Genomic DNA, 111,545 nt, shown 5'->3' with positions numbered 1-111,545 from the left:
CATCATCCCGAAGTCGTAGTAGATGAGGGCGCCATCGGCGGCCACCGCCAGGTTGCCGGGGTGGGGATCGGCGTGGAAGAAGCCGAAGCGCACCAGCTGCTGCAGGTAACTGGCGGCCCCTTTCTCTGCCACCGCCGCCGGGTCGATGCCCGCCGCCACCAGAGCTGTGCGATCGGTGATCTTGATGCCGGGCAGAAAATCAAGGCAGAGCACCCGGCGGGTGCTGAGCTCCCAGATCACCGAGGGGATGCGGATGCCGGCATCGTCGAGGAACTGCTGACGGAAGCGGGCCGCATGTTCGGCCTCCAGGCGGAAATCCAGCTCCCGCAGCAGCACCCGGCGGCATTCCTGGGCGATCGACACCCAGTCGCGGCCCTCGCCCCAGCGCGGATGGCGCTGCATCACCGCCGCCACCTGCTGCATCACCTCCAGATCGAGGCGGAACAACCGCTCCAGCCCGGGCCGCTGGATCTTGAACACCACCTGACGACCGCTGCGCAGGCTGGCCCGGTGCACCTGGGCGAGGCTGGCGGAGCCTAGGGGCCGCTCCTCGAGATCGACGATCTCAGCGCAACGCCCTCCCAGCTCCTCCTCGAGGAGGGCCTGCACCACCGAGAAGGGGAAGGAGGGCACCTGATCCTGCAGATGCGAGAGCTCCTCGACATAGCCCGCAGGCAGCACGTCGGGGCGGGCGGAGAGCAACTGGCCCAGCTTGATGAAGGCAGAGCCCAGTCCGAGCAGCTCCTGGGTGAGCCAGCGGGCCCGCCGTTGCTGCCTGGCCTCCCGCCGCTCCTCCGTGGGGCCGCCGGGGTAGGTCCAGTCCTTCCCGTCCCACCAGAGCCCCCCCAGCAGGCGCAGCACGGTCCACCAGATGCGCAGCGAGCGGGCGAAGCCCCGCCACCGTTGGCGCCAGGCGCCCATCAAGCCTGGTCCTCGAGCTGGCGCGAAAGCTCTGCCACCCGGGCGCGCAGATCATCGATCTGATCCTGAGGCGCGGCTGCAGCCCAGGCGGCGGCTGTGGCGTCGCCTCCTGCCGCCTCGGGCCCTGAGGCGGCGCTGGCCTCGGTTTCTAGCCGCTGGGCCTCCTGCTCCACTTCACTCCAGAACAGCTCCAGCTCGCGCCTGAGGCGCTCGGGTGCCTCCTGGGCCAGCACGGCCAGGCTGGCCGCCGAATCGGCGAAGCCACTGCCGAGGCGGGCCCCCAGCCGATTCAACGCAGCCTGCAGCAGAGATTGGGGGGCATGCATCGAAGGGACCGTCCGCTCTGGCCAAACTGTGGCAGATCAGGGCTGGCGCTCGGGAGCCGGCGGCGGCGGCACATTGAGCGAGGGTGGCGCGGGCAACGCAGGCGGCCCGGGATCCGAAGCAGCCTCGCTGGGCCTGCTGGCGGCGGATTCGGCGACTGGGGCAGGGTCGGAAGCTGAACCGCTCGCGGCTCCTTCATCCTGGGGCCGACGGGCCTCTGGCTTCGGCCCTTCCTTCTGAGCGGCCTCACGTTTGGCCTTCTCCTCCTCCTGAGTGCGCTCCAGCTCGATCAGCTCGAGATCGCCGCGAAGCTCCTGCCGGTCGGCGCCGTAACGCAGGCGCATGCTCTCCAGCGTGGTGCCGGGAAACGGCTTCAGATCGAACCCCTGATCCAGCTTCAGCGGCCCTTTGGCCTGCAGCGCCAGCAGGCGGTCGGTGATGGCGTAGCCCGAGCCGAAAGCCAGACCGGCCACCAGGGGAAGCACCCAGGGGGCCCAGCGCTTCGGGGGCGCCGCGGCCACTTCGGAACTGCGTCGACGGGATCGGCGCCGGGCTCCGGCCTCGGGCATGGGGGGCTGGCGATGAAGGAGGCTCCATCCTGCCTGCAGCCGCAAGCCTTCAGGTGGTGTAGTCGGCGTTGATGCGCACGTATTGATCGGAGAGATCGCAGCCCCAGGCCAGGCCGCTGCCGGTGCCGTCGCCCACCCGCAGCCGGATGGCCACGGTGTCATCGCTGAGGTAGGCCCCGGCGGCGCGCTCGGCCATGTAGCGGGAGGCGGCCGGGCGGTCGAAGGGCAGGGGCTGGCCGGCGGCCATCAGCTGGTGCTCCCCCAGCCAGAGGGCCACCGCTTCGGGGTCGAAGGCCACGCCGGCGCGGCCCGCCGCGGCCACGATCCGGCCCCAGTTGGGGTCGCGACCGTGGATGGCGCACTTCACCAGCGAGGAGCCGCAGATGGTACGGGCCATCGCCCGGGCGCCGGCATCATCCCCGGCACCCTCCACCTGCACCTCGATCAGGCAGGTGGCCCCCTCGCCATCGCGGGCAATCGCCCGGGCCAGGTGCTGCGACACCGCCGTCAGGCCGGCCTCCAGCGCCTCGAAGTGCTCGGGGTTCAGGGGTTCCCCGGCTGCAAAGGCCAGGTACGTGTCGTTGGTGCTGGTGTCGCCGTCGACTGTGATCGCATTGAAGGAGCGATCCACCGCCCGCTGCACCATCGCCTGCCAGAGCTCGGCCGGCACGCCGGCATCGCAGCTGAGATAGCCCAGCATCGTGGCCATGTTCGGGTGAATCATCCCGGAGCCCTTGGCCATGCCGCCGAGGCGGACGCGGCGGCCACCCAGGTGAGCCTCAAGGGCGATCTGCTTGTCAGTCAGATCGGTGGTGAGGATGGCGGTGGCGGCGGCAGCACCCCCCTCGGGGCTGAGGGCCGCCACCAGGGGATCGAGGCCTGCCAGCAGGATGTCCATCGGGATCGGCACGCCGATCACGCCGGTGGAGCAGATCAGCACCTCCTCGGCCGCCAGGCCGAGGAGGTCGGCAGTGGCCTGGGTGGCCCTCAGGCTGTCGATCAAACCGCGATCGCCGGTGCAGGCATTGGCCTGGCCGGAATTGGTGAGCACCGCCCGGGCCCGGCCACCGCTGGCGGCCAGGCGCTGGGCGCAGAGGTCCACGCAGGCGGCCCGCACCAGGGAGGTGGTGAAGCTGCCGGCACAGACAGCGTCGTGGGGAGCCAGCAACAACGACAGATCGGGGTTGCCGGAAGCCTTGAGACCTGCGGTGATGGCGGCGGCCAGGAATCCCGCCGGAGCAGTGATGCCGCCGGGGATCGGGTGCCAGGGATGGGTCACGGCGGCAGGATGACTCGCACCATCCTGCCGAGCCGCCGTGGTGGAGCCGACCACGCCTGAATCGCCGACGCCGAAGCAGGTGGAGGTCGTCTGCCGGGAGCTGGCCGGCGAGCTCTTTCCCTGGGACACCACGCGCTCCCTTGAGCTGGCCCTGCTCAAGACCTTCTGCGTCCCCTCGATCTCCGGCCTGCTGCAGCGCACGGGTGAATTCACCCACAGACCCCGCAAGCGCTACGACGACACCGGCCTGATGGTGGCGGAGCTGCTGCGCTGCGGCCCTGACAGCCCCCAGGGGCAGGCGGTGATCACCCGGATGAACCGCATCCATGGCGCCTATGCGATCAGCAACCGGGATTTCCTCTACGTGCTCTCCACCTTCGTGGCGGAGCCGATCCGCTGGCTGGCCCGCTACGGCTGGCGGGCCCTGAGCGGGCGGGAGCAGACGTGCCTTTACCTGTTCTGGCGGCAGGTGGGCGAAGCGATGGGCCTGGAGGCCATCCCCGACAACCTGGAGGCGCTGCTGGCGTTCAACCGCCGCTTTGAGCGAGAGGCGTTCCAGAGCGCCCCCAGCAACCGGCAGGTCGTCGAGTCGACTCTGGCGATGTTGCTGGCCGACTGGCCGGCTCCCCTGCGGCCGGCCCTGCGCAGGGTGCTGCTGGCGCTGGTGAGCCGTGATGTGTGCGCCAGCCTCGGGTGGAGCTGCAGCCCTAACTGGCTGCAGCAGCTTGTGCTGGGGGGGTTGCGCCTGCGCAGCCGCCTGTCCCGCCGTTGGCCCCAGGGCCAGGGCAGCACGCGCTTCTACTCGCAACGCCCCACCCCCAGCTATGGCGCCCGCTTCCACCTGGAGCAGCTGGGGCCGCCGGCCATGCTGGAGCGTCTGAATCGTCCGCGCTGGCGGGGCCACCAGCGGCGGATCGGCCTCACCGGCGGCATCGCCAGCGGCAAGAGCAGCGTGGGCCGGTTGCTCGCGGAACGGCATGGGCTGCCTGTGCTGGATGCCGACCGCTATTCCCGCGAAGCCCTGGCTCCTGGCAGCCGTGGAGAGCAGGCCGTCCTGGAGCGCCTCGGCTCAGGGGTGCAACAGCCAGTGGGAGGCATCGATCGCTCCGCCCTCGGGCGAATCGTGTTCAGCGACCAGGCTGAGCGCGCCTGGCTGGAGCAGCTGGTCCATCCGCTGGTGCGCCAGCGGTTCGAAGCGGAGCTGGAGCAGCTGGCGGCCGCTCCGGTGGTGGTGCTGATGATCCCGCTGCTTTTTGAAGCGGGCCTCGAGGGGCTGTGCAGCGAGGTCTGGCTGGTGGACTGCGAGGCCGAGCAACAGCTCCGGCGACTGATGGCCCGCGATGGCCTGAGCGAAACCGAGGCCCTGGCCCGCCTGGCGGCCCAGTGGCCCATGGAGCGAAAACGCCCGCTGGCTGATCGGGTGATCGACAACCGTGGCGTGAGCGAGGCCCTGGAGCGGCAGGTGGAGAAAGCGCTGTCGCAAGGGGCTGCTGACGACGCAGGGCAACGTTCCTAGCCTGACCTTTCGCGTGAAGGTCTGCATGGATGCCGAGTCCGGATCGCCTCAGGCAGGCTGGCCCCGGTTGCCCAAGGCGCTGATCGTGGCCTGGAGCCGCTCCTGCCATCAGTTGCGGCAATGGTTGATCGAACCGGGCCAGACCATGCGGCTCAAGGAACAGATCCGGCAGCTGGATCAGGGGAGGCGACTGGCCTGCACCGTGGGGGTGTTCTACTTCTCCCACCGTTACGCCGCCCTTTCTCTGAGCACCGCGGCCGGGATCCTCGCCCTCAGCTCCCTGGCCCTGATCAGCAAGCAGGGTTGGGAGAAGTCCAACAACGCCATCATCAACATCGGCATCACCTCCGGGCTGGTGCTCTATTCAGCCTGGACCTTCAGCCAGCTCTACGGACAGGCCGCGAACTATGAGAACTACAGCCGTAAATATGTGCTGGCCAATGATCTGATCGCCACGATCGAAAGCGCCGTGGCCAATGGCTCCGCCCAGATCAGCGCCAACCAGGAGCCGACCACGCTCAACCTGGCCAGCAAGCCGGACATGGCCAAACTGATCGGCCACGTGGATGAGCGGCTCCGAGTCATCAACAAACCGGAGTTCACAGGCGACGCCTCCTTCGCCGAGGACTCCTTTCAGACAATCCGGGGATTCATCAAGCCTGGTGTGCCTGAACAGCCGACGCCGAGCCGATGACCAGCGGCTGGCTCAGCCCTCGTGCAGAGCGGAGACCACCAGATCCACGCAGGCCTCTGGCCCCATTTGCCCGGAATCCACCATCAGGTCGTAGGTGCAGAAGCCATGCACCACGTCCGCCAGACCACGCGCCCGACCAAGGACGCGGTCGCCGCGAGCCCGCTCGCGGGCCTCGAGGATGGCCAGATCACAGGTGATGCCCACGGAGAACACCCGCAGCCCTGCGAAAGCGGCCGTGCAGCTGTCCATCATCCCCTGATCATGCAGGACATGATCGAAAATCACCGCGTTGCCGCTTTTCATTCTCTGGGCCTGAGGGAGCCGCCATTGCAGAAGCGTGTCGCCCACGCCTGATGCACGTCCTTCGTATCGCCAGTGATGTTGTCAACGTGCCACTTCACGGAGGTGTCATGGCAGGCCTCCCAGAGTTTCGCCTGCCGGGCCATGGGGACCAGTGATGCAGCGATGACGACAGCGCTGATGGTCGTGGCCAACTGAAGAAGGATCCCCGCATGAGCCCGGATCATTTCCCGCGGAGACAGTTTCTGGTCGTTGTGGTCGCTCATTTGGGTGGCACGGATTTCCGAAGTAATCCTCAGCCCTTCAGCTGCTCGCTGAGGATGCGGTTGGCGAGCTTCGGATCGGCCCGGCCACCGGTGCGCTTCATCAGCTGCCCCACGAAGAAGCCCTGCAGCTTGGTCTTGCCGCCTCGGAAGGCCTCGACCTCGGCCGGATGGGCCGCCAGCAGCTCCTGGACCACCTCTTTGATGGCGGCGGGGTCGCTGATCATGCCCAGGCCTCGCTCCGCCACGATCGTCTTGGCGGAACCACCCTGCTCCAGCAGCTCCGGCAGGATCTCCTTGGCGATCTTGCCGCTGATGGTGCCGTTGTCGATGAGCTGCACCAGTTCCGCCAGCTCCTCGGGCTTCAGGGGCAGCTCAGTGATCGAGAGCTTGCCAGCATTGAGGTAGGCGGCGATGTCGCCGGTGACCCAGTTGGCGACCCCCTTGGCCTCGGCTCCGGCGGCTACGGCGGCTTCGAAGTATTCGGCCATCGCACGCTCATCGGTGAGCACCCGGGCGTCGTAGATCGAGAGACCCAGCTGGTCGGCGTAACGGTGGCGCTTGGCCGCCGGCAGCTCGGGCAGTTCGGCGCGCCAACCCTCACGCCGCTCGGAGGTCACCTCGATCGGGCCCAGATCCGGCTCGGGGAAGTAGCGGTAGTCGCTGCTCCCCTCCTTGCTGCGCATGCTCTTGGTGAGCTGCTTGCTCTCATCCCAGAGGCGTGTTTCCTGCCGGATCGGCTCACCGGCCTCGATCGCCTTGATCTGGCGGGCGATCTCATGGTCACAGGCCTTCTGGATCGCCGAGAAGGAGTTCATGTTCTTGATCTCCACCTTCACGCCGAATGGTTCATCCGGTCCGCGCCTCACCGAGATGTTCACATCGCAGCGCAGCGAACCCTCCTGCATGTTGCCGTCGCTCACGCCCAGATAGCGCATGATCCGGCGGATCTCCGAGGCGTACTCCGCCGCCTCCCGGCCCGTGCGCAGATCGGGCTTGCTCACGATTTCAGCCAGGGCCACCCCTGCGCGGTTGTAATCCACCAACGAATGAGTGCTGCCGGCGAGGCGATCACTACCGGCATGAACGAGCTTGCCGGCGTCTTCTTCCATGTGAAGCCGCTCGATGCCGATCGTCTTGAGATAGGTCTCCTTGCCCTTCTCGGCCACCTCCACCTCGATCCAGCCGTTCTCCGCGATCGGCTCGTCGTATTGAGAGATCTGGTAGTTCTTGGGTAGATCGGGATAGAAATACTGCTTGCGGTCGAACTTGCTGTGCTCAGCCACCTGCAAATTGAGGGCGAGGGCCGCCTTCACCGCATACTCCAGCACCTTCTGATTCAGCACCGGCAGGGTGCCCGGCAGACCCAGCACCACCGGATCGATGTGGGTGTTGGGATCGTCGCCGAAGTTGGTGGAGGCGGCTGTGAAGATCTTGCTGGCGGTGCCCAGCTGCACATGGGTTTCCAGGCCGATCACGGCCTCCCATCCGCCCTGTCCGCTCGCCGCTGTCATGACCTGCATCCCACCTGGGCTGATCCTATGCAGCGGGCCTCGCCGCACCGTCGCGGGTTGGGGCGCTCGATGGTTGAAGCTGAACGAAACCCTGCGGACTCCTGAGCCGACCCCATGAGCGTCGAGAACGACCCCGTGCTGATCCTCGGTGGCGGCTTGATCGGCTTGGCGGTGGCCCACCAGCTGGCCAGCCGGGGGGAGCGGGTGCTGGTGCTGAGTCGGCGGCGCAGCGAGGCCGCCGGGTTCGTGGCCGCCGGCATGCTCGCCCCCCATGCCGAGGGGCTGTCGGGCCCGCTGCTGGCACTGGGCCAGGCCAGCCTGGCGCGGATTCCCGCCTGGGTGAGGCGGATCGAAACCGACAGCGGCCTTCGTTGCGGGCTGCGTCCCTGCGGAATCGTGGTGCCCTTCACAGCAGCCGAGCAGCGTGATGCCTACCCGACCGCCTGCTTCGGGCAACCCCTGTCGCGGGCTGATCTGGAGCGGGAAATTCCGGGCATCGGCCAGCGCTGGCGGGCCGGGCTGCTCTTCCTCCAGGATGGGCAGATCGACAACCGCCGCCAGCTGATGCGGTCCCTGGAGCGGGCCTGCGTGGAGCGGGGTGTGGCCTTCGAGGAAGGGGCCGAGGTGCTGGCGCTCTCCCGTCACCGGAGCGGTGCGCTCGAAGCGGTGCGCATCCGTCGCGCCCAGGGGGATGACGCCACCATCCCCAGCCAGCGGGCGGTGCTGGCCTGCGGCGCCTGGAGCGCCCGGCTGATGCACGAGCTGCCGGTGGCACCCATCAAAGGCCAGATGCTCTCCCTGCAGGGGCCCCGAGCGGCTCTGAAGCGGGTGCTGTTCGGTCCCGGCACCTATCTGGTCCCCCGCGAAGACGGTCTGCTGGTGGTGGGGGCCACCAGCGAGCCGGAAGCTGGCTTCGCAGAAGGGCTCACCCCGTTCGGGCAACGCCAGCTGCAGGCCGGCATCGAGGCCCTGCTGCCGGAAGCGGCCAGCTGGCCGCCGATGGAGCGCTGGTGGGGCTTTCGCCCAGGCACGCCTGACCAGGCCCCCCTGCTCGGTGCGAGCCCGATCCCGGGGCTGTGGCTGGCCACGGGGCACTACCGCAACGGCGTGCTGCTGGCGGCGATCACCGCGGAGTTGATCGCGGCGGTGATCGCCCAGGCGGGCGCCCCGGCCGGCTCTTCCCAGACCATCTCGCCTGAAGGGGCGTCGCTGCTCAACAACTTCCGCTGGGATCGCTTTCCGGTGGGTGCGGAGGAATCACCCCGCTGACCAGAAGAGCCTCCGAGAGGTCATCCAGGCTGCACGTTGGACTCCGGACCGGACTACGAAGCCCCTGCAGAGCCAGCACCTCCAGGGGCTCGGGCCAGCCCTTGAGGAGGTGGGCCCCCAGCGGTTCCACCTCCAGCTCCCCCGGCAGCAGCGCCTGCAGGGCGGCACTGATCAGAATCGGGTGCTGGGGATACCGGCGGGTGAGGCCCTCCAGGCGGCTGGCCACATTCACACTGGCCCCCACCACCGTGAACTCGAGCCGCTGGCTGGAGCCGAGGTTGCCGGCGATCACCTCACCCACATGCAGGCCGATGCCATGGCGCAGGGGGGGTCGATTCCTGGCGGCCAGCTCGCGATTGATGCCCTCCAGGCCACGCTGCATCGCCAGGGCAGCGCGCACCGCCGCCCTGGCCTCGAGCCGGTCGCCGCGACTGCGGGGCACGCCGAACTCCGCCATCACCGAATCGCCGATGAACTTGTCAAGCAGGCCCTGCTCCGCCAGCACCGCCTCAGCCATGACCTCGAAGTAGCGGTTGAGCAGCGCGAACAGCTCCCCGGGATCCAGAACCGCGCTCAGGGGGGTGAACGCGACCAGATCGCTGAACAGCAGCACGCAGCGGCAGCGTTGTCCGCCGGCCCGGTTCCAGAGGGGCCCGGGGTTGCGCAGGATGTCGTTGAGCAGAGTCGGGGAGATCCGGTGGGCCAGCACCTGGTGCAGGTAGGCCCGCTCGCGCAGTTCCTCCCGGGCCTGGGCGGCCATGCGCAGTCCGCCCCCGAGCAGGGGGCTCAGCAGCAGGGCCGCCAGGGGCAGGCTGAGCTGGGCCCAGAGCCAGAATCCGTAGGCCACACCCAGAGCGCTGGCCATCAGCGCGATGGCCGCGGTGGCCGTGCCCAGGGCGGTGATCGGGCGCGAGAGCACCACCAGAGCGCCAACGCCCCAGAGCAGCAGCAGCAGCCCCGAACCCAGCGCCGGAAGTGGCCGCAGCCCATCACCGACGAGCACGTTTCCGACGGCCGTGGCCAGCACCTCGCTGCCGCTCATGGCGCCGTAGGGCGTTTCCTGCTGATCCCCCAGCTCCGGCGTCGTCGCCCCGATCACCACCGTGCGGTCGTTCCAGGTTTCCGGGGAAACCTGCTGGATGCGCCAGGCCGGCAGGGATGGCAGCGTTCCCGCCGGGCCGCGGAAGTTGAGGCCAAGCGGCTCCTCCGTCAGAGCTTCCGGCCGGACCAGGAAAGCCATCGGCAGTGGATGGGGAGGAGCGAATCCCGCCAGCTGCTCGCGCCACCAGCGCCGTCCGGGCACCGCCTCCGCCAGCCCGTCATCGCTCTGCAGCAGGACGGCAAGACCCGCCGGGCCCAGATCCAGTACAGGGCGGCTCAGCTTGATCTGATCCATCCCCTGTCGCCGCTCGAGCTGATACCCGCTGACCAGATGCACCCGCTCCCGCCAGGGAGCCAGCACGGCCTGGGCGGCCGCGTCATCGGCTGGCCCGTAGCGACTGGGCTGGCTGAATTCGATGTTGACCAGCACCCGCGTGGCACCTCCACGCAGGGTGATGGCGGCGAGCTCCGCTTGCAGGGCGCGGGGCCAGGGCCACGGCCCCATCCGCCGCCAGAGCGGCGAGGCCCGACGTTCCTCAGCCGTGAGCAGATCAGCCAGCTCCAGGGACTCGGAGTCGATCGCCAGGAGCAGAGGATTCTCCGGCGCCTCCCTGGGCCCCCGCCAGCGAAAGAACGCCCGGCGGGCCGGACTGTCGAGACGGGAGAGGGCTCTTCCTGGAGGGGAGTCGCGCCACACGGGGAGCGCCACGACCAGGGGCAGGGCCAGCGCCAGCCACCAGACGCGGAAGCGCCTCACGGCAGATTGTCGAGCTGACGCTCCAGTTCGGGCAGGGTCTCCATCGGGCTGGAGAAGCCATTGAGCAAGGCACTGGCACGGCGGCGCCGCGCCGCCTCGGCGCGGCTCAGTCGACGCGGCGGACTCCAGGCTCCATCGCTGTACACCACCTCTTCTCCCGTGCTGAGGCTGAAGCGCTGGCCGTCACGGGCCTCCACCTGCACCGGTCCTTCCCAGCTGAAAATCCGCAGGAGCTCGGGGCTGGCTTCGAGAAAGACCGTGGTGCCCGAAATCGAGGCGGTGCCGACCCGGGTTCTGATCCGCAGAGGGGGGCCGTCAGGTCTTCCGGGCAGCAACCAGCCGATGATCTGGCCGCGCTTGAGTTCCACGCTGCGGTTCCCGATCAGGGCGAGGGAATCGCCTCCCAGACGGAACCGGCGTCCATCGGGGAAAGCGACCTGCAGCCTGCCGGGTTTGCGGGTGCGCAGCAGGGTGGAGGGCTCAAGCCGCTGGCCCCTGCGCGCGTCTGATTCCTGACCCTGGGGCGGGGTGACGTAGGCCGGCCGGGAGGGGATCTCCACCACCTGCGGCAAGGTGGGCAGGCCGCCACGGGCCTCGACCGGGAGGATCCCGGCGACCGCTGCAAGGCCGCCGAGGGCGAATGGAATCAGAGGGTTGAGACGAGGCATGGCCTCAATGAGAACCTCGCCCAATCGTGGCCCCTCAGTCTTCGCGGCGCCACACCTGATCAGCGGGGGTCCAGTCGCTCAGTTCGGAGGGCTCGAACCAGAGGCCGATCTCGAAGACGGCGGTTTCGGGCGCATCGGAACCGTGAATCACGTTGCGGCCGATGTTCACCGCCAGATCACCGCGGATGGTGCCGGGTTCAGCCTCCAGGGGCTTGGTGGCACCGATCAGCTTGCGGGCACTGGCGATCACGCCGTCGCCTTCCCACACCATCGCCACCACCGGACCACTGGTGATGAAGTCGACGAGGCCGGCGAAGAAGGGGCGCTCGCGGTGCACGCCGTAATGGCTCTCGGCCAGCTCACGGCTGGGCACCAGTTGTTTGAGGCCCACCAGCTTGAAGCCCTTGCGCTCGAAGCGGCCGAGGATCTCCCCCACCAGCCCCCGCTGCACCCCATCGGGCTTGATCGCGAGGAAAGTGCGTTCAACGGCCATGGCAAGGGAAGACTTCGGATGGGGCCATCGTCCGCGCTGAGCCTGCCGCTTGGCAAGCCAACCCAGCTGTTCCCCGCGCCACACGCTCAGGATCCGCCCTGGTCCCCTGCCAGAGCTCAACCCCGAGCAGGCCAAGGCGCTGGGGCTTGGGCCGCCTGGTGCGCCTGACTAAAGTCGTTGGGAGGGTTGAATCACTCCCTCCCCCGCGCGCATGCCTGCCGATACCGTCGCCATCGCTCCCCCGGACCTGGCTTGGAGCGTTGCCGACAGCAGCCGGCTCTACGGCCTCGACGGCTGGGGTGATCCCTATTTCACGGTCAATGCCCGCGGCCACGTGATGGTGCAGCCCCGGGGAGAGCGCGGTGGCTGCCTGGATCTGGTGGAGCTGGTGCAGGGCCTGCAGGGGCGTGATCTCACCCTGCCGCTGCTGATCCGCTTTGACGACATCCTTGAAGACCGGCTCGAGCGGCTCCATGCCGCCTTCGAGCGGGCGATCGCCCAATACGGCTACGCCGGCCGTTACCAGGGCGTGTTCCCGGTGAAGTGCAACCAGCAGCGCCACGTAGTGGAGCAGCTGGTGGAGAGCGGCCGCCAGTGGCATTTCGGCCTCGAGGCCGGCAGCAAGGCGGAGCTGCTGATCGCCCTCTCCCTGGTGGACGACCCCGAGGCCCTGCTGATCTGCAACGGCTACAAGGATCAGCGCTACATCGAGACGGCGATCCTCGCCCGCCGGCTCGGCCGCCAGCCGGTGGTGGTGATCGAGCAACCCGACGAGGTGGAGCGGATCATCACGGCCAGCCGCGAGCTGGGGGCCGCCCCCCTGATCGGCGTACGGGCCAAGCTGGCCAGCCGTAGCACCGGCCGCTGGGGCAGCTCGGTTGGGGAGCGCGCCAAGTTCGGACTTTCTGTGCCGGATCTGCTCGCCACGGTCGAGGCCCTGCGCCAGGCCGATCTGCTCGGCGAGCTGCGCCTGCTCCACTTCCACGTGGGCAGCCAGATCAACGACATCGCCGTGCTCAAGGACGCCCTGCAGGAGGCGGGCCAGATCTATGTGCAGCTGGCTGAGCTGGGGGCGCCGATGGGCTATCTCGATGTGGGCGGCGGCCTCGGCATCGACTACGACGGCAGCCGCACCGCCACCGCCGCCTCCACCAACTACTCCCTGCAGAACTACGCCAACGACGTGGTGGCCACGGTGCGGGAGTGCTGCGAGCCCCGCTCGGTGCCGCTGCCCACCCTGGTGAGCGAGAGCGGCCGTGCCATCGCCAGCCACTTCAGCGTGCTCGTCTTCGATGTGCTCGGCACCGGTGGCGTGCAGGGGGAAGAGCCGGCGCCACAGGGGGAAGAACCGCTGATCGTGCGCAACCTACGCGACACGCTGGCCTCGATCCAGGCCACCGCCCTCGACGCCCCAGGTCAGGGCGATCACCTGCAGGAGGGCTGGAACGACGCCATCAAGTTCAAGCAGGACGCCCTCTCCGCCTTCCGGCTGGGCTACCTCAGCCTCACCGAGCGGGGCGCGGCCGAGCAGCTCTACTGGGCCTGCTGCCAGGCGATCGCCGCGCAGCTGGAGAGCTGGAGCGCGGCCACCCCCATTCCCGACGACCTCAAGGCGCTGCAGGCCGCCCTGGCAGGGACCTACTACGCCAACCTCTCGATCTTCCGCTCCGCTCCCGACACCTGGGCGATCGATCAGCTCTTTCCGGTGATGCCCATCCACCGGCTCGACGAGCGCCCCAGCCGTCTGGGCAGCTTCGCTGACCTCACCTGCGACTCCGACGGCAAGCTGGCGCGCTTCATCGGCCCCGGCCAGGCCAAACCGCTGCTGGAACTCCATGAGCTGAGGGAGGGTGAGCCCTACTGGATCGGCCTGTTCCTCGGCGGCGCCTACCAGGAAGTGATGGGCAACCTGCACAACCTGTTCGGCAGCACCAATGCGGTCCATATCCGTCTGGGTGCCAATGGCCGCTACCGGGTCGACCATGTGGTGCGGGGCAACAGCAACGCGGAGGTGCTCAAAGCGATGGAACACGACCCTGAGACCCTGCTCGAGCGCCTGCGGGTGGCCAGCGAGGCGGCCATTCACCGCGGCACCCTCACGGTGCCCGACGCCGGCCGGCTGATGGCCCATCTGCAGAACAGCCTGCGCCAGAGCACCTACCTGCAGACCTGAGAGGAGCGATCCATGTGGGGCGACGAACCGCAGTTGAAGGTGGTGAGGGAGCGGATGAAACTGCTGCTGGACATCCACCACGATGAGCTGGCACCGGTGCTCCGCCAGGCCGCCAGCGGCGATCTGGTGATGAGCCAGGGAGCGCCGGCCGACAGCCTGATGCTGCTCACCAAAGGAAAGGTGGCGATTCAGATTCGACTCACCGAGCCCGAGCCCCACACCCTCGCCGTGATCGAGGCCGAAGAATTGCTGGGAGAGATGGGTCTGTTCGGCTCAGGCCAGCACTCCGCCGATGTGCGGGTTGTGGAGGGCCCTGCCGAGCTGGTGGAGGTGAGCGTTGACAACTTCCTCAAAACCCTGCTCTTCGATATCGACCTGGCCATGGAGATGCTGGCGCTGGTGAGCCAGCGCTGCATGCGCAGCAATGAGGTGATCGGCCTGCTGCTCGATGGCATCGCCGCCGGTGAGCGGGGTGACACCGATCAGCTGCGCCGGTTGGAGTCGGAGATCAAACCCCTCAATTACTGCCTGAGCAAGGCGATGGATCGATTGCTGGTGATCGGCCACGGCCGCTCCAGCCCACCACCGGGCTCTGCAGGCTGCTGATCCCCCCTCAGCGAGGAAAAGCCTGCAGCAGCCCACCTGAACCCACGGGAGCAAAGATCACCAGGATCAACACCCAGAGCAGCTTGCAGGCCATGTGCAGGAGCTGATCTACACCGAGGCCGTAACGGTGGCGGCACTTGCCGTAATCGATCAGGGCATGAATCCCCCACTCGGCCAGACCAAGCCAGACCACACCAGTGAGCCAGGTGACGACGAAGGCATGAATGCCGGAATGGGCGAGCAGCCACCAACGCCAGGAGAGGGTGTGATCCTTCCCCGGGCATTTCTCCACGGCCATCCGATCACTCTGGAGGCCGAAATCGGCAACGAAGTGGCCCATGGCCAGCAAAGCGAAAAGCCCGAAACCAGCCATGGCCTGGGCGCCATCCGATGCCATTGGAGAGATCAGCTCAGGACCAGCTTGCCGCCTCAGGGTCCCGAGCTGCGGAGCGAACGGTCACCACGGAGCCTGGAGCCCCGTTGCATCGCTCAACGGGCGCAGAAGCGCACCTGCATGTCGAGCCGATCCATCGGAGGAGGCAACTCGCCCGCCTGGAAAGGTGGGGGGGCTGCATCCGCCACCATGCCTTTGGCCAGCATCGGCCGGAATCCAGCGTCGATCTGCACCTCCAGGGGTGATGGCATCCCCAGGCCGATGGCCTCGGCCAGCTGCCTGGCCTGAAGCAGCGCATCTTGATAAGCCAGCCGCAGCAATTGGCGGCGCACGGCAGCATCCCCGGCCTGATCGGCCCTGGGTGACACCGGATTGAGACGGACACCGGGCAGCGCACCCACCTCCCGAACCAGGGCCTGCAGCCTGGCCGGGGCCAGCTCACCGCTCACCTGAAGATTGGCCTCGACCGCCGCCGGGCGCTTCGGGCTCACTGGCCGCTGCCAGCTGGAGGGCGAACTCACCGCCAGCTGCCTCACCTGCAGACGCTCCAGAGCCTGGCGCACCACGGCCAGGCGCCGCTGCAGCTCTCCCAGGGCCCCGTCCGCCGTGGCCCCCTCCGCTGAGAGCGCCAGGGACACCTTGAGCACGTCGATCGTGCGCTTCTGCTCGGCACTGCCGCGGGCTTCGAGCAGGGTGCCATCACAACGCAACTGCACCTGCTGGGCTTTCACCGGCGGGATCAACTGGAGCAGGAGCAAGGCCAGGGGCCAGACCCCCGCGGGGCAACCAGGGCGAACCATGGGCTGACGGCGGCGAAGAACAGAGGTGAAGGCAGAGCGAAAGGCCAGGCCTGGAACGGCCTGCAGGCAGCGGAACCGCTGCGGCCATGCCACCTATCCTGCTCTGCAAGCTCTCCCGGCCATGGCCTGGATGCTCTGCGTCCCATTGACCGCTGAACTTCAGGATGCCGTTGCTGGAGGTATGGGTCACAGCCATCGTCACGATGGTCCTGCTGCTTCCCCTGCAGCTCCTGATCCGGCGCCTGCGCCTACCGAAGCTGCCGATTCAGATGGCCACCCTGGCGATTCTGAGTTGGGCAGTGGTGCGCACCCTGCCGCTGATCCTCTTGCCCGCCCATTACCGGGCCTGGATCTCCACCATCGACGAGTTGATGTTCAGTTACCTGGGCATCCGCATGGCTCTCTGGGGGTTTCTCGAACTTCCAGCAGCCCTGCGCTTGAGGAAAGAACCCGCCCAGATTCTGCTGCAGTTGTTGATGCTGGGTGGAGGCATCGTGGCCACGGTGATCGTGGTGCAGGAGCAGGCCCGCTTCAATCTGGTCAGCCTGGTCACCACCTCGGCCGTTCTCACCGCCATGCTGGGCCTGGCCGCGCAGGAGCCTCTCAAGGACCTCTTCGCGGGCCTGGAACTCCAGTTCGATGATGTCTTTTCCGTGGGGGATTTCCTCGACCTGGGGGACGGCACCATGGGGGTGGTGGTGTCGATCAATTGGCGTGACACCTGCCTGAAGGATGTCACTGGTGCACTGGTGGTGGTGCCGAACACCAAGGTCACCGAAGTGGTGGTGCGCAACTACGTGGCCTTTGGCGCGATGGGCAACCGCTTCAGCCTCGGCCTCGATTACAGCCTGCCCCCCTCCAGGGCCCGGCACTTACTGCTGGAGGTGCTCCACAAACATCCACACGTGCTGGAGAATCCCCCTCCGGCCGTGCGGGTGCAGGCCTTCGCCGACAGTGCCATCACCTACGACATCATCGCCTTCCAGCCACCGGGGAATTTCGGTGACATGCTTGACCTGCGCAGTGAACTGCTGGAGCAGATCTGGTTCAGCCTGGAGCGGACCGGGCAGAGCGTCCCCTATCCGGTGCGTGAACTCCGGGAGAAACGGACCGTCCTTGATGCAGGGCATCCCGACCAGCGCGGCCTTGACCAACGGCGCGCCCTGCTCATCCGCAACCCGCTCTTCGGTGACCTCAGCGAGGAGGAAATGCTCCAGCTGGCCAGGAACACCCGCTGCCTGCGTTTTGCGCCGGGGGAAGTGGTGGTGCGCGAAGGGAACCGGGGTGATTCCCTTTTCCAGGTGGTTCAGGGAATGGTCGAGGTGCTGAAGAACCAGGAGGAAGAAGAGCCCTTCCAGGTGGCCTGTCTGAAACCCGGCGATGTCTTCGGTGAAATGTCGATGCTCGCCGGCAGCCAGCGCAGCGCCACCGTCCGGGCCCTGGATGAATGTCTGCTGCTGGAGGTCTCACGCACCAGCCTGGGCCCGTTGCTGCTGCAGAACCCTCCACTGATGGACCGGTTGGCCCACCTGGTGAGCAAACGCCGCGGGGAGCTGGAGGGGATGGAGCGGGAGAAGGTGAAGCAGCATGAGAATCAGCTGCTCAAACGCATGAAGCAACTGTTTGAGACCCTCACTCTCTGATGACCGCCTAAGACGGCGCCCCGCTCAGGGCCTCGGGCTGGTGAATTCAGCTGGCGTTGTAGCACTCCGAGAAGGCGTCCTTGATCTCAGCGCTCTTGCCCAGCTGACTCTGGCCGGAGGTGTGCAGGCTCAGCAGGGCCTGGTACTGGCTGCGGCTGAGCTTGCCCTGGCTGACGAACTCGCCGTCGGGCGTGAATCGGGCCACTTCACAGCGACAGACGTAGGTGGTGTTGCCTGAGGGATCCCCAGCCGCAACCGCTGCGGAGCCGGAGGTGGTGGAATCTTGCTTCTCCTCGTAGCCATCCTCAGGGCCCACATACCCCTGTCCCTCCAGCACCACGAAGTCGAAGAGGCCGTCGTCGGCGCGGGTGAGGACGTAGGTGGTGCCCTTCACACCCAGAACCTTGGTGCCGAGGCAGGCCTTCTGGGGGCCACTGACCAGCACCGCGCCCTTGCTGAGGCGGAAGCAGGCATTGCCGAGGGTGATCACGCTCGAGCGGCCCAGGTAGCCCGTGGCGCGACCGTCAAAGAGAAGCTCAGCGCGACTCTTACCGGTGCGCACCTGCTGGCCGGAGCGGGCCACTTCATTGACCCGGGCGGCCTTGCCGTCGATGTAGACCTCACGACCATCCACAAGCCGCTTGATGGTGGCCTGCTCGAAGGCTGCCGCGCGGATCGGGGCGGAAGGCGCCATCAGCACGACCTGCAACAGGCCAAGCTGGAGTAGTCCGCCAAACGCTGCAACAAGGCGGTTGTTCATGAAGCCTAAAAGTAAGCGATCTAGGTCAGGCTAACCCTGATTCTGCTCGTAGAACTCCCTCGGTCGCATCGTGAACACCTCCTGGGCCCCCTGGCCGCGGATCTCGAATTCGCCCACCCGCTCCAGATCCCATTCGGGTTTGGCGTGCTCCGCCACAACACGGCTGAGGATGATGTCGCGGCCCGACTGCTTGGCCACGCCCTCCAGGCGACTGGCCATGTTCACCGTGTCACCGATCACCGTGTAATCCATCCGCGAAGCGCAGCCGATGTTGCCGCTGATCACAGGCCCCCCGCTCAGGATCATCACCTGTTCCCAAGGGTCCTTGCCCTGGGCAGCCCAACGCTGGTTGAGGGCCTCCATCTGGTCCTGAAGTTCCAGAATCGCCTCCAGCGCCGACTGAACCTCCACCTCCATTCCCCGGCTCAGGGGCACCCCGAAGACGGCCAGAACAGCATCACCCATGTACTTGTCGATGATCGCCCCCTTGCGCTGAAGGGTATCAACGACAACAGCAAAATATTCATTGAGTTGTTGTACCAGCTGACTGGCTTTCCCCTCCTTGCTCATCTTGGTGGTGCGCTGGGTGAAGCCACGCACGTCGCAGATGAACACCACCACCTCCGACACCTTGCCCCCAAGCAGTTCATCGGCCTCCTCCGGCTGGCTGGCGATCTGAGCCGCCACCGCCGGTGAGAGATAACGCTCCAGCATCCGGCGCAGGCGCAGCCGGTTCCACTGCAGCCGCACCGTGGCATCGCTGGCACTCACCAAGCCGGTGGCGAAGGTGAGAGCGGAGATCCCGAGCAGGCCGATGCCTGCACCGCTGGTGCTCAGCAGGATCAGCCCGACGAGCACCATGCCTCCGGCCAGCAGCGCCAGGCCTCCAAGGCGCAGCTGCGGCTTCTCCGCCCGGGCGCTGGCCAGACCCAGAACCAGCACCCCCAGCCCCAGCAAGGGGGCCATGTACCAGGAGGTGGGGGGGATGTAGAGGGCACGGCCCTCCAGCCGGTTGGCGATCTCGGCAGCGTGGATCTCCACGCCTGGCATGCCCTCGGCGCCGGCGAAGGCCGTTCGGTGGATGTCCTGGAGCACGCTGGCGGTGGGGCCGATCAGCACCACCTGATTGCGGAAGGTGCCCTGTTCCTTGAGGCGGGCGAAGCTGCCCGACTCCAGCACCTCCCAGATCGGGATCGTGGGGATCGTGCGGGGCGGGCCATAGGGGTCCACCAGGGGCCGCCAGTTGGAGAGGATCGGCGGTGGAGGGATCTCCGCCAGCCGGCCCTTGGCGATCAGCTGGCTGGAGAGACCCACCGGCACATCCAGCATCCCCGACTGCCGCAGCTGCTCGGCATAGGTGCTGGGGCGCAGGCGGATGTAGCCATCGGGATCCTGCAGTCCATTGAGCAGCCCCGAGCTGCGGGGCCCCGCAGCTTCGCTGAGGAAGGGCATGGCGGCACTGAGGGTGAGTCCACCCACCCGTCCACGGCTCTCGAACACCTGGGCCCCGAGCACCACCTTGCCGCTGTGGCGGCGCAGGGCCGCGGCCAGGGCGGCGTCATCCTCGGGGCCGTGGCTGCTGGGAGCATCAAAGAGAAGGTCGAAGCCCACCACCCGGGCACCGGACGAGAAGAGGCGATCCAGTACCCGGTCGTAGATCGCACGGGGCCAGGGCCAGGCCGCGAGGCGGCGCAGGTCCTGGTCCTGGCTGAGGTCGGCGTTCTGCCCCTGCACGAGGCTGTAGTCGTCAATGCCCACGATCACCACCCCGGAGGGGGGTTTGCGTGGTCCACGCAGCTCCTGGGTACGGGAGGAGAGATCCAGTTGCCAGCGCTCGTAGATATCTGGGAAGAGCCCATAGCCAAGGGCGCAGGCGCCGGCCCAGGCCACGAACACCCCGTAGCGCCGCAGCCAGGTGATCGCTCGGGAGGTCATGGGCGCAACGGCTTCACAGATGTTCCATCAAGGTGAGCTGATAGCTGGTGAGGGCGAGCTTGGTCCCCAGATCACGGGTGAGGGCCAACAGCAGCTCCGTGACGGCATCGGGCTCCCACTGGCGCAGGTTATCGAAATCGTGGCGCTCCAGCACCCAGCAGCTGCCGTCGAGATCCGCTGTCACGTTGGCTGTTCGGGGTGTACCGGAGAGGAAGGCAATCTCCCCGAAGCACATGCCGGGTTCGAAGGTGGCCAGGCGGGAGGCATAGGTCTGCCCGTCACTTCCGCGCAGTTCGACGGTGATGGTGAAACGACCCTCCCGCACCAGAAAAAGCTCATGGCCCGGATCGCCCTTCTTGACCACATGCTCCCCTTTGGCGAAGTTGCGGCATTGCATCAGATCGGCCAGGGTCTGGCGGTGGGTGGGTTGCAACATGCCCAGAAAGCCGAGCGTCTGATCGATCTCCGTACTGAAGGGAGGATCCGGATCTTCGTCTTTTCTTGACTCCAGCAGCAGATCTTCGGCGCATTCCAGGGCCTGATCCAGCTGGTCGAACTGGGGCATCTCCTCCACCCCCCCGGCCACACTGAGTGTCCGGGGCAGGCTGAGATGGCGGCCCCGGGCCATCAGCACGATCACTCCCCGGCGCCGCAGAGACGTGAGCTCATTGAGGAACAGTTCCCTGGATTCCTCCGGAAGTTCCGTGACGTGGGCCACATCCAGCACCAGGATCCAGGCATCAGACATGATCTCACTGAGCTCAGAGAGCAGCCTCTCGATCGCAGCGAAATCGAGCACCCCCTGGGCATGCACAATCCGGACCGCGTCACGCCGCCCCTGCAGCAACTTGGCCTGATCCGCCGCACGCCAACGCCGCGACTGGCGCTGGGAGCCTTTATAAGAGCGCCGGATCGTGGAACTGGTCTGGGGATATTGGTTGAAAAGACTGAGGCCGAGGCTGTCGGAAAGCTCATTGCAGACGGCAATGCCGCGCACACTGTTGCCGAGCACGTCGAGCGGCGGTGAATAGGTGGAGATGCCGAGCCGACCGGGCACCACCGCCAGCACGCCACCACCCACGCCACTCTTGGCCGGCATGCCCACGTCGTAGAGCCACTGACCGGCAAAGTCGTAAGTGCCGCAGGTGGCCATCAGGGCCAGCATGCGCACGGTGATCTCAGGCGTGAGTGGCCGGGCGCCGGTGAAGGGGTTGTGACCCTGGCACGCCAGGGTGGCGGCCATCACCGCCAGGTCGTGGCAGGTGACGGTGATCGAGCACTGCTTGAAATAGAGGTCGAGTGAGTCTTCCGGATCATCTTCGATGATTCCAAAGTTACGCAGCAGGTGACCAATCGCCCGGTTGCGGTGGCCAGTGGCACGCTCGGACTGAAACACCGCCTGGTCGATGCTGAGGCGACGCCCAGCCAGTTCGCTGAAGAAGTCGAGCATCAGGGCTTCAGCCTGATGTGGGTCGTGGTTCCAGATCTGCGCTGTGGTGGCGATCGCCCCCGCGTTGATCATCGGATTGCGGGGACGGCCCGTCTTCTGATCGAGACTGATGGCGTTGAAGGCATCTCCAGAGGGCTCCACCCCAACCTTCGTGGCCAGGTACTCGCCCGAGAACAACTTCAGGGCGAGACCATAGGCGAACGGCTTGGAGATCGACTGGATCGTGAATGGTTTGCGGGTATCACCCACCTCATAGACGCGCCCATCCACCGTGGTGATCGAGATACCGAAATCCGAGGGATTCGCCTTGGCCAGCTCTGGGATGTAGTCAGCAGGAGCCCCATCTTCCAGCAGGGAATACCGCCGATGAAGGTCCGCCAGCAGCCCCTCAATCACATCGGCAGTGCTGCTGGGCGTATCGATCATGAGATCAGGATCCAGCGGGGCATGGAAGGCCGGATAGGCCTGATCTCAATCCCAGCGAAGCAGTCGGTCTGTAGCTGGGGCTACATGAATCCCGATCATTCGCAATCACGACAAGGAGGCGATCAGGTCGGCGCGGGCCTGCTCCAGGGCCGGGTCGAGGGAGGCGGCATCACGCCCGCCTGCCTGGGCCAGCTGGGGGCGACCCCCGCCGCCGCCGCCGCAACGCTTCGCCACCACGGCGATGAAGCTGCCGGCCTTCGGCCCGGCGGCGATCACCTCGGCGCCAAAGGCCGCCACCAGCACCAGCTTGGCTGGCTCCTCAGGGGCAGGAAGGCCGCCCAGCACCACCGCAGCGGCCGAACCCAGGCCCTCCTGGAGCTGCTGGGCGGCCGTCTGCAGAGCGGCACCCTCCACACCATCAAGCCGTGCCACCAGCACCCGGAACGCCCCCACCTCGAGGGCGCCGGTAGCCAGGGCCGAGGCCCGGGCCAGGGCCAGCTCGGAGCGGGCCGCCGCCAGCGCCCTGGACGCGGCCTTCAGCTCGTCCTGGAGGCCGCTCACTCGCTCGAGGATCTCCCCGGGCTGCACCTTGAAGCGATCCCCCAGGGCCCGCACCACGGTGTCGCGTTCCTTGAGGTAGTCGAGCACCGCCGGACCGGCCACCGCCTCGATGCGACGGATGCCGGCGGCCACACCGCTCTCGCTCACGATCCGGAACAGGCCGATCTCGGCGGTGTTGGCCACGTGGGTCCCGCCGCAGAGCTCCATCGACACCCCCGGCACATCCACCACACGCACGATGTCGGCATACTTTTCGCCGAACATGGCCACGGCCCCGGCCGAACGGGCCCGCTCAAGCTCCATCTCGCGCACCTCCAGGGCGTGGGCGTCGGCGATCCAGCCGTTGATCCGCTCCTCGATCCGCTCCAGATCCTCCGGGCTGATGGCGTGGGGGCAGTGAAAATCGAAGCGCAGCCGCTCGAAATCCACCAGAGAGCCGGCCTGGGCGATCGAGGGATCCACCAGTTGTTTCAGGGCCGCCTGCAGTAGGTGGGTGGCGGTGTGGTGGGCCTGGACCCGGCGGCGGCAGGCTCGGTCCACCAGGGCGGTCACGGTGTCGCCCAGGGCCAACTCGCCCCGCTCGATCCGGCCGTGGTGGACGATCAGCTTGCGCTGGTGACTGACTGCCTCGATGCGCACGATCACACCGGCCTCGGCTCCAGCCCCGGGGGCACCCCCTGCCAGCACACCGCGATCACCGATCTGGCCGCCGGATTCGCCATAGAACGGGGTGGAATCCAGCACGATCTGCACCGCATCGCCCGCCCGGGCGCCCTGCGCCGGCTCCCCATTCACCACCAGGGCCATCACCTGGCTGGGGTGCTCCAGGGCCTCGTAACCGCGGAAGTCGGTGGCCGGCAACTGCTCGGCCATGGCCTCGATCGCCCCCTGCAGGGTGAGATCGAGGCGGACCGACGCGGCCTTGGCCCGCTGGCGCTGGGCCTCCATCGCCGCCTCGAAACCCGCCAGGTCGACAGCCAGCCCGTGCTCCTCGGCGATCTCTTCGGTGAGCTCCAGGGGGAAGCCGTAGGTGTCGTAGAGCTCGAAGGCCTGCTCACCGCTGATCTGGCTCGGCCCTGCGGAGAGCACCTCCGCGAGCAGTTTCTCGCCGCGCTCGAGGGTTTCCAGGAACCTCGCCTCCTCCCGGGCCAGCTCGGCCATGATCGCGTCGCGACGCTCCACCAGCTGGGGATAGGCATCCACCATCAGGGCGATCGCCGCCTCCCCCATCGCCGTGAGGAAGGGGGTGGTGATGCCCAATAGACGTCCATGACGCACCACCCGCCGCAGCAGGCGGCGCAGGATGTAACCCCGGCCCAGATTCGAAGCGGTCACCCCATCGGCAATCAGCTGGGTGATGGCGCGGCTGTGGTCGCCGATCACCTTCAAGGAGGTCTGGCCGCGGGCGTCGAGCTGTCGGTAGTTGACCCCCGCCAGGGTGGCGGCGGTTTCGATCAGGGGATAGATGAGGTCGGTTTCGTAGTTGTTCGCCGCCCCCTGCAGGATCTGGGCCATGCGTTCCAGGCCCAGGCCGGTGTCGATGTTCCTGTTCTCCAGCGGCGTGAGGTTGCCCTCGGCGTCGCGGTTGAACTGCATGAACACCAGGTTGTAGAACTCGATGAAGCGGCTGTCATCCTCCAGATCGAGATGTTCAACGCCCAACTCGGGCTTGAAGTCGTAGTAGATCTCGGAGCAGGGGCCGCAGGGGCCGGTGGGGCCCGACACCCAGAAGTTGTCGGCCTCACCCAGGCGCACGATCCGCCGGGGATCGACCCCCACCGTGTCACGCCAGATCACCGCGGCCTCATCGTCGTCGCGAAAGACGCTCACCACCAGATGCTTCGGATCCAGGCCGAACACCTTGGTCGCCAGCTCCCAGGCCCAGGTCATCGCCTCGGTCTTGAAGTAGTCGCCGAAGGAGAAGTTGCCCAGCATCTCGAAGAACGTGTGATGCCGGGCCGTGCGGCCCACGTTCTCGATGTCGTTGGTGCGGATGCACTTCTGGCTGCTGGTGGCTCGTGGCGACGGCGGCTCCGCCTGCCCCAGAAACACCGGCTTGAACGGCAGCATGCCGGCAATGGTGAGCAACACCGTTGGGTCGTCGGGCACCAGTGAGGCGCTGGCCATGCGCCGGTGCCCCCGGGCCTCGTAGAAGGCCAGAAAGGCCTCGCGGATCTCGGCGCCGCTGTGGGGGCGGGAGCGCCGCTCGGAGCGGCTGGATGTTTTGGCAGCCATGGCCGGACGCGGCAGATCAACCCTGGAGAGGGCATGATCGCCCAGCACAGCCCCCTCCCGATCCGCGCTGTCCCCGTGCCCGCCCTGACGGCCCCAACCGACCACCGCGCCCAGTTGCGGCTGCAGTCGATCGCCTGGGCGCTGCTGGCGGGCGCCACCGCCCTGACCCTGGCCCTGGTGCTGGGGCTGAGGCCGGCCCTGCGGGCGGGGGGTTGCGGCTTCTTTTACGGCCTGCTGGCCTTCCACCTGCAGCGGGTCGATCCCGACGACAGCCACCTGCAGGCAGGCCTGGTGGGGGCGGTCTGCGGCATCCGCAGTCTGGGCACCAGCCCCGAGCTGCCAGCCGTCGGGGAGCTCCTGGGTCAGGGGGGGCTGCGCTTGCTGCCGGGGCTGGCGCTCGAGCTGCTGCTGGTCTGGCTGCCTCTCTGGCTGCCGCTGGCGGGCAGTGCCCTGATGCTTCAGGCCCTGCAGCGCTGGCTGCCGCCCCTGAGGCCCTAGCTGCAGCCTGGGGGCGCGCCATCCGGCAGAGTGCCCTGGGAGTCACTCCGCTCACGCGAGCCGAGGCGATGTCCGTGGTCAATGTCCGTGGTTGCTGCCGGTGTTCACGATGCGACGCCACACCTGGTCTGAGCGGGCCCAGCGGCCATGAGCCTGCTGCACGCCACCTGGCTGTCGGCCGACACCGCCGCCGTGCCCGCCCTGGGAGGCGGCTACCGGCCGGGCTTGCTGCTCTGGGCCGACACCTGGCGGGTGGCGGAACCCCAGACACCGGCCAGCGAGGCGCCCCAGCACCCCCTCAGCCTCGACCAGGACGACCTCGGCGCCTGGCTTGAGGAGGCCGACCTCTGGACGGAGGATTTCCGCCCGGCCGGAGCCACCCTCTGCCTGCCCAGCCGCCGCCAGGGGGCCAGGGGGAAAAAGAAAAGCGACACCAGCAGCTGGAGCGGCCTGCCCCTGCAGGCGGGCGAGCCGATCCCGAAATCCGTGGAGTGGTGGCCCTGGCGGGTGGAGGGCTGGTGGCTGGAGCCCGGCGCCGCCACCCTCTGGCTTGGGCGCCTGCCCCTCTCAGGCGACCATCCCGACCTGGCCGATGACCTGCGCTGGTGGAGCCATCTGCAGCGCTGGTCGCTGAGCCTGCTGGCCCGGGGCCGGCTGCTGCCCCAGGTGGAGGGGGGCCGCGCCCGCTGGCTGCCGTTGATCAACCGCGAAGACGACCGGCGCCGCCTGGAGGATCTGGCCTCGCGTCTGCCCCAGGTGGCGGTGGCGGCCCTGGAGCCCGGCCAGGGGGAGGCCGGCGTCGCGATGGCGTGCTGGCGGCCGGGATCCGGGCGTCGGCGGCTGGCCTCGATCCTCACGCACCTGGTGGATGCACGCATGCGTGCGGGCTTCACCCCCAGCGAAGAGGGGCTGGATCCGCTGCTGGCGGCCTGGCAGCGGGCCCTCGGCCCCGGTGACGGCCGCCTCGATCTCGGGGACGACGACTGCGAACGCCTGCAGGTGGCCACTCACCACTGGCGCGAAGCGGTGGCTGGCCGGGTCGAGCCGGCCCGGGCCTGTCTTGAGCTCGACACACCCGATGAGGGGGAAGATCTCTGGCCCCTGCGCTTCAGCCTCCAGGCCGAGGCCGATCCCAGTCTGCTGCTGCCCGCAGCCGGGGTCTGGGCCGCCGGGGCCGGCTGCCTGCAGCTGGGTGAAACCGAACTCCAGCAACCCGGTGAACTGCTGCTGGAAGGCCTCGGGAGAGCCCTGCAGGTGTTCGAGCCGATCGAGAGGGGTCTCGACACCGCCACACCGGAGCGGATGGCTCTCACCCCGGCCGAAGCCTTCGTGCTGGTGCGCACCGCCGCGCTGAAGCTGCGTGATGTGGGCGTCGGCGTGGTCCTGCCCCCCAGCCTCAGCGGTGGCCTGGCCAGCCGGCTCGGCCTCTCGATCGAGGCCGATCTGCCCGAGCGCTCCCGCGGCTTCAGCCTCGGTGAAAGCCTGCAGTGGAGCTGGGAGCTGATGATCGGCGGCGTCACGCTCACCCTGCGGGACCTGGAGCGGCTGGCGGGCAAGCGCAGCCCGCTGGTGCAGCACAAGGGGGCCTGGATCGAGCTGCGTCCGGGTGATCTGCGCAATGCCGAGAAGTTCTGCGCCCTCGATCCGGTCCTCAGCCTCGATGACGCCCTGCGCCTGACCGGCAACGAGGGGGAGACCCTGCAGCGGCTGCCGGTGCACCGCTTCACAGCCGGCCCGAGGCTGAAGGCGGTGCTGGAGCAGTACCACCAGCAGAAGGCCCCCGATCCCCTGCCGGCCCCCGAGGGCTTCGCCGGCCAGCTGCGGCCCTACCAGGAGCGCGGCCTGGGCTGGCTGGCCTTCCTGCACCGCTTCGATCAGGGGGCCTGCCTGGCCGACGACATGGGCCTGGGCAAGACAATCCAGCTGCTGGCCTTCCTGCAGCACCTCAAGGCGGAGCAGGAACTGAAGCGTCCCGTACTGCTGGTGGCCCCCACCTCGGTGCTCACCAACTGGCTGCGGGAAGCGAAGGCCTTCACGCCGGAACTGAACGTGGTGGAGCACTACGGCCCCCGGCGGCCCTCCACCCCCGCCGCCCTGAAGAAGAAGCTGGAGGGGATGGATCTGGTGCTCACCAGCTACGGCCTGCTGCAGCGCGACAGCGAGTTACTGAGCAGCCTCGACTGGCAGGGGGTGGTGATTGATGAGGCCCAGGCGATCAAGAATTCCTCAGCGCGCCAGTCGCAGGCAGCCCGCGATCTGGCACGCCCGCTCAAGCAGAGCCGCTTCCGTATCGCACTCACCGGCACCCCGGTGGAGAACCGGGTCAGTGAGCTCTGGGCCCTGATGGACTTCCTCAATCCGAAGGTGCTTGGGGAGGAGGAGTTCTTCCGCCAGCGCTACCGCCTGCCGATCGAGCGCTATGGCGACATGGCCTCGGTGCGCGACCTCAAGGCCCGCGTCGGCCCGTTCATCCTGCGGCGCCTCAAGACTGACCGCTCGATCATCTCCGACCTGCCCGAGAAGGTGGAACTGAAGGAGTGGGTTGGACTCTCACCCGAGCAGGTCAAGCTCTACCGCCGCACCGTGGAGGACACCCTCGATGCGATCGCGCGGGCACCCGTGGGCCAGAAGCACGGCCAGGTGCTGGGGCTGCTCACCAAGCTCAAGCAGGTCTGCAACCACCCGGCCCTGATGCTCAAGGAAGGGGAGGTGGGGGCCGGCTTCAGCGCCCGCTCGGCCAAGTTGCAGCGGCTCGAGGAAATCGTCGAGGAGGTGATCGCGGCCGGCGATCGGGCCCTCCTGTTTACCCAGTTCGCCGAATGGGGCCACCTGCTCCAGACCCACCTGCAGCAGCGCTTCCACCAGGAGGTGCCCTTTCTCTATGGCAGTACCAGCAAGGGGGAGCGTCAGGCGATGGTGGATCGCTTCCAGGACGACCCCCGGGGACCACAGCTGTTCCTGCTCTCGCTCAAGGCAGGCGGCGTGGGGCTCAACCTCACCCGGGCCAGTCATGTGTTCCACATCGACCGCTGGTGGAATCCGGCGGTGGAGAACCAGGCCACCGACCGGGCCTACCGCATCGGCCAGACCAACCGGGTGATGGTGCACAAGTTCATCACCAGCGGCTCGGTGGAGGAGAAGATCGACCGCATGATCCGCGAAAAGGCCCGCCTGGCCGAAGACATCGTCGGCAGCGGTGAGGAGTGGCTCGGAGGCCTCGATCCCGGCCAGCTGCGCGACCTGGTGGCCCTGGAGGAGTGATCCGGCGATGACTGCTGCCATCGCCCTTCTGGCCAGCGCGGGCAGTAACGAACGACTTCTGGGCTGGCTGGAGCAGCACCAGGTGCTGCTGGAAGGGTTCCCCCTGCTCGCTCCGGCGGAGCTCGTCCTGGCCCTGGCTGAGGATCAGCGCTCCTCAGGCCTGAAGGTGAGCCCACTGGCGACGCTGGCCGCCGGCGGCGACATCCAGATCGCGGAGCGGGTCCTGGCCGGGGCGGTGGGCGCCGTGCTGTTCTTCGTGGATCCCGCCACCACCCTGGCCACCACCCCCGACCTGCGCCTGCTGCTGCGGACCTGCGCGCTGGCCGGCATACCCCTGGCCCTGAACGAAGCCACGGCCACCCTCGCCCTGCGGGGCCTGGGCCGCAGCCGGCTCGCCTATCTGATCTTCAACCCGGTGGCCGGCCAGGGGGAACCCAATCAGGATCTGGCCCTGATCCGCTCCCTGCTCGAACCTCAGCTGCTGCTGAACGTGGTGGTGACCCGGCCGGATCGTGACCCCGCCGATCAGACCCGGGAGCTGGTGGACCTGATCCAGGCCAGGTCCGAGCCGCACAGCGGCAGCGTGATGATCCTGGCCAGCGGTGGCGATGGCACGGTCTCGGCGGTGGCGGGGGCCGTGATCAACACCGGCATCCCCCTGGGGGTGATCCCAAGGGGCACCGCCAACGCCTTTGCCACCGCCCTGGCCATTCCCACCGATCTTGAGGGAGCCTGCGAGACGATCCTCGCCGGGCACACCCGGGTGGTGGACGCAGCCCGTTGCAATGACACGCCGATGATCCTGCTGGCGGGCATCGGCTTCGAAGCGGGGATGGTGGACCGGGCCACCCGGGAGCTCAAGACGATGCTCGGGCCCCTGGCCTATGTGCTCGCCGGCGCCCAGCAACTGGCCACCCAGGAGCCATTCCAGGCCAGGCTGACCATCGATGGCCAGGTGACCGAGTTGCAGAGCGGAGCGATCACGGTGGCCAATGTGGCTCCCGCCACCTCGGTGCTGGCCCAGGGCTTCGGCCAGGTGATCCCCGACGACGGTCTGCTCGAGATCACCATCGCCTCCCCCGCCAACCGGCTGCAGGGGCTCAACGCCTTCGCTTCGCTGGTGGCCTCCGCCGTGGTGCGCTCGCCCACCAACCGGCCCGATCTGCTCTGCCTGCGGGCGCACGCGATCACGATCAGCACCGATCCGCCTCAGAACCTGGTGATCGACGGCGAAATGCTGGCGTGCAACCCGATCAGCATCACCTGCCTGAGCGGAGCACTCACGGTGTTCACCCCCCTCCCCGTGGCCTGAACCCAGCGATGACCCTGGCCTCGGAGGCAAGCATCAGCGCCAAGATCGAGCAGATGGACCAGCGGATTCGGCGGGGCCATGCCGACCTGGTGCGCCGGGGTATCGACCAGACCCGGCTGGTGATCGAAGGCTCACCCGAGGCCGCCGAGCCCTTCAGCTTCCTGGTGCTGGGGGACAGCGGCTCGGCGCGCCATGGCGCCAGCAGCCCCCAACGGCAGGTGGCCGAGTTGCTCTTCGCCCACCAGGAGGGCGTGGGTTTTGTGCTCCACACCGGGGATGTGGTGTATCTGGTGGGCTCCAGTGAGCAGTACCCGCGCAACTTCATCAGGCCCTACCGGGAATGGCTGGTGGGTGGCGACGACTGGCGCCGCCTGCGGTTCGACGAGATGACCTTCCGCCTGCCGTTTCTGCCTGTGCCGGGAAACCACGACTACTACGACCTCTCGCGGCCGCTGGTTCTGCTGGCGGGGCTCTCAAACCCTGTGCGCCGCCTCTGGCCGAGCCTGGTCTTCGATGTGGGAAGCCATGGCTCCCACGTGGGCGAGGCCTATGCCAGAGCCTTCCTCGACGGGCTCGCTGGCCTGCCGGAGGAGGAGCTGGCCGGGCACCTCGATCGGCACTACCGCGCCCAGCTGGATGGCCATCGCTGCCTGGCCTACCGCCCGGGGCAGTTCACCCGCCTGCCCAACCGCTATTACCGCTTCCGATGGGCCGGCGTCGATGTGTTTGCACTCGATTCGAACACCCTCAACCAGGACGGGCCTGGCCTGGAGGAGGCTGGAAATGGCGACCCCAGCCAACGGAACTGGCTGCGGGAGGCGCTGGTGGCCTCCTGGCGCAACCCCCGGGTGCGCGGCCGGATCCTGGTGCTTCACCATCCGCCCTATGCCAGCGAAACCAGCAAGTGGCGGGAGCCGCAGACGCTGGCCGTGCGCCGTCAGCTGCGCGGGGTGCTTGATCAGGTGGCCGCCGAGGTGGGCAATCCCACGCCGCAGCGGCCCCTGCTCAATCTGGTGCTCAGCGGCCATGCCCACTGTCTGGAACTGATGCGAAGCGGAGCCACCGGCCATGGGGACAGCCATATTCCCTGGCTGATCTGCGGCGGAAGCGGCTACAGCCTGCGGCGCCAGCGGCCCCAGGGGGGGACGCTGCTGGAAGGCCCCCCGGGGCAGGAGCGGACCGTGGCCCACTCCGAGCTGTTCGTGGGACGCACGGGCCATGGCGGCGCCTTGCGGCGGCGCTTCACGGCCCTTCGGGTCGATGCAGCGGCGGGAGCCCCACTGAAGCTCACGCTCCGGCCCCTCATGACCGAAAAGGTGTCGGGGCACTGGCGCAAGGAGCAGCTGGCACCGATCAACCTGTAGAGAGGATCCAGCCACAGCCAGCTCCGGTGTCCCTCGCCATCGCCCTGCTTACGGTGTCGGATCGCCGCAGCGCCGATCCCTCCAGCGGTGACCCCTCAGGCGATGCCCTGCTGCAACGGCTGGAGGGAGCGGGTCACCGCCTGGCCGAACGACAGCTGGTGGCCGACAACCGCTACGCCATCCGCGCCGCGTTGAGCACCTGGATTGCCGATCCGGCGGTGCAGGTGGTGATCACCAGCGGTGGCACGGGCCTCACCGGCCGCGACGGAACGCCCGAGGCGGTGGCTCCCCTGCTGGACAAGACGATCGAGGGTTTTGGGGAACTGTTTCGGGTGCTCTCCTTCGAGGCGATCGGCACCAGCACCCTGCAGAGCCGCTGCCTGGCCGGAGTGGCCAACGGCACGATCCTGTTCGTGCTGCCCGGCTCCCTCGACGCGGTATCCACCGCCTGGGACCGCCTGATCCACGCTCAGCTCGACAACGGAACTCGACCCTGCAACCTGGTCCAGCTGCTGCCGCGGCTGAACGAAGACCCACGCCAGCCAGCGACGAATCCTGGATGAAAAGGTGAGCCCTGAACCACGCCCGTCAGGGGCAACCTGTGGAATGACTCAACGATCGGACACAGCGGCGGGAATGGCCAAACAGATGGTGGGACGGGTGGAGGCCATCTGGCGCTACCCGGTCAAGTCGATGCTGGGCGAAAGCCTTGAAGCCGCGTCCATCGGCCGCGCTGGCCTGCTCGGCGACCGGGCCTATGCCCTCTGGGACCACGCCACCGGCCGGGTGGCCAGCGCCAAGAACCCCAGGCTCTGGAAGACCCTGCTCGGCTTTGCGGCCCATTGCCTGGAGTCGCCCCAGGAGGGAGCTGGAGCCACAGCTGTGGCGATCACAGCCCCTGACGGAGCGCAGGGCACCCCAGACGGAGCCAGGGTGATCAGCAGCGACCCCACCGTGGACAGCTGGCTCTCGCAGCGGCTGGGCCGGGAGGTGAGCTTGCTGGATCAGGCTCCGGAGGGGGCCAGCCTGGATCAGTACTGGCCCGAGGTGCCGGAGAGGGAGTTTCAGGATGTGGTCAACGAACTCGTGCTCCCCAGCGGCACCTTTTTCGATTCCTGCCCGATCCATGCCATCAGCACTGCCAGTTTGGAGCGGCTGCGGCAGCTCGAGCCTCAGCTTGACTTTGCCGTGGAGCGCTTTCGTCCCAACCTGCTGATCCGCCCGGAAGCCGGCAGCAGCGGGTTTGTCGAGGAATCCTGGATCGGCCACAGCCTGGGCCTGGGGGATGACCTGCGTCTTCAGGTCAACGACGGCTGCCCCCGTTGCGTGGTGACCACGCTGGGCCAGGGGGAACTGCCGGAAACCCTGGAGATTCTGCGAGCCACCGCCCGGCACAACAACGTGGTGGCCGGGATCCGCCTGAGCGTGACCAATCCCGGCGAAGTCCGCGTCGGAGATCCCGTCACCCTGCTGGATTGAAGCCAAGGGCGATCGATCTGGCTGGCAACTCGGGGAGAGGCCCTCAGCTTTCGCTCAGCCAGTAGAACTGACCACCCTGCAGCGCGATGCAACCGTCGTATTGCGAGGGCTTGATTCCGCTGTAGAGATCTGTATAGTTCGCCCGCGGGTTGATGCCATAGCGGCTGTAGCTTTCCAACTCAAGCTGCTGAGGATGATCGTCAAAGTTGGCGATCACGAACACCTTTTCAGAGCTCCTGAGATGGTTGTAGCGGAGGTAACAGAGAAGATGCTGGTTGTCGGAATGCATCAGCTCGCGGTTGTTGAAATCGGCAAAGGCGGATATCTCCTTGCGGATGGAGATCATTCGCTTCATCGCGGTGAAGATCCTGCATTCCACTGTGCCGCGCTGATGCCGCAGGGCGGCCTTCTCCCAGTCAATCTTGGGTCGGTGGACCCAGCGGCTGTCGTTGGACTTACTGGGATCGTCGATATAACTGTAGTCGTTGAGTTGACCCAACGCATCACCATTGTAGATCAGCGGGATTCCGCCAAAGGAAAGAATGACGCCATTAAGCAGCAGAATTTTGCTGATGGCCATATCGATCAACCCTTGATCACCTTTTTCCAAGGCCGATTCAAGCCCCGCCAAGGAGGCAAGAGAGCCACAGATTCTTGCGTCACCAGTTGAGTCGTTACGCATGAACTCCAGCCCTCTGGAGGTATCAGAGAACTTGCCGGTGAAGTAATCAATCAGAAACATGCGGTGGGAATGGGGCTCATAGCCTGCAGCGGCAATATCCTTGTCATCAAAGCCAAAGCCGATGTCGTCATGACAGCGAACATAGGTTAGCCAGGTGGCTCGATCCAACTTCGTAGGCAGACTCTTGATCCCTTCTCGCAACAACTTGGTGTTCCGCGTGGCAATACCGTCCCAGAGGAGTGCCATCAATGTGGCATTATAAGCAATCTCACATTCCTTCGCCACGATGGCATCCTCGCCAAAGTATTTCGCCACCTCACTTGGTGCCACAATGGCCTCAGCGATGAACAGAACACCAGGGGCTGTGACCTGACAACAGTCTTTGAGGAGTTGCAGAATCAGGTGAGCCTTACGTTCGTTCTGGCAAGTTGATCCCAGCTTCTTCCAGAGGAAGGCGACAGCGTCGAGCCTGAGCACATCGACGCCTTGGTTGGCCCAGAACAGCACGATCGAGAGGATCTCGATGAAGACTTCAGGATTGCTGTAATTCAGATCCCACTGGTAATCGTGAAACACCGTCATCACCCAGCGCTTCATCTCCTCGTTCCAGGTGAAGTTGCCGGGATCAGTTACCGGGAACACCATCGGCATCCCCTGCTCAAACACATCCGGCACCGACCTGTCTTCGAAGGTGAGATAGTAATTCTGGTAGCGCGGATCTCCGTCCTTCGCCTTCAAAGCCCATTCATGCTCATCTGAGGTGTGATTTAGAACGATATCCAGAACCAACAGAATGCCGCATTTCCTGAATTGCTCAGAGATGCGCTGAATGTCGTTAAGATCCCCAACTCGGCTATCGATTTCGCGGAAGTTGCTGATGGCATAACCACCATCACTCTGACCCGCCGGGCACTTAAGAATTGGCATGATATGCACCATGTTGACTCCCAGCTCCTGGAAGTAACTGATCTTGCCAGCCAAGTCCCCAAGATCATTGGCAAATCCATTGGTGTAGAGGGCCATGCCCACCCACTTCTGAGAGAGGAACCAGTTGTGGTCCTGCTCGCGGCTCATATCGATCCGCTCAGATTCCTCCGATCGGTAAATATAGCCCTCCGCCATGGTCTCCACCAAACGAACCATCTGGGGCTGAAAGTCTTCTCGATCTCCATAAAGCGTGGAGAAGAGCGAATGGATCGCATAAAAATTTGCGCCAAGGCGGGTGTAAAAATACCTGAGATTCTGTCGCTTAATCTCTGGCCTCAATTCATCGAGGATTGAGTTCAACAGGGAATGAGAGATCTGCTCGTACATCAGGAAGTCAACGGTGGGAGAAAAGGGTCTCGAAAAGAGAATCGAATCAGCTGGGGCCCGGGACTAGCGTCTGGCATCTGCCTCGCGAAATCAGCGAGCAACGCCAATAGGTAAACGCTGAATCGGTCTATAGAATCCAGCCCTTGGTTTCAGGATGGAAGTGCACCAGGCCTTCAAGAATTCCCGCGCTGTAATTGCCATTCATGCCCAGAAAGTCACCCTTGGCCACATACAACGACTGGTCGGTTCCCCGTTGACTGGAGCCTGCGCTGGCGTCCCGGAGCACATCTGGATGAGCATTGGCCACCAGAACGGAGGGGACGGGGCTCACCAGAATCGGCAGGTCATTGCCGCTGTCACCAGCAAACACCGTGCTGCTGGGGAGGAACCCCTGCTGCTGCATCAGGAACTCCACCGCGTGCAACTTGGTGGCCCGCTCGGGCAGGATATCGAGCAGGCCCACCTGAGCTTGTTCATCGACACTGTAGATCCAGCTGGATCGGGCCTGCAACTCCCGCAGCCGTGCCTCCATCACCCGACGAAGGCTGCCGAGGTCAACGCCCAGGGGCAGAAAGTAACTGAGCTTGTAGGTGCTCTGGCGATCCTGACCCTGCAGGGTGAGATCCTCGATGGTGGTGAAGGCCTCCGAGATCGCCCCACTGCTCAGCCCTGGCCAGTCGGTGGCGATCTCCACTTGCCAGGCCGTCGACTCCAGCCAATACCCCGGCGGTTGCCACTGGTACATCCGGCTGCCGACATCACCGATCACCCAATCGGGCCTGGGGATCCCGAACTGCTCGATCGCCTGCTCCACCAGCGCCAGATGACGGCCGGAGACATAGGCCAGGGTGACCTCAGGCCGGGCCACCAACGCCGCAAAGCGATCGCGGGCCCCAGCCGACTCCGGCGACTCACCATTGGGCAGAAGGGTGCGATCGAGATCTGTGCAGAGCAGCAGTCGCGTCATGGCTGAGGGGGTGGTGTGGGCTGTTCAGTCAGGTTCCAAGGATCATGACCCGATCAGAAGAAGCCGTAGTGCCTGATCGCTTCAAGGATTCCCCAGGCATGGGCTCCATTGGCAAAGTAGATCTGCTCGTTTTCACTGAGGTTGGAGAGTTCTTCCTGGTGCCTGTTGGAGACCACCACTCCAAGGGTGTTGCCACGCAGCATGTCGGCGTCGCCACCGGAGCCGCCCGTGACAAGGGTGCGCTCGAGCGGAATGTTGTATTGGTTGGCGACATACCGCAGGGCCTGCCCCTTGGAGGCCCGGGCCGGCACAATATCGAGGTATTGACCGAAAGAGAGGGTGGCATTCACCGAGAGCTCCTGCTGGCGCAGGAAGGCATGAATGTCCTCGAGGGGAGGCGCCAGCTCGGCGTCGTAGTAGTACGACACTTTGAAGCGGCTCTGTTCATTCTTGGGCTGGGGAGACAGCCCCGGCAGCGACTCCAGCACCCGGCGCAGCACCTGGGGAGTCCAGGAGTGATCAATGTGATGGCTCCAGGCAATATCGGCAAACAGCTCGGAGGTGTAATAGATCTCCGTTCCCAGGCTGGTGATCAGCACATCCGGAGTGGGGATGTTGTAGCGCTTGAGGATGGTCAATACAGAATCGAGCCGCCGGCCTGTGGCAATCCCGAACAGGAACTGGCGTCGGTGGGTGCGCACCACCTTGGCGAACTGCTCCAGGGCTTCGGTATCTCCCAGCAGGGTGTTGTCGATGGCTGTGAACAGGGCCCGGTTCCTGTAACTGCTGAACTGATGGGTCGCTGGGGGCTGGACCAGCGGTTTCGGCTTCGACACCACCGGCTGGAGCATGGACAGATAGGCCTTGGCGTGGGCCTCCCAGGAATAGAAGCGGGCGATGTTGCTGAGTCCGTTGCCAGAGAGCTCATCCCAGCGCCTGGGCTTCTCCAGGATGGAGTAGATGAGCCTCAGCGATGTCCTCGCGGCTGTAGGGGATCCACCAGCAGGGCCGTTGTGGCAATTGCCGATGATGTCGACCGGACCACCGTTCTCGGTGGCCACCAGGCGGCGCGTGTGGGGGGGGGGGTTTAAAAGGGGGAGAGGCACAAGGGTCTGGTGAGGGGCGAGATAGACAAAACACTCCCCTTGAGAGCCCGCCCCCAGGCGGTAAAATCTCAGGAACCTGCTCGGAACTGTGGTGCTTGGGCAGGGCCACATGGCCATAAAGATCGAAGAAATCGATCACCCAGAGCAGTTCCGTCAAGACCGACTGAGCCCCGTCATTGAGCTCACGGATGTCGTCACGGTTGCCAGCCACGATCACCAGATTGGCCAACTCCTGAAGGCGCTTGCTCTGGCCATAGGCCTCCAGCAGCGAGACGATGTTCTTACGCTCATCGGGCCGAGACAGGGCCAGGATCATCGGCTTGGCCGGCTCCCGCAGGAACAGGCTGAGCGTGTCCTGAAAGTCTTGAGCGAGTGAAGGCTGACCCTGGACGGGGGGGTGAAATTGCTCGAGGTCTGTACCCGGCGGAATCACCGCCATCTTCTCAGGCGTGTAGTAATCGTAAAGCTCGTATTGGCTTTCGATTTCATTGCGCGTGCTGGTGATCACCAGCTCAGCACAACTGAGAGTATCCTCTTCGGCGCTGATCCGCGCCTGCATGTGATAGCGCTGCTCGATCTGATCGATGCCCATACCAACGGCAAGCAACCGGCGGTATTTGTCGCGACCGAGGGAGTGGCCCGTATGAATCAGTGGCAGACCTGTGAGATTCGAGAGCCGCACGCCCACATAGCCAGCATCGGCGTAATGGGTGTGGACGACATCCGGCATCCGGGGCTGCTCAGCCAACCAGGTGGAGAGGTGGTCAGCAAAACTGTCCATGTGGGGCCAGAGCTGCTCCTTGGGCAGGTACTCATTCGGGCCTGCCTTGACTCGTACGATCTGAAGATTCTCGGCCAGCTTCTCAATCGGAACGGCATAGTCTGGACTGACGTGATCATCATCAACCAGGCGAGTGACCAGATCCACCCGCTCTACGCCCTTTTGCCTGGCGAGGGCCTTGGCCAGTTCAACCACGTATTTCGTCTGACCGCCGGTGTCGGCATCGCGACCGAGCTCAAGATCCTGGCCGCGAATCAATCCATGCACACTGATGAGAAGAATATAGAGACCACTGGGGCCGGCTGTATCAACCATGATCGCCTGGGGACAAGTGATTCAAGAATGCGTGGCACACGGGAGAAGCATGGAGACAAAACGCCCAGGCAAGAGCATGGAGTTACTCCTCCTTGATTAATCCATGCACTAATAATACACATTTCCGGGCATTCCGTCAAGTCCTTATCGTGTCTCCAGGACTTTCATTCAGAAATAGCAAACCATCAGGAGTGCAGGCGCAACGGCAGTCAGTCGCAGAAGGGGTTTCTCGCCCTTGCCCAGGCGCGTTGAGGCGAGCCAGCAAGGCCGTGGGGCCCCGATCGCAATGCGGAGCAGGGGTCTCAGCCGGCGCAAGAAAGAGATCGAGACCTGACTGGACGGGGCGCTGAGGTGGACATCCGAGGCCAGATCCGGCAGGGACGGCAAGGCGATGAACAGCCTTGACGGTCCGAGCCTGGTCCCAGGCAGGCGTAAAAAATCCGCGGCGTGTGCACCCTGCCTGGAAGCCGCGTGGATCGTATCGGTCCAAGGGGGCGGCGCTGCCTGCGGCGGGGCACGCCATCCTGAAGGGGTTGCCACCGCAGGGAGCTTCGTGAAGGCAGAACCGCCCGGGTCCAGCAGCGCCCCTGAGCTCGGCGGCGGCTGGCCGGTGATCGAGGGCTGGGCCAAGGCCACCCTTTCCCCGAAGGGCCCCCTGCTCTGGCAGACCCTTCTGCACAAGAGCGCCTGCCTCTCCTGCGCCTGGGGTACGGGCGGCCAGAACGGCGGCTTCCGCGACGAGCTGGGTGAACCGCTGCAGCGCTGCCTCAAGAGCGTGGAGGCGATCGGTGCGGAGCTGCAGCCCGCTGTGCCGGAGTCCGTCTTCTCCGGCCGCAGTCTCGGCGAGCTCCAGCGCCTGAGCTCCCTGGAGGCCGATCGCCTCGGCCGCCTCAGCCATCCCCTGATCCTGCGCGAGGGCACCAGCCACTACGAACGCCTCGCCTGGGACGACGTCTTCACCATCGCCGAGGCTGCCTTCCGGGTGCCGCCGGAGCGGCTGGCCTCCTACAGCTCCGGCCGCTCCTCCAACGAGGCCGCCTACCTGCTGCAGCTGCTGCTGCGGGCGTTGGGCTCCAACAACCTGGCCGACTGCTCCGATCTCTGTCATGCCCCCTCCACCGTGGGGCTGAACGCGGTGTTCGGCTCGGGCACCTCGATGGTGAGCCTGGAAAGCCTGCAACAGGCCGACTGCGTGGTGCTGGTGGGCTCGAACGCCCCGGCGAACCACCCGCGGCTGATGAACGAGCTGATCCGCCTGCGCGAGCGCGGCGGCAGCGTGATCGTGATCAATCCGGTGCTGGAGGTGGGCCTGCTCAAGTTCGGCTCGCCGGCCTTCCCGATCAGGTCGATGCTGCGGGGTTCGGAGATCGCCTCGCTGTTCCTGCAACCGGTGCCAGGCAGCGACACGGCCGTGTTCCTGGGCATCCAGAAGGCGCTGTTGGAGGCCGGCCAGATCCGCAGGGAGTTCCTCGCCGCCCACACCGAAGGTGCCGAAGCGGTGCTGAAGCAGGTGCAAGTCACCAGCTGGGAGGCGATCACCGCCTGCTGCGGCCTCAGCCGCGAGGAACTGGAGCATGCCGCGGCCGTGATCGCCCGCTCCAGCGGGGTCGTGTTCGCCTGGGCGATGGGGATCACCCACCACGCCAACGGCACCGCCAACGTCCATGCCATCGCCAATACGGCCCTGCTCAGCGGCAACGTGGGCCGCCCCGGAGCGGGCACGATGCCGATCCGCGGCCACTCCAACGTGCAGGGCTTCGGCTCCATGGGCGTGACTGTGAAGCTGCGCGCCGAGATGCAGAAGGCCCTCGAGGCGCTGCTGGGCCGCCCGCTCAGCCGCGTGCCCGGCTACGACACCAGAGCCCTGATCCAGGCGGCCGGCGCTGGGGCCGTGGACACCCTGCTCTGCCTGGGAGGCAACCTCTGGGGCGCCAACCCTGATTCGGAGGAGGCCCGCCGCGCCCTGGGCCGCATTGACACCGTGATGTATCTGGCCACCAAGCCCAACCAGGGGCATTTCCACGGCCTCGGCGCTCGCCAGACCCTGGTGCTGCCGGTGTTCAACCGCTTCGAGACGCCGCACCGCACGACCACCGAATCGGGCAACAACTTCGTGCGCCTGAACGAACCCGGCAGCACCCACCTCAAACGCGCCGACCTGATCAGTGAGGTGGGTTTCCTCGCCGAGCTGGCCCGGCGGCTGATGGGCCACGATCCGATCGACTGGGGCCGCCTGCAGGACCCTGTCTACGTGCGCCAGCTGATCGCCCGCACCGTGCCCGGCTATGGCCCGATTGCCGGCATCGATGCCACCAGGCAGGAATTCAGCGTGGAAGGGCGGGTGTTCGAGCGGCCCAGCTTTCCCACGCCATCAGGGAAAGCACGGATGGAGCCCACACCCCTGCCGGCGCTGGAGCTCCCCGAACCAACCCACTTCGGCGGCCTGGCGCCGGGGGAGAGCGGTCTGGTCCTGGCCCTGATCACGGCCCGCAGCTACGGCCAGCACAACACCGTGGTGTACAAGGCGGGCGACGCCTACCGGGCCATGCCTCACCGCCAGACGATCCTGATGAACCGAACCGACCTGGCCCGCTCCGGCCTGGCTGCCCACCAGCGGGTGACGGTGCAGGGAGAGGCCGGCCACCTGGAGGGCATCGAGATCATCCCCGGCGAAATCCGCGAGGGCGCGGCACTGATGTTCTATCCGGAGGTGAACGCGATCATCCGCGCTCCCGTGGATCCCCGCAGCGGCACTCCGGCCTACAAGCGGGTGCCGGTGCTGGTGCGCGGCGGGCTCAGGCCTCTGGCGACGGTGCCAGGCGCCGCGTCATCTGGTGCAGGGGCAAGCTGAGCAGGATCAGGCCGAGGGCAGCAGCGCTGTTGGCGGTGTCGTTGCGGATCGCGGCGATCAGGAAGGCCAGGGAGCCCAGCCAGACGATCAGAGCGCTGATCGGATAGCCCGGATCGCGGAAGGGCCGCTCCAGGCCAGGCTCCCGCCAGCGCAGCAGCAGCAGCGAGGTGATGCCGCTCAGATACAGCAGCACGTAGAGGAAGGAGGCGATCCCCAGCAGGATCGTGAAATCACCGAACGCCACCAGCAGTCCCGCCGTGGAGGCGGTCAGCACCAGCGCCAGCACGGGGGTGCCGCCGGCACTCACGGCCGCGAACTGTGGCAGGAAGAGGCCATCACGGCTGAGGCCGTAGAGGATGCGCGGCGCGCCCATCACCACGGCATTCACCAGGCCGAAGGAGGAGATCAGCGCCAGTACCACGATCAGCTGGGAGCTCCACGACCCGAAAATCACCTCGGCGGCATCGGCCAGGGGCAGCACCGACCCGGCGATGCGCGAGACGGGCAACAGCCGCAGCAGGGCCAGGTTCACCAGCAGATACAGACCCGCCACGCTGAGCACGCCGCCCACCAGGGATCGGGGCAGATCCTTGCTGGGCTCGGCGAATTCCTCGGCGAAATAGATCGGGCTGTGCCAGCCGTCGTAGGTGGTGATCACGGCCTGCATGGCGAACACCGCGCCGATGCCGAGGCTGATCCCACCAGCCGCCAGTGGATCAGCGGGGCCCGCGGCCTCCAGCAGAGGTTCGGACAGGCCCGCCAGCTCCCTCACCGGAGGGTGCAGGAAGCAGGCCGTGATCAGGCCGAGGAAGGCGATGGCCTTGCCCAGGCTGAGGATCTTCTGGCTGAGGCTGCCGGCCTCAAGGCCCAGCTGCTGAATCAGCGCAAAGGCCAGCAGCACCAGCAGGGCCACCACCTTGCTGCCCACGGGCAGGGCCGGCAGCAGGCCGATCGTGTAGTCGCCAATGGTGACCGCCACCCAGGCCAGGCCGGCGCAGTGGCCCACCCAGTCGATCCAGCCCACGGAGAAGCCGGCCTGATCCCCCAGGGCCCGCCGGGCGTAGACGGTCCAGCCGCCGGCCCGGGGCATGCTGGTGCTCAGTTCGGCCACGGCGAAGGCCCCCAACAGGGCATAGAGCGCCCCCGCCACCCAGGCGGCCACGATCAGGGGCGCACTGCCGAGCTGCTCGGCCACCAGCCCTGGGGTGCGCAGGATGCCGGCCCCGATCGTGCCCCCCACCGCCCCGGCGATCCCGAAACTGACCCCGAGGATCTGCAGCAGCGAGCCAGACTGAGCTGGTGCTGATTCGGATGTGGACATCAGGCACCGTGCGATCGCCGCTGGCGGAACCCGAGCAGGCTCCCACCAGCGGCGAGTCTGCTCGGCGGCCAGGGTTCAGGGGGTGCAGGTCTGGGGCTGGTCATGAGGGCCAGGCGCGGGTGGTGGCGATCAACACCTCATCGGTGAATGCATCACTGCGGCGCACCTCCGCCCAGCGCGCCTCCGCCACGGTGAGCTGCAGCCGCTCACCCATGGCCTCCCGCAACAGCGGGCTCGCCTTGAAGGCCCGCACCGCCTCCGTGAGGGTCTGGGGAAGCCTTGGGGCCTCAGCCGGGGTCGCGGCGGCGGGATCCCCCGTCAGTGGAGGCGGTAGCGACTGGGGCCGCCGCAGGGCGTCCTGCACCACCGCCAGCACCGCGCCCGCCAGCAGGTAGGGCTTCCTGAAGATCTCCAGACCGCTTGCAGTGCAGTGGATCTGGGCACTTCTATGGCGGTATAATGTGCGCAAATCGGCTGGATTGAGCCGAAAAGCTGCACCAAGTTTTCCACATGTACCGCCGCAAGGAAGGCAATCAGCTCTCCTTTGATGATTTCTTCCTCCCATTCGGCGGGAAGCTCTCGGGGGATAACCGCTGGGTGAAGTTGGCGGATCTGATCCCTTGGGATGAGCTGGAGCATCACTACGCCTCGCAGTTTTCAAAGGGGTTCGGAGCGCCTGCCAAGCCTTTTCGCATGGCCCTTGGTGCCTTGATCATCAAGGAGCGCTTGCAGGTCACCGACGAAGAGCTCGTTGAGCAGATCAAGGAAAATCCCTATCTTCAGTTCTTTCTTGGCTTGGAAGGCTTCCAGTTCGAGGCACCGTTTGATCCCTCGATGATGGTGTATTTCCGTCGTCGGCTGCCAGAGAAGACCATCAATGACTGCAACGAGCGGATCGTCCGGCATGGCAAACAACAAATTGCACAGAATAAACAAGGCGACAATGATGATCCTGATGATGGTGACGGATCAGTGCCTGCCGCTCTTGAACGCCCCAGCCAAGATGCGAAGGCGCCCAAGAGGCATCAAGGAATCCTTCTGATTGACGCCACATGCGTGCCCAGCGATATTCGCTATCCCACTGATCTCTCTCTTCTCAATGAAGCCCGCGAAACGACAGAGAAGCTGATTGATGAGATGCACAAGCAAGTGCGTGATGTGTTTGGCCACAAACCAAGAACCAACCGGCGTCAGGCCCGTCGTCAATTCCTGGCGGTGGCCAAGAAGAAGCGTCCGCGCCTCAGCAAGATTCGCAAGGCCATTGGTCAGCAGCTCCGGCATCTGGCTCGAAACCTGTCCAGTATCGATGCTCTGATCGCCTGCGGTGCAAGAGTTTTGGCGGCTGGTCGCCATTGGTATCGCAAGCTGTTGGTGATCAGTGAGCTGGTGAGGCAGCAAAAGATCCTGTATCACTCAGACACCAGAAGTATTCAGGATCGAATCGTCAGTTTGACACAACCCCACATCAGGCCAATCGTTCGTGGCAAGACTAGAAATAATGTTGAATTTGGTGCCAAGATCTCGATCTCGGTCAGTGGCGATGGATTTGCATTCCTGGATCGTCTCAGCTGGGATCCCTACAACGAAGGAGAAGACCTAAAATCCCAGGTACGCACTTTTCACCGTCGCCATGGCTTTTATCCAAAGGTTGTCTGTGCTGATCAGATCTATCGCACACGATCCAACCGCGCCTTTTGCATGAGGCATGGAATTCGCTTGAGCGGGCCGCGTCTTGGCAGGCCAAAAAATGATCCTGATCTCGTCGCTGCAGAGAAGAAGATCGCTCTAGATGATCAGAGGCGGCGCAACGGTGTAGAGGGGAAGTTCGGCCAAGGGAAGCGCCGTTTCGGGCTTGGGCTCGTTCGTGAGAAGCTGGCCGAGACCTCAGGTTGCACCATCGCCATAAATCTGTTGGTCATGAACCTCGAGAAGCTCCTGGAGCTTCTTGTTGTATTGATTGCCATACTCCAAGGCTTGCTAATGGCATGTATCGCCTCTGAGAGGCGTCCCACGCTGCTCATTTCATCGGGACTGAGTTTGGCTACATGCTGAGATGATCACGGCGCAGGCATCTCTGGATCAGAGGCTGGCCCGAGCAATAGCTTTTTCAGGAGGCCCCAGGTAAGGGTTGGCGCTGAGGTCAGCCACCTTCAGCTCCAGGTGGCCCGACTCACCGCCTCCCGCCGGCACCAGACGCAGCGCCGCCTCCCGGTTCTCCACCCCCCACACCTGGAAGGGTGCCGCCCAGCGGCCTGGAGCCAGCCGCTTGTACGACACCGCCAGGGCGCAAGCCAGGGGCATCAGCGCCGGCAGCTGCGCCAGCAGGCCCGCCAGCAGCGCTTCCCCCTGGGGAGTGAGGCCAGCGGTGCCCGCGCCGCCACCGAGGAGCGGCACACCCTGCTCCGCCACGCTCAGGTGCAGGTGTCCACCATTGCCCACCAGATCAGGCGTCACCACAGGGGCAAAGCTGCAGACCCAGCCAAAGCGGCAGCTCACCTGCTGAATCACCAGGCGCGCCACCACCAGGTGATCGGCGGCCTCGAGCGGCGCCGCCGCCGCCAGGGACAGCTCGAACTGGCCAGCGCCGTACTCCGGGTGCAGCTGCAGCCAGGGCAGTTCGGCAGCATCGAGGGCCTCGGCCATGGCCGTGAGGTAATCGAGCCCCTGCACGAGGCGATCGGCGCCGTAGGGGCCACCCGCCACGGCCGGGGTCCAGCCGCCAGCCCCGCCAGCCGGCTGAGGCAGCCCCACCATCCACTCGATCTCGAAACCGGCCTGGGCGCTCAGTCCCACAGCGGCGAGGGCAGCCTGCTGCCGGGCGCAGAAGCCGCGCTGATCGAGGGCATACACCTCACCGTTGCGCTCATGGCGAATGCCGGGGGCCCAGGCCCAGCCGCCACCAGGGTCGAGCGGGCGCAGGGCAGCGAGATCGGGCTTCAGCCGCAGGTCACCATCAGGCCGCGCCAGCGACTGCTGCGGATCGATCAGACCCGTGGCCCCGAAGGCATCGGCCACCGGTGAAAAACCCACCCCCTGGCGTGACACAAGCGGCAGCCGCTCCAGCGGCACCGCCTTCACCAGCACCGATCCGGCGTGGTTCACGAACGTGATCGCCAGCCGGCGCAGCCCGCGCTCCAGCAGCTCGGCCATCAGCGCGGTGGCGAAGTCGTCATCCGCGTCGCAGCTGTCGATGGCGTTGGGCAGGTCCGGCACGGCAAGGCAGGCTCTCACCGGGAAATCATTGCCCGATTCGGCGGTGCCGGCCATCGTGGAGGCCACGGTCAGCGATCCCCTTGGCTCCAGCGGCCCTGCTCCTGGTCGATGTCCAGAACGGCACCTGCGGTCGGGACGGCTTCGACGCCCACTTCCGGGCGGCGGTCCTGCCCCGGCTGGAGCAGGCGCTGGGCCACGCCCGCCGGAGCGGCATGGAGGTGATCCACACCGTGATCGCCAACCTCACCGCCGATGGCCGCGATCGCAGCCTCGACTACAAGCGCTCCGGGCTGGGCTTTGCACCGGGGAGCTGGGAGACCCGGGTGATCGAGCCCCTCGCCCCCTGGCCCGATGAACTGGTGCTGCCGAAGAGTTCCTCCTCCCCCTTCAACTCCACCAACCTCGATTATCTCCTGCGCAACATCGGCATCACCGAACTGGTGGTGGCCGGCCTGCTCACCGATCAATGCATCGATCACACCGTCAAGGACGCAGCCGATCGCGGCTACAGCGTGACCTGCCTGATCGATGCCTGCATGGCCGAATCGGCCGAGCGGCACCGGGCGGCACTGAGTTGCTTTCGCGGCTATTGCCGGCAGCTCCGCGTGGCTGATTTCACCAACACAACTGAGTTCACCACCACATCGATTTGAACCCCAGCGTCATTGATCACTGGGGCGTCACCACCTCACCCATTCCTGAGCTGGTCTCGGGGAGAGGAGGACAGACCAGGTTGCCCTGCCAGGAACCCACGCCATTGGACCTGGCCGTCCAGGTGATTCCGGGGCGGCCGTCGCGAACCACCGCTTTGCACGAGCGCTGCACTCCCGCAGGAGTGATGAGCAGAGCGTCGCCCGTCTGGCAGCTGTAGGTCTCCTTCATGCCCTTGCCGCTGGCGGCACAACCGACCAGGTTGGAGAACGTCACCCGCGATCCATCCTCCATCGCTTTTTTGCCGAGATAAATGGGGCCTCCTGAAAAAGCTATTGCTCGGGCCAGCCTCTGATCCAGAGATGCCTGCGCCGTGATCATCTCAGCATGTAGCCAAACTCAGTCCCGATGAAATGAGCAGCGTGGGGCGCCTCTTAGAGGCGATACATACCATTAGCAAGCCTTGGAATATGGCAATCAATACAAAAAGAAGCTCCAGGAGCTTCTCGAGGTTCATGACCAACAGATTCATGGCGATGGTGCAACCTGAGGTCTCGGCCAGCTTCTCACGAACGAGCCCAAGCCCGAAACGGCGTTTCCCTTGGCCGAACTTCCCCTCTACACCGTTGCGTTGCCTCTGATCATCGAGAGCGATCTTCTTCTCTGCAGCGACGAGATCAGGATCATTTTTTGGCCTGCCAAGACGCGGCCCGCTCAAGCGAATTCCATGCCTCATGCATAAGGCGCGATTGGATCGTGTGCGATAGATCTGATCAGCACAGACAACCTTTGGATAAAAGCCATGGCGACGGTGAAAAGTGCGTACCTGGGATTTTAGGTCTTCTCCTTCGTTGTAGGGATCCCAGCTGAGACGATCCAGGAATGCAAACCCATCGCCACTGACCGAGATCGAGATCTTGGCACCGAATTCAACATTATTTCTGGTCTTGCCACGAACGATTGGCCTGATGTGAGGTTGTGTCAAGCTGACGATTCGACCCTGAATACTTCTGGTGTCTGAGTGATACAGGATCTTTTGCTGCCTCACCAGCTCACTGATCACCAACAGCTTGCGATACCAATGGCGACCAGCCGCCAAAACTCTTGCACCGCAGGCGATCAGAGCATCGATACTGGACAGGTTCCGAGCCAGATGCCGGAGCTGCTGACCAATGGCCTTGCGAATCTTGCTGAGGCGCGGACGCTTCTTCTTGGCCACCGCCAGGAATTGACGACGGGCCTGACGCTGGTTGGTTCTTGGTTTGTGGCCAAACACATCACGCACTTGCTTGTGCATCTCATCAATCAGCTTCTCTGTCGTTTCGCGGGCTTCATTGAGAAGAGAGAGATCAGTGGGATAGCGAATATCGCTGGGCACGCATGTGGCGTCAATCAGAAGGATTCCTTGATGCCTCTTGGGCGCCTTCGCATCTTGGCTGGGGCGTTCAAGAGCGGCAGGCACTGATCCGTCACCATCATCAGGATCATCATTGTCGCCTTGTTTATTCTGCGCAATTTGTTGTTTGCCATGCCGGACGATCCGCTCGTTGCAGTCATTGATGGTCTTCTCTGGCAGCCGACGACGGAAATACACCATCATCGAGGGATCAAACGGTGCCTCGAACTGGAAGCCTTCCAAGCCAAGAAAGAACTGAAGATAGGGATTTTCCTTGATCTGCTCAACGAGCTCTTCGTCGGTGACCTGCAAGCGCTCCTTGATGATCAAGGCACCAAGGGCCATGCGAAAAGGCTTGGCAGGCGCTCCGAACCCCTTTGAAAACTGCGAGGCGTAGTGATGCTCCAGCTCATCCCAAGGGATCAGATCCGCCAACTTCACCCAGCGGTTATCCCCCGAGAGCTTCCCGCCGAATGGGAGGAAGAAATCATCAAAGGAGAGCTGATTGCCTTCCTTGCGGCGGTACATGTGGAAAACTTGGTGCAGCTTTTCGGCTCAATCCAGCCGATTTGCGCACATTATACCGCCATAGAAGTGCCCAGATCCACTGCACTGCAAGCGGTCTGGAGATCTTCAGGAAGCCCTAAATGGCAAAGGAGGTGGGATCTGGCTTGAAGGGCAGGGCGATCGCCGCCAGCGGCAAGCTGATCACCGAGATGGCGAGCGCGAGCTGAAACGTGTGGCGCATGGACAGGAAAGCGATTGACAGCTGAGCGCATGGGCGTCAGCTCAATCATCACCCCCCCAGATAAGCCATCTCGGCATGGGAGCGTTGAGTTGTGACAGTCCCTGAAGATTGCTCTTCGGCGCGCTCCTCGCTGTAACGGTCGTGGCGTTGGCTCCAGAGGCTCCGCATGGCCCCTCCAAGGGTCTCCCCAGCGGCAGAAGGTGCGCGCCGCCGCAGCCAGGGCTTGAGGTCAAGACCACTGGAGGCGAACAGACACGTGTAGGCCACCCCATCGGCGGTGATGCGCAGCCGGTCGCAGTCGCCGCAGAACGGAGCGGAAATCGAGGCCACCACAGCCAGATGGCCGGCCCCATCGCGATAGCGCCAGCGGCTGGCCGTGCCATGGGCCTGGCGCCCCAGGGGCACCAGGGGCCAGCGGGCACCGATCCGGCGCACCATCTCGGCGGCGGGCAGCACCAGATCCGGCTGCCAGCCATTGCGGTTGCCCACGTCCATGAACTCGATCAGCCGCAGCTCGATCCCCCGTTGGCGGGCCAGCTCAGCCAGGGGCAGCAGCTGATGCTCGTTGCGGCCCCTGGCGATCACGGCATTGAGCTTGAGGGCGCCGCCCGCAGGATCGAAACCGGCGGCACTCGCATGGTCGAGGGCGGCCAGCACCTTGTCGAGCACGGCCTCCCCGGCCGCCACCCCGCCGGCGAGGCCTGCCATGAGCGCCACGCTGGCGCCATCGGTGCCATCGAGGCTCACGGTGATCCGATCCAGGCCGGCCGCCCGCAGGCCTTGGGCCCGCTGGGCGCTGAGCAGCACCCCATTGGTGGTGAGGGCGATCTCGCTCAGCCCCGGCGACCCCGAGCTGGCCTGAGGACCGCGCAGGGGCTGCAGGGCAGACACCAGCTCCTCAAGACCCCGGTGCAGCAGGGGCTCCCCGCCGGTGAGCCGCAACCGGCCGAAGCCCAGGTCCGCCGCGGCGCTCACCAGCTGGACCCGCTCCGTCAGGGTCAGCAGCTCCGGAGGGTCATGGCTGTCAGGGCAGCAGTAAGGGCAGGCGAGGTTGCAGCGGGCGGTGAGGGAGAGACGCAACACTCCAGCCGGGCGGCCCAGTTGATCGAGGGGAAGGGTCGGAGCTGCCACATCTGCCCGGCCTGGGCGGCCGGCTGCCGGAGTCTCAGCCTGGCGCAGACCCGCTGAAACCGTCGCCCGGCCCTGGCCGGCAATCGCCCGGGGTGTTGGCATTGAGCAGCTGGGCGGGGTCGAGCTCCACCGCACTGACGCAGCGATTCTGCTCGAGCCAGCGCAGCAGGCTGCGCCCGCCCCGGCCAGTGAAGGCCTCCGCCGCCGCCCGGTTGGATGGCGTGGCCGGATAGAGGCCCAGCAGGGGCTGCAGCCGGCGGCCGTCATGGGCCAGATGAATGGTGTCGGGATCAAAGCCGGCCTCGGCGGCGGCCACCAGGGCCCGCAGGCTCTCCAGCTCCAACCGGGGCATGTCGACAGGAGCGAGCAACAGCCGCTGACCGGGGTAGAGCGCCATCAAGCGGGTGAGCGCCAGCAGAGGGCCCTCCCGGGGGGGAGGCTCCAGCAGCACTTCGATCTCCAGCCCAAGCCGCTCGTTCAACTGGCGGGCCAGACGGCCATGGGCGCGATGGCGGCTCACCAGGGTGAGCGGCGCGCCAAGACCCGCCAGCAGCTGCAGGGCCTGCTCCAGCCAGGTGCCGCCGTTGGGGTGGCTCAGCATGGCCTTGTCGGTGCCCATGCGCCGGCTGTCACCACCGCTGAGCAGGCAGGTCCTCAGAGAGGCCAGCTCCGGTCTGGGGTCAAGGCGCGACAGGCCGCCGATTGATCCGCTCATTCACGAACTGAAGCACGGTTTCGATCACGGCTCCTTCCTCGCAATCACGAAAGAGCTCATGACCGCTGCGCTCGAACCAGGCCATGCGCAGCTGCTCCCTGGGCGTTCCCAGTCCGGAGGCGAGCAGATCCGCGGCGGCCGGGGCCACTACGCGGTCGGCACGGCTCTGGAGAATCAGGACCGGCTGATGCACCTCCGCCAGGCGGCGGTGGACCACCACGCTCAGCTGCAGGAAGGAGAGCAGGGCGTCCATCGGCACCCAGCGATAGCTGGTATCGCTGGCATCCAGGGCCGGGTCGGTGTAATCCCTGGGCATGGGCCAGCGGCGCAGCAGGCGACCCAGCAGCGGGGTCAGGATCTCAAGGGGGCCTCCAGGCGCCAGGGGGGAGGCCAGCTGGATCGGGGCCGCCGCCAGCACAAGGCTGTCGATCGCCGCTGGCTGCTCGGCGGCCAGGAGTGCAGCCAGCAGGGCACCCATGCTGTGGCCCACCACAATCACCGACCCGGCGCGTGCTCGAAGCTCGGACAGGGCGGCGCTGGCGTCGTCCAGCCAGTCAGACCAGGTGACTCCGGCCAGGGCCTGGGGGGAGTCGCACCCGTGGCCGCGCAGCAGCGGCGCCTGCACCTCGAATCCGAGCTGAACCAGGGCGGGCTCCAGGGCAGCGAAGGTGGCCGTGCTGCCACTGAAGCCGTGCAGTAGCAGCAGACCGACCGGGGCCCTGGGGGGATTGGATCTCACTGCCGCGTGAAGGGCCCGGACTTCATGCGCGCCGAGACCTTGGCTTCCGGATCCACTCCGGCGAAGGTGGGCGGCAGCCAGACCCTCACCACCATCAGCACGGCCATGGTGATCAGGAACATGCAGACCGCGAGGATCTGGTGCCAGTCGGTTTCCAGCACACCGTTCACGATCACCTCCCGCAGCACCGACACGATCGCAATCTCCACCGACACACCGATCGAGACCCGCTGCTCCTGCAGATAAATGATCAGCAGGCGGAACAACTCCACCAGGATCAGGATGAAGAGGATGTCGGCGGTGATCGCGTGGAACTGCGGCGCCGAGAGCAGCGTGGAGAAGAGGATGCGCATCTGCAGCACCATCACGCAGAACAGGCCCACGCAGAGCGACACCGCGATCAGATCCTGAATCGCCTCGAGCGACTGAACGATCTGGACACGACGGAACTGCTGATACCAGCGCACCTCGCCAGGGGGAGGGGTACTCAGGCCTGGGGGAACCGGCAACGGCTCAGCCTGGGAGTGCGGCCGATCGGCGTGGATCGACTCGACGCTGGTGGGGATGGTGGAACTCACGGTGGATCGGTCTCTTCGGCTGGGGGTCAGTGGGCGAACCTTAGGCGGCACTTTTCTTATGGGTCAACCTGTGTTCGATGAGGTTTTTTGATTGGACCCATAGGCCCCGGCGCTCACTCCACTTTTCCCGTCGCCACCGCAGACCATGGGCGAGCATGGAGTGCGACTCCCGTTGCACCACCTGCCCAGTGCCCGCTCCCGCCAAGGCTCAATGTCCCTACTGCGGAGTCGGCTGTGGCCTGGAACTCAAACCACCGGCGGCGGACGCCAACAGTCCAGACCTCCCAGACGCCGCCGAGGCCATCTGGACCGTCCGCGGTGACCGGCAGCATCCCTCCTCCCTCGGTCAGGTGTGCGTCAAGGGGGCCACGGTGGCCGAGACCCTGGGCCGCAATCGCCTGAGCACACCCTTGTGGCGAGAGCAGCGCGACCAACCCTTTCAGGCGATCAGCTGGGAGCGGGCCTTCACAATCCTGGTGGAGCGGATCCAGGCTATTCAGGCAGAGCAGGGGTCTAGTGGGATCGCGATGTATGGCTCCGGCCAGTTCCTCACCGAGGACTATTACGTCGCCAACAAACTGATCAAAGGGGCCCTGGGCACCAACAACTTCGATGCCAATTCACGGCTGTGCATGAGCTCGGCAGTGTCGGGCTACAAGCTCAGCCTGGGCTCCGATGGTCCCCCCTGCTGCTACGACGACCTCGACCTGGCAGGCACGGTGGTGCTGATCGGCACCAACACCGCCGAGTGTCACCCCGTGCTCTTTCAGCGCCTGCTCAAGCGCAAACGCCGCCAGAAGGACGCGCTGCAGCTGATCGTGGTCGATCCCCGTGCCACCGCCACCAGTGATGCGGCTGACCTGCACCTGGCCATCCGCCCGGGCACGGATCTGGTGCTGCTGCATGGCGTGGGCCACCTGCTGCTGCAGCTGGGGGCTGTGGATCCCGAGCGGGTGGCGGCCACCGCCGATGGCTTCGCTGAACTGGCGGCCCTCTGGGCCGGCTGGACACCGGAGCGGGTCTGCGCCCTCTGCGGAATCGAGGAGGAGGCGCTGCGGCGCCTGGCGGCGATCTGGGCCGCCAGCGCCGGAGTGCTCAGCCTCTGGTCGATGGGGGTGAACCAGAGCGTGGAGGGCACGGCCACCGTGACCGGGATCATCAACCTCCATCTGGTCAGCGGCCAGATCGGCAAACCCGGGGCCGGCCCCTTTTCCCTCACCGGGCAGCCCAATGCCATGGGCGGACGGGAAGCCGGAGGCCTGGCCGCGCTGCTGCCCGGCTACCGCTCGATCCACGAGGCCAGCCACCGCGCCGCGATCGAGCAGCACTGGGGCTTTCCCCCCGGCGCGATCTCCGAGCGCGATGGCCTCTCGGTGTGGGAACAGATCGAGGCGATGGAGCGCGGCGAGCTGGGTCTGTGGTGGGTGGCGGCCACCAACCCGCTGGTGAGCCTGCCCTGGCTGGACCGGGTGCGCCAGGCGGTGGCCCGCTGCCCCCTGGTGGTGCTGAACGAGGCCTACGCGGGCACCGAAACCGAAGCCGTGGCCCACCTGGTGCTGCCGGCCGCCCAGTGGAGCGAGAAAGCCGGCGTGATGACCAACTCGGAGCGCCGGGTCACCTTGTCGCAGGCCTTCAGGCAGCCCCCCGGCGAAGCCCGCCCCGACTGGTCCATCTTCGCGGAGGTGGGCCGGCGGCTGGGCTTTGCCAAGCAGTTCGCCTATGGCTCCTCGGCCGAGGTCTACGCCGAGTTCGCGGCGATCACCGCCGGGCGGATCTGCGACCACAGCGGTCTCAGCCACGACCTGCTGGCCGAGCACGGGCCCCAGCAATGGCCGTTCCCGGCTGGCACAGCGCCGGGGGGCGGCCAGGCGCGACTGCACACCCAGGGCGTCTATCACACCGCCAACGGCAAGGCCCGCCTGCTGGCCCAGCAACCCCTGGGTCTGGGGGAGCCGCCGGATGCCAGCTTCCCCCTGGTGCTCACGGTGGGGCGGTACCTCGGCCACTGGCACACCATGACCCGCACCATTCATGTGGAGCGGGTGCGACGGAGTCACCCGGAACCCCTGCTGGAGATCAACCCGGCCGACGCGGAGCGCTGCCAGCTCGTGGATGGCGGCCAGGCAAGGGTGAGCTCCCGGCGCGGATCCCTGAGCGTGAAGGTACAGATCACCGAGCGCATTCGCCCGGGCACCGTCTTCCTGCCGATGCACTGGGGAGCCGCCCAGGAACAGGCCTGTGAAGCCAACCGGCTGATGCATGCCCTGGGCTGCCCGGTCTCGAAGCAACCCGAACTCAAGGCAGCCGCCGTGCAGGTGGAGCGGGCCTAGGACGCCACCCGGGGCTCAGCCGATCGGCAGCATCGCCTCCACCAGCTCGGGGGAGAGGCGCAGCACTAAAGGGCCACTGCCGGTGGGATGGTCGTCCACCAACCCCGACTGGCGCAAGCGGGAGAGCATCTTGGTGACCGTGACGCGCGTGTTGCCGATCAACTCGGCCAGGCGCTCATGGGTGATCCGGATCGGCAATTCGTACCAGAGGCCATTGCGCCGTCCCAGCCGCTCCACCAGTAAGGCCAGCAGCGCCCTCAGTCGCTTCTCCGTGTCCGGGTGGTGGCGGATCATCAGCAACTCCAGAGTCCAGGTGCTGAGATCGGTGAGATCACGCACCACTTCGGTTCGCTCCACCCGCTCGATCTGCACCAGGGTGAGGGCTTCGAGGCCCACCCAGTCGCGGCGAAGGGCCAGGGCATCGCAGACATCACCCGGTTGCAGAAAGCCGATCGTGATTTCCTGGCCCGCGGAGGCCAGCAGAAACACGCGAAGGATGCCGGTAAGGACCCGCACCGGGGAGGTGGCGGCAGCATGGCCACCATCCAGCAGCAGGGTCTGGCCAACCGCCATCGACAGCTGGCCGAAGGACTGATGGACCGGAAGGGCTGTCCTCACGTGTCGTCGTGGGCGAAACGGCGGTAGAGAAAATCGAGAGCGCGGTTGCGGTAATCAAAGTATTCGGGCAGCTCCATCAGCCGGGCACGATCGCGGGGCTGCGGGAAGGGGAGGTCAAGGATTTCGCCGATCTTCGCCGCCGGTCCGTTGGTCATCATCACCACCCGGTCGGCCAGAAACAAGGCCTCATCGATGTCGTGGGTGATCATCAACACCGTGATCTTGTGTTCCGACCAGATCTTGAGCAACTCCTCCTGGAGCTCCTCCCTGGTGATCGGATCGAGGGCCCCGAAGGGTTCATCGAGCACCAGCACCTTGGGTTGCAGGGCCAGGGCCCTGGCAATCGACACCCGCTGTTTCATGCCACCGGAGAGGCTGCCCGGCTTCTTGGCGGCAGCCTCGGTGAGGCCCACCATGGCGAGGTGCTGTTCCACCAGGGCCCGGGCCTGGCCGTTGCGCTTGAGCTCGGGGAAAACGCTGTTGACCGCCAGGGCGATGTTGTCGTAGGCCGAAAGCCAGGGCAGCAGGCAGTAGTTCTGGAACACCACCATGCGATCGGGGCCGGGCTCCACGATCGGCTCCGACTCCAGCCGCACCTGGCCCGTGGTGGGCTCGCGGAAGCCGGAGACCATGTCGAGCAGGGTGGACTTGCCGCAACCGGAGTGACCGATCACGCAGATGAACTCGCCTTCACGAACCTCGAGGTGGACATCATCGAGAACGGTGTAGGGGCCGTTGGCTGTGGGGTACACCTTCGAGACCCCATCGATGACCAGAAACGGCTCGGATCCCTGGGTGGTGGCTGCGGCGGTGGAGGGGAGGGTCTGCATCGGTTGGAAGGAGAAGAAGCTCAGCGAAGCGGCGCAGCCGGCTCGAGGGTGGTGGGTCGCTCGGGCAGCGAAATCGTTTCGTAGCGGATGGCCCTGGAGGCCTCCAGATGCTTGAGGTAGGCCATCGGATCACTGGGATCCAGGGGCTGGTTCTCGAACAACGGCACGGGCAGAAGCCGGTGGCCGTTGGCGCTCGGCTCAGGCGCCAGCTCGGCGCTGGCCTGGGCGAAGAGATCGGGGCGCTGCACGCGATCAAGCACCTCGCTCCAGTTCTCGGGGAACGCGGTGATCCCCCAGCGGGCCAACTGGGTGAGGATCCAGAGCCCATCGCGGGCGTTGGGGGCATTGACCTGGGCACCGTGGAACAGGTTGAAATCCGGGATCAGACCCGGAGCACCGGTGCCGCGGTCGTAGGGATCCACCAGGCCGGGCCGGATCGTGGCCAGCTCGGTGCCCACGTACTCCCGCCTGGCGAGCAGTTCGGCCACTTCGGAGCGATGGGCGGGGTCCTGGCAGTAGCGGCAGGCCTCCAGCAGCGCCTTGATCAGGGCTTGGTGGGTGCGGGGGTGGGCAGCCGCCCAGTCTTCGCGGACCCCGAGCACCTTTTCGCAGTGACCAGGCCAGAGATCGGCGTCGGTGGCGATCACCGTGCCCAGCTGCTGCTGAACAGCCCGGGTGTTCCAGGGCTCCCCGACGCAGAAGCCGTCGATGGTGCCCGCCTTGAGGGTGGCCACCATCTGGGGCGGGGGGATCACGATCAGGCGGACGTCGCGATCGGGATCAATGCCAGCCGAAGCCAGCCAGGCCCGCAGGATCAGGTTGTGCATCGAGGCCGGATGCACCATCGCCAGCACCGGCTTGCGCTCGGGATGGGCGCTGATCCAGGCCTTGAAATCGGCAAGGCTGCGCACGCCGGCGTCGTGAAAGCGGCGGTGGAGGGTGACGGCATTGCCGTTGCGGGAGAGGGTGAGCGCCGTGACCATGGCCAGGGGCGGCTTGCCCTGGGCGCCCAGGGTGATGGCCAGGGGCATCCCGGCCACAACCTGACCGCCGTCGATCACCCCCTGGCGCAGGTCGGCCTCCAGGGTTTTCCAGTTGGTCTCGCGCCTGAGGCTGACTTGATCCAGGCCGTGTTTGGCGAAGAATCCCTTCTCAAGGGCCACCACGAGAGGGGCGCAGTCGGTGAGGGGGATGAAGCCGAGGGTGAGGTTCACCTTCTCGAGATCATTGGCAGCGATCGCGGCCGAGGGATTCAGCCGCCGCTTGCGCGCCTCTTTCTGCTGGGTGAGAAACTGAACCACCTCGCCGCGCAGGCTGTAGTAGCCAGGGTCCTCCACCACCGTGAGGTGGGTGCGGGGACGGGCCAGGGGCACGTCGAGAATCTGACCGATGTAGGCCTCAGGGCCATTGGTCATCAGAACCACCCGGTCGGAGAGCAGCAGGGCCTCATCCACATCGTGGGTGACCATCACCGTGGTCACCTTGGCCTCCTCGCAGATGCGCATCAGCTGCTCCTGGAGATTGCCGCGGGTGAGGGCATCAAGCGCACCGAAGGGCTCATCCAGCAGCAGCAGCTTGGGACGCAGAGCCAGGGCCCGGGCGATCGCCACCCGCTGCTTCATCCCTCCCGAGATTTCGTGGGGGAATTTCTCGGCAGCAGCCGTCAGACCCACTAGCTTGATGTTGTAATCAATGATGGATTCGCGCTCCTCCTTACTGGAGCCACGCATCACATTGTCAACAGCCAGAGCGATGTTCTGGCGGACAGATTTCCAGGGCAGCAGCGAGTAGTTCTGGAACACCACCATTCGGTCGGGCCCAGGTTCGGTGACCTCCCGGCCCTCCATCAGGATCCCTCCTTCACTGGCGCGGGTGAGGCCAGCCAGCAGATTGAGCAGGGTCGATTTCCCGCAGCCGGAGTGCCCCACAAGGGAGAGGAACTCCCCTTCGGCCACATTCAGAAAAATATCCTTGAGGGCCACATAGCTGCCACCATCCTTAAGAGGGAAGGTCTGGGTGACGTTGTCAACGGTGAATAGAGCTGGCATGGTCAGTGTCCTCCACTCACCTTCGAGCCCACGAAGGCCACCAAACGATCGAGGGCAAGGCCAACGATGCCCACATAAACGATCGCCAGGATGATCTGACTGGCACTGGTATCGCCACCAGCGTTGTAGGCGTCCCAGATGAAATAGCCGATGCCACCGTCAGCTTTGAGCATTTCCGCTGCCACGATCGCCAGCCAGGCCAGACCCACGGCGATGCGCAGGCCGGTGAACACATAGGGAACCGTGGCTGGAATCACGATCTCGCGGATGTAGGAGCGTTTGCGCAGCCGCAACACCCTGGCCACGTTGGTGTAATCCTGGGGAATCTGGCGAATGCCAACGGCCGTGTTGATGATCACCGGCCAGATCGAGGTGATGAAAATCACGAAGACGGCCGAGGTGTTGGCGTCCTGGAACACCATCAGGGCGATGGGGAACCAAGCCAGAGGTGGCACTGTGCGCAGCACCTGAATCACTGGATCAAAGCCCTTACCGATGAAGCGGTTGAGGCCAAGAAGGCCACCGATGGCGATGCCGACAACGCCCGAGAGGCTGTAGCCGATCGCCACCCGCTGCAGCGAGATCAGGATTTGCCAGCCCAGGCCCTTGCTGGTCCCCCCGTTGTCATAAAAGGGATCGCTGATGTAGGGATCCCAGGTGTCCACCACCACCTGAATGGGTCCAGGCAGCCGGGCAGCACCAAGGATGGCCGAGAGCAACTGCCAGCTGATCAGGAAGGCCCCGATGCAGATCACATAGGGGACCATTCCTTTGAGAATGGCAGAACTGAACGGGCGGGGGCGCCGCCGCTCGAGGGGAGCAGTGAGGGTCATGGGTAGGCGTTGGTGAGTCGGGCTGGTTCCCGATCAGGTCAGGCCAGAGCCTTGAATTTGAGCGAATCGAGGTAGGCCTTGGGGTTCTCGGGGTCGAAGACCACACCGTCAAAGAAGGTTTCCTTACCCCGGGAATCAGAGGCGGGGATGGCTTTCTCCTGGCCGATGGCGATGGCGGCTTCCTTCCAGAGGTCGGAGCGGTTGACCTTGTCGATCAGGCCCTTGGTATCGGTGGTCTGGGGGAGATAGCCCCAGCGGATGTCTTCGGTGAGGAACCAGAGGTCGTGACTCTTGTAGGGGAAGGAGTAGGAATCGGTCTCCTTCCAGAAGTGCATCCTCAGAGGTGAATCGGTGACGCTGCGGCCATCACCGAAATCGAAAGTGCCAGCCAAACGAGGCTTGATGTCTTCAACATTGCACTTGAAGTATTTGTCTTTCGAGGTGATCTCGCAGAGTTCATCGAGATTGGCAGGATCCTGGCACCACATCTGGGCCTCCTGGACCGCCATCAGCATGGCCTTGGCTGACTTGGGATTCTTGTCGACCCAATCGGCGCGCATCGAGAAGGCCTTCTCGGGGTGGTCCTTCCAGAGTTCACCGGTGATCGCACCGGTGTAGCCGATCTTCTTGTTGACAGTGCGCTGGTTCCAGGGTTCACCCACGCAGAAGGTGTCCATGGTGCCGGTCTGGAGGTTGGCCACCATCTGGGCCGGGGGCACCACCACCAGATCCGCTTCCGAAACCGGGTCAACACCGTTGGCGGAAAGCCAGTAGCGCATCCAGAGATCGTGGGTACCGCCGGGGAAGGTCATGGCGGCCTTGAGCAACTTGCCGTCAGCCTTCTTGCGATCGGCAATCTCCTTGATCTTGGGACTTTGTAGCGTGACCTTTTCCTTCAGGAATTCATTGGAGAGGGAGAGGCCCTGGCCATTTACATTAAGCCGCGCCAGGATATACATGGGCAGCGGCTTGCTCGTCTTGGTGATGGTCCCCGCCGTGAGCAGATACGGCATCGGCGTGAGGATGTGAGCCCCATCAATGCCACCGCGATCAGCACCCAGCTCGAGGTTGTCGCGGGTGGCGGCCCAGGAGGTCTGCTTCAGCACCTTCACATCGGGCATGCCGTGCTTGGCGAAGAACCCCTTCTCCTTGGCAATGATCAGGGGGGACGCATCGGTGAGGGCGATGAAGCCGAGCGTCGCTCCTTTGACTTCGGTGTCAGCGGAGCCGGCAGCTGCTGGAGCCGAACTGGTCTCGCTCTTCTTGCCACCGCACGCACTCAACCAGACAGCACCGGCTGCCGTGCCGGCTGCGGTGATCAGAAACCTACGGCGCGAAAGATTGGACATGGAGCCTGAACGGAAGGTGAAGGAGTCGGGCTGCGAGCAATCGCAATCCGGACGGGCTCCGCAATCAAGCGCACCGAACCGGCGATGGTGCTGGCGCTCAGGCTGACCAACACACTTACATCACCACAATCCGCAACACATCAGCGTAGTGATTGCTACCAGGAAAGCCCCTGGCGAGCATTCACGGACATCCCAGGCCCAGGCCGAACTCCATCAGGGCCCTGGGCAGATTGCGGTGTTCATGCCCGGGATGGCTGAGCTTGACCAGGGCAAAGCGCTGCAGCTCATCGAGGCTCTGCCACTGGGCCAGCTCCACGCCGGATCCGAGCTGCTCGCAGGCCGCCCGCAAGCGTTCGGGAACAGCCTCAAGCTGCTGCCAGTCGGCGGCGATGGCCGGATCGATGGCCCTCGCCGGACCATCAGCCAGCTCTGCGGTGCGCCGCTGCAGCCACTGGCGCAGGTCAACGATGGCAGCAGGCGCGTCGGACCAGACCAGCAGGCGCGCCCGCTCATTGGGATCCAGGCCATGCCAGTGGCTCAGCTTGAGCTTGACACCGGCCAGATCGAGCTTGCGGCGCACGGCCATCGGCAGGCAGCGCAGATCCTCGACGAAATCCGCCTCGAAGGCGAAGCAGCGCTCGTGCAGACTCACGCCGAGAGCTCCTGACGCAACCGTTCGCCGCTGCGGGCCGCCAGCAGGGCTCTGGCCTGCTCCATTCCCGCTTCGAGGCTCTCGCAGCGGTCGGCCTGCCACCAATACACCGCCAGGTTCCAGAGCAGGGCATCAGCCAGGGGGCCCACCCCCACCAGGGCTGCCAGGGCCTGATCGCGCCAGATCTCCAGGTTCTGCCAGGCCACCTCCTGGGCGGTGATGCCGTGGTCGCGGGGATGCAGCAGGATCCGGCTCATGGCCCCGTGGCGGAGCCGGGCGGTGATGCCGGCCCTGGTGGTGGGCAGGTCGGTGGAACCCTCCAGCCCCTTGACGGTGTACACATCGGTTTCGTCGGCATGGCCCAGGGCCTCCCAGGCACGGGTTTCCGTGGGGGGATGCACAAAGCCGCTCACCAGCAGGTGCTCCCCCTGGTGGGGTGTCCAGAGCAACTCCAGGCTGGCCACCGGCGGCCGTTTGCCGATGGCGTCGCGCACAGGGAGGAGCCGCTCAGCGCTGGGAAAGTGATCAGCCTGGTGGGTGAGGGCCAGGCCGTGGCGATCCAGCCGCTGTTGCACCGCCTCCAGGCTCAGGCCGCGCCATTCGATCCCCAGGGCCGCGAACAACTCAGCCAGGGTGACTCCGTACTTCACCGGCATGGGATCGCCGCCATGCAGCACCACCGGCTGATCCGCCGACGCCAGCACCAGGGCGAGCAGGGGCAGCACCGGTGCCGTGCGGTTGCGGCCGTCGTAGGGGACACCGAAGCAGAGGGGCTTGCGCCCCGGGGTACGGAGGCTGGGGCCCAGCAGCCGGTAGCTCTCGAGCATGCCGGTGAGCTCGATCGGTGACGGCCGGCGAATGCGGTGGGCGATCAGAAAGGCCCCCAGCTGGGCATCGCTCACCTGACCCAGCAGCATCAGGTCCATGGCCTCACAGGCCTCAGCGCGGGTCAGGCCTGTGCTGGTGTGCTCTCCGCTGCCCACTTTGGCCAGCAGCTCCCGGAAACGCACCGCCTCGGGAGGCATCGGCGGCCGCCTTGGCAACTCCCCACGGATCCCCTCTGGAGCCATGTTTGGTAAAGCTTGCAACAAGAACTGGATCCACGTACTGGGACACTAAAGGGTCAGGTCTCAGCATTCGGGAGCGACCGTGAGCGCAGCTCAACCATCCGCCGGGGGGGCAGCGTCCCAGGCCGCCACCGGCGTGAAGCTGAACAAGGTGGAGAAGGCCAAGGCCGAAGCCTGCGGGCTGGATCTGGCCCCGCGCCTGGCCGAACTGGGAGCCGCGGGCTGGGAATCCCTGGCTGAGGCCACCCTCACCATCCATCTCAAGTGGCTGGGCATCTTCTTCAGACCCGTGACTCCGGGGCGCTTCATGGTGCGCCTGCGGCTGCCCAATGGCGTGCTCAGCGCCGATCAACTGGAGGTGCTGGCCGATGTGGTCGATCGCTGCGGAGAGCACGGCAGTGCCGACATCACCACCCGCCAGAACATTCAGCTGCGGGGCCTTCTGCTGGAGGACATGGCGCCCCTGATGAGCGCCCTGGAGTCGGTGGGCCTCACCAGCCGCCAGTCGGGGCACGACAACCCCCGCAACGTCACGGGAAATCCTCTCGCCGGCCTCGACCCCGAGGAATTCCTCGACACCCGGCCCTTGGTGGACGCGATCCAGGAGGCGCTGCTGGGGCCCGAAGGCCCGCGCAACCTGCCCCGCAAGTTCAACGTGGCCGTGGGCGGGGCGCCCGACAGCTTCCTGCTGCACAACGATCTGGCCTTCCTGCCAGCCCATCACGGCGGTGAGCTGGGCTTCACGGTGATGGTGGGAGGCTTCTTCTCCGCCCAGCGCAACGAGCTGGCCATCCCCCTGGGGCTGTGGCTGCGGGGCGAGCTACTGCCTGCCTTCAGCCTGGCGGTGCTGCGCCACTACGAGCGGGAAGGCAGCCGCGAGAACCGCAACAAGACCCGGTTGATGTACCTCATCGACGCCCTCGGCCTGGAGGACTACCGCTCCCAGGTGCTGGACACCTTCGCCGAGTTCGTGGGTGTGGAGGAAGCCGCCGCCACTCCCTCCCACGACGGCTCCCATCTGGTATCCCAGGCCCCACGGGACATCTGCGGCGTCCACGCTCAGAAGCAGGAGGGCCTGCACTGGGTCGGTCTTCACGTGCCGATGGGCCGGCTGGAGGCCGCCAGCATGCTGGAACTCGCCCGTCTGGCCCGGGAGTACGGCAGCGGCGAACTCCGACTGAGCGAAAGCCAGAACGCCCTGATCGCCAATGTGCCCGAGGGCAGGCTCGATGCCCTGCTGGTGGAGCCCCTGCTGGAGCGCTACCAGGTGAGCCCTGGCCCCCTGCAGGCCGAAGCGGTGAGCTGCACCGGCAACCGCTATTGCAGCTTTGCTCTGATTCCCACCAAGAGCACGGCCCAGGCGGTGGTCGACGAACTGGAGCGGCGCCTGGAGCTGCCCCATGGGGTGCGCACCCACTGGACAGGCTGCCCCAACGCCTGCGGGCAGCCCTACATGGGCCAGATCGGCCTGATGGGCGCCAAGACCCGGGTGGACGGGCAGATGGTGGAAGCCGCCAAGATTTTTCTTGGTGGCGCCATGGACGCCAACCCGAAACTGGCGGCCCTGCACGACAAGGGTGTGCCCCTCAGCCAGCTCCCCGACGTGCTGGAGACGTTGCTGGTGGAGCACTACGGCGCGCGCCCACGTACGGACGCGAGCTGAGAACGCCGCGGCGGGGTGCACGGCCGCCCCAGCCCCAGCGGAAGCCACGGCGTGGTTCGGCGGCAGCCTGAGCCTGCTGGCTCCAGCTCTCATCCAGGGACATCAGTCCCTGGCGGTCGGCGCAGGACTGACCGCCATAGAGCAGGGTGGTGATGCGATCAGGATCGATCTCCAGGTCCGCCACTTCCTGCCAGAGCCGGCGGGTGAGCTCCCGGTCGGCGCGCACAAACTGGGCTTCGGCCAACTGGCGCACCAGGGTGAACACCAGCTGCTGCTGCTTGAGTTCGGCGAAACTGGCCGGCAACGGAGCCCTGGGCCTGCCGCCGGTGCGGGCACAGTCTCCACGATCCATCGAGAGTTCTGTGGTGGCGTGGTCCGGGTCCATGGCGTCGTTGCCCTGAAAGCTGTGTCTCTTTCCTTGCTAAAGGCAGCGCTGGCACCGCACCAGCTCCGCCCTATAAAACGTATCAATGGAGACACTTTGCGATCCAGCTCAGCCCAGGGGAAGCGCCTGATCGCGCAGGGGCAGCCCCTGTGACACCTCTGCCGTCCCAGCTGCCGCCCGAAGGCAGCCCAGAGCGCTGGCCCTGGCTGCAGCGCCTCAGGCGAGCGGACGCCGTGGCCACGGCTCCATGGCTGGAGGCCGTGGAGCAGGGCTCTCTGCCTGCGGCCAGCGACCTGGTGGCCGTACTGGTGGAGAAGCTCGATGGGGCTGGATCGGCCCGTCTGCTGCGCTGGTGGCTGAGCCTGCCTGTCTCCAGCGAGCCTGCCGTGGTGGCCCAGCGACTGGAGTTGCTCGATCTGATCGGTCGCCGCCGCGATCCCGCCTGCGCCGCCCTGCTGCGAGCCGCCATCGCCGAGCGGCCCAGTGTGGCCCTGCTGCCCCTGCTCGGGCACCAACGCGACAGCCACGACTTTGCCTGTCTCGAGCAGCTGGCCCGCCAGGCCGGTCCGTCTCCGTTGCGCCGCGCCGCCCTCGAAGGCCTGGCGGTGGGGCTGAGCGTCTGGCCCCAGGCGGCGCTGCAGCAGCTGCTGCTGGAGCTCTGCAACGACCTCGATGGCCCGCTGGCCTCCCAGGCCGTGGATCTGCTCGCCCGCCTGCCGAGCGCCCGGGAGGGGCTTGAGCAGGTGCTGGGCCGCCCCCTCGACCCCGTCACGGAAGCCCGTGCCCGGCGACGGCTGGCGTCCCTGCCCCGCTGCCCGCTGCTGCTGGTGGTTCATGGCCGCGCCGGCGGAGTGATTCCCGAAGAACTTCAGGCCCTGGCCCGCGACCTGGAGCGCCGCCGGCGTGCTCCCGTGCGGCTGCAGACCCTCAGCGGCAACGTGGCTCCGACCGATCTTGCCGCCCCGGGGCAGGAGAACGTTTCGCGGCCGCTCACCCTGGTGCCCCTGCTGCTGCTGCCCGGCAACCATGTGCGCCACGACATCCCGGCGATCGCGGCGGCCTGGCGCCGCCGCGGCCCCCTGCGGCGGATTCCCTTCCTGGGGGCCTGGCCCAGCTGGCAGGGGGCGATCGCCGACGAGCTGGCGGAGCTGGCGGCCAGCCACGGCCAGGACTCGCCACCGCTGCTGCTGCATCACCCGCTCGAGCCGGGCGTGGCCGACCGCTATCTGGCGCACCTCGAGCGCCGCTGTTCAGCGACTTGTCAAGCCGCTCCATACACTGCGACTGATCTTGAGGACCTGGCTCTGGCGATCCGCGGCGCTGTCCTGCCCCTGGCCCTGGCCGCGAACCGGCTCACCGAGAGCCTGCCCGCTGCGCTGGGGGCCCCGCTTCTGCAACGTCCGCGCTTCCAGGCCCTGCTGCTCGATCAGCTCGAGGCCCTGCCATGAGCGCTGCGATGCCGGATCCTGCTGAGGCCGCTGGCGAACACCTGGGCACCGTGTATCTGGTGGGCGCGGGGCCGGGCGATCCCGAACTGATCACCCTCAAGGCCCAGCGCCTGCTGCAATGCTGCGATGCGCTCGTCTACGACTCCCTCGTACCCACGGCCCTGCTGGAGCTGACCCCGGCGGGCTGCGAGCGCCATTTCGTGGGCAAGCGCCGGGGGCACCATTCCGTGCCCCAGCCAAGCACCAATGCCGTGCTGGTGGACCTGGCCCGACGCCACCGCACGATCGTGCGCCTGAAGGGCGGCGATCCCTTCCTGTTCGGCCGTGGCGGCGAGGAAGCGGCCCACCTGGCCAGCCATGGGGTGCCGGTGCAGGTGGTGCCTGGCGTCACCGCCGGCATCGCCGCACCCGCCTACGCGGGCATCCCGATCACCCACCGCAAGGCGGGCTCGAGCGTCACCTTCGTGACGGGCCATGAGGAGATCGACAAGGGGAGACCCGGGGTCGACTGGAGAGGCCTGGCCCGCAGCAGCGATGGGCTCGTGATCTACATGGGGCTGCACAATCTGCGCCGCATCTGCGATGAGCTGATCGCCGGCGAGCTGGCGTCAGACACTCCCGCAGCGGTGATCCAACAGGGGACCGTCAGCGGCCAGCGGCAGCTGGTGAGCACCCTGGGGGAGCTGGCTGATGCGGCAGAAGCCGAAGGCTACGGCTCCCCCTCGATTGTGGTGATCGGTCAGGTGGTGCTGGAGCGGGTGCCGGCCTGCGCGCCCCAACCGGCCGACGTGGAGATGCCGATCCCGTTCTGAGCAAGATTGGGGGGGGCTGTTCGGCAAGCCGCCCCACGGAAGGTCACCCCTGCTTTGTAACGTAATGTAAAAACAGGCCATGAACGACCCCCTTTCCCTCTCTCGCGAGTTCTCCACGGCAGTGCACTCCCGGGCGATCGACAACTGCAACGACATTGAGGAGCTGCGCCAGGTCGCCCAGACTCTGTTGCGTGCCTGGCAGATGCAGGCCGCCTTCACGGCCGATTACGGCGCCAAGCTGCTCAACATCAAGCCCCGCTGACGAACCCGCCCAAGACCTGAGGCCAGGATCACTCCAGCTGCAGCACTCCACGGGTGCGCTCACGCCGCTGCTGCTCCTGGGCCTCGAAACTGGCCATGCAGTTGCCCTTGGGCACCAGCAGGCAGCTCACATAGCTGGAGGCATCGATCAGAGCGGCGCGGATCGCCTTGGCAGCAGGAGTGCGCTGGGCCTCGGAGCTGTTGGAGCCAAAGCGCAGGGTGCCGGCAGCGCCGGTGAGCCCCTGGCCGGTCCGGCCCATGTTGGGGGCCAGGAAGAGCGCCAGACCGGCGGCAGGCAGCAGATTCACCCCGTTCTCCTGAGCAGCGGCGGTGTTGGTGGCCCTGCCCTCCACCGTGCGCTGACCCACCACCTCACCGGTTGTGCTGTCCACCACCCGCACATCGATCGCCACGTAGTCCTTGGTTTCCGCCTGCTGCTTGTTGGTGCCGAAGCCCAGCAGGCCGAAGTTACTGCCGGAGGTCTTGCTCTCGACGTTGGACTCGTAGGAACTGACCGTGCCGAGCACGATGTAGCGGGCCCCGGTCATCTGGCCCCGCTGGGCGGCATTGGCGTTCTTGCGAACGATGCCCAGCTCCGCGAGTTCCTGCTCTGAGAGCACCGCCTTGAGGTTGTTGCGCTCCACCACCTGGATGTCACCGGTGGCCTGGAGTTCATTGGAGAGCATGGCCGCCAGATCCGTGGCCACAGGTCCCTGCCACCACCAGGTCTGCTGGGTGACGGTGTTCTTGAAATCAGGCACCGAGACGGTGGGCCGGCCCGCGGGCCGTGGTTGCGCCTGGGCCGGAGCCGCAACCATGCCCAGGCCCAGTCCAGCGGCCAGGAGCAGGGGCATGGAGCGGACCGGCAGCCAGGCCAGGGGCGCCGCGGGGAGGGAGATCGGGCGATCGGACAAGGCGAAGCATTCCAGGGAGCATCCATTCAAACAACCATGGCCAGACCCGCCATAACCGGATCGGCTTCTGTCCGCAGGGGGCTGGTTCCGTAGCGTCCTGCACGTTGATGGGGACCGTGGTTCTGTTCAATGGAAAGACTTCACACCGCCAGGCCGTCAGGGCCGGCGGTTGCCGCCATGGCCGCATCCTTGCTCCGTAACAGTGAACAGAAAGGGCCCAAGCCCGCCCCGATGTTCGAGTTGATTCCCTATGAGAAGTTCCGCGACACCCCGGCGGTGCGCTTCTTCGACATCACGGTGCCCACCTCCAACGCCCGGGACCTGGTGGTGCACAGCGGCCCAGCCGTAAGCCCTCCCGACGACCCTGAAACCGGCGCCTGGCAGTTCTATCTCCATCCCCACCAGGAGGACAACCTGCTGGCGATGCATGGCGGCCGCACCTTCTTCCTGGTGAATCTGGGCTGGAACTACCCCTTCCACATCGTGCGCCTCGACACCGGCGGCGACATCCTGCGCATCCCCCCCGGCACCTTCCACCGCTCGGTTTCGGATCCTGACGGCTCTCTGGTGCTCAACCAGGCCGTGCGCGAGGAGGGTGTCTCACTGGTGCGTGAGTTTCACGTCTACAACAGCCATCGCATTCCTCGGCTGTTCGCCGTCACCAGCCAGACGGCACCGCTGCCGAAGCTTCATGGGGTGAGCTGGTAGGTCGAGATTCTGCGGTGCTAATCGTCGTCGCGTTTGCCGCGGCCACCTTTGTTGTAGTAAGGCTGCTGCTGCCGGTATCGCTGGCCGTAGGTGTCGTTGTACCAGCTGTCCTGCACGAAATAAACGGGCCTGTTGCAGGCTCCATACCGCTGGCAATGTTTTCCCCAGTTCTTGGCTTGTCCGGGCGGCACCCGTAGATAGATCGGTTGAACAGTCCTACCCCTACCCCAGGTCCCATAGCCGGGCTGAATGATCACCGGCTGCGGGTAGAGCAACTGGTTCAGGCCGATGCCGTTGGGATTAACGGGTCCGTAATACCCGGGCTGACCAAGCTGGATTGTGACTCCCACCTGAGCCTGGGCGGGGACCGCACTCAGGCCCGTTGCCAGGCCAGCGAGCAAAATAATTGGTACAAGGCTCTGTCGTAGGCCTTTCATGGTTCCCCAGCTGCATCGGCATCAGCTCCATCTTGGCCAGAACCCATGTCTGAACCATGTACGGGCGGGTTACGGGTTCCACGGGGATGTGACCAGATCGGACCCTGGCTGTCTGCGGCAGCCTGGATTGGACAGGCGGGGTATGGGGGTCGCGAGGATCGAACTCGCCTCAGGCGGATTATGAGCCCGCTGCATTCACCAGATTGCTAGACCCCCAGGCTGATCCGCCTGCCTCACCAGAGGCCACGCGCCGGCTGGCGTGCGGGAGCACTCTCAACGGGGAGTGCCACCGGAAAGTAGTTGGCCCCCGGCTGGGCCGCTTCCACTGGCACCGTGGTGGGGGCCACTTGCAGGCTGGAGGAGAAGATCGAGGGCAGGTCGGCGTCGCGAAACGGCATCGGTGCGCTCTGCTCTTCCAGCAGGGCGGCCGTGGTGTTGCCGATGGCCGAGGAATCCCAGACGATGGCCTGCTCGGGGAAGCCGAACCCCATCACGCGGTTGCCCTGGGGACCGCCCATGGCGATGCCGAGGATGTCGGTGATCTGGTTGGTGAGGCTCACCCCGCGGGCATAGGTGGAGCGCCAGGTGTAGGCACGCTGCACAAAGAGTTCCGCCGTGGTCTGAACCTCACCGCAGCGGGTGACTTCCACCGGGGCACTGGGCGGCTGGGTGCTGTTGCCGGTGCTGGCCAGGGGAGCCTCGAGGGTGGTGGTGCAGATCACCGGGCCCGCCTGGGCGGGGATGGGGGGAAGGAGAGCCAGTGCGCCGCCGGCCAGGGCACCAACAACGATGGCCACCCCAGGGGCCCGTTGAAGCCGGCCGGCGAAGGGGACGGCGGCTGAGGACATGGCTTTGCGGCAGTTCATGGCGCAGGAGGCCGGCTGGGCAGAGGGATGGGCATCACAGCCAGATCATCGCGCAAAGTAGGTGGAAAGGCCGTGTTCTGCCAGGGGCCTTGGCCGGAGCGCCGCCGCCTCCCCCCGCTTTGTCTCCGCTGCGATGCCACTGACTCCCATTCCCGACACAGCCCAGGGGCGCCGCCAGGTGCTGCTGGAGCTGCTGGCCACCAGGGCCTACCGGCACGGCCAGTTCACCCTGGCATCGGGCCGCAGCAGCGACCACTACGTGAACTGCAAGCCGGTGAGCCTCAGCGGATACGGCCTGGCCCTGCTGGCCATGGCCATGCTGGAGCAGGTGGAAGAGGGAGCCGCGGCCGTGGCCGGCCTTACCCTCGGAGCTGATCCCCTGGTGAGTGGCGTGGCCATGGCGGCGGCCCAGGCGGGGCTGCCCCTCGACGCCCTGATCGTGCGCAAGCAGGCCAAGGGGCACGGCACCGGCGCCTGGCTGGAGGGCCCCTTGCCCGCCGCAGGATCCCGCATCACTGTGCTGGAAGACGTGGTGACCACGGGCGGTTCCTCGCTCAAGGCCGTGGAGCAGCTGCGCCAGGCCGGCTACGTGGTGGAGCGGGTGGTCACGATCGTTGATCGCCAGGAGGGGGGGCTTGACGCCATGACGGCGGCGGGCCTGGAGCTGCGCAGCCTCTTCCTGCTCGATGAGATCGCCACCGCGGCGCGGACTTTGCAAGGGTGAGCCCATCGCTGAGCCCGCCATGGACCTGAACCGCTCCACCCCCTCAGGCCCCTGGGACTGGCGGCCCGCCAGTCCCAGCCGCTGGGAGCAGCCCGTGAGTCTGATCCGCCTCGACGGCCCCGACAGCCTGCGCTTCCTCCATGGCCAGAGCAGCCAGGATCTGGAGCGTGCCCAGCCCGGCCAGTGCCTGGCCACCTGCTGCCTCACACCCACCGCCCGCGTGCGCGGCCTGGCCGAGGTGCTGGTCGACGCCAAAGGTGCCAGGCTGGTGATCACCGCCGGCGACGGGGCCGTCATCCATCAGGCCCTCGACCGGGTGCTCTTCCCCGCCGATCAGGTGACCCTGGGACCACTGCTGGCCGGAACACTGATCATCCTGGAGGGAGCCGGCGCCATGGCGGAGCCCGCCATGGGCTGGCAGTTGCCCGGCCATCGGCTGGTGCTCAGGGATGGGGAGTGCCTCCCTGCCGAGCTCGAGGCCATCCCGGCCCTGGGGCCGATCGAGGCCGAGCACTGGCGCCTCAGCCAGGGGCGGCCTCTGGCCCCCAACGAGATCAGTGACGAGGTGAACCCCTTCGAACTCGGGCTCGCTGATCGGGTCAGCCTCAGCAAGGGCTGCTACGTGGGCCAGGAAACCCTGGCCAAGCTGGCCACTTATGACGGCGTCAAGCAGCAGCTGCGCCGCTGGTGCTGGGCGGAACCGGCCCCCACAGCTGCTCGCGCGGACACCGCCAGCGACGTTCAGCGACCGGTGGTGGGTGCGGTGCTGCGCACTCCCGGCGGTGAGCGGGCCGGACGGATCACCTCCAGCCTGCGGCTGAACGCTGGCGCCGATGGCTCCAGCGTCTGGCTGGGGCTGGCCCTGGTGCGGCGTCAGGCGCTGGAGGAGCCGCTGCTGGTAACCGGCGAGGGGATCACCCTGGAGATCTCCATCCCCACGGAAGTGGTGGCGCCACCGGTGGGGGCAGGGGGCGCGACGTCCTGAGCCAGCAGCCAGCTGGCCACCGCCCAGGTGGCCAGGCCGTCGTCGTGGTTGTAGCGGAAGATCCGGCGCAGGCCATGGAGGCTGCCCCTGCCCGCCGGGGTGCCATCCCCCCGCCACTGGCGCCACCAGAGCAGGCAGCGGGCACCATCGACCCCTTTCTGGCTCCAGGCAAAGCCCAGCCAGCCGGCCACCGCCTTGAGGCCGTAGCTGTTCACCGGCAGCAGCCAGTGGCGCCGCAGCCGCTGATGCAGGTCTACCAGGCGCTGACGCAGGGCTGCCAGCTCCCGCTCGCTGGCCCCCTGGCGCTGGGCCAGGCGCACCAGGGCAATCGATTCGGTTTCGCCGTAATGGAGCAGGGGCCAGTCGGGCGGCGTGGCCGCCAGCAGCCGGCGCAGGCGCTGCCAGAGCCTGGCCTCACCGTGCTCATGCAGCGCCAGCAGGGGCCGGTAGCTGCCGACATCGGCCGCCCGGCCGTCGGGCCAGCGGCCATCGGCCGCCCGCTCGATGCGCAGGAAACCGTGCAGAAAGTCGTCGCGGGCGTCGGGGTCGGATTCGATGTCGTACACGAGCACCCCACCGGCGGTGGCCAGCTCGGGCAGGGCTGTGGCCGCCTGGTGTGGCTCCACCGGCAGGCGCAGGGGTTCCCCCCGCTGCTGGACGCGGGCCTGGGCCACCAGCCGCGCCGCCACCTCGCGGTGCTGCTCCCCGTGCACCTCCAGCGCATCGGCCAGGGCCTCGGGATCAGCCGCGGCCAGGGCACTGAGCTGGGGCAGACCCAGCTCGATCAGCAACTCACGCCGCTTGGCGCCGATGCCGCTCACCTCACTGAGGTGGCCGTGCGCGGCCGCCTCGCGATCGCAGAGGCCGCGCCAGGAGCAGAGCACGCATTTCTTGCGGTCGCTCACCAGGGGGGGTGGCTGAAGGCGCTCCAGGTCCGCCGCCACTTTGGGCAGGGCCTCATCGAGCTGGCGCTGCAGCCCCTCCCCGAGCGCCAGCCGTTCCCGCTCGAGCCGCCCGGGGCCTGTCGCCAACACCAGCCCATGACTGACCGGCCCCTGCTGCCACCCCGAAAGCAGCTGCCCCCACAACCCCATCACCAGCCGGTGCTCACGGGTGAGGCGGCGGCCCTGGCGGGCCATCACGGGCTGGTAGGCATAGGCGCCCCAGCGGCTCTCGCCGCTGATGCGGCGCAGCAGCGGCGGATGGGCCTCCAGCTCAAGGCCTGCGGGACCCCGGCCCCGCAGGCGCACGCCCACCACCGCCGGGGCTCCACCGGCGCAGGCGGCCTCTCCGCCAAGCGGCCGCTGCTCCAGCAAGCTCACGAAACAGCGCTGCTGGTCGTCGAGCTGAAGGGCCCGGTGGGCGCTCCACAGCCGCTGCCCCGGATCCCCATGGCGATCGAGCCAGGCCCGGCGCCGACAGCGCAGCCAGCTGCGCAGCAACCGGTCGGTCACCAGCCGGTTAGACGGTTCAGCGGGCATGGGGGCAGGCTACGGCGGGCAGTGGTCTGCCGCCAGGCCGGCACCTGCTCCAACCCAGGCCAGCCGGACTGCTGCTACGAGCTACTCAACCCCGCTGCTCCCATGGCTTCTGCCCCCCTGCCCCTGGAGCCCAGTCCCATCCGTTTCGGCACCGACGGCTGGCGCGGCATCCTCGGCGTCGATGTGACCCTGGAGCGCCTGCTGGTGGTGGCTGCGGCCGCGGCTCGCGAACTGGAGCGCGCCGCCCCGGCTGAACTCACAAGCCGCGAGGTGGTGATCGGCTACGACCGCCGTTTCCTGGCACCGGAGCTGGCCGAAGCCATCGCCAGCGCCGTGCGCGGGGCCGATCTCGAGCCGCTGCTCACGGATTCAGCCGTGCCCACACCCGCCTGCAGCTGGGCGGTGGTGGAGCGGCGCGCCCTCGGGGCCCTGGTGATCACCGCCAGCCACAACCCCCCCGAATGGATCGGCCTGAAGATCAAGGGTCATTTCGGCGGCTCGGTGGAGGAGGCCTTCACCGCCGCTGTGGAGAAGCGCCTGGAGGCTGGGGGCATCACCGTGCCGATTCCCGGCGACACGCCACGCTTCGATGGCTGGGATGGCTATCTGAAGGGCCTGCGCCAGCTGGTGGATACCAGCGCCCTGCGCCGGGGGCTCGAGACCATCGGGCTGCGGGTGATCGTCGATCCCATGCACGGTTCTGCGGCCGGGGGGCTGCCGGCCCTGCTGGGGGGAAGTTCAGGGACCAGTGAAGGAGCCGCGGACGGGTCCGGCGAAGGCTGCATCGAGGAGATCCGCTCCTGGCGTGATCCGCTCTTCGGCGGCCACCCGCCCGAGCCCCTGGCGCCCTACCTGCAGGAGCTGATCGCCGCGGTGCGGGCCAGCGGCGAGGCCGGCCGGCCGGCGGTGGGCATCGTCTTCGATGGCGACGGCGACCGCATCGCCGCCATCGATGAGCGGGGCCGCTACTGCAGCACCCAGCTGCTGATGCCCCTGCTGATCGATCACCTGGCCAGGGCCCGGGCCCTGCCGGGCGCCGTGGTCAAGACCGTGAGCGGCTCCGACCTGATGCAACTGGTGGCGGAGGGCCTGGGCCGACCGGTGATCGAAAAGCCCGTGGGCTTCAAGTACATCGCCAGCGAGATGATCGCCGGTGGGGTGCTGGTGGGCGGCGAGGAATCGGGCGGGGTGGGTTTCGGCCTGCACCTGCCCGAGCGGGATGCCCTGTTCGCCGCCCTGCTGGTGCTGGAAGCCCTGGTGGAGGGCGGCCTGCCCCTGGGGGAGCGCCTCGATCGGCTGCAGGTCGCCCATGGCGGGGCCAGCGCCTACGACCGGCTCGACCTGCGCCTGAAGGACATGGCCAGCCGGGAGCGGCTGGAGCGCCAGCTGGCCCAGGAGCCCCCCACCAGCGTGGCCGGCTGGCCGGTGCAGGAGGTGGTGAGCACCGACGGGGTGAAGCTGCGCCTTGGCGACAGCCACTGGCTGATGCTGCGCTTCTCGGGCACCGAACCGCTGCTGCGCCTCTACAGCGAGGCCCCGAGCGGGGAGCGGGTGAGCGAGATCCTGGCTTGGGCACGCCAGTTCGCGGAAGCGGCATGAACGCCCCCGGCCCGTGGCCCGCCCGGAAGGTGCTGGTGATCGCCAGCGGCAACGCTGGCAAGCTCAGGGAATTCACGGCCCTGCTGGCCACGGCGGGCCCGGAGCTGGACCTGGAGGTGCGCAGCCAGCCCCAGGGCCTGGAGGTGGAGGAAACCGGCGACAGCTTTGCCGCCAACGCCCGTCTCAAAGCCGAAGCCGTGGCGCGGATCACGGGCCACTGGGCGCTGGCCGATGATTCGGGGCTGAGTGTGGACGCCCTCGGCGGAGCACCCGGCATCCACTCCGCCCGCTATGCCTCCACCGACCCCGAGCGAATCACCCGCTTGCTGCAGGCCCTGGAGGGGGAATCCAACCGTGGGGCCCGGTTCACGGCAGCCCTGGCCCTGGCAGACCCCAGCGGCCAGACGGTGCTGGAGGTGGAGGGCGTCTGCACGGGTGAGATCCTCAAGGCCCCCTGCGGGGAGGGCGGCTTCGGTTACGACCCGGTGTTCCTGGTACCCGAAACGGGCCTGAGCTTTGCCCAGATGACGCCCGAGCTGAAGCGGCGCGTAGGCCACCGCGGCCGTGCCCTGGAGGCCCTGCTGCCGCCCCTGCAGAGGCTGTTCGCCGACTCGTGAAGGACCACGGGGGGCTGACGCGGGTCCTGGCGACGGCTGCCGGAAGCCTGCTCACCCTGAAGATGATGTCCCCTTTGGCGCCCGCCATGGCCAGCCAGCCCCTCCCCTCCTGGCGGGACGGTGCCACCAGGTCACGGATCCTGGCCTTCGTCGCCAGCGTCAGCCAGCCGGGGGGGGAGAGCTATCGGCCGCCCGAGGAGCGCATCGCCGTCTTCGACAACGACGGCACGCTCTGGTCGGAGCAGCCGATGTACGTGCAGCTGGCCTTCGCGATCGAGCGGGCCCGCGCCATGGTGGCCCAGCAGCCCGGTCTCGCTGCCAATCCGGTCATCGCCGCGGCGGCCGCTGCCGGCAACGGGGAGGCCGTGCTCACCATGGGCATCAAGGGTCTGCTGGATCTGGTGGGGATCACCCATGCCGGCATGAGCACGGATGTGTTCCGCGATCTGGTGCGCGAATGGCTGGACAGCGCCTGCCACCCGACCCTGAAGCGGCCTTACACCACCCTGACCTACCAGCCGATGCGGGAGCTGCTCGAGCACCTGCGTGCCCATGGCTTCCGCACCTACATCGTTTCGGCCGGCGGCGTGGAGTTCATGCGGGTGTTCGCCGAGGAGGCCTACGGAATCCCGCCGGAGCAGGTGATCGGCTCCAGCGTCGTCACCACCTACGCCCTGCGCGGTGGCTTGCCCGTGATCCTGCGCGAGAGCGAGGTCCAGACGGTCGCCGATCGGGCCATGAAGCCGGTCCTGATCGAGCAGCTGATCGGCCGCAGGCCGATCGCCGCCTTCGGCAACTCCGACGGTGATCTGGAGATGCTGGAGTGGACCACCAGCCTGCCGGGGCCCCGCCTGGGCGTGATCGTTCACCACGACGACCCCGAGCGGGAGGTGGCCTACGACCGCCAATCCGCCTTCGGCTATCTCGATCGGGCCTTGAGCGAAGCCCCGCGGCAGGGCTGGACGGTGGTGAGCATGCGCGACGACTGGGCCACGGTGTTCGCGGCTCCTTCAGGGTCAGCAGGATCCGAGGGGGAGGCGGTCAACCGCTGTGCCGTGCCCCCGGGCCAGGACGGCGGGGCTGAACCGACCGGAGAGCGTGGCACTGGGGAGCTCCCCGAACAACCGGCGGTAATCCCGGGCGAAGTGCCCCGGATTGAGGAAGCCCCAGGAGGCCGCCAACCCTGAGATCGTGACCGCCCCAGGCGCTGCTTCCAGCAGCCCACGGCGAACACCATGGAGCCGCTGAAGCTTGAAATAAGCCATCGGCCCCATGCCGAGGTGCTCCTTGAACCCCAGGATCAGGCTGCGTCGTCCGACATACGCCTGACGGCAGAGGCCATCCAGGCTGATCGGCTCAAGGGGGTGCTCCTCCACCCACTGTTGCAACTGCTTGACCATTTGGATCCGTGCCGGCGGGCTGTCGGTCACGCCCCGCAGCCTGAGGCCTTGCTCCAGCGCATCAACGAGCAGAGGCAACAGACCACCACCAGCTGCCTCCGGTGCCGATGGCGACACGACCGGCACTGAGGGTGTCTCTGCCTGGAGGGGCAACAGCTTGAGCAACCAGCGCTGGAGCTGCGTGCGACTGTCGACATCGATGGGCAGGCAATTGCAGCGGAAGGGCGCCGCTTCCAGATCACGGTCACCCTGGCCGCTGCTCCAGCGCGTCAGGGTGCTGGGGGTCAGCATCACCACCGCCAGATCCATCTGCTCAGGAGTGGAGAGGTGGACCTCCGCCCGGGGGTCGAGACCGAACAGCACATCGGGGCCGATGGTGGTGCCGTGGGCCCGCAGAGGGGCGCCGCCGCCGGAAGGCGGAAGGTTCAGACAGACCAGGCGTTGATCCAGGGGCTTGGATCCAGCCACGTGCAGACAACGGTTGGCCTGGAGCCGCAGCAAGCGCAGTGGCCCGAGCCGGCGGATGACGAGGCTGCCGCTGAGGCGGCCGTTGGAGAGCTGGAGCAGACGCACATCCAGCCCCGCCTCCTGCAGCTGAGTTTCCAGTTGCTCAACAGCCTCGAACCTGTGGAGCGGAGCCATCGCCGCTTGCACTTTCTGAGTGGCCCCACCCTGCCATGGGCGGCATGTTGTGAGTGAGTTCCTCACTGGGCCGGAGCTGGACACACCTCCAGCGCCAGACCCGCAGCCAACACAGGCCCCACCTCCCATGCCCAACGGAAAGCCCAACGTCCTGATCCTCTGGGGCGACGACATCGGCCAGAGCAACCTCAGCTGCTACAGCGATGGGCTGATGGGGTACCAGACCCCCAACATCGACCGGGTGGCCAAGGAGGGGGCCCGCTTCATCCACTACTACGCCGAGCAGAGCTGCACCGCCGGCCGGGCAGCCTTCATCTCCGGCCAGAGCGTGTTCCGCACCGGCCTCAGCAAGGTGGGCCTGCCCGGCGCCAAGGTGGGTTACCAGGACGAGGATCCCACGATTGCCGAGCTGCTCAAGCCCCAGGGCTACCGCACGGGTCAGTTCGGCAAGAACCACTTCGGGGATCGGGATGAATACCTGCCCACGATGCACGGCTTCGACGAATTCTTCGGCAATCTCTATCACCTCAATGCCGAGGAAGAGCCGGAACTGCGCGACTATCCCCCCGAAGCTGACTATCCCAACTTCAAGAAGAACTTCGGACCCCGCGGCGTGTTGCACTGCTGGGCCAATGGCGACGGCACCCAGCGCATCGAGAACACGGGCCCGCTCACCAGGAAGCGGATGGAGACGGCCGACGAGGAGTTCATGAAGGAGGCCAAGCGCTTCATCACCGATGCGGTGGCCTCCGGCGAGCCGTTCTTCGTGTGGTTCAACACCACCCACATGCACTTCCGCACACACGCACGGCCCCAGGACATTGGCCAGTCAGGGCGGTGGCAGTCGGAGTATCACGACGTGATGATCTATCACGACAACTGCATCGGTGAGATGCTCGATCTGCTCGATGAGCTGGGCATCACCGATGACACGATCGTGATGTACAGCACCGACAACGGCCCCCATATGAACAGCTGGCCCGATGCCGGCATGACCCCCTTCCGCAACGAGAAGAACTCCAACTGGGAAGGGGCCTACCGGGTGCCGTGCATGGTGCGCTGGCCCGGCCACATTGAACCCGGCACCCTGCTCACCGGCATCGTCAGCCATCTCGACTGGCTACCGACGATCCTGGCGGCAGCCGGCGAATCGGAGATCAAGCAGAAGTGTCTGGAGGGGTATCAGGTGGGCAACAAGACTTTCAAGGTGCACCTGGATGGCTACAACATGCTCGACTACTGGACCGGCAAGACCGATAAAAGTCCGCGCATCGATTTCTTCTACTTCTCCGACGACGGCGATCTCACCGCCCTGCGCTATGACAACTGGAAATTCGTGTTCATGGAGCAGCGCTGCTCCGGCACGCTGCAGATCTGGGCTGAACCCTTCACGGAGTTGCGTGTTCCCAAAATCTTCAACCTGCTCACCGACCCCTACGAGCGGGCCGACATCACCTCCAACACCTACTGGGATTGGATGCTCGACCATGTCTTCCTGCTGGTTCCCGCTCAAGCGAGGGTGGCCCAGGCCCTGGAGACCCTGAAGGACTTCCCGCCCCGCCAGAAGGCGGCCAGCTTCACGGTGAGCGATGCAATCAAGAAGATGACGGCCACCCTCGGCAGCTCCTGAGGATCAGATGTCGCCTGCTCCAGCGTCCATGGCCCAGACTGACCGCCCTCCAGGGCGCCCGCCGGCGCGGGACATGGTCTGGATCCCGGCCGGCAGCTTTCTGATGGGCTCCGATGATCACTACCCTGAAGAATCCCCGGCCCACCGGGTGGTGGTGGAGGGCTTCTGGATCGACCGCTCACCGGTCACCAACGCCCAGTTCCGCAAGTTCGTGAAGGCCACGGGTCACGTGACCCTGGCCGAGCGGCCGGCGGATCCGGCGGCCTACCCCGACGCCCTGCCGGAGCTGTTGGCTCCGTCATCGATCGTGTTCGTACCTCCGCCCGGGCCCATCAGCACGGGCGATCCCTACCGCTGGTGGCAGTACCTGCAGGGGGCCAACTGGCGCCACCCGGAAGGCCCGGGCAGCTCGATCAAGAGCCGCGACCACCATCCCGTGGTGCATGTGGCCCATGAGGATGCCCTGGCGTACGCCGCCTGGGCCGGCAAGGCCTTGCCCAGCGAAGCCGAGTGGGAGCGGGCCGCCCGGGGCGGAGTGGAGGGGGCTGAGTTCGCCTGGGGGGAGGAGCTCCATCCGGGCGGCCGGCCGATGGCCAACACCTTTCAGGGGGACTTCCCCCACCACAACAGCCTGCTCGATGGCTGGGAGCGCACCTCGCCGGTGGGCAGCTTCCCGCCCAACGGCTACGGCCTGCTCGACATGATCGGCAATGTCTGGGAGTGGACCGACGACTGGTACGCCGGCCACGGCGCCACGGTGGCGGCCCATAAGCAGGCCGGGGGCTGCTGCACGATCGAGTCCCCCCGCGGTGCCTCGCGGCAGGAGAGCATTGACACCGCCTCCCAGCACGGCACCATCCCTCGCAAGGTGGTGAAAGGCGGCTCGTTTCTCTGCGCTCCCAGTTACTGCCGCCGCTACCGCCCTGCCGCCCGCATGGCCCAGGGCATCGACACCTCCACCTGCCACATGGGCTTCCGTTGCATCGTGAGGAGCTGAACCGTGCCTGCTGTCCTCTTCAAGGAGGTGCTTGAGCTGGTCGCCGGGGGGTTGCGACTGCTGCTGGAAGGCGTCTCCGTTGTCTGCGTGGCCATCGGGTTCCTTGTCACCCTGCGTCAGAGCCTTCGCCCGCGTCGCAACGGCCAATCTCATGGACGGCCTTTCAACAGCACCCGGCTCACTTTCGGCAGCTGGCTGTCGATGGCGCTGGAATTTCAACTGGCGGCCGACATCGTCGCCACCACCACGGCACCCTCGAATGAGAACCTGATCAAGCTGGCGGTGGTGGCTGTGATTCGAACCTTTCTCAACGTCTTCCTCGGCCGCGAGGTGGAAGCCGAACAGAAGCTGGAGGATGTTCAACGTCAGCAGACGGCCAATCTGGCAGCCACGCCGTACTGATGGGAAATCTCAACAACGAACTGGCCAAGGAGCGCAACCGGGCTGCCGCCGAGCGCACGATGATGGCCTGGATTCGCACCTGCCTGTCGCTGATCAGTTTTGGTTTCGGCCTCGACAAAATCATCGGTGCGATCAACCGCAGCCGCTTTGATGGCAGTGCCCATGCCAGCCTGAGTGTGCGTCTTGTGGCGATCGGTTTCGTGCTGATCGGCATCCTGGCGATGGCGGCGGCCACCCGGCAGCACCTGCGCACGCTCAAGCTGATTCGGCGCGACGACTTCGTGTATGTCGATCAGCGCTCGATCACCGTCTTCACAGCCATTGCCCTCACGATCATCGGCATTGTGGCCTTTGCCCTGCTGGTAACGGGTATCCCCGTCGGCTAACTCCCATGCCCCAATCTGCAGCGCTCCTGGTCACGGCCACCATCGTGACACTCATGTTCAGCCTTGGACTCGGGCTGAAGGACTACCCGTTCGTGCTGCTCAGAGATCGCCCCGCCTTTCTCTGGCGCGTGGTGCTCGGCACCTGCCTGCTGGTGCCCCTGGCCGGGCTGGTGCTGGTGTTGCTGCCCTTGCAAGGGGTGCTGACACGCCCTGCCTGGGCAGCCATGGCCCTGATGCTGGCGTGTCCCAGCGCCCCGCTCATCCTCTTCCGGGTGCGCAGCAGTGGCGGCACGGCTGAGCTCGCGGCGCGGCTGCAGATCGCGGCGGCGCTGCTGGCCATCGTCACCATTCCCCTGATGGCGGTCGTGTTCAAGGCCAGCGTCGCCCTCAACGGGTGGGAGATCGACGGGTGGGAGATCCACCCGGCCCAGGTGGCGATGCAGGTGCTGCAGGTGCAGGTGCTGCCCGTGATCGCCGGCGTGCTGCTGGGGCAGTGGCAGCCGCAGCTGGCCCAGCGTTGCAGCCGTGCTCTCGGTGCCCTGGCCACCCTGCTGCTGATGCTGATGCTGGTGGCTCTGCTGGTGCTGAGCGGCAGGCAGCTGGTGCCCTTCCTCCAGCAGAACCTGCTGGCCCTGGCCGCGATGGCCGGCCTCAGCGTGTTCAGCCTGGCGATCGGCTATGGCCTGGCCGGACGGGATCCGCTGGAGAGTCGAACGGTGGCGCTGGTGACGGGGATGCGCAACACGGGCCTGGCGGCTCAACTGGCCCTGACCTATCAACCAGGGATGCCTGAGCTGATTCCCGGAATCCTCTCCTATGTGTTGATCACGGTCATCATCTCCACCCTGTTTCTGAAATGGCAGCAGCGTGAGCTCTCCGAATCCGCCTGAGTCTTCGGATCATCAGAGCTGCTCATCCGCACCATGGCCCAGTTTCCTGCTTCTCTTCTGCCCAGCGGTTATCGGCGTGGACTGGGGCAGGCGGATCTGGCAGCCGGACTGACCGCCGCCGCGGTGGTGCTGCCCAAGGCGATGGCCTACGCCACGATCGCCGGACTGCCGGTGCAGGTGGGTCTATACACGGCCCTGGTGCCGATGGCGGTGTACGCCCTGCTGGGCAGCTCCAGACCCCTGAGCGTGAGCACCACCACCACCCTGGCGATCCTGGTGGGCAGCGAGCTGAACCGGCTCTCGCCGTTGGGTGATCCCAGCGCCCTGGTGGCGGCCAGCACCACCCTGGCCCTGCTGGTGGGCACCATGCTCTGCGGCGCCGCCCTGCTGCGGCTCGGTTTCATCGCCAACTTCATCTCCGAATCGGTGCTGGTGGGCTTCAAGTCCGGCATCGGTCTGGTGATCGTCGTGGATCAGCTGCCCAAGCTGCTGGGGCTGCATGGGGAGAAGGAAGGCTTCTTCCGCGACCTCGCTGCGCTGCTGGTTGGGATCCCGCAGGCGTCGCTGGCCACGGTGCTGCTCTCGGCCGCTCTGTTCGGCCTGCTCTTCGGCCTGAAGCGTCGTCTGCCGTCGGTACCGGCACCGCTGGTGGTGGTGGCCGTTGCGATCGCCGGTTGTGCCCTGCTGGGGCTCGATCGCTTCGGCGTGGAGCTGGTGGGCGCCGTGCCCAGGGGGCTGCCTTCCCTGAGTTTGCCCCGACTGGATCTGCTCGGCGGTCTCTGGCCAGGGGCGGCTGGCATCGCCATGATGAGTTTCACGGAAAGCATCGCCGCAGCGCGGGCCTTCCGCGCCAGCGATGAACCTTCTCCGCAACCCGACCGGGAGCTGCTGGCCCTCGGCCTGGCCAACATCGGCGGCGGCTTCTTCGGAGCGATGGCGGCAGGCGGCGGCACCACCCAGACGGCGGTGAACCGCCAGGCCGGGGCCCGCAGTCAGATGGCGGAGCTGGTCACGGCAGGAGCCGCGCTGGCCACCCTGCTGCTGCTCGCTCCCTTGATCGCTCTGATGCCCCTGGCGGCCCTGGCGGTGGTGGTGATCGTCTATTCGTTCGAATTAATCGCCCCGGGCGAATTCCTGGCGATCCGCCGTGTCCGACACATCGAATTCCGCTGGGCGCTGGTGGCCTTCCTGGGGGTGGTGTTCCTGGGCACCCTCAAAGGCATCCTCGTGGCCGTGATCCTCTCCCTGCTGGCCCTGGTTCAGCAGGAGGTGAACCCACCGGTGTACGCCATCGGCCGCAAGCGCGGCACTGATGTGTTCCGGCCACTCTCAGCCAGGCATCCCCGCGATGAGACCTGGCCGGGGCTGCTGCTGCTCCGGGCCGAGGGGCGCCTGTTCTTCGCCAATGCCCATGGGGTGCTCCAGCGGATGCGCGCGGAGATCAACCAGCACCAGCCAAGGGTGGTGGTGCTGGATGGCAGCGCCGTGATCGACATTGAATACTCCGCCCTCAAAGTGATCACGGAAGCGGAGCGGCGCCTGGATCGGCAGGGAATCTCCCTCTGGCTGGCGGGGTTGAACCCCACGGTGCTGGAGGTGATCCGTCGATCGGAGCTGGGGGAACGGCTGGGGAAAGAGCGGATGCACCGCAACATCGAGCGTGCAGTGGAGCATTACCTCGCCGCAGGGCTGGATCAGCAGGCCTGAGCGACGAGGACCAACCGCTCAGATCTTCGGCACGGTACTGGCGTTGCCGTTGCGGATGGCGTGATAGCCGGGGGAGAGGATCTCCACATCGGCGGCGGCGAACTGATCCTGCAGCGCCGCCAGCATCTCGGAGAGGGTTTCGCGGTACTGGGAGGGGTCGCTCACGTAGGCCGTCAGTTCATAACTGATGTGGTAATCATTGAGGGATGTCTGCAGAACAAAGGGGTCCATCTCCTTGGTGATGCCCTTCACACTGCGAGCGGCGGCCAGCATCAACTCATGCACCCGGCGCCAGGGCACGTCGTAGCCGATGGTGATCGTGGTGGAGAGGGCCACGGGTTGCTGGATCTCCCGGCGGGAGAAGCTGAAGTTCATCACGGAGGCACCGATCACCATGGCATTGGGGATGCTCACCAGTTCATTGCGTGGCGTGCGGATCCGGGTCACCAGCAGAGCCCGCTCCTGCACCACACCCAGGGTGCCGTTGATCTCCACCCGGTCGCCGATGCGGAAGGCGCGGGTGTAGATCAACATCAGACCGCTGATGATGTTGGTGGCGATGGCGCTGGAGCCGAGGGCCGCCAGGGCACCTAACAGCAGGCCTGCGCCCTGGAAGGCCTTACTGTCCGACCCCGGAATGTAGGGGAAGGCCAGCACCAACCCAACGAGTGTGATGAAGATCGCGGCCAGCCGAGCCGTGGGCAGCGCCCATTCCTGATAGAAACCCGGGATGCGGATCCTGCCGCGATCTAGCGCGGAGAAAAAGGAATTGCTGCCGCGGATGCAGTACACGGTGATCACCAGGATCAACAGGATCGAGAGCACATTCGGAATCACCGAGCCCACCAGGCTCAGGCCCTTCGTAATCACCTGAAGAATCTGCTGACGCAGGCCCTCGGCGAAGCTCTGGGTGGGGGGGAACAGGCTCAGCAGAAGCGGGATCAGCAGATAACTGATCAGCAGCAGCAAGCCCCAGTGGAGAACACGACGGACAAGCTGCAGGATCTGACGCACCTGCCTGGATTCCACCAACTCGGAGGAGCCCAGGCGCACGCCCCGCAGCAGCCGGCTCTGATCGACGGCGATCCACTGGCTCAGGCGGGCGTTCAGCCGGCCCTGGGTCCTCACCCAGAGCAGGTAGATGGCCAGCACGATCAGGGCCAGGACCGTCCCCTTCAGCCAGTTAACCCAGCTGTGGCCGATCCGGTACTGCCTCAGGGCCGTCTGCAGGCTGCTCCGATAGCGCTCGGCCAGTTGCTGGCGGGTCAGATCGAAGCAGGCGGCTGCGCGGTCATCGACGGCCAGCAGCTGCTCGAAGCCCCCATCCGCCTGGCGAATGCCGATGAAGGTGTAAGGAGCCTCATCCTTGAGGCTGAGCTTTTCAAACGGGAAATCAGGATCCTCGGCCAGGCGCGCCAGTTGAGCGCTCGCCCGTCGGGCGAACTCCTGGGGCTTCTGGGCTCCCACCGCATCGCGGATCTCGATCACCTTACGGCCGTCGAGGGTGACGAACGGTGGATCCGCGGCACAGCCCTGCTTCGGCGGCGGCGCGGCCGAGGGAGCACTGCCCCCCTGCTGGGCCGCCAGCGGCAGCGCCATGGCCAGGGACATCCCCAGGGCCAGCACCACCAGCAGGGCGGAGCGAAGCCGGCCCCCATGACCACCTGATCGCACCACGGGAGGCGTCACGGCTGACTCAATCAGACTGGATGGCGATCATGGTGCAGCCCCTGGCTGTCCTCGACCAGTGAATAGGTTGCCGAAAGCCTGGGGAGGACGTCAGCCCATGAACCCAAACGCTTCCGGTGAACCGGGCCGCACCAGGCCACCACGGCAGGGATGGTTCTGGCCGGCGGTGCTGCTGGTGGCGCTGCTGGTGGCCATGCCGTCAGCGTCACCCAGCCGGGCAGCTGCTGAGATCCCTGCCGCCCAGGTGGAAGTGGACGGAACTTACTTGTTCCAGCTGCGGAGCTCGAAGGACTACAGCGCCGAGCAACGGGCGGATGCGGCCACTGGGTTGCTCCAGAGCGCCGCCAAGAACCCAACACCGGCTGTGATCCAGGTGGTGGAACGCAATGGGCTGCCGGTGATCAGCCTCGATGGCAAACCCCTGCTGACAGTGACCCGCCTGGATGTGGCTGAGGGCCTGAGCCTGCAGGACCAGGCGGAAACATGGCGCCGCCGCCTCGTGGAGGCCCTCGAGCAAGGACGCCTGCAGCGGCAGCCCGCCTACATCCGGCGGATGGGGCTGCGTTCGCTCGCCCTGCTGCTGGGGGCCTTCCTGCTGCAACGCCTGCTGGGTGCCATCTTCCGGCGGGCCTTCGCGCAGGCGTGGCCCCATCCAGGCGCCGATGGTGAGCTGATCCCAGGGAAGGCTGGCAGCGGTTTCCTGATCCGGGCCCTGCTGCGTTGCCTGCAGGTGGCGATCTGGATCAGCGTGGCCGGAACAGTGGCCGAGCTGTTTCCGATCAGCAGGATGGCCTTGCAACGGCTGCGAGACGCGCTCTCCGACAGCCTCGCTTCCCCCTTCCTGCCGCTGGGGGAACGCAGCTACTCAGTGCTGGATGTGATCGTGCTGATCACCCTGTTCTTGGCCCTGGCCAAGGGGCTGGGGGTGCTGCAACGGCTGCTGCGCACCCGTGTGCTGCAGTACACGGGGATCGGTAAAGGAGCCCAGGAAGGGATCGCCTTCGTGGTGCAATACGCCCTGCTGTTCGTCGGCTCGCTGGTGCTGCTTCAGCTCTGGGGGCTCGACCTGAGCTCCCTGGCCCTGTTCGCCAGCGTGTTCGGTGTGGCCCTGGGCCTCGGGCTTCAGGGCATCACCAAGAACTTCATCAGTGGCCTGATCATCATCTTCGAACGGCCGATCCAGGTGGGTGATTTCGTCGAGATCGGCGAGCTTCACGGCACTGTTCAGAAGATCAGCCTTCGTTGCACCGAGGTGGTGACGCTGGATCGAATCGCGATCATCGTGCCGAATGCCGAGTTCCTCGAATCCCAGGTGGTGAACTGGAGCCATGGCAGCCCCACCTCCCGGCTGATCCTTCCCATCGGGGTGGCTTACGGCTCCGATTGCACCGCCGTGAGCCATGCCCTGGTGGAAGCCTGCAAAGACTATCAAGGCATTCTCCAGGAACCGAGTCCAAAGGTGTTCTTCACCGGTTTCGGCGACAGCTCCTTGAACTTCAGTCTGCTGGTGTGGATCAACCAACCCATGCGCCAGTATGAGATCATCAGCGATCTCAATTACCGGATCGAGGCCGTTCTGCGCCACCACGGGATTTCAGTCCCATTTCCCCAGCGGGATCTGCACCTGCGCAACGAGAATCTGCAGCTTGCCCTGCCCCCTGAACTGAGCGAGATGCTCAAGGCAGTGCTGGCAGGCCGTGGCAATTCCTCCGCCGCGCCGCCCGATCAGGACGGGGCCTAGGGAGGTGGCAGCGTACTGGCCCGGCCACTGCGAATCGCGTGATAGCCGGGCGAGAGAATCTCCACCTGGGCTGCCGCAAACTGATCCTGGAGGGCCGCCAACAGATCAGAGAGGGTCTGGCGGTAGGTGCTCACATCCCGCACGAATGCATTGAGCTCGTAGCTGATGTGGAAGTCGTTGAGGGAGGTCTGGATCACGTAGGGGCTGAGCTCATCGGTGATGCCCTCGACGCTGTGGGCAGCGGCGAGCATCAACTCATGCACCCGGCGCCAGGGCACGTCGTAGCCGATCGTGATCGTGGTGGCCAGGGCCACGGGCCTGGCGATCTCACGACGGGAGAAGCTGAAATTGAGGATCGACGCGGCAATCACCGTGGCATTGGGAATGCTCACGAGTTCGTTTCGTGGGGGCTGAATCCGCGTCACCAACAGGGCACGGTCCTGCACCACGCCGATGGTGCCGTTGATCTCGACACGGTCGCCTTCGCGGAAAGCACGGGTGTAGATCAGCATCAGGCCGCTGATGATGTTGGTGGCGATGGCGCTGGAGCCCAGAGCCGCCAGCACACCCAGCAACAGGCCGGCCCCCTGGAAGGCTTTGCTGCTGGAACCGGGGATGTAGGGATAAGCCAGCACCACACTGGCCAGAATGATCAGGATCGTGGCAAGCCGTGCCGTGGGCAGGGCCCACTCCTGATAAAAACCGGGAATGCGGATGCGTCCGCGATCGAGGGCCTGAAACCAGGCATGGCTGCAGCGATTCACCAGCACCGCGAGCACCAGGATCACCAGGATCGAGGCCAGATTCGGGATCGTGGCCACGATCGCGGCCAGCAGACGGCCAACCAGCGCCAGGATCTGAGCGCGCAAGTCTTCGGCGATCCCCTGCGTGGGCGGAAAGAACCCCAGCAGCAGCGGAATCAGCAGATAGCTGATCAGCAGCAGCAGGGCCCAGTGCAGCACCTGAAGCAGCAGCTGCAGCGACGCGCGCAGCTGAACGGGATCCAGCAACTGGCCGCTGCGCTGCTGCACCCGCACAAACAGCCCGGCTTCCTGGGCCCCGATCCAAGTGCGCAAGCTCCCGTGGAGGCGCCGCTGCAGGCGCACCCACAGCACATAGAACCCGAGCACCAGCAGGGCCAGCCCCGTGCCTCGTGACCAGGCGCCAGCGGTGTGGCTGCGGCGGTAATTGGCCAGCGCCAGACGCAGGCTGTCGCGATAACGCTCAGCCAGCTGCTGGCGCTTGAGCCCGAAGCAGGCCCCTCCGCGATCATCCACAGCCAGACTGGCCGTGAAGGATCCGTCCCGCTGGATGCCGATCAGGCTGTAGGGGGGATCGTCGCGCAGAACGATCTGCTCAGGGCTGTAGCTGAGGTTGGAAGCCCACAGTTGCAGTCCTCGGCTGCCACGGTTGGCATAAACTGTCAGTTGCTGGGCGCCTGGAGCCGAGCGAATCTCCAGCACCTTCTTGCCATCGAGCTGAACCCACGCTGGGGTGGTGGAGCAGTGGTCCGGCAGGCTTTCGGCTGGGAGAGCCTTCAGCGGGCTGGCCACCGGCGAGCTGGCCAGCCCCGGTAGCCCCGGCACCAGCAGCACGAGCAGCAGAAGCAGCGCCAGCACCCGTTGCGGCCAGAAGGATCCACACCAGAACCCCACACCTCTCGACCTGGCCATGCCGGCATGACGACGCGCTCGCCCCATGGCCCTCGCTACCACCGTTTCTTGATTGGACATGACAGCTTCAACTCCTGCCCGGGCCCTTGCCATCGTTGAGGCGCACATCGAGCGGGGGGATTTCCACCAGATGCACCGTGGTTGAGGCAATGCTGATCCGACCCTGACTGGCCTCGAACGCATCCAGGATGTTGGTGTAGAGCAGGTCTTTGGTGATGCGTCGACGCTTGCAATCGACGATGTAGCGCACGGTGAAGGACAGCCAGTTGTCGGTCACCACCAAGCTCACGGCCGGCTCCAGACTGGCGGACTCGAGCAGATAACGCCGGATCAACTGCTGCCAGGCCTGGCGGGATGACTGCATCAACTCGTCGGTGTAGAGATCATTCACCGCCTTCTCGAGAATCGTCCGGGCCAGACGATGATCACATCCGTGCTTGACCGGCACCTTGATCTCATCCCATAGAAAAGGGAAGTCGCCAGAGTAGTTGAAGACAGGCTCCTTGAAGACAAAACTGTTGGCGATTCGCACCACCCTGCCGCTGTAGAGATCGGAGTCGACCCATTCGCCAAGCTCCATCATGGTGGTCCTGAGAATGCCGATATCGATCACATCCCCCTTGATCCCGCCGAGCTGGACCCGATCTCCGGGTTTGTAGAAGCCCCCGAAGGAAATCGCAATCCAACCCGCGATACTGCCGATCACCTCCTGAAGGGCGAAGGCGATGCCGGCACTGGCCACACCAATCGCCACGGTCAGTCCCACCAGCCGATCGCGGTAGACGATCGACACCAGCAGAATCACCGCCACATAGCCCCCGAAGGTGATCAGCTTGCGGCCGTAGTAGCGGCTGTCCGAATCCTTGAGATTGCGGGTGATGTAGTGCTGGGCCAGGCGAACAGCCAGGACGATCAGCACCAGGCCCACCAGGGCCGCCATCAGTTTCACCACCCCTGGGGCCTGCCACCAGGGAACAGCCAGGATCAGCTGAGGAAGCATCGCTTGCATCGAACGCCTACGACGGAGGTGCTCCAGCCTCGCCGCTGGACCAACAATTCTGCCTGGAGAATCAGCCTAAGGTTGCCGATTCTGATCGGCTCAAGGCCATCACCTCGCTTCTCCCCAAGGGTCTGAGCACCCGACGAGCGCGACAGCGCCCTGTGCCACGTCAGCGCATGCGGCGGCTACTCACCGAGTTTCAGCAGGACGCCCGGCTGGATCAGGTGTTCGTGGTGCTCACGCTCGGCTCCACCCTGATCGCCACCCTCGGTTTGCTGGCCAACAGTGCCGCAGTGGTGATCGGGGCCATGATCATCGCCCCCTGGATCACGCCGCTGCGGGCCACCGCCTTCGGCATCCTGCGGGGTCGACTGCCCCAGGTGATCCAGGGGCTGGTGACCTTGTTGGTGGGGGCCATGATCACCGTGAGCCTCTCGCTGCTGCTGGGCAAACTCGCCGGCTTGCCTGATTTCGGCAACGAGGTGCTCTCGCGTACTGCCCCGAACCTGCTCGATCTGGGCATCGCCCTGGTGGCGGGCGGCATCGCCGCCTACGCCAAGCTGCGCAGTGAGGCGGTGTCGTCCCTTGCCGGCACCGCCATTGCCGTGGCGCTGGTGCCGCCGGTGTGCGTGATGGGCTTGCTGCTCTCCGCCGACCAATGGAATTTGGCCCTGGGGGCCGGGCTGCTCTACCTCACCAACCTGATGGGCATCCTCAGCGGCTGCCTGGTGGTGCTGGCCAAATCGGGGCCCGGGCTACGCCACCAAATGCGCCGCAGCCGGCTCAGCCTGATCAGCCTTGCCCTGACGGCGGTCCTGGTGATTCCGCTCACCAGCAGTTTCCTCGATCTGGTGCGCCAGAGCCGGCAGCAGACGCTGCAACGCGAGTTGCAGAGCACGATCCAGAACCTGCTGGTACGCGAGACCGTGACCCTCGGCCAGGAGGCCCAGCTCGATGGGATGACCATCGATTGGAGCCAGAATCCGCCCCTGATCCGGGTGGTGGTACGGGCCAGCCGGCCGGATGTACCCAGCCCGAAGCAGGTGGCGGCCGTGCAGAAGCTGGTCAACGAGCGTCAGGGACTGCGCTTCCGCCTGGTGGTGGAGCGATCGGCGGTGGAAGTGGTGGGTCCGGAGACAGAACCCAACCCCCAGCCCGAGAACGGAGAGTCGCCGCTGCCGCCTGCCGGAACCACCGCCCCCGAGCCGCCCAGGCAACCACCGGCAGCGGCGGGCGCAGGACCTGCGCCCGTGGCGCCACCGCCGCCGCCGGAGTAGCAAGGAGAGGTACGCACCACCAAAAGCGCCACCGATGTCCAAAGCTCAGCTGAGTGCCTTCCTGACCGAAGTGGAAGCCGATGCCGCCCTGCGCCAGCGGGTGGAGACCGCCGCCAATGCCAGCGCCGTGGCCGCCATTGCTCTGGAGCGGGGCCACGTGTTCTCCGCCGCCACCCTCAGCCGCCACCAGCGGGGCTGAGGATCAGGCGCAGCCCCTCGAGCCGGCGGGCATTCACGCCCAGGTCGGAATCTCCCAGGCGGGATTCCGAACGCGCCTGAAGGCCGGTGCCGGAGGCATCCAGCGCCAGTTCCAGATCATCGACAAAGCCGAACAGCCGGCTCTCGGCTGTGGCATGCAGATAGCTCAGTTGGGGGGATCCCACTCTGGCTTCGATCTGCACTCCAGGGGTGGTCTCCAGCTCCAGGGCCAGCTGCTGGAGAGCCGCTGCGGGGTTGGCCAACGGCCAGTCCTGGCGAGCGCAGTGGGCCGGGCTTGGGCAGGGCCTGAGCCGACCATCATGCAGACCCAGATCCGCGGGCGGCGCACCGGAGAAATGCAGCAGGGAGGCCTGGGCGGCGCCGGGGTGGCCCAGCAGCAACAGCCAGACCAGCAGGTGGGCTCCCAGCAGTGAAAGAAGCCTCAGGGGGCGGAAGGTGGTGGTTCTCATGCTGCAGCCGCCCAGCTGCCGTGCAAGCCGTGGGGCAGGGCCAGGGGCATGGGCAGAACCGCCTGCTCCGAGAGGTCGGCGGCGTTGAGGATCACCAGGTCGCTGGCGCAGCGTGCTCCGTTCCAGACCACGCAGAGGATCCAGCCGTCGTCTTCGGCGGGTTGATCGCCCTCGGCGTCCTGCCGGGGGCGCGGCACCATCACGGGCTCGCTCACGAAGCCCCGGGGAGCGGCGCTCCAGACGAGGCGCTCGCCGTTGCTCAGATCCAGCTTCTCGATGGCCTGCAGAGGGGCATTGCCCCGCTCCTGCTCGGTGACCGCCATCCAGGCGTAGCGGGCCTCAAGACCCACCCGCCGGGGGTTGACCATGGCGAACTCGCAGCAGCGCTCCTCCAGCAACTCCGTGCTCACCTCACCGCTGGCCAGATCGATGCGGCAACGCTTGAGCTGGCCGATCGGCAGGCTGTCGAAATCGACGGCGCGGAAATCGACGCCAGGACCGATCGAGGGGAAATCGTCGTAGAAGATCGAATCCACCACCACCTGCCCGGCCGTGCCGGCACTGGGATCCTCGAAGGCATTGAGGTGGTGGAACACGAACCCCTCAGGGGCGCTCACCTGCAGCGGCTCACCATCGCCCGAGCGGGGGATCAACCAGAACTGGCCGCGCTCACCAGGCTTGGAGTCGAGGCACTGGGCAGCCCCCTTCCAGCCGAGCACGAACCCCAGCGGGTTGAAGCTCATGGCGTTCTGCAGGAACACCGCCCAGTTCTGGGTGATGGCGAAATCGTGGAGGAAGGCGAAGCCGTTGAAGCTGCGCTTCTGGTCCGCCACCAGCGTCCCGGCGGCGGCACCGGGGCTGGCGTCGAACTCCATCAGGCGGATGGTGCTGCGCAGACCGGCCTTGACGCCGAAGGTGACCATGCGCTGCTGGCCGTGGTGGCCTGGATCGAAGCGGGGGTGGGCGCTGAAGGCCTCACCATCGGCAAGCACGCCGCCGAGGAGTTCGACACCCTCTGTTTCGAGGCTGGTGGGGTCGAGGCTGTGGGGCGAGCTGGCCTCCCAAAGGGCCAGCAGCTTCTCGCCCAGCCGCACCACGTGGGTGTTGGCGATGTTCTTGAGGCGCAGATCGAAGGCGTTGGCGAGCGGTCCGCCGGGCTTCTGGCTGCCGAAGACGCCGCGGTAAAGCACCTTGCCGGCCTTCTCCTCCGCCAGCCAGCCCTCCGTGCGCACGAAACGGTTGCTCAGCTCGGCCGCACCGCCCTCAAAGCGCACGGCGGTGATCATGCCGTCGCCATCAAAGGGGTGGTGCACCCAGCGGCCGCCGCGCTCCAGGCGGCCGGGACCGTTGCGGTAGAGGCTGCCGCTGAGTTCGGAGGGGATGGTGCCACTGGCGGCGGCCAGGGGCACGGAGGTGAGTTCCGTGCCCACATTGCGGAACGCACTGGCCCAGTCGGCTCGGTCGTAACCGGGCGAGGAGGCTGCTGCGGCCTTGCCGGGTTCGGGTCGACTGGGGGCGATGGTCATCGCTCACTCACGCGGGAATGCTTCCATCATCACGTAACGGAGTGTGACGACGCGATTCGCCGCCCGCAGCCACCCAGGCTTCAGCCAAGGACTCCCGCCTGCTCCAGCACGCCCTTGCTGCTGGGCACCTCGCCAGCGCGGCGCGGATCGATCTCCACCGCCTGGCGCAGGGCCCGGGCGAAGGCCTTGAAGCAGGCCTCCACGATGTGGTGGGAATTGAGACCGTCGAGCTGACGGATGTGCAGGGTGAGCCCGGAGTTGTTCACCACCGCCACGAAGAACTCGCGCACCAGCTCGGTGTCGTAGGTGCCGATGCGCTGGCCCGGGATCACCAGCCCATAGCTGAGGTGGGGGCGGCCGGAGCAATCCAGCACCACCTGCACCAGAGCCTCATCCAGCGGTGCACTGAAGTGCCCGAAGCGGTGAATGCCCTTGCGGCTGCCCAGGGCCTGGGCCAGGGCCTGCCCCACGGCGATGCCCACGTCCTCGTTGGTGTGGTGGTCGTCGATGTGGGTGTCACCCTCGGCGCTGATCTCCAGATCCAGCAGGCCGTGGCTGGCGAGCTGGTGGAGCATGTGATCGAGAAAGGGCACACCGGTGCTCACCCGGCAGCGGCCGCGGCCATCGAGGCCCAGGCGCACGCGCACGTCGGTTTCACCGGTGACGCGGTGGACACTGCCGCTGCGGCCGCCGGGGCTGCCGTGATCGAAGTCCGGAAGGGAGGACACAGGGCAATGGGGCGGGAGTGTACCAATCATGCCGAAGCCAAAGACCGGAATCGGTCCACAATCGCCAGCACCGAGCCGGCCGCTGCTTGAACAACTGTCCCCAGGCGGTGCTCGCCGAGCTGCGAGCCGGCCACCGACGCTTCCTTGACGGTGAATCGCTCCATCCCCACAGCAGCCGTGAGCGCATGCTCGAGGTGGAATCGGGCCAGCACCCCACCGCGGCGGTGCTGGGCTGCGCGGATTCGCGGGTGCCGGTGGAGCTGTTGTTCGACACCGGATTCGGCGACCTGTTCGTGGTCCGCAACGCCGGCACCCTCTCCACCACCGCCGCGATCGCCTCGCTGGAGTACGCCGTGGCTCACCTGGGGGTGCCGGTGATCGTGGTGCTGGGCCATGAACGCTGCGGCGCCGTGGAGGCGGCCCTCAATCCGGCGCTCACGCTCACACCGAGCCTGGCCCAGCTGGTGGGCCAGCTGCGCATGGAGCTGATCAACCTCGGCGGCCACCACGATCTGGACCAGGCCTCCCGCCATCACACCCTCAACGCGGCCCGCAACCTCGTCGACTCCAGCGTGCTGCTCACTGACCTGATGCGCGGCGGCCGCCTGCAGGTGGAGGCCGCCTTCTACAACCTGCACACCACGAGCATCGACTGGATGGGATCGGTGATGCCGATGCGCTCGGAAGCCCTGCTCACATCCCCGTGATGCAATAGCCGGCATCCACATAAATCACCTGGCCGGTGATGCCGGAGGCCAGGGGGCTGGCCAGGAAAGCGGCGGTGGACCCCACCTCGTCTTGAGTGACGGTGCGCTTGAGCGGAGCCTTCTCCTCCACGTTGTGGATCATCTCGAGAATGCCGCCGATCGCCGAGCTGGCCAGGGTGCGGATCGGGCCGGCGCTGATCGCGTTCACTCGCACCTGTTTCCCGGGTCCCAGCTCGGCGGCCAGATAGCGCACCGAGGCCTCCAGGGCCGCTTTGGCCACGCCCATCACGTTGTAATTGGGAATCGCCCGCTCCGCCCCGAGATAGCTGAGGGTGATCACGCTGGCCCCTTCGCTGAAGAGTGGCTTGGCATGGCGGCAGAGGGGCGCCAGGGAATAGGCGCTCACCTCCAGGGCCCGCGCGAAACCCTCGGGGCTGATGTCGGAGTAGTTGCCGATCAGCTCCTCCTTGCCGGCAAAAGCCAGGCAGTGCACGAGCACATCGATCGAGCCCCACTGTTCCTTCACCTGCTCGAACACGGCCTCGATCTGGGCAGGCTCCTGCACATTCAGAGGCTCGAACAGGCTGGGGTTCAATGGCGCGGTGAGCTCGCGCACCTTGCCTTCGAAGCGGCCCTTCTCGTCGGGCAGATAGGTGACCCCCAGCTCGCAGCCTGCTGCCACCAGCTGCTGGGCAATGCCCCAGGCGATCGAGCGGTTGTTGGCGATGCCCGTGACGAGAGCTTTCTTGCCGCGCAGATCGAGGAGCATGGGGGAGATGCCGAGGACCGGCCAGGGGACAGTGGGGGGATTCTCCTCCACCGCTTCCGGCAGCCCCGAGCCAGCCCATCCCGCATCCGCCGATGACAGCACCCGCTCCCCTGCCAGATCCGACGGCCTCCGATCAGCCCAGCGCCGCGGCCCTCGCCGGCATGCCTCTGGGCTGGCCCGGGGACAGCGGCGATCTGCCGCGCCGGTTCCCAGGCCGCGAGGCCCTGATCAAGGAGCTGGCGGCACGGTTCCCCCAGGCCAGCGGTGGCGCCAGCCCGATCCGGGGGGGCTCGAAGCCGGCTCTGGCAGCGCTGGAGGCCCTCGATCCGGTGCGCTACGCCGCCAGCCGCAACCACCTCGATGGTGCCGTGAGCGGACTCTCCCCCTACATCCGCCACGGGGTGGTGAGCCTGGCGCAGGTGCGTGATCTGGTGCAGCAGCGCATGGCCGGGGGGCCGGAGCCCGTGAGCGAGAAGCTGCTGCAGGAGCTGGCCTGGCGCGACTACTGGCAGCGGCTCTGGCTCCGGCTGGGCGATGGCCTCTGGGAGAACCTGGAGCCGCTCAAGACCGGCCACCCTGAGGCGGCCTACGCGCCCGAGTTGCCCGGCGACATCGACGAGGGCCGCACCGGCCTGGCCTGCATCGATGCCTTCGCGCGCCAGCTGAGCGACACCGGCTGGCTGCACAACCACGCCCGGATGTGGCTGGCCGCTTACGTGGTGCACTGGCGCCGGGTGCGCTGGCAGGCGGGGGCCCACTGGTTCCTGCGCCACCTGCTCGATGGCGATCCCGCCAGCAACAACCTCAGCTGGCAGTGGGTGGCCAGTAGCTTCAGCGCCAAGCCCTACCTGTTCAACCGCGCCAACCTGGAGCGCTTCGGAGCGGGGCGCCATTGCCCGGGCTGCCCGGCGGCAGAGAACTGCCCCTTCGAGGCCAGCTACGAGGATCTGCAGGCCCGCCTGTTCTCCGCGCCGCAGGGCGAGGTGGCCTGAGCATGGACTGTCCGGTTCTCTGGATCCACGCCGAGGCCCTGGGTCCGACCAATCCCGCCCTGCTGGCCCATCCGGGCCGGCCGGCCATGTTCGTCTTCGAGCCGGGGCTGCTGGGGGGCGCCGCCGGGCCGATCAGCCTCAAACGGATCGTCTTCCTCTACGAGTGCCTGCTGGAGCTGCCGGTCACAATCCGCCAGGGCAATGGAGCCGAGGAGGTGCTGACCTTCGCCGCCCGCCACCAGGCCGATGGGGTGGTGACCAGCTCCTGGGTGGACCCACAGCTGGGGAAGATCGCGGCCACTGTGGCCGCCGCCCTGCCCCTGCAGGTGCTGGAGCCCGAACCCTTCGTGGCCCTGCCGCAGCCAGTGGACCTGCGCCGCTTCAGCCGCTACTGGCGCTCAGCCGGGCCCCGGCTGCGGCCGGATCACGCCGGGCCAGACGAGCACTCGTGATCGATCCCAGCAAGCCCCCCGCCCCCGGCAACCCCGTCCAGGCTGCGCCGCACCGGCTGGATCACCCCGGGCTGCCGGCCACGGTCTGGCTGGCGGGGCTGGGCTGGCTCACCCCCCAGCGGCGGGAGGAGTTGCTGGCGCTGCTCTCCAGCGACGAGCATCAGCGGCTGCGGCGCTGGCGTCAGAGCGATGACCAGGACCGTTTCCTGCTGGGACGGGGCCTGCTGCGGCAGAGGCTGGGGGAAGCGATGGGGCTGGAGCCCGCCCGGTTGCGCTTTCGCCTGGGGCCCCAGGGCAAGCCGGCCCTGGAGGGACTGGGAAGCCAGGACACCCTGCAGTTCAACCTGGCCCATTCGGGCGCTCTGGTGCTGCTGGCCCTCCACCCCGAGCGGCCGGTGGGGGTGGATGTGGAGTGCCAACGGCCAGGCCTGAACTGGCGTCCGATCGCCAGGCGCCACCTGCCCAGCGGCTGCCTTGAAGTCCTTGAGGCGCTGCCACCGGGGGAGCAGCTCAGCGGCTTCCTTCAGCACTGGTGCCGCCTGGAGGCGGGCCTGAAAGCGACGGGACTCGGCCTGGCCGCAGCCGGCGCCCCGCCACCACCAGGCCTTGAGCTGCACGATCTGCGCCTGCCGGAGGGCTATGCCGGCAGCCTCGCGTTGCTCTGAGCCCTGAATTCAGGGGGTCGCAGCGCCCGCCTGCGGCTCGGTGACGTTCTCCTTCTCGGGGTCCTGCTCCTGCTTGCGAATCGTCTCGGGATCGGTGAGCAGATCCTTCTCCTCCAGCATCGGCAGCTTCTCCACCTTCACCTGGGAGGGATTCAGGGGCGGCTCGATCCACTCCCAGGTGCTGCGCGGGGCGCGGCTGAGGCAAAGGGCTTCCAGCTCCCTGCGCAGGGCGCGGCGCACGTCGCGGCGGGCGACGGCGGCGAAGAACTCCTCGCGGCTGGCCAGACCGGAGCTGAAGGGGTGGCTGCCGTTGCCGTTGAACAGCCGCGCCGGATCCGGCAGCCAGCGCGGGCGACAGACACCCTGGCGGCGGGTGTCGGTTTCGAGCCAGATGTGCAGCCCGTAGCCATCGGGCTGGCTCACCACCGCCAGGCCATCGTGGGGCTGCTGCCGCTGCAGGGGGAACAGGCGCCAGGTGGGGCGGCGGTCGGCGGGGACACAGCCGGCCACGGCGACCAGCCCCACCAGGACAGCCAGCGCCACCAGGGTTGATGCCGGGCGATGGGGGGGCCGGGCCAAGAGCTGGTTGCGAGTGAGGGGATCCTGCCCCGGGCGCGCCGCGGCCATGGACGCGACAATCACTTCAGCGACGGCTCATCCATGGCACTGACTCCCTCGACGATGCTGCCGCTGGAGCACCCCCTGCCCGTTTTCGCGCTGGAGACCCTCGACGGTGAGCTGGTGAGCAGCATCGGTCTGGCGCCCCGGCCGTTGCTGGTGCTGTTCCTCTGCGCCCACTGCCCCTTCGTGAAGCACATCGAGGCGGAACTGAGCCGGATCGATCACGACTACAGCGATCGGATCACGATCCTGGCGATCGCCAGCAACAGCCTGATCACGCACCCCCAGGACGGGCCGGAGCAGCTGGCGGAGCAGCGCCGCCGCTGCGGCTGGAGCTTCCCCTATCTCCTCGATCCGGAGCAGAGCGCGGCCAAAGCGTTCAAGGCAGCCTGCACTCCGGATCTGTTTCTGTTCGATGCGGAGCAGCGCCTGGTGTACCGGGGCCAGCTCGATGGCAGCCGCCCGGGCAACAGCCAACCGGCGGATGGCTCCGACCTGCGATCGGCCCTCGATTCCCTGCTGGCGGGGCGGCCGCTGGGCACCGCGCAAAAGCCTGCAATCGGTTGCAACATCAAGTGGCACCCGGGGCTGGAGCCGGCCTAGGCCTGACCCTTGGAGGGGCTTAAGGTTGCTGCCATGCAGGTGCCCCCCTTCGATCTCACCGAGCAGCTTCATCAACTGGGTGAGGCCCTCGAAGACGCCGTTCTGCAGGTGTTGCGCAGCGGGCAATACATCGGGGGCGCCACGATTGCCCGTTTCGAGCAACAGTTCGCCGAGGCTGTGGGCACCCCCCACGCCATCGGCTGCAACAGCGGCACCGACGCCCTGGTTCTGGCTCTGAGGGGTCTGGGCATCGGTGAAGGCGATGAGGTGATCACCAGCTCCTTCAGCTTCTTCGCCACCGCTGAAGCGATCAGCGCCGTGGGTGCCACGCCGGTATTCGTGGATGTGGAGGAGTCCACCTATCTGATCGATCTCGATCGGATCGAGGCGGCGATCACGCCCGCCACCAAGGCCGTGATGCCGGTGCACCTGTTCGGGCGGCCGGTGGACATGGAGCGGCTGGGGGCGATCGCCGCCGCCCACGACCTGCTGCTGATCGAAGACTGCGCCCAGGCCACCGGCGCCAGCTGGGCCGGGCGGCCGGTGGGCAGCTGGGGCGATGCGGGCTGCTTCAGCTTCTTCCCCACGAAGAACCTCGGCGGCGCCGGGGACGGCGGTGCGGTCACCTGCCGGGATCCGGCGCTGGCCGCCCGCATCCGCGAGCTGGCCGTGCACGGCATGCCGCGCCGCTACCTGCACACCTCACTTGGGTACAACAGCCGCCTCGACGCGATGCAGGCGGCTGTGCTCTCCGTGAAACTTCCCCACCTGGCCGGCTGGGTGGAGCAGCGAAGGCAGCTGGCGACCACCTACCGCAGCGAGCTGGCTGATCTGCAGGGTCTGATGCTGCCGGCGGAAGGGCCCAGCGGCCACAGCTGGAACCAGTTCGTGGTGCGCGTGCCCCGCTGCCCGTCAGCCGAGGCGGGCTGCGGCGGTGGTTGTGTGCCCTCCAGCGACAGCGCCACCTATGGCCTGCCGGAGAGCTGCTGCCGCGACTGGCTGAAGCAGGCCCTGGCCGAAGCCGGCGTCAACACGATCATCTATTACCCGATCCCGATCCACCGCCAGCCGGCCTACGCGGAGCTGGGCTATGGCCCCGGCAGCCTGCCGATCACCGAGCGGCTGACCGCCGAAGTGCTCAGCCTGCCGATCTTCCCGGAACTGAGCGCCGCCCAGCAGGCCACCGTGACCGCGGTGATGCGGCAGCTGGTGACTCAGCCCCTCAGCCTGGCCTCCTGAGGCGCAGCCACCGAGGCCGCGTGCAGGGCCTTGAAGCGGGCCTGCTGCAGCTTGTGATCCACGATCGGGCCCGGATAGCCCCGGCGCTCCAGGGGGGCGATTTCGCCACGGATCAAATCAGCCGTGGCCACACGCGAGAGCTCGGGTAACCAGCGACGGATGTAGGTGGCCTCGGGATCGAAGCGGGCCGCCTGGGTGTAGGGGTTGAAGATGCGCAGGGGTTTGGGGTCCATGCCGCTGCTGGCACTCCACTGCCAGCCGCCGTTGTTGGCCGCCAGGTCACCGTCCACCAGCAGGCGCATGAACTGGCGCTCACCCCAGCGCCAGTCCACGATCAGATCCTTCACCAGGAAGGAGGCCACGATCATGCGGCAGCGGTTGTGCATCCAGCCGGAGTCATTGAGCTGGCGCATGGCGGCATCCACGATCGGCACGCCCGTGAGGCCATCGCACCAGGCGGCGAAACGGCCCTCGTCGTTCTCCCAGGGGAAGTGGCGCCACTGGGGGCGGTAGGGACCCTCGGCCAGTTCGGGGAAATGGAACAGGGCCTGCTGGTAGAACTCGCGCCAGGCCAGTTCCTGCTCCCAGACCGTGATCGACTGGAGCTCTTCCTCACTGCGGGCCCGCGGGCGCTGCTGCTGGGCGGCGGCCCAGGCCTGGCGGGGGCTGAGGGTGCCGAACCTGAGCGCCGCGCTCAGACCTGAGGTGCCCGGCTCCGCCGGCAGGTTACGGCCCGGTTCGTAGCCCAGGAGGGGTCCGTCGGCGAAGGCGGCCAGCTGGGCGGCGGCGGCGGCCTCCCCGGGGCGGCAGGGGCAGAGATCGGCGCCCGCGAAGGGTGCACCGGGCAGACCATCGCCGGGGGTGGGCACCGTCTCCAGCCAGTTCAGCTGGTCCCAGAGCCGGCGGCGTTCAGCGGGCAGGGCAGCAGGGTCGAGGTCGATGAGGCTCGCCGGAGCGGCAACGGGAGCGCAGGCCTCGGCGCCGGCCTGCTCGATCCGCCGTCGCCAGGAGCGGAAGAAGGGGCCATAGACCCGATAGGGATCGCCGGCGCCGGTGGCCAGGGCATCGGGGGGCACCAGCAGTTGATCCCAGTCGGCCAGCAGCTTGCAGCCGCCGGCGCGCAGGGCCTCAGCAACGCGGCGGTCGCGGGCACGGCCATCGGGCTCCACATCGCGGTTCCAGGCCACCACCTGGGCGCCGGCGGCCTGCGCCAGCTGCGGCAGCACCTCAGCCGGATCCCCGCGCAGCAGCAGCAGACGGGAGCCGGCCTCCCGCCAGCGGCCCTGCAGCTCCCGCAGGCTCTCGCTCAGGAACCAGAGCCTGGCCGGGGAGAGATCGGGGGCGTCCAGCAGGGCCGGATCAAAGACGAACACGCCTGTGACGGCGGCGGTGGCGCGGGCAGCGGCGGCCAGGCCCAGGTTGTCGGCCAGGCGCAGATCGCGGCGGTGCCAGAACAGCCAGCGCGGCGGGTTCATCCGAGGCCCAGCAGCTGGCGGGCCCGGAACCAGGCGGTGACGCTCTTGCCGTCGAGGGCCTCATCGCCACTGGCCAGAGCCGCATCGAGGGCGGCGGGCGCCAGCAAGAGCACGTCCAGATCCTCGTCGTCGTCGCCCGCGGGACGCTCGCTGAGAGGAGTGAGATCCCGGGCCAGGAACAGGTGGATCACCTCATCGGAATAGCCGGGGCAGGGCAGCATCAGGCCGAGGGAATCCCAGCGGCTGGCGCTGTAGCCCGCCTCCTCCCCCAGCTCCCGCTGCATCGACTCCAGGGGATCCTCGCCGTCCTCCAGGGTGCCGGCGGGGAACTCGAGGATGCGCCGCTCCACCGCGAACCGGTACTGGCGCAGCAGCACCACGCTCCCGTCGGCCAGCACCGGCACCGCCAGGGAAGCGCCGGGATGGCGAATGATCCCGTAGGTGCCCTCCACACCCATCGGCAGCATCACCCGGTTGAGCTCGAAGCGCAGCTTGCGGGCCTCGAGGACTGCCGTGGTTTCCAGATGGGTGGAGGGCTCTGGCGGCGGCAGGGGAGCCATGGAGGGAGCTGGAGCAGGCCCACCAGTGTGACCGCCAGCCGAAGCCGGCGCGGTTCAGGCCGCGTGGTTCAGACTGCCTCGGGCCAGCCCTCCCGAGCGGGCAGGGGCAGCGGCGGTGGTTCGGCGCCGGGGCTGCTCAGCAGCTCAGCCAGCAGGGCGGCGGCGGTCTGGTGGCCACCGGGGAGCACCAGCTGCGCGTCGATCGCCGCCAGGGGGCCGATCACGAAGGCGCGCTGGCGCAGGCACGGATGGGGAAGCTCCAGCTGGGGGCTGCTGCAGCGGGCATTGCCGCACCAGAGGAGGTCGAGATCGAGGCTGCGGGGACCCCAGGGCTCCAGACGCTGGCGACCGAAGCGCGCCTCCAGGTCCTGCAGACGCATCAGCAGGGCCAGCGCATCGGGCCAGGGCTCGCGGCCCCCGGCTGCGCGCCCCACCAGCAGGACCCCATTGACGAAGGGCGGCTGCCCCAGCGGCCCGCCAACCGGCGCCGTGCGGAACAGGGGCGACCACCCCAGCAGCAGCTGAGTGGCAGCCCGCGCCGCCCAGCCGTGCAGCTCACGGATCAACAGGGGGCGCACAGCCGTGAGGGTGGCGATGGGGTCGCCGAGGTTGCCCCCCAGGGCGATGGCCACACTGGCCTGGGCGGTGATGACCGGATCACCGGTGGGCATTCAGAGCCGCGAGCTCAGGGCTCGCCGAGGTAATCGCGCTTGCCGAGCACCACACCGCTGTGACGCAGGATCGCGTAGGCGGTGGTGGTGTGGAAATAGACGTTGGGCAGGACGAACATCAAGAGGAAAGGCCATCCCGCCATGGTGATGGTCTCGCCGCGGCCGATCGGCACGGTGATCTCCCGGTCTTCACTGCCGTCGATCTGATCAGCGCGGAAGCCATCGAGATAGGCGATCGAGCGCTGCAGGCGATCGATCAGCTCGGGGAAGCTGGTTTCCGTGTCCTCCAGCGGCGGCGCCTCCAGGCCAGCCAGGCGGGCAACGCCGCGGCGGGCCAGGTCGGAGGCGATCTGCACCTGCCGTGACAGGGGGAACATGTCGGGATAGAGGCGGCTGGTCACCAGCACAGCGGGATCGAACCCCTGGGTCTCGGCATGGACCAGGCCCTTGCCCAGCACTGCAATCAGGTTGGTGAGCGTCCGGCGCAGGGGCGGCACGGAGGCCGTGTACATGCTCAGTTCCATGGGGATGTCCTTGAACCTCAGCGCGAGCCGAGGCTAGGTGCAGGCCCCCCGGAGCATCAGGGCAGGAAGCCAAGATCCTCGAACCGGGGCACCAGCCAGGAGGGGATGCCGTCCTGCGACCAGACCCAGAAGTCGCCGCGGCCGAGGTACACCGGATGGCCGGAGCGGTAGGCCTGGGCCAGGGTCGCCAGATCGAGCTCCTCCAGAGCGTCTTCCCGGCTCACTCGCCTGCTGCGGGCTGCTAGGGAGACCCTGGGGGCCATGGCACCTGTGCTGAGGAGGGTCCGCCAGCGTATCGGCGCCTGGAGTGTTGTGCACAACCCGGCCCGATCGCCGGCGGGCTCAGCTCTTCCGGGCGCAGAAGGCCAGCCATTGGGGTGTGCCGCCGGCCTCAGCGGTGGGGCCCGGCAGCTCATGAACCTGAAAGCGATCCGGGGCGAAGCCGGCCTCGAGGGCATAGGCCGCGAAGGCGTGATCCGGGGAGGACGCCAGATAGGGCTCCGAGTTCACCCAGACCTCCGTGTCACGGAAGTAACGACTGGCCGGAGTCGAGGGGCGCAGGAAGAGGGCGCTGTCGAGATGCACCATCACCCCCTGTGGCCTGAGCAGGCGATGGGCTTCGGCGAACAGGCGCCGTCTGGCGGCAGCCGGGATCTCGTGCAGCAGGATGTGGCTCACGATCAGATCGAAGCTGCGATCCCCGAAGCCGGTGCGTTCGGCATCCTGCTGGGCGAAGTGAACGGCGTGATCGAGCAGCCGCGCCCGCGCACTGGCATAGCGCAGCAGGGAGGCCCCCAGATCGATCCCCCAGACCTCGGCCTCGGGGAAGGCCGCCGCATAGGGCAGGGTGCTGTGGCCCGCCCCGCAGCCCAGATCGAGGATCCGCCGCGGCCGCAGGCCGGCGTGATGGCGGGCCAGCACCTGCTCGATCACGGTCCTGCCGGGAGCATCGTTGAGAGGACCGAACCAGCCCTGGCCGTACAGGAACACGCCATGGTCGTAGAGGGCACCGGTGACGACACCCTCTTCCTCCTGTGCGTTGAGGTAGCCCCCCGGCATGCGGTGGATGTCGGCCTTGAGCTGGTGGGAGGGGATGGCCAGATCGGCCGTCAGCTGCAGGCTTCCCGGTCCCCGGCGCTGGCTGTCGGCCACCGCCTCCAGGCGCTGGCGGTCGTCCGCGATCGCCGCCTTGACCGTGGCCCAGAGCTGGTCCTGCAGGGCCGCACGCCGCTGATGGGCCGCCTGGATTTGCGGGCAGGCATCGAGCTGCCGGCGCAGCTCCGGCCAGCGCCGGTGCAACTCCCGAGCTGGCAGGGAATCCTCGCCAAGGACCTCTCCGATGCGGCCCTGGAGGAGCTGCTGGAAGGAGGCGCGAAACGTCCTCGAGGCCTCCATCAGAGCCTGTTCAGGCTCCGGGGTCCTGGCCCTGGGGATCAGCGCATGTCGGTGCTGCCGGACAGCCATCACCTGAGGCGCTCAGGCCAGACCAGGGTGATCGCCAGGCTAACCAGGATGCCGAGGCTGACATCGACGAAGCGGAACCAGGCCAGGCTCCAGACGGGTGAGGCGTGGGGCACGAGGCTGACGATGGTGAGGGCGATGCCCCCGAAGCGGTAGGCGCTCTGGTGCAGTCGCAGCAGGCCGCAGAGCAGCCCCAGCAGCAGGACGGCGGCCACATAGGCCGGCAGCCCCGCAGGCAGCCACTGCACCTGAGCGGCGCCGACCACCACACCCAGGGCCGTGCCCAGCAGCCGGCGGCGTGAGATCAGCCAGGAGTCGACCAGGGTCGACTGGGTGACGATGATCGTGGTGATCGGTGACCAGTAGGGATCCGACAGGCCGAGGCCGCTGGCCACGGCCATCGAGACACCAGCCGCCAGGGCCGTGCGCAGGGCATGCAGGCTCCAGAGCCGCCAACCCAGCTCACGGGGATCGCGTTCGCGCAGTTGCGGGGATCTGGATTCAGCCAAGCCGTTGCACCACTGCTGCCGCTGCCTCCTCACCGCTGCGCACCGCGCCTTCGAAGAAACCGGGCCAGCGCTCGGCCACCTCGGTGCCGGCCCAGAACACCCGGCCGTGGGGCCGGCGCATGGCCTCACCGCAGCGGGTCCACAGCCCCGGCGGCATCCAGCCGGCATAGGCGCCAGCCACGAACGGCACCGACGGCCAGTCCTTCTCCACATAGGCCAGGGGCTCGAGGGCCTGGGGTCCCAGGTAGGCGGCCAGATCAGCCAGCACCGCTTGCCTGCGCCTGGCTTCGTCCAGAGCGGCCCAGCGCTGGTAACGATGCCCCACCACGAAGGCAGCCAGCACGCCACAGCCGTTTTCGGGATCGGAGCTGTCGGCGCAGAGCTCCACGGTGGGCCGATCGCCGATGGCGATCCCCGACAGCCCCTGCTGCCGCCACCAGGGGCTGGCGTACACCACCATCACCTTGGCGCAGGCGCCCATGGCCATCTCGTCGTTGAGCTGCTGGCGGTCATCGGGCAGCTCCGGCGAGAAGCGCAGATGGGCCGCATGCGCCGGCGGCATCGCCACGATCACGGCCCGGCAGGGATAGGTGGCCCGATCGGTGTGCACCCGCACCGGCTGCCCGGCCTCAGGGGACACCTGCTCAATGGCACGCACCGGCTCGCCCAGCCGCAGCACCCCCTCCCCCAACTCGCCGGCCAGCAGGGCCGGCAGCTGGCCGGCACCGCCGTGGAGCAGGGACTCCTCCGGATGCTCGCCCTGGGGGGCGGTGCGCTGGCCCCAGAGCACATGCAACAGCGACACCTGCTCCGGCTCAGCGGGGCCGAGAAAGCCGACGGCGCGGCAGAAGTAAGCGAAGTACCAGGCGGCGAAGGGCGTGTGGGTGTTCTCGTCGATCCAGTCCTGGAAGCTGCGGCGATCGAGTTCGGCGGCGGCGGGATGGCGGTGGGGGTGGCCTTCCGGCAGCTGGGCCACCAGCGTCTGGAACCGCTCCAGGGCCGCCATGGCGTCGTCCCAGTCGGCGCTGGGCACGGCGGGAGGCTGGCCTTCGGGGAAGCCCTGGAAGAAGCCGGCGAAGGTGCAGCGGCTCCCGCCGAACACCAGCACCGTGTCGCCGGCATGGGGGGACTCGAAACGGCGGATGCCGTGGCGGTCCAGGAGGGCCAGCACACGGGTCTGGGTGGGGCCGACCCACTGGCCACCCAGGTCAATCCAGGCGCTGCAACATCCAGCCTCAGGGGCCTCAGCAACCAGCTGCAGACGCTCACCGGTCATCCGCCCCCCCACCGTGGCGGCCGCCTCAATCAGCCGCACCGAGCGGCCCGCGGCCTGCAGAGCACGGGCCGCCACCAGGCCGGAGAGTCCGGCTCCCACCACCACGGCGTCAACGGCTTTGGCGGCAGGGGGACTCATCCGGCAAGGATCGCAAGCGACCGGAGGTGTGGCCTCAACGATGGACGGGCCATGGCCCGTCCGTGATCACTGAACCGGAATCTGGACCGGTTCCTCACTCGGGCTTGTGCCCTTGCGGGGCAGGGACACCGTCAGCTGGCCATCGTTGGCCGTGGCGGTCATTGCTGCCGCGTCGGCATCATCGGGGAGGGTGAAACTGCGGCTGAAGCTGCCGTAGGCACGCTCGACCCGGTGCATGCGCTCAGACTCCTCCTTGTGCTCCTGTTGGCGCTCACCCTGAATGGTGAGGACACCATCCTGGAGGGTGACCTTCAGGTCCTCCTTGCGGACTCCGGGGATGTCGGCCCGCACTTCATAACCCGTGTCGGATTCCGTGATGTCCACGCGCGGGTGCCAGTCGTGCAGGGGCCCGTTCGCCAGAGCGGAGCTGCTGCGGCCGAACGGCCAAGGGAGCCCGAGGGCGTAGCGGTCGAACAGATCTTCGACATCCTTGAGCGATTCGCGTTTCAAGAGTGCCATGGTGCGACCTCCTGGGAGAAAGGGTGGTGAGGATGTGCTCCACATCGGTATGGCCGCTCCGAACCCTGGTTCGGCGCCAACCGCCGGGTGGATCCCTCTTGTTTTCACTTTCGATCCGCCTCGAGCGCCTGAGAAGGTGCGGGAGACCGACCCTCACCCTGAGCGCGTCAGGCCTGAGGCCGCTTCAATCCTCCAGAGACTCTCGACCATCCAGAGGATGTCGTCATCAGACTGATCCTCTGCCTGAACATCTGAAGGCGCGCTGATCTGAACCCGCAGTGATGGGAGCCCCTGGCGGTGTGAACCTATAGCGAATCATCCTGTCAGTGGATCACTCAGAAACAATCCAGCGCTGGCTCAAGCGATCAAGCAACGTGATACCTGGCCGTGGCATACTTCATCCTCCGACAACATCAGCCTGTGACGAACAAAAATGGCGCTGCCAGATCAGTGCTGTCTGGTGTTCTGGTCGTCCTGGCTGTCCTTGGCGGTCTGGCGCTGCTGGGCTGGCTCAGCATCGTGATGCTCGATCTCAAGCACCTGAACACCTCAGGGTTCACCCTCCCCTGAAGGGGTCACCCCGGCACGTTTCCATACTGGGTGTCCGCCCACGCCCGCTGCCTCCTCTCCATGGCGCGCCTCGCCCAAGCCGCACTGATCGAGGCCGCGGCAGCCGCGGTGGCGGCCCATGCCGAGGAGCTCAGCGAACTCGACCGGGCGATCGGTGACGGCGACCACGGGCTCAACATGCAGCGCGGTCTGGACGCCGTGCGGGCGAAGCAGAGCACGCTGGCGGCCCTGCCGCTGCCGCAACTGCTGCGCCAGGCGGGCATGGAACTGGTGCTGAAGGTTGGAGGTGCCTCGGGGCCCCTCTACGGCACCCTGCTGATGGCGCTGGGCCAGGCCCTAGGCCCGGCGCTCGACGCCCCCCCTGATCGCGCGCATCTGACGGCGGCCCTGCGGCAGGCCGTGGATGCGGTGAAGGCACGGGGCCGATCCGATGCCGGCCAGAAAACCCTGCTCGACGTGCTCGATCCGGTGCACGCCGCCCTGGCGCGTGGCGCCACGGCAGCGGAGATCCGGGCGGTGGCCCTGGAGGCGGCGGAAGCCACCAAACCCCTGCGTGCCCAGCGGGGCCGGGCCTCGTTCCTGGGGGAGCGCTCGATCGGCCATGTGGACCCGGGCGCCCGTTCCTGTGCCCTGCTGGTGGCCGCCGTGACCGACGTGCTCGAAGCCCCGGAGTCGGCACCATGACGGTGGGGATCGTGGTGGTGTCCCACTCGGCGAAGGTGGCGGAAGGTACGGCCGAGATGGTGCGCCAGATGGTGGGCGAGGCGGTGCCGCTGGCCTGGAGCGGCGGTGACCCGGGCGGCGGGTTGGGCTGCGATGTGGCCGCGATCGCCGCTGCCCTGGCGGCCGCCTGGAGTGACGACGGTGTGGCGGTGCTGGTGGATCTGGGCAGTGCGGCCATGCACGCCCAGCTGGCCGTGGAGGCGCTTCCGGAGGAGCGGCGGGGGCGGGTGGTGATCTGCGAGGCACCGCTGGTGGAGGGGGCCGTGGTGGCGGCGGCGGAGGCGTCGGGGGGATCGGACCTGGCGGCGGTGCGGGCGATGGCCGAGGCGCTCTCGCCATGAGTGATCAACGGATCGGCCGGGCGGTGCTGGTGAACGCGGTGGGGTTGCATGCCCGGCCGGCCGTGCGCCTCACCCAGCTGGCCAAGCGCTTCGCGGCGCGGGTGGAGGTAGCGCTGGCGCCCGAAGGGCCCTGGGCCGATGCCAAAAGCCCGGTGCAGGTGCTGCGGGTGCGGGCGCCCCAGGGGGCCGTGCTGCACGTGCGCAGCGAGGGGGTCGATGCGGAGGAGGCCCTGGCGGCGGTGCTGGCGCTGGTCTCGGCCGGCTTCGATGAAGGCGCGGCGCCATGAGCGGCATCCGCCGGCAGGGGCGGCCCGCCTCACCGGGCATGGCCTGGGGGCCGATCTGGCGGTGGCCCGAGCCAGAACGCCATGCGGCCGCCGACGGCCCGCCGCAGGGGGCCGCAGAACTGCGGGCGGCCATTGCCAGGGGCAGAGCCGAGCTGGCGTCGGAGGTGGCCGGCCTTGAGGGGGAAGCGGCGGAGATCCTGGCCGTGCAGCTGGCCCTTCTTGAGGACGACACCCTCGCTGCCCAGGCCTTTGCAGCCCTGACCGGCCCCGCGGCACCACCGGCCGAAGTGGCCTGGCGGGCAGCCCTGGAGGTGGAGATCGCTGGCTACCAGGCCTCGGAGGATGCAACCTTTCGCGCCCGGGCGGCGGACCTGATCGACCTGCGCGACCGGGTGCTGCGCTGCCTGCTGGCCCCCGGCCACTCCGTCACGCCGGCCCGTCAGCCCGGGTCGGTGCTGGTGGCGCCCGATCTCACCCCCTCGCGCTTCCTGGCGATCGACTGGAGCGGCGGCGGGGCCGTGGTGCTGGAGCAGGGGTCGGCGGCCGCACACGTGGCCCTGCTGGCACGGGGCCGGGGGGTGCCGATGGTGGTGGCCGTGGGCGCCGTGCCGGCCGAGGCCACGCAGGTGCTGGTGGAGGGGGACAGCGGCTGGGTGACCTTCGACCCTGACCCGGCCCGTGCTGCCGCCCTGAGCGCTGCCCGGGGAGGCAGCTCGACGCCCGCGCACCCCGGCGGAGCCCCCGGGCCGGCCTTCACCGCCGGTGGCGAGCGGGTGGAGGTGCTGCTCAACGTGAGCGATCCGGCCGAACTGGAGGGACTGGATCCGGAGCTGTGTGACGGCATCGGCCTGGTACGCAGCGAGTTCCTGCTGCAGGTGACCGCCCGGCAGGAGCCTGCCGCCGCCACCGGGCCGGCTGGCCTCCCCGACGAGGCCAGCCAGCAGCGGGCCTACGAGGCGCTGCTGGCCTGGTCCGGCGGCCGCCCGGTGACGGTGCGCACCCTGGATCTGGGCGGCGACAAACCGCTGCCGGGGATCACGGCGGCGGAGGCGGAGCCGGCGCTGGGACTGCGCGGGCTGCGGCTGACCCTGGGGCGTCCTGAGCTGCTGCGCCCCCAGCTGCGGGCCCTGGCACGTGCTGCGGTGGCGGGCGACCTGCGGGTGCTGCTGCCGATGGTGACGGTGCCGCAGGAGTTCGTGGCGGCGGCTGCCCTGCTGGAGGAGGTGGTGGCGGAGCTGGGCGCCGCAGGACTCCCCTGCCGCCGGCCACCGCTGGGGATGATGGTGGAAGTGCCGGCGGCGGCCCTCACCAGCGAGATGTTTCCTGCCGACTTCTATGCGATCGGCAGCAACGACCTGGCCCAGTACACCCTGGCGGCGAGCCGCTCCGATGAGGCGTTCGAAACCCTGCGCCGCGACGGCTGGCCGGCGGTGGAGCTGCTGATCGCCCGCACGCTGGAGAGCGCAGGCCGCAAGGGGGTGCCGGTGTGCCTGTGCGGTGAGGCGGCGGCCGATCCGGCGCGGCTGGAGGGGCTGCTGCGGCTGGGGCTGCGGGCGGTGTCGGTGCCGGCAAAGGCGGTGGCGGCGGTGAAACGGACGATCGCGGCGGCGCCCTGAACGGCACCGGGCCGAAGGCTGGCTACCACGAGGACAGTGACCAACAGGCTCGGCGATGAAGAAGCTGATCAACGGCGCGGAGGGATTCCTGCACGACGGCCTCGACGGCCTGGCCCTGGCCCATGGGGACCTGCTGGTGCTGGGGGAAGGCCGCCGCTTCCTGCGGCGGCGACAGCTCGATCCCGCGAAGGTGGCGCTGATCTCCGGCGGCGGATCGGGCCACGAGCCGCTGCACACCGGGTTCGTGGGGCCGGGGATGCTGGATGCGGCCTGCCCGGGACAGGTGTTCACCTCGCCCACCCCGGATCAGATGCTGGCAGCGGCAGCGGCGGTGGGCAGCGAGAAAGGCGTGCTGTTCATCGTCAAGAACTACGCCGGTGACGTGATGAATTTCGAGATGGCCGCCGAGATGCTCGAGGGTCCGGTGGCCACGGTGCTGACCAACGACGACGTGGCGGTGGAGGACTCCACCTGGACCCAGGGCCGCCGCGGCGTGGCCGGCACCCTGATCGTGGAGAAGATGGTGGGCGCGGCCGCGGAGCGCGGCGCCGATCTCGAGAGCCTGCGCGATCTGGGGGAGAGGGTGAACAGCCGCACCCGCACGATGGGCGTGGCCCTCAGCTCCTGCACGGTGCCGGCGGCCGGGGTGCCCACCTTCGTGCTGGGGGAGAACGAGATGGAGCTGGGCGTGGGCATCCATGGAGAACCGGGCCGGCAGCGGGTGGCGCTGCAGCCGGCCGACGGGATCGCCGAGCTGCTGCTGGGCCCGGTGCTGGCCGATCTGGCGTTGCCGCGGGGAGCGGAGGTGCTGCTCCTGGTGAACGGCTTCGGCGGCACGCCGCTGCTGGAGCTCTACGGCATGGTGCAGGCCGCTCACCGTGTGCTCGATGGGGCTGGCGTGCGGGTGGTGCGCCACCTCACCGGCTCCTATGTGACGTCGCTGGAGATGGCCGGCTGCTCGCTGAGCCTGTGCCTGCCGGACGCGGACCTGCTGGCCCTGTGGGACGCCCCGGTGCACACCGCCGCCCTGCGCTGGGGGATGTGAGAACGGGCCAGGCCTGCCTGGTCAGGCGGTCCACACCTGGAAGGATTCCAGTGTCGAGGGTCCGAAGCTGGTGGTGAGCGCCACATCGGCCGCATCCCGACCGCGGGCGATCAGGATCCGCCCGATTCGCGGGCTGTTGTTGCGCGGGTCGAACACGTGCCAGCCATCACCGAGGTAGGCCTCGAACCAGGCCGCGAAGTCCATGGCCGAGTGGGGCGGTGGCACGCCGATGTCGCTCAGGTAACCGGTGCAGTAGCGGGCCGGGATGTTCATGCAGCGGCAGAAGGCGATGGCGAGATGGGTGAAGTCACGGCAGACCCCCTCCTGGGTCTGGTAGGTCGTGAGGGCTGATTTGGTGGGACTGGTGCGGCTGTAGTCGAAGCGCACATGGCGGTGCACGGCATCACAGATCGCCTGCACGCGCCCCCAGCCGGTGGGAGTCTCCTCGAACAACGACCAGGCCAGATCGGTGAGCAGATCGCTCTCGCAGTAGCGGCTGCTGAGCAGGAACAGGAGCACCTCGTCCGGCAGTTCATCCACCGGCCGCTGCTGCAGCTCTGGCAGCACCGGATCGGGCCGGCCCGAGTCCGCCACCAGCCCCCTGGCCTGCAACCGCAGCACACCGGCAGGTGCCAGCAGCCGCTGGCAGTGGTTGCCGAAGGAATCCACATAGGAGCGCAGCGGCACCTCGGGGGTCGTCTGCAGCGTGTCGGGCTCGAGCAGATCCGCCGCCCGGCTGGCATGCACGCCGAGGGTCACGATCATCGGCGTCGGCTGCGGGCAGCGGAGTTCCAGATCGAAGCCCAAACGGATCTCGACCGCATCAGACGGGCTTGGGGCGGGATGGTGCTGTGAGTCCATGCATCAGCCTAGGGACGACGGACCGCCCGGCAGCGGCGGCAATTCCTCCGCCAGGGAGGTGTCCAGCACGGCGGCGAGGCGCTCGGCCCACTCCTGCTGCCCCGCCGCCGTGGCGAGCAGGTCCTGGCGGACCTCCAGCTCCACGTGGGGAATCCGCCGCTGCTCGCCGTGCACCACCAGCGTGTGGTCGCTGGCATCACTCACCGCGTAGGGCTCGTTGTCGCCCACCTGCAGGCCAGGTTCACGCCTGAGCTCCCGCAACAGCCGCCGGGCCAGGCGCCCGTCACGGCCATGCAGCACACCCACGTGCCAGGGACGCTCCTGGCCGGCATGCACCGGCGTGAAGCTGTGCAGAGCCACCAGCACAGTGGGCTGGCCGCGGCGGGAGCGCCCATCGAGCTCGGCGGCGATGCGGTGGTGGTAGGGATCGAAGAGCGCGCTCCGCCGTTGCTCACGCTCGGCAGTGGAGAGCGCGTCATTGGCCGGGATCCGCGTGTGCTCGCTGAGGCTCACGATCGAGTCCGGCGCCCAGGGCGGACGGTTCACGTCGATCACCAGCCGCGAGTAGTTGTGCAGGATCAGGAAGGCATCCAGCCGGGCCGCCAGGCGCTCGCCCAGCCCTGCCACCCCCAGATCCCAGGCCACATGGGTGTCGAGCACCCCGGGGCCGAGCTGAAGCCCGGCCAGGCGGCCGGGGATGGCACGGCCGGCGTGATCGGCGGTGAGCAGCACGGAGGAGCGGCCGCCTGAGCCGACGATGCGGAACACGTCCGGATCGCCGGCTCCCAGCAAGGCATCCGGAAGCGGCATGGCAGTCAGTAGGGGAGCGTGACGTCGAACGGATCAGAGGCAGGCCCAACGGCAG

At 67.1% G+C, this 111,545-nt stretch carries 107 protein-coding genes, 1 tRNA gene and 1 pseudogene (1 of these 109 running past the window's edge); 47 read left to right on the top strand and 62 right to left on the bottom strand.

Going from position 1 to position 111,545, the window contains the following annotated elements:
- The 4 genes in view from WH5701_RS14305 to argJ are tightly spaced (at most 49 nt apart) and all read right to left on the bottom strand, a layout consistent with a single transcriptional unit that may run on beyond the window.
- On the bottom strand, window positions 1-921 hold the 5' portion of the coding sequence (locus tag WH5701_RS14305; RefSeq protein WP_006173214.1) for an AarF/ABC1/UbiB kinase family protein. The gene continues 753 nt to the left of window position 1, outside the view; only the first 921 of its 1,674 coding nucleotides appear in the window; it begins with the start codon at window positions 919-921; the stop codon falls past the left edge of the window.
- Entirely contained in the window at window positions 921-1,247 is a 327-nt protein-coding gene (locus WH5701_RS14300) for a hypothetical protein (protein ID WP_006173213.1), read from the bottom strand. The genes WH5701_RS14305 and WH5701_RS14300 overlap by 1 nt, the downstream gene beginning before the upstream one ends.
- Before the next feature lie 36 nt (window positions 1,248-1,283).
- Window positions 1,284-1,814 (bottom strand): hypothetical protein, encoded by a 531-nt coding sequence (locus WH5701_RS15885; protein WP_050751566.1) that lies wholly within the window; start codon window positions 1,812-1,814, stop codon window positions 1,284-1,286.
- Between the two features lie 49 nt (window positions 1,815-1,863).
- Complete coding sequence (gene argJ / locus WH5701_RS14290; protein WP_006173211.1) at window positions 1,864-3,093, bottom strand: bifunctional glutamate N-acetyltransferase/amino-acid acetyltransferase ArgJ; 1,230 nt, start codon at window positions 3,091-3,093, stop codon at window positions 1,864-1,866.
- Window positions 3,094-3,130: 37 nt separating this feature from the next.
- Here argJ and coaE point away from each other — a divergent pair, with 37 nt between their 5' ends.
- Both coaE and WH5701_RS14280 read left to right on the top strand, forming a co-directional pair.
- The gene (coaE, locus tag WH5701_RS18860) at window positions 3,131-4,609 is read left to right on the top strand and encodes a dephospho-CoA kinase (RefSeq protein ID WP_006173210.1); all 1,479 of its coding nucleotides are present in this window, start codon (window positions 3,131-3,133) and stop codon (window positions 4,607-4,609) included.
- A gap of 25 nt (window positions 4,610-4,634) precedes the next feature.
- The gene (locus WH5701_RS14280) at window positions 4,635-5,303 is read left to right on the top strand and encodes a hypothetical protein (RefSeq protein ID WP_006173209.1); all 669 of its coding nucleotides are present in this window, start codon (window positions 4,635-4,637) and stop codon (window positions 5,301-5,303) included.
- 12 nt (window positions 5,304-5,315) lie between these two features.
- Here WH5701_RS14280 and WH5701_RS14275 read toward each other — a convergent pair whose 3' ends face one another.
- The 3 genes from WH5701_RS14275 to gatB are packed head-to-tail and all read right to left on the bottom strand — an operon-like array spanning window position 5,316 to window position 7,380.
- The gene (locus WH5701_RS14275; protein WP_232201942.1) at window positions 5,316-5,552 is read right to left on the bottom strand and encodes a chloramphenicol phosphotransferase CPT family protein; all 237 of its coding nucleotides are present in this window, start codon (window positions 5,550-5,552) and stop codon (window positions 5,316-5,318) included.
- A 50-nt stretch (window positions 5,553-5,602) separates the two neighbouring features.
- Entirely contained in the window at window positions 5,603-5,869 is a 267-nt protein-coding gene (locus WH5701_RS14270; RefSeq protein ID WP_006173207.1) for a hypothetical protein, read from the bottom strand.
- A 29-nt stretch (window positions 5,870-5,898) separates the two neighbouring features.
- Window positions 5,899-7,380, bottom strand: a complete 1,482-nt coding sequence (gatB, locus tag WH5701_RS14265) for an Asp-tRNA(Asn)/Glu-tRNA(Gln) amidotransferase subunit GatB (protein ID WP_037981155.1) — start codon at window positions 7,378-7,380, stop codon at window positions 5,899-5,901.
- A gap of 114 nt (window positions 7,381-7,494) precedes the next feature.
- On the opposite strand from gatB, the gene WH5701_RS14260 reads away from it, so the two are divergent.
- A complete protein-coding gene (locus tag WH5701_RS14260; RefSeq protein WP_006173205.1) occupies window positions 7,495-8,649 on the top strand; it encodes an FAD-dependent oxidoreductase in 1,155 nt (384 codons plus the stop codon).
- Here the strand turns inward: WH5701_RS14260 and WH5701_RS14255 are convergent.
- The 3 genes from WH5701_RS14255 to ndk are packed head-to-tail and all read right to left on the bottom strand — an operon-like array spanning window position 8,594 to window position 11,668.
- Complete coding sequence (locus WH5701_RS14255; protein ID WP_006173204.1) at window positions 8,594-10,507, bottom strand: adenylate/guanylate cyclase domain-containing protein; 1,914 nt, start codon at window positions 10,505-10,507, stop codon at window positions 8,594-8,596. The two genes, WH5701_RS14260 and WH5701_RS14255, sit on opposite strands and share 56 nt — an antisense overlap.
- On the bottom strand, window positions 10,504-11,175 hold the full coding sequence (locus WH5701_RS14250; RefSeq protein ID WP_156776770.1) for a FecR family protein: 672 nt from the start codon (window positions 11,173-11,175) through the stop codon (window positions 10,504-10,506). The genes WH5701_RS14255 and WH5701_RS14250 overlap by 4 nt, the downstream gene beginning before the upstream one ends.
- A gap of 34 nt (window positions 11,176-11,209) precedes the next feature.
- Complete coding sequence (gene ndk / locus WH5701_RS14245) at window positions 11,210-11,668, bottom strand: nucleoside-diphosphate kinase (RefSeq protein WP_006173202.1); 459 nt, start codon at window positions 11,666-11,668, stop codon at window positions 11,210-11,212.
- Window positions 11,669-11,879: 211 nt separating this feature from the next.
- On the opposite strand from ndk, the gene speA reads away from it, so the two are divergent.
- Window positions 11,880-13,841 (top strand): biosynthetic arginine decarboxylase, encoded by a 1,962-nt coding sequence (speA, locus tag WH5701_RS14240; protein ID WP_006173201.1) that lies wholly within the window; start codon window positions 11,880-11,882, stop codon window positions 13,839-13,841.
- Window positions 13,842-13,853: 12 nt separating this feature from the next.
- Window positions 13,854-14,447 (top strand): cyclic nucleotide-binding domain-containing protein, encoded by a 594-nt coding sequence (locus WH5701_RS14235; protein WP_006173200.1) that lies wholly within the window; start codon window positions 13,854-13,856, stop codon window positions 14,445-14,447.
- A 7-nt stretch (window positions 14,448-14,454) separates the two neighbouring features.
- On the opposite strand, the gene WH5701_RS14230 is transcribed toward WH5701_RS14235, so the two are convergent.
- Together WH5701_RS14230 and WH5701_RS14225 are read right to left on the bottom strand one after the other, a co-directional pair.
- Window positions 14,455-14,844, bottom strand: coding sequence for a DUF3307 domain-containing protein (locus tag WH5701_RS14230; RefSeq protein WP_006173199.1), 390 nt, complete (start codon window positions 14,842-14,844; stop codon window positions 14,455-14,457).
- A gap of 92 nt (window positions 14,845-14,936) precedes the next feature.
- The gene (locus tag WH5701_RS14225; protein ID WP_156776769.1) at window positions 14,937-15,641 is read right to left on the bottom strand and encodes an SIMPL domain-containing protein; all 705 of its coding nucleotides are present in this window, start codon (window positions 15,639-15,641) and stop codon (window positions 14,937-14,939) included.
- Window positions 15,642-15,805: 164 nt separating this feature from the next.
- On the opposite strand from WH5701_RS14225, the gene WH5701_RS14220 reads away from it, so the two are divergent.
- Window positions 15,806-17,284, top strand: a complete 1,479-nt coding sequence (locus WH5701_RS14220) for a mechanosensitive ion channel family protein (RefSeq protein ID WP_006173197.1) — start codon at window positions 15,806-15,808, stop codon at window positions 17,282-17,284.
- Window positions 17,285-17,330: 46 nt separating this feature from the next.
- Here the strand turns inward: WH5701_RS14220 and WH5701_RS15880 are convergent, their stop codons facing one another.
- From WH5701_RS15880 to alaS, 4 genes are all read right to left on the bottom strand, one after another.
- Window positions 17,331-17,978: a hypothetical protein gene (locus WH5701_RS15880; RefSeq protein WP_198005211.1), complete on the bottom strand. Its 648-nt coding sequence runs from the start codon at window positions 17,976-17,978 to the stop codon at window positions 17,331-17,333.
- Window positions 17,979-18,074: 96 nt separating this feature from the next.
- A complete protein-coding gene (locus WH5701_RS14210; RefSeq protein ID WP_006173195.1) occupies window positions 18,075-19,979 on the bottom strand; it encodes an adenylate/guanylate cyclase domain-containing protein in 1,905 nt (634 codons plus the stop codon).
- 13 nt (window positions 19,980-19,992) lie between these two features.
- Window positions 19,993-21,855, bottom strand: coding sequence for a glutaminase A (gene glsA / locus WH5701_RS14205; protein WP_006173194.1), 1,863 nt, complete (start codon window positions 21,853-21,855; stop codon window positions 19,993-19,995).
- Window positions 21,856-21,960: 105 nt separating this feature from the next.
- Window positions 21,961-24,651 (bottom strand): alanine--tRNA ligase, encoded by a 2,691-nt coding sequence (alaS, locus tag WH5701_RS14200; protein WP_006173193.1) that lies wholly within the window; start codon window positions 24,649-24,651, stop codon window positions 21,961-21,963.
- Between the two features lie 33 nt (window positions 24,652-24,684).
- Here alaS and WH5701_RS14195 point away from each other — a divergent pair, with 33 nt between their 5' ends.
- The 6 genes from WH5701_RS14195 (at window position 24,685) to WH5701_RS14170 (ending at window position 32,565) form a co-directional block, all read left to right on the top strand.
- Window positions 24,685-25,149, top strand: a complete 465-nt coding sequence (locus tag WH5701_RS14195) for a hypothetical protein (protein ID WP_006173192.1) — start codon at window positions 24,685-24,687, stop codon at window positions 25,147-25,149.
- A gap of 147 nt (window positions 25,150-25,296) precedes the next feature.
- Window positions 25,297-28,410 (top strand): DEAD/DEAH box helicase, encoded by a 3,114-nt coding sequence (locus tag WH5701_RS14190; protein WP_006173191.1) that lies wholly within the window; start codon window positions 25,297-25,299, stop codon window positions 28,408-28,410.
- Between the two features lie 7 nt (window positions 28,411-28,417).
- The gene (locus WH5701_RS14185) at window positions 28,418-29,722 is read left to right on the top strand and encodes a YegS/Rv2252/BmrU family lipid kinase (RefSeq protein ID WP_006173190.1); all 1,305 of its coding nucleotides are present in this window, start codon (window positions 28,418-28,420) and stop codon (window positions 29,720-29,722) included.
- Window positions 29,723-29,730: 8 nt separating this feature from the next.
- Window positions 29,731-31,086, top strand: coding sequence for a metallophosphoesterase (locus tag WH5701_RS14180; protein WP_006173189.1), 1,356 nt, complete (start codon window positions 29,731-29,733; stop codon window positions 31,084-31,086).
- Window positions 31,087-31,112: 26 nt separating this feature from the next.
- Entirely contained in the window at window positions 31,113-31,649 is a 537-nt protein-coding gene (gene moaB / locus WH5701_RS14175; protein WP_006173188.1) for a molybdenum cofactor biosynthesis protein B, read from the top strand.
- Between the two features lie 73 nt (window positions 31,650-31,722).
- Entirely contained in the window at window positions 31,723-32,565 is an 843-nt protein-coding gene (locus WH5701_RS14170) for an MOSC domain-containing protein (RefSeq protein WP_006173187.1), read from the top strand.
- Between the two features lie 43 nt (window positions 32,566-32,608).
- Here the strand turns inward: WH5701_RS14170 and WH5701_RS14165 are convergent, their stop codons facing one another.
- The 4 genes from WH5701_RS14165 to WH5701_RS18515 all read right to left on the bottom strand — a co-directional run bounded on the left by WH5701_RS14165 (window position 32,609) and on the right by WH5701_RS18515 (window position 37,730).
- On the bottom strand, window positions 32,609-34,561 hold the full coding sequence (locus WH5701_RS14165) for an amylosucrase (protein WP_006173186.1): 1,953 nt from the start codon (window positions 34,559-34,561) through the stop codon (window positions 32,609-32,611).
- A gap of 127 nt (window positions 34,562-34,688) precedes the next feature.
- The gene (locus WH5701_RS14160) at window positions 34,689-35,528 is read right to left on the bottom strand and encodes an HAD-IIB family hydrolase (protein WP_006173185.1); all 840 of its coding nucleotides are present in this window, start codon (window positions 35,526-35,528) and stop codon (window positions 34,689-34,691) included.
- A gap of 53 nt (window positions 35,529-35,581) precedes the next feature.
- Window positions 35,582-36,379 (bottom strand): HAD-IIB family hydrolase, encoded by a 798-nt coding sequence (locus WH5701_RS18520; RefSeq protein WP_232201940.1) that lies wholly within the window; start codon window positions 36,377-36,379, stop codon window positions 35,582-35,584.
- 73 nt (window positions 36,380-36,452) lie between these two features.
- Window positions 36,453-37,730: a glycosyltransferase gene (locus WH5701_RS18515; RefSeq protein WP_232201938.1), complete on the bottom strand. Its 1,278-nt coding sequence runs from the start codon at window positions 37,728-37,730 to the stop codon at window positions 36,453-36,455.
- Between the two features lie 553 nt (window positions 37,731-38,283).
- On the opposite strand from WH5701_RS18515, the gene WH5701_RS14150 reads away from it, so the two are divergent.
- A complete protein-coding gene (locus tag WH5701_RS14150) occupies window positions 38,284-40,581 on the top strand; it encodes an FdhF/YdeP family oxidoreductase (RefSeq protein WP_006173181.1) in 2,298 nt (765 codons plus the stop codon).
- Here WH5701_RS14150 and WH5701_RS14145 read toward each other — a convergent pair.
- Together WH5701_RS14145 and WH5701_RS14140 are read right to left on the bottom strand one after the other, a co-directional pair.
- Window positions 40,526-41,902: an APC family permease gene (locus tag WH5701_RS14145; protein ID WP_037981152.1), complete on the bottom strand. Its 1,377-nt coding sequence runs from the start codon at window positions 41,900-41,902 to the stop codon at window positions 40,526-40,528. The two genes, WH5701_RS14150 and WH5701_RS14145, sit on opposite strands and share 56 nt — an antisense overlap.
- Before the next feature lie 100 nt (window positions 41,903-42,002).
- On the bottom strand, window positions 42,003-42,371 hold the full coding sequence (locus tag WH5701_RS14140) for a putative glutamine synthetase (RefSeq protein ID WP_006173179.1): 369 nt from the start codon (window positions 42,369-42,371) through the stop codon (window positions 42,003-42,005).
- Window positions 42,372-42,412: 41 nt separating this feature from the next.
- Here WH5701_RS14140 and WH5701_RS14135 point away from each other — a divergent pair, with 41 nt between their 5' ends.
- Window positions 42,413-43,954: an IS5-like element ISSysp4 family transposase gene (locus tag WH5701_RS14135; protein WP_006170113.1), complete on the top strand. Its 1,542-nt coding sequence runs from the start codon at window positions 42,413-42,415 to the stop codon at window positions 43,952-43,954.
- A 27-nt stretch (window positions 43,955-43,981) separates the two neighbouring features.
- Here WH5701_RS14135 and WH5701_RS14130 read toward each other — a convergent pair whose 3' ends face one another.
- Window positions 43,982-45,181 carry a putative glutamine synthetase gene (locus WH5701_RS14130; protein WP_006173178.1) on the bottom strand — a complete coding sequence of 400 codons (1,200 nt, stop codon included), beginning with the start codon at window positions 45,179-45,181 and terminating at the stop codon, window positions 43,982-43,984.
- Window positions 45,182-45,195: 14 nt separating this feature from the next.
- Between WH5701_RS14130 and WH5701_RS14125 the strand changes: the two genes are divergently transcribed.
- A complete protein-coding gene (locus WH5701_RS14125; RefSeq protein WP_006173177.1) occupies window positions 45,196-45,768 on the top strand; it encodes a cysteine hydrolase family protein in 573 nt (190 codons plus the stop codon).
- A gap of 16 nt (window positions 45,769-45,784) precedes the next feature.
- On the opposite strand, the gene WH5701_RS14120 is transcribed toward WH5701_RS14125, so the two are convergent.
- The 6 genes from WH5701_RS14120 to WH5701_RS14095 form a co-directional block, all read right to left on the bottom strand.
- A complete protein-coding gene (locus tag WH5701_RS14120; protein ID WP_156776768.1) occupies window positions 45,785-46,042 on the bottom strand; it encodes a hypothetical protein in 258 nt (85 codons plus the stop codon).
- 106 nt (window positions 46,043-46,148) lie between these two features.
- Window positions 46,149-47,690, bottom strand: a complete 1,542-nt coding sequence (locus WH5701_RS14115; RefSeq protein WP_006173175.1) for an IS5-like element ISSysp4 family transposase — start codon at window positions 47,688-47,690, stop codon at window positions 46,149-46,151.
- 268 nt (window positions 47,691-47,958) lie between these two features.
- Entirely contained in the window at window positions 47,959-49,041 is a 1,083-nt protein-coding gene (locus WH5701_RS14110; RefSeq protein WP_037981143.1) for a GTP 3',8-cyclase MoaA, read from the bottom strand.
- A gap of 34 nt (window positions 49,042-49,075) precedes the next feature.
- Entirely contained in the window at window positions 49,076-49,756 is a 681-nt protein-coding gene (locus WH5701_RS15875) for a molybdenum cofactor guanylyltransferase (protein ID WP_006173172.1), read from the bottom strand.
- Window positions 49,722-50,495 carry a carboxylesterase gene (locus tag WH5701_RS14100; RefSeq protein ID WP_006173171.1) on the bottom strand — a complete coding sequence of 258 codons (774 nt, stop codon included), beginning with the start codon at window positions 50,493-50,495 and terminating at the stop codon, window positions 49,722-49,724. The genes WH5701_RS15875 and WH5701_RS14100 overlap by 35 nt, the downstream gene beginning before the upstream one ends.
- Window positions 50,492-50,986, bottom strand: a complete 495-nt coding sequence (locus WH5701_RS14095; protein WP_037981604.1) for a phosphate-starvation-inducible PsiE family protein — start codon at window positions 50,984-50,986, stop codon at window positions 50,492-50,494. Before WH5701_RS14095 ends, WH5701_RS14100 begins: the two co-directional genes overlap by 4 nt.
- Window positions 50,987-51,228: 242 nt before the next feature.
- Between WH5701_RS14095 and WH5701_RS14090 the strand changes: the two genes are divergently transcribed.
- The gene (locus tag WH5701_RS14090; protein ID WP_006173169.1) at window positions 51,229-53,403 is read left to right on the top strand and encodes a molybdopterin oxidoreductase family protein; all 2,175 of its coding nucleotides are present in this window, start codon (window positions 51,229-51,231) and stop codon (window positions 53,401-53,403) included.
- Between the two features lie 15 nt (window positions 53,404-53,418).
- On the opposite strand, the gene WH5701_RS14085 is transcribed toward WH5701_RS14090, so the two are convergent.
- From WH5701_RS14085 to WH5701_RS14055, 7 genes are all read right to left on the bottom strand, one after another.
- Window positions 53,419-53,976, bottom strand: a complete 558-nt coding sequence (locus tag WH5701_RS14085; protein ID WP_006173168.1) for a Crp/Fnr family transcriptional regulator — start codon at window positions 53,974-53,976, stop codon at window positions 53,419-53,421.
- Window positions 53,977-54,017: 41 nt separating this feature from the next.
- Complete coding sequence (locus tag WH5701_RS14080) at window positions 54,018-54,851, bottom strand: nitrate ABC transporter ATP-binding protein (protein ID WP_006173167.1); 834 nt, start codon at window positions 54,849-54,851, stop codon at window positions 54,018-54,020.
- Window positions 54,852-54,871: 20 nt separating this feature from the next.
- Complete coding sequence (locus WH5701_RS14075) at window positions 54,872-56,899, bottom strand: nitrate ABC transporter ATP-binding protein (RefSeq protein ID WP_006173166.1); 2,028 nt, start codon at window positions 56,897-56,899, stop codon at window positions 54,872-54,874.
- A 2-nt stretch (window positions 56,900-56,901) separates the two neighbouring features.
- Entirely contained in the window at window positions 56,902-57,732 is an 831-nt protein-coding gene (gene ntrB, locus WH5701_RS14070; protein WP_006173165.1) for a nitrate ABC transporter permease, read from the bottom strand.
- A 38-nt stretch (window positions 57,733-57,770) separates the two neighbouring features.
- Window positions 57,771-59,081 carry a CmpA/NrtA family ABC transporter substrate-binding protein gene (locus WH5701_RS14065; RefSeq protein ID WP_006173164.1) on the bottom strand — a complete coding sequence of 437 codons (1,311 nt, stop codon included), beginning with the start codon at window positions 59,079-59,081 and terminating at the stop codon, window positions 57,771-57,773.
- A 181-nt stretch (window positions 59,082-59,262) separates the two neighbouring features.
- Window positions 59,263-59,733, bottom strand: coding sequence for a nitrate reductase associated protein (locus WH5701_RS14060; RefSeq protein WP_006173163.1), 471 nt, complete (start codon window positions 59,731-59,733; stop codon window positions 59,263-59,265).
- Entirely contained in the window at window positions 59,730-60,758 is a 1,029-nt protein-coding gene (locus WH5701_RS14055) for a hypothetical protein (protein WP_006173162.1), read from the bottom strand. Before WH5701_RS14055 ends, WH5701_RS14060 begins: the two co-directional genes overlap by 4 nt.
- Before the next feature lie 124 nt (window positions 60,759-60,882).
- On the opposite strand from WH5701_RS14055, the gene WH5701_RS14050 reads away from it, so the two are divergent.
- Window positions 60,883-62,463, top strand: coding sequence for a ferredoxin--nitrite reductase (locus WH5701_RS14050; RefSeq protein ID WP_156776766.1), 1,581 nt, complete (start codon window positions 60,883-60,885; stop codon window positions 62,461-62,463).
- Here the strand turns inward: WH5701_RS14050 and WH5701_RS14045 are convergent.
- Complete coding sequence (locus tag WH5701_RS14045) at window positions 62,387-62,848, bottom strand: hypothetical protein (protein ID WP_006173160.1); 462 nt, start codon at window positions 62,846-62,848, stop codon at window positions 62,387-62,389. The genes WH5701_RS14050 and WH5701_RS14045 overlap by 77 nt on opposite strands.
- Before the next feature lie 149 nt (window positions 62,849-62,997).
- Between WH5701_RS14045 and WH5701_RS17280 the strand changes: the two genes are divergently transcribed.
- The 3 genes from WH5701_RS17280 (at window position 62,998) to WH5701_RS14030 (ending at window position 65,370) form a co-directional block, all read left to right on the top strand.
- Complete coding sequence (locus WH5701_RS17280; RefSeq protein WP_006173159.1) at window positions 62,998-64,296, top strand: CbiX/SirB N-terminal domain-containing protein; 1,299 nt, start codon at window positions 62,998-63,000, stop codon at window positions 64,294-64,296.
- Window positions 64,297-64,304: 8 nt separating this feature from the next.
- Window positions 64,305-65,108: a uroporphyrinogen-III C-methyltransferase gene (gene cobA / locus WH5701_RS14035; protein WP_037981597.1), complete on the top strand. Its 804-nt coding sequence runs from the start codon at window positions 64,305-64,307 to the stop codon at window positions 65,106-65,108.
- 79 nt (window positions 65,109-65,187) lie between these two features.
- Entirely contained in the window at window positions 65,188-65,370 is a 183-nt protein-coding gene (locus tag WH5701_RS14030) for a hypothetical protein (RefSeq protein WP_006173157.1), read from the top strand.
- Window positions 65,371-65,398: 28 nt separating this feature from the next.
- Here the strand turns inward: WH5701_RS14030 and WH5701_RS14025 are convergent, their stop codons facing one another.
- Window positions 65,399-66,283, bottom strand: coding sequence for a CsgG/HfaB family protein (locus WH5701_RS14025; RefSeq protein ID WP_037981139.1), 885 nt, complete (start codon window positions 66,281-66,283; stop codon window positions 65,399-65,401).
- A gap of 231 nt (window positions 66,284-66,514) precedes the next feature.
- Between WH5701_RS14025 and WH5701_RS14020 the strand changes: the two genes are divergently transcribed.
- The gene (locus tag WH5701_RS14020; RefSeq protein WP_006173155.1) at window positions 66,515-66,991 is read left to right on the top strand and encodes a hypothetical protein; all 477 of its coding nucleotides are present in this window, start codon (window positions 66,515-66,517) and stop codon (window positions 66,989-66,991) included.
- A 17-nt stretch (window positions 66,992-67,008) separates the two neighbouring features.
- On the opposite strand, the gene WH5701_RS14015 is transcribed toward WH5701_RS14020, so the two are convergent.
- The 3 genes from WH5701_RS14015 to WH5701_RS14005 all read right to left on the bottom strand — a co-directional run bounded on the left by WH5701_RS14015 (window position 67,009) and on the right by WH5701_RS14005 (window position 68,276).
- Entirely contained in the window at window positions 67,009-67,341 is a 333-nt protein-coding gene (locus WH5701_RS14015; RefSeq protein WP_156776764.1) for a hypothetical protein, read from the bottom strand.
- Window positions 67,342-67,571: 230 nt separating this feature from the next.
- A tRNA-Ile gene (locus WH5701_RS14010) sits at window positions 67,572-67,644 on the bottom strand.
- Between the two features lie 17 nt (window positions 67,645-67,661).
- Window positions 67,662-68,276 carry an occludin/ELL family protein gene (locus WH5701_RS14005; protein ID WP_232201936.1) on the bottom strand — a complete coding sequence of 205 codons (615 nt, stop codon included), beginning with the start codon at window positions 68,274-68,276 and terminating at the stop codon, window positions 67,662-67,664.
- 151 nt (window positions 68,277-68,427) lie between these two features.
- On the opposite strand from WH5701_RS14005, the gene pyrE reads away from it, so the two are divergent.
- A complete protein-coding gene (gene pyrE / locus WH5701_RS14000) occupies window positions 68,428-69,018 on the top strand; it encodes an orotate phosphoribosyltransferase (protein ID WP_006173152.1) in 591 nt (196 codons plus the stop codon).
- Between the two features lie 19 nt (window positions 69,019-69,037).
- Entirely contained in the window at window positions 69,038-70,003 is a 966-nt protein-coding gene (locus tag WH5701_RS13995; RefSeq protein ID WP_050751563.1) for a folate-binding protein YgfZ, read from the top strand.
- Here the strand turns inward: WH5701_RS13995 and WH5701_RS13990 are convergent.
- On the bottom strand, window positions 69,892-71,484 hold the full coding sequence (locus tag WH5701_RS13990) for a TM0106 family RecB-like putative nuclease (RefSeq protein WP_006173150.1): 1,593 nt from the start codon (window positions 71,482-71,484) through the stop codon (window positions 69,892-69,894). The two genes, WH5701_RS13995 and WH5701_RS13990, sit on opposite strands and share 112 nt — an antisense overlap.
- A 102-nt stretch (window positions 71,485-71,586) precedes the next feature.
- On the opposite strand from WH5701_RS13990, the gene WH5701_RS13985 reads away from it, so the two are divergent.
- The 3 genes from WH5701_RS13985 (at window position 71,587) to WH5701_RS18510 (ending at window position 74,887) form a co-directional block, all read left to right on the top strand.
- Complete coding sequence (locus tag WH5701_RS13985) at window positions 71,587-73,083, top strand: phosphoglucosamine mutase (RefSeq protein WP_037981589.1); 1,497 nt, start codon at window positions 71,587-71,589, stop codon at window positions 73,081-73,083.
- The gene (rdgB, locus tag WH5701_RS13980; protein WP_006173148.1) at window positions 73,080-73,700 is read left to right on the top strand and encodes an RdgB/HAM1 family non-canonical purine NTP pyrophosphatase; all 621 of its coding nucleotides are present in this window, start codon (window positions 73,080-73,082) and stop codon (window positions 73,698-73,700) included. The genes WH5701_RS13985 and rdgB overlap by 4 nt, the downstream gene beginning before the upstream one ends.
- Window positions 73,701-73,786: 86 nt before the next feature.
- Window positions 73,787-74,887, top strand: a complete 1,101-nt coding sequence (locus tag WH5701_RS18510; RefSeq protein WP_369791639.1) for an HAD family hydrolase — start codon at window positions 73,787-73,789, stop codon at window positions 74,885-74,887.
- Here the strand turns inward: WH5701_RS18510 and WH5701_RS18855 are convergent.
- Window positions 74,855-75,100: pseudogene (locus tag WH5701_RS18855) on the bottom strand (AraC family transcriptional regulator); the annotation flags it as partial. The gene WH5701_RS18510 and the pseudogene WH5701_RS18855 overlap by 33 nt on opposite strands.
- A gap of 769 nt (window positions 75,101-75,869) precedes the next feature.
- Between WH5701_RS18855 and WH5701_RS13970 the strand changes: the two are divergent.
- From WH5701_RS13970 to WH5701_RS13945, 6 genes are read left to right on the top strand one after another with little or no spacing between them, the layout of a single operon-like run.
- Complete coding sequence (locus WH5701_RS13970) at window positions 75,870-77,372, top strand: arylsulfatase (protein WP_006173145.1); 1,503 nt, start codon at window positions 75,870-75,872, stop codon at window positions 77,370-77,372.
- 28 nt (window positions 77,373-77,400) lie between these two features.
- Window positions 77,401-78,369 (top strand): formylglycine-generating enzyme family protein, encoded by a 969-nt coding sequence (locus WH5701_RS13965; RefSeq protein ID WP_050751562.1) that lies wholly within the window; start codon window positions 77,401-77,403, stop codon window positions 78,367-78,369.
- Window positions 78,370-78,420: 51 nt separating this feature from the next.
- A complete protein-coding gene (locus WH5701_RS13960) occupies window positions 78,421-78,771 on the top strand; it encodes a DUF1622 domain-containing protein (protein ID WP_232201934.1) in 351 nt (116 codons plus the stop codon).
- The gene (locus WH5701_RS13955; RefSeq protein ID WP_006173142.1) at window positions 78,771-79,157 is read left to right on the top strand and encodes a YidH family protein; all 387 of its coding nucleotides are present in this window, start codon (window positions 78,771-78,773) and stop codon (window positions 79,155-79,157) included. The genes WH5701_RS13960 and WH5701_RS13955 overlap by 1 nt, the downstream gene beginning before the upstream one ends.
- A gap of 5 nt (window positions 79,158-79,162) precedes the next feature.
- A complete protein-coding gene (locus WH5701_RS13950) occupies window positions 79,163-80,047 on the top strand; it encodes a bile acid:sodium symporter family protein (RefSeq protein ID WP_006173141.1) in 885 nt (294 codons plus the stop codon).
- A 33-nt stretch (window positions 80,048-80,080) separates the two neighbouring features.
- Entirely contained in the window at window positions 80,081-81,754 is a 1,674-nt protein-coding gene (locus WH5701_RS13945; protein WP_006173140.1) for a SulP family inorganic anion transporter, read from the top strand.
- Between the two features lie 18 nt (window positions 81,755-81,772).
- Here the strand turns inward: WH5701_RS13945 and WH5701_RS13940 are convergent, their stop codons facing one another.
- The gene (locus tag WH5701_RS13940; protein ID WP_232201932.1) at window positions 81,773-83,443 is read right to left on the bottom strand and encodes a mechanosensitive ion channel family protein; all 1,671 of its coding nucleotides are present in this window, start codon (window positions 83,441-83,443) and stop codon (window positions 81,773-81,775) included.
- 97 nt (window positions 83,444-83,540) lie between these two features.
- On the opposite strand from WH5701_RS13940, the gene WH5701_RS13935 reads away from it, so the two are divergent.
- Complete coding sequence (locus WH5701_RS13935) at window positions 83,541-85,184, top strand: mechanosensitive ion channel family protein (protein WP_006173138.1); 1,644 nt, start codon at window positions 83,541-83,543, stop codon at window positions 85,182-85,184.
- Here WH5701_RS13935 and WH5701_RS13930 read toward each other — a convergent pair.
- Window positions 85,181-86,917, bottom strand: a complete 1,737-nt coding sequence (locus WH5701_RS13930; protein ID WP_232201930.1) for a mechanosensitive ion channel family protein — start codon at window positions 86,915-86,917, stop codon at window positions 85,181-85,183. The genes WH5701_RS13935 and WH5701_RS13930 overlap by 4 nt on opposite strands.
- Before the next feature lie 7 nt (window positions 86,918-86,924).
- Entirely contained in the window at window positions 86,925-87,866 is a 942-nt protein-coding gene (locus WH5701_RS13925) for a mechanosensitive ion channel family protein (protein ID WP_232201929.1), read from the bottom strand.
- Between the two features lie 167 nt (window positions 87,867-88,033).
- Between WH5701_RS13925 and WH5701_RS18700 the strand changes: the two genes are divergently transcribed.
- Window positions 88,034-89,134 (top strand): DUF389 domain-containing protein, encoded by a 1,101-nt coding sequence (locus WH5701_RS18700; protein ID WP_006173135.1) that lies wholly within the window; start codon window positions 88,034-88,036, stop codon window positions 89,132-89,134.
- Window positions 89,135-89,168: 34 nt separating this feature from the next.
- The gene (locus WH5701_RS13915; RefSeq protein ID WP_006173134.1) at window positions 89,169-89,333 is read left to right on the top strand and encodes a Nif11-like leader peptide family RiPP precursor; all 165 of its coding nucleotides are present in this window, start codon (window positions 89,169-89,171) and stop codon (window positions 89,331-89,333) included.
- Here the strand turns inward: WH5701_RS13915 and WH5701_RS13910 are convergent.
- The 3 genes from WH5701_RS13910 to hisB all read right to left on the bottom strand — a co-directional run bounded on the left by WH5701_RS13910 (window position 89,311) and on the right by hisB (window position 92,056).
- Entirely contained in the window at window positions 89,311-89,802 is a 492-nt protein-coding gene (locus WH5701_RS13910) for a DUF1499 domain-containing protein (protein WP_006173133.1), read from the bottom strand. The two genes, WH5701_RS13915 and WH5701_RS13910, sit on opposite strands and share 23 nt — an antisense overlap.
- On the bottom strand, window positions 89,799-91,328 hold the full coding sequence (locus tag WH5701_RS13905; RefSeq protein WP_006173132.1) for a carotenoid oxygenase family protein: 1,530 nt from the start codon (window positions 91,326-91,328) through the stop codon (window positions 89,799-89,801). Before WH5701_RS13905 ends, WH5701_RS13910 begins: the two co-directional genes overlap by 4 nt.
- 80 nt (window positions 91,329-91,408) lie before the next feature.
- Window positions 91,409-92,056 (bottom strand): imidazoleglycerol-phosphate dehydratase HisB, encoded by a 648-nt coding sequence (gene hisB, locus WH5701_RS13900; RefSeq protein WP_006173131.1) that lies wholly within the window; start codon window positions 92,054-92,056, stop codon window positions 91,409-91,411.
- A gap of 86 nt (window positions 92,057-92,142) precedes the next feature.
- On the opposite strand from hisB, the gene WH5701_RS13895 reads away from it, so the two are divergent.
- Entirely contained in the window at window positions 92,143-92,763 is a 621-nt protein-coding gene (locus tag WH5701_RS13895; RefSeq protein WP_006173130.1) for a carbonic anhydrase, read from the top strand.
- On the opposite strand, the gene fabI is transcribed toward WH5701_RS13895, so the two are convergent.
- A complete protein-coding gene (fabI, locus tag WH5701_RS13890) occupies window positions 92,750-93,532 on the bottom strand; it encodes an enoyl-ACP reductase FabI (RefSeq protein WP_006173129.1) in 783 nt (260 codons plus the stop codon). The genes WH5701_RS13895 and fabI overlap by 14 nt on opposite strands.
- Window positions 93,533-93,624: 92 nt before the next feature.
- Between fabI and WH5701_RS17275 the strand changes: the two genes are divergently transcribed.
- The 3 genes from WH5701_RS17275 to WH5701_RS13875 are packed head-to-tail and all read left to right on the top strand — an operon-like array spanning window position 93,625 to window position 95,641.
- Window positions 93,625-94,524, top strand: coding sequence for an FAD-binding domain-containing protein (locus WH5701_RS17275; protein ID WP_006173128.1), 900 nt, complete (start codon window positions 93,625-93,627; stop codon window positions 94,522-94,524).
- 2 nt (window positions 94,525-94,526) lie between these two features.
- Window positions 94,527-94,976, top strand: coding sequence for a hypothetical protein (locus WH5701_RS17270; protein ID WP_006173127.1), 450 nt, complete (start codon window positions 94,527-94,529; stop codon window positions 94,974-94,976).
- Window positions 94,973-95,641, top strand: coding sequence for a 4'-phosphopantetheinyl transferase superfamily protein (locus WH5701_RS13875; RefSeq protein WP_006173126.1), 669 nt, complete (start codon window positions 94,973-94,975; stop codon window positions 95,639-95,641). The genes WH5701_RS17270 and WH5701_RS13875 overlap by 4 nt, the downstream gene beginning before the upstream one ends.
- 9 nt (window positions 95,642-95,650) lie before the next feature.
- On the opposite strand, the gene WH5701_RS13870 is transcribed toward WH5701_RS13875, so the two are convergent.
- Window positions 95,651-96,268, bottom strand: coding sequence for a hypothetical protein (locus WH5701_RS13870; RefSeq protein ID WP_006173125.1), 618 nt, complete (start codon window positions 96,266-96,268; stop codon window positions 95,651-95,653).
- Between the two features lie 33 nt (window positions 96,269-96,301).
- Between WH5701_RS13870 and WH5701_RS13865 the strand changes: the two genes are divergently transcribed.
- Both WH5701_RS13865 and WH5701_RS13860 read left to right on the top strand, forming a co-directional pair.
- Window positions 96,302-96,865, top strand: a complete 564-nt coding sequence (locus tag WH5701_RS13865; RefSeq protein WP_037981577.1) for a thioredoxin family protein — start codon at window positions 96,302-96,304, stop codon at window positions 96,863-96,865.
- Between the two features lie 33 nt (window positions 96,866-96,898).
- Window positions 96,899-98,104 (top strand): DegT/DnrJ/EryC1/StrS aminotransferase family protein, encoded by a 1,206-nt coding sequence (locus WH5701_RS13860; protein ID WP_037981134.1) that lies wholly within the window; start codon window positions 96,899-96,901, stop codon window positions 98,102-98,104.
- Here the strand turns inward: WH5701_RS13860 and WH5701_RS13855 are convergent.
- The 9 genes from WH5701_RS13855 to WH5701_RS13820 form a co-directional block, all read right to left on the bottom strand.
- Window positions 98,080-99,579: an FAD-binding domain-containing protein gene (locus WH5701_RS13855; RefSeq protein WP_006173122.1), complete on the bottom strand. Its 1,500-nt coding sequence runs from the start codon at window positions 99,577-99,579 to the stop codon at window positions 98,080-98,082. The two genes, WH5701_RS13860 and WH5701_RS13855, sit on opposite strands and share 25 nt — an antisense overlap.
- Entirely contained in the window at window positions 99,576-100,139 is a 564-nt protein-coding gene (locus tag WH5701_RS13850; RefSeq protein WP_006173121.1) for an NUDIX domain-containing protein, read from the bottom strand. Before WH5701_RS13850 ends, WH5701_RS13855 begins: the two co-directional genes overlap by 4 nt.
- Before the next feature lie 68 nt (window positions 100,140-100,207).
- On the bottom strand, window positions 100,208-100,810 hold the full coding sequence (gene folK, locus WH5701_RS13845; protein ID WP_006173120.1) for a 2-amino-4-hydroxy-6-hydroxymethyldihydropteridine diphosphokinase: 603 nt from the start codon (window positions 100,808-100,810) through the stop codon (window positions 100,208-100,210).
- Window positions 100,811-100,824: 14 nt separating this feature from the next.
- Window positions 100,825-101,322, bottom strand: a complete 498-nt coding sequence (locus tag WH5701_RS13840; RefSeq protein ID WP_232201926.1) for a DUF1993 family protein — start codon at window positions 101,320-101,322, stop codon at window positions 100,825-100,827.
- Window positions 101,323-101,390: 68 nt separating this feature from the next.
- Window positions 101,391-101,597, bottom strand: coding sequence for a hypothetical protein (locus WH5701_RS16980; protein WP_071934307.1), 207 nt, complete (start codon window positions 101,595-101,597; stop codon window positions 101,391-101,393).
- 79 nt (window positions 101,598-101,676) lie between these two features.
- Window positions 101,677-102,798 carry a class I SAM-dependent methyltransferase gene (locus WH5701_RS13835; protein WP_006173117.1) on the bottom strand — a complete coding sequence of 374 codons (1,122 nt, stop codon included), beginning with the start codon at window positions 102,796-102,798 and terminating at the stop codon, window positions 101,677-101,679.
- Entirely contained in the window at window positions 102,798-103,304 is a 507-nt protein-coding gene (locus tag WH5701_RS13830) for an aromatic acid exporter family protein (protein ID WP_006173116.1), read from the bottom strand. Before WH5701_RS13830 ends, WH5701_RS13835 begins: the two co-directional genes overlap by 1 nt.
- A complete protein-coding gene (locus tag WH5701_RS13825; RefSeq protein WP_006173115.1) occupies window positions 103,297-104,718 on the bottom strand; it encodes a flavin monoamine oxidase family protein in 1,422 nt (473 codons plus the stop codon). Before WH5701_RS13825 ends, WH5701_RS13830 begins: the two co-directional genes overlap by 8 nt.
- 66 nt (window positions 104,719-104,784) lie before the next feature.
- Complete coding sequence (locus tag WH5701_RS13820; RefSeq protein WP_006173114.1) at window positions 104,785-105,237, bottom strand: Hsp20/alpha crystallin family protein; 453 nt, start codon at window positions 105,235-105,237, stop codon at window positions 104,785-104,787.
- A 387-nt stretch (window positions 105,238-105,624) separates the two neighbouring features.
- Between WH5701_RS13820 and WH5701_RS17790 the strand changes: the two genes are divergently transcribed.
- The 6 genes from WH5701_RS17790 to dhaK are packed head-to-tail and all read left to right on the top strand — an operon-like array spanning window position 105,625 to window position 109,819.
- Complete coding sequence (locus WH5701_RS17790; RefSeq protein WP_156776761.1) at window positions 105,625-105,807, top strand: hypothetical protein; 183 nt, start codon at window positions 105,625-105,627, stop codon at window positions 105,805-105,807.
- Between the two features lie 60 nt (window positions 105,808-105,867).
- On the top strand, window positions 105,868-106,491 hold the full coding sequence (gene dhaL / locus WH5701_RS13815) for a dihydroxyacetone kinase subunit DhaL (protein WP_037981571.1): 624 nt from the start codon (window positions 105,868-105,870) through the stop codon (window positions 106,489-106,491).
- On the top strand, window positions 106,488-106,871 hold the full coding sequence (dhaM, locus tag WH5701_RS13810) for a dihydroxyacetone kinase phosphoryl donor subunit DhaM (RefSeq protein WP_006173110.1): 384 nt from the start codon (window positions 106,488-106,490) through the stop codon (window positions 106,869-106,871). Before dhaL ends, dhaM begins: the two co-directional genes overlap by 4 nt.
- On the top strand, window positions 106,868-107,158 hold the full coding sequence (locus WH5701_RS13805) for an HPr family phosphocarrier protein (RefSeq protein WP_006173109.1): 291 nt from the start codon (window positions 106,868-106,870) through the stop codon (window positions 107,156-107,158). The genes dhaM and WH5701_RS13805 overlap by 4 nt, the downstream gene beginning before the upstream one ends.
- Window positions 107,155-108,774 (top strand): putative PEP-binding protein, encoded by a 1,620-nt coding sequence (locus tag WH5701_RS13800; protein ID WP_006173108.1) that lies wholly within the window; start codon window positions 107,155-107,157, stop codon window positions 108,772-108,774. The genes WH5701_RS13805 and WH5701_RS13800 overlap by 4 nt, the downstream gene beginning before the upstream one ends.
- Window positions 108,775-108,829: 55 nt before the next feature.
- Window positions 108,830-109,819: a dihydroxyacetone kinase subunit DhaK gene (gene dhaK, locus WH5701_RS13795; RefSeq protein WP_006173107.1), complete on the top strand. Its 990-nt coding sequence runs from the start codon at window positions 108,830-108,832 to the stop codon at window positions 109,817-109,819.
- Between the two features lie 21 nt (window positions 109,820-109,840).
- Here the strand turns inward: dhaK and WH5701_RS13790 are convergent, their stop codons facing one another.
- Together WH5701_RS13790 and WH5701_RS13785 are read right to left on the bottom strand one after the other, a co-directional pair.
- Window positions 109,841-110,584 carry a transglutaminase family protein gene (locus tag WH5701_RS13790; protein WP_232201925.1) on the bottom strand — a complete coding sequence of 248 codons (744 nt, stop codon included), beginning with the start codon at window positions 110,582-110,584 and terminating at the stop codon, window positions 109,841-109,843.
- A gap of 99 nt (window positions 110,585-110,683) precedes the next feature.
- The gene (locus WH5701_RS13785; protein ID WP_006173105.1) at window positions 110,684-111,490 is read right to left on the bottom strand and encodes an N-formylglutamate amidohydrolase; all 807 of its coding nucleotides are present in this window, start codon (window positions 111,488-111,490) and stop codon (window positions 110,684-110,686) included.
- Window positions 111,491-111,545: the final 55 nt, after the last annotated feature.

The organism is Synechococcus sp. WH 5701 (genome assembly GCF_000153045.1).
Classification (GTDB): Bacteria; Cyanobacteriota; Cyanobacteriia; order PCC-6307; family Cyanobiaceae; genus Regnicoccus_A; species Regnicoccus_A antarcticus.
This window is presented reverse-complemented; position numbering and strand designations above follow the sequence as displayed.

What these genes read in the sequence shown, in the direction of transcription:
- WH5701_RS14300 (WP_006173213.1), bottom strand. Translation starts at nt 1,247, where the DNA reads ATGCATGCCCCCCAATCTCTGCTGCAGGCTGCGTTGAATCGGCTGGGG.
- WH5701_RS15885 (WP_050751566.1), bottom strand. Translation starts at nt 1,814, where the DNA reads ATGCCCGAGGCCGGAGCCCGGCGCCGATCCCGTCGACGCAGTTCCGAA.
- WH5701_RS14280 (WP_006173209.1), top strand. Translation starts at nt 4,635, where the DNA reads ATGGATGCCGAGTCCGGATCGCCTCAGGCAGGCTGGCCCCGGTTGCCC.
- WH5701_RS14275 (WP_232201942.1), bottom strand. Translation starts at nt 5,552, where the DNA reads ATGGACAGCTGCACGGCCGCTTTCGCAGGGCTGCGGGTGTTCTCCGTG.
- WH5701_RS14270 (WP_006173207.1), bottom strand. Translation starts at nt 5,869, where the DNA reads ATGAGCGACCACAACGACCAGAAACTGTCTCCGCGGGAAATGATCCGG.
- gatB (WP_037981155.1), bottom strand. Translation starts at nt 7,380, where the DNA reads ATGACAGCGGCGAGCGGACAGGGCGGATGGGAGGCCGTGATCGGCCTG.
- WH5701_RS14260 (WP_006173205.1), top strand. Translation starts at nt 7,495, where the DNA reads ATGAGCGTCGAGAACGACCCCGTGCTGATCCTCGGTGGCGGCTTGATC.
- WH5701_RS14250 (WP_156776770.1), bottom strand. Translation starts at nt 11,175, where the DNA reads ATGCCTCGTCTCAACCCTCTGATTCCATTCGCCCTCGGCGGCCTTGCA.
- ndk (WP_006173202.1), bottom strand. Translation starts at nt 11,668, where the DNA reads ATGGCCGTTGAACGCACTTTCCTCGCGATCAAGCCCGATGGGGTGCAG.
- speA (WP_006173201.1), top strand. Translation starts at nt 11,880, where the DNA reads ATGCCTGCCGATACCGTCGCCATCGCTCCCCCGGACCTGGCTTGGAGC.
- WH5701_RS14235 (WP_006173200.1), top strand. Translation starts at nt 13,854, where the DNA reads ATGTGGGGCGACGAACCGCAGTTGAAGGTGGTGAGGGAGCGGATGAAA.
- WH5701_RS14230 (WP_006173199.1), bottom strand. Translation starts at nt 14,844, where the DNA reads ATGGCATCGGATGGCGCCCAGGCCATGGCTGGTTTCGGGCTTTTCGCT.
- WH5701_RS14225 (WP_156776769.1), bottom strand. Translation starts at nt 15,641, where the DNA reads ATGGTTCGCCCTGGTTGCCCCGCGGGGGTCTGGCCCCTGGCCTTGCTC.
- WH5701_RS14220 (WP_006173197.1), top strand. Translation starts at nt 15,806, where the DNA reads ATGCCGTTGCTGGAGGTATGGGTCACAGCCATCGTCACGATGGTCCTG.
- WH5701_RS15880 (WP_198005211.1), bottom strand. Translation starts at nt 17,978, where the DNA reads ATGGCGCCTTCCGCCCCGATCCGCGCGGCAGCCTTCGAGCAGGCCACC.
- WH5701_RS14210 (WP_006173195.1), bottom strand. Translation starts at nt 19,979, where the DNA reads ATGACCTCCCGAGCGATCACCTGGCTGCGGCGCTACGGGGTGTTCGTG.
- glsA (WP_006173194.1), bottom strand. Translation starts at nt 21,855, where the DNA reads ATGATCGATACGCCCAGCAGCACTGCCGATGTGATTGAGGGGCTGCTG.
- alaS (WP_006173193.1), bottom strand. Translation starts at nt 24,651, where the DNA reads ATGGCTGCCAAAACATCCAGCCGCTCCGAGCGGCGCTCCCGCCCCCAC.
- WH5701_RS14195 (WP_006173192.1), top strand. Translation starts at nt 24,685, where the DNA reads ATGATCGCCCAGCACAGCCCCCTCCCGATCCGCGCTGTCCCCGTGCCC.
- WH5701_RS14190 (WP_006173191.1), top strand. Translation starts at nt 25,297, where the DNA reads ATGAGCCTGCTGCACGCCACCTGGCTGTCGGCCGACACCGCCGCCGTG.
- WH5701_RS14185 (WP_006173190.1), top strand. Translation starts at nt 28,418, where the DNA reads ATGACTGCTGCCATCGCCCTTCTGGCCAGCGCGGGCAGTAACGAACGA.
- WH5701_RS14180 (WP_006173189.1), top strand. Translation starts at nt 29,731, where the DNA reads ATGACCCTGGCCTCGGAGGCAAGCATCAGCGCCAAGATCGAGCAGATG.
- WH5701_RS14170 (WP_006173187.1), top strand. Translation starts at nt 31,723, where the DNA reads ATGGCCAAACAGATGGTGGGACGGGTGGAGGCCATCTGGCGCTACCCG.
- WH5701_RS14165 (WP_006173186.1), bottom strand. Translation starts at nt 34,561, where the DNA reads ATGTACGAGCAGATCTCTCATTCCCTGTTGAACTCAATCCTCGATGAA.
- WH5701_RS14160 (WP_006173185.1), bottom strand. Translation starts at nt 35,528, where the DNA reads ATGACGCGACTGCTGCTCTGCACAGATCTCGATCGCACCCTTCTGCCC.
- WH5701_RS18520 (WP_232201940.1), bottom strand. Translation starts at nt 36,379, where the DNA reads ATGCTCCAGCCGGTGGTGTCGAAGCCGAAACCGCTGGTCCAGCCCCCA.
- WH5701_RS18515 (WP_232201938.1), bottom strand. Translation starts at nt 37,730, where the DNA reads ATGGTTGATACAGCCGGCCCCAGTGGTCTCTATATTCTTCTCATCAGT.
- WH5701_RS14145 (WP_037981152.1), bottom strand. Translation starts at nt 41,902, where the DNA reads ATGTCCACATCCGAATCAGCACCAGCTCAGTCTGGCTCGCTGCTGCAG.
- WH5701_RS14135 (WP_006170113.1), top strand. Translation starts at nt 42,413, where the DNA reads ATGTACCGCCGCAAGGAAGGCAATCAGCTCTCCTTTGATGATTTCTTC.
- WH5701_RS14115 (WP_006173175.1), bottom strand. Translation starts at nt 47,690, where the DNA reads ATGTACCGCCGCAAGGAAGGCAATCAGCTCTCCTTTGATGATTTCTTC.
- WH5701_RS15875 (WP_006173172.1), bottom strand. Translation starts at nt 49,756, where the DNA reads ATGAGCGGATCAATCGGCGGCCTGTCGCGCCTTGACCCCAGACCGGAG.
- WH5701_RS14090 (WP_006173169.1), top strand. Translation starts at nt 51,229, where the DNA reads ATGGAGTGCGACTCCCGTTGCACCACCTGCCCAGTGCCCGCTCCCGCC.
- WH5701_RS14085 (WP_006173168.1), bottom strand. Translation starts at nt 53,976, where the DNA reads ATGGCGGTTGGCCAGACCCTGCTGCTGGATGGTGGCCATGCTGCCGCC.
- WH5701_RS14080 (WP_006173167.1), bottom strand. Translation starts at nt 54,851, where the DNA reads ATGCAGACCCTCCCCTCCACCGCCGCAGCCACCACCCAGGGATCCGAG.
- WH5701_RS14075 (WP_006173166.1), bottom strand. Translation starts at nt 56,899, where the DNA reads ATGCCAGCTCTATTCACCGTTGACAACGTCACCCAGACCTTCCCTCTT.
- ntrB (WP_006173165.1), bottom strand. Translation starts at nt 57,732, where the DNA reads ATGACCCTCACTGCTCCCCTCGAGCGGCGGCGCCCCCGCCCGTTCAGT.
- WH5701_RS14065 (WP_006173164.1), bottom strand. Translation starts at nt 59,081, where the DNA reads ATGTCCAATCTTTCGCGCCGTAGGTTTCTGATCACCGCAGCCGGCACG.
- WH5701_RS14055 (WP_006173162.1), bottom strand. Translation starts at nt 60,758, where the DNA reads ATGCCTCCCGAGGCGGTGCGTTTCCGGGAGCTGCTGGCCAAAGTGGGC.
- WH5701_RS14045 (WP_006173160.1), bottom strand. Translation starts at nt 62,848, where the DNA reads ATGGACCCGGACCACGCCACCACAGAACTCTCGATGGATCGTGGAGAC.
- cobA (WP_037981597.1), top strand. Translation starts at nt 64,305, where the DNA reads ATGCCGGATCCTGCTGAGGCCGCTGGCGAACACCTGGGCACCGTGTAT.
- WH5701_RS14030 (WP_006173157.1), top strand. Translation starts at nt 65,188, where the DNA reads ATGAACGACCCCCTTTCCCTCTCTCGCGAGTTCTCCACGGCAGTGCAC.
- WH5701_RS14020 (WP_006173155.1), top strand. Translation starts at nt 66,515, where the DNA reads ATGTTCGAGTTGATTCCCTATGAGAAGTTCCGCGACACCCCGGCGGTG.
- WH5701_RS14005 (WP_232201936.1), bottom strand. Translation starts at nt 68,276, where the DNA reads ATGTCCTCAGCCGCCGTCCCCTTCGCCGGCCGGCTTCAACGGGCCCCT.
- pyrE (WP_006173152.1), top strand. Translation starts at nt 68,428, where the DNA reads ATGCCACTGACTCCCATTCCCGACACAGCCCAGGGGCGCCGCCAGGTG.
- WH5701_RS13995 (WP_050751563.1), top strand. Translation starts at nt 69,038, where the DNA reads ATGGACCTGAACCGCTCCACCCCCTCAGGCCCCTGGGACTGGCGGCCC.
- WH5701_RS13990 (WP_006173150.1), bottom strand. Translation starts at nt 71,484, where the DNA reads ATGCCCGCTGAACCGTCTAACCGGCTGGTGACCGACCGGTTGCTGCGC.
- WH5701_RS13985 (WP_037981589.1), top strand. Translation starts at nt 71,587, where the DNA reads ATGGCTTCTGCCCCCCTGCCCCTGGAGCCCAGTCCCATCCGTTTCGGC.
- rdgB (WP_006173148.1), top strand. Translation starts at nt 73,080, where the DNA reads ATGAACGCCCCCGGCCCGTGGCCCGCCCGGAAGGTGCTGGTGATCGCC.
- WH5701_RS18510 (WP_369791639.1), top strand. Translation starts at nt 73,787, where the DNA reads ATGGCCAGCCAGCCCCTCCCCTCCTGGCGGGACGGTGCCACCAGGTCA.
- WH5701_RS13970 (WP_006173145.1), top strand. Translation starts at nt 75,870, where the DNA reads ATGCCCAACGGAAAGCCCAACGTCCTGATCCTCTGGGGCGACGACATC.
- WH5701_RS13965 (WP_050751562.1), top strand. Translation starts at nt 77,401, where the DNA reads ATGGCCCAGACTGACCGCCCTCCAGGGCGCCCGCCGGCGCGGGACATG.
- WH5701_RS13955 (WP_006173142.1), top strand. Translation starts at nt 78,771, where the DNA reads ATGGGAAATCTCAACAACGAACTGGCCAAGGAGCGCAACCGGGCTGCC.
- WH5701_RS13950 (WP_006173141.1), top strand. Translation starts at nt 79,163, where the DNA reads ATGCCCCAATCTGCAGCGCTCCTGGTCACGGCCACCATCGTGACACTC.
- WH5701_RS13945 (WP_006173140.1), top strand. Translation starts at nt 80,081, where the DNA reads ATGGCCCAGTTTCCTGCTTCTCTTCTGCCCAGCGGTTATCGGCGTGGA.
- WH5701_RS13935 (WP_006173138.1), top strand. Translation starts at nt 83,541, where the DNA reads ATGAACCCAAACGCTTCCGGTGAACCGGGCCGCACCAGGCCACCACGG.
- WH5701_RS13930 (WP_232201930.1), bottom strand. Translation starts at nt 86,917, where the DNA reads ATGTCCAATCAAGAAACGGTGGTAGCGAGGGCCATGGGGCGAGCGCGT.
- WH5701_RS13925 (WP_232201929.1), bottom strand. Translation starts at nt 87,866, where the DNA reads ATGCAAGCGATGCTTCCTCAGCTGATCCTGGCTGTTCCCTGGTGGCAG.
- WH5701_RS18700 (WP_006173135.1), top strand. Translation starts at nt 88,034, where the DNA reads ATGCGGCGGCTACTCACCGAGTTTCAGCAGGACGCCCGGCTGGATCAG.
- WH5701_RS13915 (WP_006173134.1), top strand. Translation starts at nt 89,169, where the DNA reads ATGTCCAAAGCTCAGCTGAGTGCCTTCCTGACCGAAGTGGAAGCCGAT.
- WH5701_RS13910 (WP_006173133.1), bottom strand. Translation starts at nt 89,802, where the DNA reads ATGAGAACCACCACCTTCCGCCCCCTGAGGCTTCTTTCACTGCTGGGA.
- WH5701_RS13905 (WP_006173132.1), bottom strand. Translation starts at nt 91,328, where the DNA reads ATGACCATCGCCCCCAGTCGACCCGAACCCGGCAAGGCCGCAGCAGCC.
- fabI (WP_006173129.1), bottom strand. Translation starts at nt 93,532, where the DNA reads ATGCTCCTCGATCTGCGCGGCAAGAAAGCTCTCGTCACGGGCATCGCC.
- WH5701_RS17275 (WP_006173128.1), top strand. Translation starts at nt 93,625, where the DNA reads ATGACAGCACCCGCTCCCCTGCCAGATCCGACGGCCTCCGATCAGCCC.
- WH5701_RS17270 (WP_006173127.1), top strand. Translation starts at nt 94,527, where the DNA reads ATGGACTGTCCGGTTCTCTGGATCCACGCCGAGGCCCTGGGTCCGACC.
- WH5701_RS13870 (WP_006173125.1), bottom strand. Translation starts at nt 96,268, where the DNA reads ATGGCCGCGGCGCGCCCGGGGCAGGATCCCCTCACTCGCAACCAGCTC.
- WH5701_RS13865 (WP_037981577.1), top strand. Translation starts at nt 96,302, where the DNA reads ATGGCACTGACTCCCTCGACGATGCTGCCGCTGGAGCACCCCCTGCCC.
- WH5701_RS13860 (WP_037981134.1), top strand. Translation starts at nt 96,899, where the DNA reads ATGCAGGTGCCCCCCTTCGATCTCACCGAGCAGCTTCATCAACTGGGT.
- WH5701_RS13855 (WP_006173122.1), bottom strand. Translation starts at nt 99,579, where the DNA reads ATGAACCCGCCGCGCTGGCTGTTCTGGCACCGCCGCGATCTGCGCCTG.
- WH5701_RS13850 (WP_006173121.1), bottom strand. Translation starts at nt 100,139, where the DNA reads ATGGCTCCCCTGCCGCCGCCAGAGCCCTCCACCCATCTGGAAACCACG.
- folK (WP_006173120.1), bottom strand. Translation starts at nt 100,810, where the DNA reads ATGCCCACCGGTGATCCGGTCATCACCGCCCAGGCCAGTGTGGCCATC.
- WH5701_RS13840 (WP_232201926.1), bottom strand. Translation starts at nt 101,322, where the DNA reads ATGTACACGGCCTCCGTGCCGCCCCTGCGCCGGACGCTCACCAACCTG.
- WH5701_RS16980 (WP_071934307.1), bottom strand. Translation starts at nt 101,597, where the DNA reads ATGGCCCCCAGGGTCTCCCTAGCAGCCCGCAGCAGGCGAGTGAGCCGG.
- WH5701_RS13835 (WP_006173117.1), bottom strand. Translation starts at nt 102,798, where the DNA reads ATGGCTGTCCGGCAGCACCGACATGCGCTGATCCCCAGGGCCAGGACC.
- WH5701_RS13825 (WP_006173115.1), bottom strand. Translation starts at nt 104,718, where the DNA reads ATGAGTCCCCCTGCCGCCAAAGCCGTTGACGCCGTGGTGGTGGGAGCC.
- WH5701_RS13820 (WP_006173114.1), bottom strand. Translation starts at nt 105,237, where the DNA reads ATGGCACTCTTGAAACGCGAATCGCTCAAGGATGTCGAAGATCTGTTC.
- dhaL (WP_037981571.1), top strand. Translation starts at nt 105,868, where the DNA reads ATGGCGCGCCTCGCCCAAGCCGCACTGATCGAGGCCGCGGCAGCCGCG.
- dhaM (WP_006173110.1), top strand. Translation starts at nt 106,488, where the DNA reads ATGACGGTGGGGATCGTGGTGGTGTCCCACTCGGCGAAGGTGGCGGAA.
- WH5701_RS13805 (WP_006173109.1), top strand. Translation starts at nt 106,868, where the DNA reads ATGAGTGATCAACGGATCGGCCGGGCGGTGCTGGTGAACGCGGTGGGG.
- WH5701_RS13800 (WP_006173108.1), top strand. Translation starts at nt 107,155, where the DNA reads ATGAGCGGCATCCGCCGGCAGGGGCGGCCCGCCTCACCGGGCATGGCC.
- dhaK (WP_006173107.1), top strand. Translation starts at nt 108,830, where the DNA reads ATGAAGAAGCTGATCAACGGCGCGGAGGGATTCCTGCACGACGGCCTC.
- WH5701_RS13790 (WP_232201925.1), bottom strand. Translation starts at nt 110,584, where the DNA reads ATGATCGTGACCCTCGGCGTGCATGCCAGCCGGGCGGCGGATCTGCTC.
- WH5701_RS13785 (WP_006173105.1), bottom strand. Translation starts at nt 111,490, where the DNA reads ATGCCGCTTCCGGATGCCTTGCTGGGAGCCGGCGATCCGGACGTGTTC.